General features: G+C 71.3%; 103 protein-coding genes, 1 tRNA gene, 3 rRNA genes and 1 pseudogene (1 of these 108 running past the window's edge). 33 read left to right on the top strand and 75 right to left on the bottom strand.

Going from position 1 to position 115343, the window contains the following annotated elements; translation table 11 throughout:
• The 4 genes from FB462_RS07080 to FB462_RS07065 form a co-directional block, all read right to left on the bottom strand.
• A protein-coding gene (locus tag FB462_RS07080; protein ID WP_141860987.1) for a tyrosine-type recombinase/integrase crosses the window boundary here: on the bottom strand, positions 1-448 show its beginning. The gene continues 542 nt to the left of window position 1, outside the view; only the first 448 of its 990 coding nucleotides appear in the window; the start codon lies at positions 446-448; its stop codon lies off the left edge, out of view.
• A gap of 1 nt (position 449) precedes the next feature.
• On the bottom strand, positions 450-809 hold the full coding sequence (locus FB462_RS07075; RefSeq protein WP_167510039.1) for an ester cyclase: 360 nt from the start codon (positions 807-809) through the stop codon (positions 450-452).
• A 320-nt stretch (positions 810-1129) separates the two neighbouring features.
• Positions 1130-2845 carry a DUF2075 domain-containing protein gene (locus FB462_RS07070; RefSeq protein ID WP_141860983.1) on the bottom strand — a complete coding sequence of 572 codons (1716 nt, stop codon included), beginning with the start codon at positions 2843-2845 and terminating at the stop codon, positions 1130-1132.
• Entirely contained in the window at positions 2832-3152 is a 321-nt protein-coding gene (locus tag FB462_RS07065; protein WP_141860980.1) for a nucleotide pyrophosphohydrolase, read from the bottom strand. Before FB462_RS07065 ends, FB462_RS07070 begins: the two co-directional genes overlap by 14 nt.
• 183 nt (positions 3153-3335) lie before the next feature.
• Here FB462_RS07065 and FB462_RS07060 point away from each other — a divergent pair, with 183 nt between their 5' ends.
• Together FB462_RS07060 and FB462_RS07055 are read left to right on the top strand one after the other, a co-directional pair.
• Positions 3336-5447 (top strand): 3'-5' exonuclease, encoded by a 2112-nt coding sequence (locus FB462_RS07060; protein ID WP_141860978.1) that lies wholly within the window; start codon positions 3336-3338, stop codon positions 5445-5447.
• A gap of 100 nt (positions 5448-5547) precedes the next feature.
• Positions 5548-8199, top strand: coding sequence for a DEAD/DEAH box helicase (locus tag FB462_RS07055; protein ID WP_167510038.1), 2652 nt, complete (start codon positions 5548-5550; stop codon positions 8197-8199).
• 25 nt (positions 8200-8224) lie between these two features.
• Here the strand turns inward: FB462_RS07055 and FB462_RS07050 are convergent, their stop codons facing one another.
• Complete coding sequence (locus FB462_RS07050; RefSeq protein WP_141860973.1) at positions 8225-9472, bottom strand: exonuclease domain-containing protein; 1248 nt, start codon at positions 9470-9472, stop codon at positions 8225-8227.
• 117 nt (positions 9473-9589) lie between these two features.
• Between FB462_RS07050 and FB462_RS07045 the strand changes: the two genes are divergently transcribed.
• Positions 9590-9907: a hypothetical protein gene (locus tag FB462_RS07045; protein WP_141860971.1), complete on the top strand. Its 318-nt coding sequence runs from the start codon at positions 9590-9592 to the stop codon at positions 9905-9907.
• A gap of 38 nt (positions 9908-9945) precedes the next feature.
• Here the strand turns inward: FB462_RS07045 and FB462_RS07040 are convergent, their stop codons facing one another.
• Together FB462_RS07040 and FB462_RS07035 are read right to left on the bottom strand one after the other, a co-directional pair.
• Positions 9946-11184, bottom strand: a complete 1239-nt coding sequence (locus tag FB462_RS07040; RefSeq protein WP_141860968.1) for a hypothetical protein — start codon at positions 11182-11184, stop codon at positions 9946-9948.
• A 133-nt stretch (positions 11185-11317) separates the two neighbouring features.
• Positions 11318-12247, bottom strand: coding sequence for an NADP-dependent oxidoreductase (locus FB462_RS07035; RefSeq protein ID WP_141860966.1), 930 nt, complete (start codon positions 12245-12247; stop codon positions 11318-11320).
• 149 nt (positions 12248-12396) lie between these two features.
• Between FB462_RS07035 and FB462_RS07030 the strand changes: the two genes are divergently transcribed.
• From FB462_RS07030 to FB462_RS07000, 7 genes are all read left to right on the top strand, one after another.
• Positions 12397-12939, top strand: a complete 543-nt coding sequence (locus FB462_RS07030) for an HNH endonuclease (RefSeq protein WP_208738898.1) — start codon at positions 12397-12399, stop codon at positions 12937-12939.
• Positions 12940-12998: 59 nt separating this feature from the next.
• On the top strand, positions 12999-13547 hold the full coding sequence (locus FB462_RS07025; protein ID WP_141860962.1) for an excalibur calcium-binding domain-containing protein: 549 nt from the start codon (positions 12999-13001) through the stop codon (positions 13545-13547).
• Between the two features lie 460 nt (positions 13548-14007).
• Complete coding sequence (locus tag FB462_RS07020; RefSeq protein WP_141860960.1) at positions 14008-16428, top strand: ATP-binding cassette domain-containing protein; 2421 nt, start codon at positions 14008-14010, stop codon at positions 16426-16428.
• Positions 16429-16578: 150 nt separating this feature from the next.
• A complete protein-coding gene (locus FB462_RS07015) occupies positions 16579-17424 on the top strand; it encodes an ABC transporter ATP-binding protein (protein WP_141860958.1) in 846 nt (281 codons plus the stop codon).
• Positions 17421-18287 (top strand): ABC transporter permease, encoded by an 867-nt coding sequence (locus FB462_RS07010; protein ID WP_141860956.1) that lies wholly within the window; start codon positions 17421-17423, stop codon positions 18285-18287. Before FB462_RS07015 ends, FB462_RS07010 begins: the two co-directional genes overlap by 4 nt.
• Before the next feature lie 52 nt (positions 18288-18339).
• On the top strand, positions 18340-19551 hold the full coding sequence (locus tag FB462_RS07005; protein ID WP_167510037.1) for a sensor histidine kinase: 1212 nt from the start codon (positions 18340-18342) through the stop codon (positions 19549-19551).
• On the top strand, positions 19548-20171 hold the full coding sequence (locus FB462_RS07000) for a response regulator transcription factor (protein ID WP_058742527.1): 624 nt from the start codon (positions 19548-19550) through the stop codon (positions 20169-20171). The genes FB462_RS07005 and FB462_RS07000 overlap by 4 nt, the downstream gene beginning before the upstream one ends.
• A gap of 251 nt (positions 20172-20422) precedes the next feature.
• Here FB462_RS07000 and FB462_RS06995 read toward each other — a convergent pair whose 3' ends face one another.
• The 6 genes from FB462_RS06995 to FB462_RS06970 are packed head-to-tail and all read right to left on the bottom strand — an operon-like array spanning position 20423 to position 28043.
• Complete coding sequence (locus FB462_RS06995) at positions 20423-22531, bottom strand: glycoside hydrolase family 36 protein (protein ID WP_141860952.1); 2109 nt, start codon at positions 22529-22531, stop codon at positions 20423-20425.
• A complete protein-coding gene (locus FB462_RS06990) occupies positions 22528-23421 on the bottom strand; it encodes an ABC transporter ATP-binding protein (RefSeq protein ID WP_141860950.1) in 894 nt (297 codons plus the stop codon). Before FB462_RS06990 ends, FB462_RS06995 begins: the two co-directional genes overlap by 4 nt.
• Positions 23418-24275 carry an ABC transporter ATP-binding protein gene (locus FB462_RS17495; RefSeq protein ID WP_141860948.1) on the bottom strand — a complete coding sequence of 286 codons (858 nt, stop codon included), beginning with the start codon at positions 24273-24275 and terminating at the stop codon, positions 23418-23420. The genes FB462_RS06990 and FB462_RS17495 overlap by 4 nt, the downstream gene beginning before the upstream one ends.
• Entirely contained in the window at positions 24272-25324 is a 1053-nt protein-coding gene (locus tag FB462_RS17490) for an ABC transporter permease (protein ID WP_229666982.1), read from the bottom strand. The genes FB462_RS17495 and FB462_RS17490 overlap by 4 nt, the downstream gene beginning before the upstream one ends.
• Before the next feature lie 12 nt (positions 25325-25336).
• Positions 25337-26326: an ABC transporter permease gene (locus tag FB462_RS06975; protein ID WP_114850769.1), complete on the bottom strand. Its 990-nt coding sequence runs from the start codon at positions 26324-26326 to the stop codon at positions 25337-25339.
• Between the two features lie 28 nt (positions 26327-26354).
• The gene (locus tag FB462_RS06970; protein ID WP_141860946.1) at positions 26355-28043 is read right to left on the bottom strand and encodes an ABC transporter substrate-binding protein; all 1689 of its coding nucleotides are present in this window, start codon (positions 28041-28043) and stop codon (positions 26355-26357) included.
• Positions 28044-28149: 106 nt separating this feature from the next.
• Between FB462_RS06970 and FB462_RS06965 the strand changes: the two genes are divergently transcribed.
• Positions 28150-30684: a glycoside hydrolase family 2 protein gene (locus FB462_RS06965; protein ID WP_141860944.1), complete on the top strand. Its 2535-nt coding sequence runs from the start codon at positions 28150-28152 to the stop codon at positions 30682-30684.
• A gap of 52 nt (positions 30685-30736) precedes the next feature.
• Here FB462_RS06965 and FB462_RS06960 read toward each other — a convergent pair whose 3' ends face one another.
• The 11 genes from FB462_RS06960 to FB462_RS17265 all read right to left on the bottom strand — a co-directional run bounded on the left by FB462_RS06960 (position 30737) and on the right by FB462_RS17265 (position 46854).
• A complete protein-coding gene (locus FB462_RS06960) occupies positions 30737-32890 on the bottom strand; it encodes an alpha-galactosidase (RefSeq protein ID WP_141860942.1) in 2154 nt (717 codons plus the stop codon).
• A complete protein-coding gene (locus tag FB462_RS06955) occupies positions 32887-34902 on the bottom strand; it encodes a beta-galactosidase (protein WP_229666983.1) in 2016 nt (671 codons plus the stop codon). The genes FB462_RS06960 and FB462_RS06955 overlap by 4 nt, the downstream gene beginning before the upstream one ends.
• 89 nt (positions 34903-34991) lie before the next feature.
• The gene (locus FB462_RS06950) at positions 34992-36155 is read right to left on the bottom strand and encodes an ROK family transcriptional regulator (protein WP_141860940.1); all 1164 of its coding nucleotides are present in this window, start codon (positions 36153-36155) and stop codon (positions 34992-34994) included.
• Positions 36156-36284: 129 nt separating this feature from the next.
• Positions 36285-36401 (bottom strand): 5S ribosomal RNA (rrf, locus tag FB462_RS06945).
• 138 nt (positions 36402-36539) lie between these two features.
• Positions 36540-39668, bottom strand: a 23S ribosomal RNA gene (locus tag FB462_RS06940).
• A gap of 465 nt (positions 39669-40133) precedes the next feature.
• Positions 40134-41655: ribosomal RNA gene (locus FB462_RS06935) — 16S ribosomal RNA — on the bottom strand.
• The 16S, 23S and 5S rRNA genes sit together here, the layout of an rRNA operon.
• Positions 41656-42116: 461 nt before the next feature.
• Positions 42117-43349 (bottom strand): dual-specificity RNA methyltransferase RlmN, encoded by a 1233-nt coding sequence (gene rlmN / locus FB462_RS06930; protein ID WP_058743283.1) that lies wholly within the window; start codon positions 43347-43349, stop codon positions 42117-42119.
• A 55-nt stretch (positions 43350-43404) separates the two neighbouring features.
• A complete protein-coding gene (locus FB462_RS17665; protein WP_229666990.1) occupies positions 43405-44457 on the bottom strand; it encodes a C40 family peptidase in 1053 nt (350 codons plus the stop codon).
• Between the two features lie 192 nt (positions 44458-44649).
• Positions 44650-45522: an alpha/beta fold hydrolase gene (locus FB462_RS06920; RefSeq protein WP_141860938.1), complete on the bottom strand. Its 873-nt coding sequence runs from the start codon at positions 45520-45522 to the stop codon at positions 44650-44652.
• Between the two features lie 97 nt (positions 45523-45619).
• Entirely contained in the window at positions 45620-46690 is a 1071-nt protein-coding gene (locus FB462_RS06915; RefSeq protein ID WP_141860936.1) for a helix-turn-helix transcriptional regulator, read from the bottom strand.
• A complete protein-coding gene (locus tag FB462_RS17265; RefSeq protein ID WP_167510036.1) occupies positions 46687-46854 on the bottom strand; it encodes a hypothetical protein in 168 nt (55 codons plus the stop codon). The genes FB462_RS06915 and FB462_RS17265 overlap by 4 nt, the downstream gene beginning before the upstream one ends.
• Before the next feature lie 280 nt (positions 46855-47134).
• Between FB462_RS17265 and FB462_RS06910 the strand changes: the two genes are divergently transcribed.
• From FB462_RS06910 to FB462_RS06895, 4 genes are all read left to right on the top strand, one after another.
• On the top strand, positions 47135-47485 hold the full coding sequence (locus tag FB462_RS06910) for a GntR family transcriptional regulator (protein ID WP_141860933.1): 351 nt from the start codon (positions 47135-47137) through the stop codon (positions 47483-47485).
• Positions 47482-48438 carry a DUF1648 domain-containing protein gene (locus FB462_RS06905; RefSeq protein WP_141860931.1) on the top strand — a complete coding sequence of 319 codons (957 nt, stop codon included), beginning with the start codon at positions 47482-47484 and terminating at the stop codon, positions 48436-48438. The genes FB462_RS06910 and FB462_RS06905 overlap by 4 nt, the downstream gene beginning before the upstream one ends.
• A 313-nt stretch (positions 48439-48751) precedes the next feature.
• Positions 48752-49426 carry a class I SAM-dependent methyltransferase gene (locus FB462_RS06900; RefSeq protein ID WP_141860929.1) on the top strand — a complete coding sequence of 225 codons (675 nt, stop codon included), beginning with the start codon at positions 48752-48754 and terminating at the stop codon, positions 49424-49426.
• A 10-nt stretch (positions 49427-49436) separates the two neighbouring features.
• Positions 49437-50258 (top strand): DUF6807 domain-containing protein, encoded by an 822-nt coding sequence (locus FB462_RS06895; RefSeq protein ID WP_167510035.1) that lies wholly within the window; start codon positions 49437-49439, stop codon positions 50256-50258.
• A gap of 30 nt (positions 50259-50288) precedes the next feature.
• Here FB462_RS06895 and FB462_RS17260 read toward each other — a convergent pair whose 3' ends face one another.
• The gene (locus tag FB462_RS17260) at positions 50289-51740 is read right to left on the bottom strand and encodes a protein kinase domain-containing protein (protein ID WP_167510034.1); all 1452 of its coding nucleotides are present in this window, start codon (positions 51738-51740) and stop codon (positions 50289-50291) included.
• Positions 51741-51851: 111 nt separating this feature from the next.
• On the opposite strand from FB462_RS17260, the gene FB462_RS06885 reads away from it, so the two are divergent.
• Both FB462_RS06885 and FB462_RS06880 read left to right on the top strand, forming a co-directional pair.
• The gene (locus FB462_RS06885; RefSeq protein ID WP_141860925.1) at positions 51852-52355 is read left to right on the top strand and encodes a tetratricopeptide repeat protein; all 504 of its coding nucleotides are present in this window, start codon (positions 51852-51854) and stop codon (positions 52353-52355) included.
• A gap of 87 nt (positions 52356-52442) precedes the next feature.
• A complete protein-coding gene (locus FB462_RS06880) occupies positions 52443-53045 on the top strand; it encodes a dihydrofolate reductase family protein (RefSeq protein ID WP_141860923.1) in 603 nt (200 codons plus the stop codon).
• 85 nt (positions 53046-53130) lie between these two features.
• Here FB462_RS06880 and FB462_RS06875 read toward each other — a convergent pair whose 3' ends face one another.
• The 7 genes from FB462_RS06875 to FB462_RS06845 form a co-directional block, all read right to left on the bottom strand.
• Positions 53131-53319 carry a hypothetical protein gene (locus FB462_RS06875; protein ID WP_058743411.1) on the bottom strand — a complete coding sequence of 63 codons (189 nt, stop codon included), beginning with the start codon at positions 53317-53319 and terminating at the stop codon, positions 53131-53133.
• A 25-nt stretch (positions 53320-53344) separates the two neighbouring features.
• Complete coding sequence (gene aqpZ, locus FB462_RS06870) at positions 53345-54145, bottom strand: aquaporin Z (RefSeq protein ID WP_141860920.1); 801 nt, start codon at positions 54143-54145, stop codon at positions 53345-53347.
• 126 nt (positions 54146-54271) lie between these two features.
• On the bottom strand, positions 54272-54835 hold the full coding sequence (locus FB462_RS06865) for a hypothetical protein (protein ID WP_141860918.1): 564 nt from the start codon (positions 54833-54835) through the stop codon (positions 54272-54274).
• Positions 54832-55410, bottom strand: coding sequence for an Asp23/Gls24 family envelope stress response protein (locus FB462_RS06860; protein ID WP_141860917.1), 579 nt, complete (start codon positions 55408-55410; stop codon positions 54832-54834). Before FB462_RS06860 ends, FB462_RS06865 begins: the two co-directional genes overlap by 4 nt.
• Positions 55411-55422: 12 nt before the next feature.
• A complete protein-coding gene (locus FB462_RS06855; RefSeq protein WP_141860915.1) occupies positions 55423-55755 on the bottom strand; it encodes a hypothetical protein in 333 nt (110 codons plus the stop codon).
• Positions 55752-55943 (bottom strand): DUF2273 domain-containing protein, encoded by a 192-nt coding sequence (locus tag FB462_RS06850; RefSeq protein ID WP_114850589.1) that lies wholly within the window; start codon positions 55941-55943, stop codon positions 55752-55754. The genes FB462_RS06855 and FB462_RS06850 overlap by 4 nt, the downstream gene beginning before the upstream one ends.
• Positions 55936-56373 (bottom strand): Asp23/Gls24 family envelope stress response protein, encoded by a 438-nt coding sequence (locus FB462_RS06845; RefSeq protein WP_141860913.1) that lies wholly within the window; start codon positions 56371-56373, stop codon positions 55936-55938. Before FB462_RS06845 ends, FB462_RS06850 begins: the two co-directional genes overlap by 8 nt.
• A 311-nt stretch (positions 56374-56684) precedes the next feature.
• Here FB462_RS06845 and FB462_RS06840 point away from each other — a divergent pair, with 311 nt between their 5' ends.
• Positions 56685-57314 carry an HD domain-containing protein gene (locus FB462_RS06840; RefSeq protein WP_141860911.1) on the top strand — a complete coding sequence of 210 codons (630 nt, stop codon included), beginning with the start codon at positions 56685-56687 and terminating at the stop codon, positions 57312-57314.
• Here FB462_RS06840 and FB462_RS06835 read toward each other — a convergent pair.
• The 3 genes from FB462_RS06835 to FB462_RS06825 form a co-directional block, all read right to left on the bottom strand.
• Complete coding sequence (locus FB462_RS06835; protein ID WP_141860909.1) at positions 57311-59215, bottom strand: ABC transporter ATP-binding protein; 1905 nt, start codon at positions 59213-59215, stop codon at positions 57311-57313. The genes FB462_RS06840 and FB462_RS06835 overlap by 4 nt on opposite strands.
• Before the next feature lie 172 nt (positions 59216-59387).
• Positions 59388-60641: an acyl-CoA dehydrogenase family protein gene (locus tag FB462_RS06830; RefSeq protein WP_141860907.1), complete on the bottom strand. Its 1254-nt coding sequence runs from the start codon at positions 60639-60641 to the stop codon at positions 59388-59390.
• Positions 60642-60701: 60 nt separating this feature from the next.
• Positions 60702-61334, bottom strand: a complete 633-nt coding sequence (locus FB462_RS06825; RefSeq protein WP_114851515.1) for an AmiS/UreI family transporter — start codon at positions 61332-61334, stop codon at positions 60702-60704.
• Positions 61335-61537: 203 nt separating this feature from the next.
• On the opposite strand from FB462_RS06825, the gene FB462_RS06820 reads away from it, so the two are divergent.
• From FB462_RS06820 to FB462_RS06800, 5 genes are all read left to right on the top strand, one after another.
• Positions 61538-63136, top strand: a complete 1599-nt coding sequence (locus FB462_RS06820; protein WP_259549993.1) for an MFS transporter — start codon at positions 61538-61540, stop codon at positions 63134-63136.
• Positions 63129-64100, top strand: coding sequence for an alpha/beta hydrolase (locus tag FB462_RS06815; RefSeq protein WP_141860905.1), 972 nt, complete (start codon positions 63129-63131; stop codon positions 64098-64100). Before FB462_RS06820 ends, FB462_RS06815 begins: the two co-directional genes overlap by 8 nt.
• 212 nt (positions 64101-64312) lie before the next feature.
• On the top strand, positions 64313-64738 hold the full coding sequence (locus FB462_RS06810) for a hypothetical protein (protein ID WP_229666828.1): 426 nt from the start codon (positions 64313-64315) through the stop codon (positions 64736-64738).
• 142 nt (positions 64739-64880) lie between these two features.
• Positions 64881-66665, top strand: a complete 1785-nt coding sequence (locus FB462_RS06805; protein WP_141860903.1) for a S53 family peptidase — start codon at positions 64881-64883, stop codon at positions 66663-66665.
• Positions 66666-66670: 5 nt separating this feature from the next.
• Positions 66671-68797: a hypothetical protein gene (locus FB462_RS06800; protein WP_141860901.1), complete on the top strand. Its 2127-nt coding sequence runs from the start codon at positions 66671-66673 to the stop codon at positions 68795-68797.
• A gap of 98 nt (positions 68798-68895) precedes the next feature.
• On the opposite strand, the gene FB462_RS06795 is transcribed toward FB462_RS06800, so the two are convergent.
• The 4 genes and pseudogenes from FB462_RS06795 to FB462_RS06780 form a co-directional block, all read right to left on the bottom strand.
• The gene (locus tag FB462_RS06795) at positions 68896-69198 is read right to left on the bottom strand and encodes an ArsR/SmtB family transcription factor (protein ID WP_229666829.1); all 303 of its coding nucleotides are present in this window, start codon (positions 69196-69198) and stop codon (positions 68896-68898) included.
• An 81-nt stretch (positions 69199-69279) separates the two neighbouring features.
• Positions 69280-69435: a hypothetical protein gene (locus FB462_RS06790; RefSeq protein WP_058741442.1), complete on the bottom strand. Its 156-nt coding sequence runs from the start codon at positions 69433-69435 to the stop codon at positions 69280-69282.
• A 119-nt stretch (positions 69436-69554) separates the two neighbouring features.
• Entirely contained in the window at positions 69555-69833 is a 279-nt protein-coding gene (locus FB462_RS17865) for a LacI family DNA-binding transcriptional regulator (RefSeq protein ID WP_114851506.1), read from the bottom strand.
• A 150-nt stretch (positions 69834-69983) separates the two neighbouring features.
• Positions 69984-71503 (bottom strand): annotated as a pseudogene (locus FB462_RS06780) (SulP family inorganic anion transporter).
• A 236-nt stretch (positions 71504-71739) separates the two neighbouring features.
• On the opposite strand from FB462_RS06780, the gene FB462_RS06775 reads away from it, so the two are divergent.
• The gene (locus FB462_RS06775) at positions 71740-72129 is read left to right on the top strand and encodes a MerR family transcriptional regulator (protein WP_141860899.1); all 390 of its coding nucleotides are present in this window, start codon (positions 71740-71742) and stop codon (positions 72127-72129) included.
• A 149-nt stretch (positions 72130-72278) separates the two neighbouring features.
• Here the strand turns inward: FB462_RS06775 and FB462_RS06770 are convergent, their stop codons facing one another.
• The 7 genes from FB462_RS06770 to FB462_RS06740 form a co-directional block, all read right to left on the bottom strand.
• Positions 72279-72578, bottom strand: a complete 300-nt coding sequence (locus FB462_RS06770; protein WP_058741446.1) for a metal-sensitive transcriptional regulator — start codon at positions 72576-72578, stop codon at positions 72279-72281.
• A complete protein-coding gene (locus FB462_RS06765; RefSeq protein ID WP_141860897.1) occupies positions 72575-72874 on the bottom strand; it encodes a rhodanese-like domain-containing protein in 300 nt (99 codons plus the stop codon). The genes FB462_RS06770 and FB462_RS06765 overlap by 4 nt, the downstream gene beginning before the upstream one ends.
• 42 nt (positions 72875-72916) lie before the next feature.
• Positions 72917-74551 (bottom strand): FAD-dependent oxidoreductase, encoded by a 1635-nt coding sequence (locus FB462_RS06760; RefSeq protein WP_141860895.1) that lies wholly within the window; start codon positions 74549-74551, stop codon positions 72917-72919.
• Positions 74552-74847: 296 nt separating this feature from the next.
• Positions 74848-75447, bottom strand: a complete 600-nt coding sequence (locus tag FB462_RS06755) for a DUF305 domain-containing protein (RefSeq protein ID WP_141860893.1) — start codon at positions 75445-75447, stop codon at positions 74848-74850.
• A 105-nt stretch (positions 75448-75552) separates the two neighbouring features.
• The gene (locus FB462_RS06750) at positions 75553-76008 is read right to left on the bottom strand and encodes a hypothetical protein (RefSeq protein WP_141860891.1); all 456 of its coding nucleotides are present in this window, start codon (positions 76006-76008) and stop codon (positions 75553-75555) included.
• A gap of 84 nt (positions 76009-76092) precedes the next feature.
• Positions 76093-76959: a cation diffusion facilitator family transporter gene (locus tag FB462_RS06745; protein WP_373286853.1), complete on the bottom strand. Its 867-nt coding sequence runs from the start codon at positions 76957-76959 to the stop codon at positions 76093-76095.
• A 167-nt stretch (positions 76960-77126) separates the two neighbouring features.
• Positions 77127-77489 carry an ArsR/SmtB family transcription factor gene (locus FB462_RS06740; protein ID WP_141860887.1) on the bottom strand — a complete coding sequence of 121 codons (363 nt, stop codon included), beginning with the start codon at positions 77487-77489 and terminating at the stop codon, positions 77127-77129.
• Between the two features lie 70 nt (positions 77490-77559).
• On the opposite strand from FB462_RS06740, the gene FB462_RS06735 reads away from it, so the two are divergent.
• Positions 77560-78003, top strand: coding sequence for a hypothetical protein (locus FB462_RS06735; RefSeq protein WP_141860885.1), 444 nt, complete (start codon positions 77560-77562; stop codon positions 78001-78003).
• Between the two features lie 149 nt (positions 78004-78152).
• On the opposite strand, the gene FB462_RS06730 is transcribed toward FB462_RS06735, so the two are convergent.
• Complete coding sequence (locus tag FB462_RS06730; protein WP_141860883.1) at positions 78153-78752, bottom strand: DUF2625 family protein; 600 nt, start codon at positions 78750-78752, stop codon at positions 78153-78155.
• Positions 78753-78838: 86 nt separating this feature from the next.
• Between FB462_RS06730 and FB462_RS06725 the strand changes: the two genes are divergently transcribed.
• Entirely contained in the window at positions 78839-79243 is a 405-nt protein-coding gene (locus tag FB462_RS06725; protein ID WP_058741454.1) for a DUF4259 domain-containing protein, read from the top strand.
• A gap of 164 nt (positions 79244-79407) precedes the next feature.
• Here the strand turns inward: FB462_RS06725 and FB462_RS06720 are convergent.
• From FB462_RS06720 to FB462_RS06710, 3 genes are all read right to left on the bottom strand, one after another.
• Positions 79408-79481, bottom strand: a tRNA-Pro gene (locus FB462_RS06720).
• Positions 79482-79649: 168 nt separating this feature from the next.
• A complete protein-coding gene (locus FB462_RS06715) occupies positions 79650-80231 on the bottom strand; it encodes a DUF2238 domain-containing protein (RefSeq protein ID WP_141860881.1) in 582 nt (193 codons plus the stop codon).
• Positions 80228-81058 carry an endonuclease/exonuclease/phosphatase family protein gene (locus tag FB462_RS06710; protein ID WP_141860879.1) on the bottom strand — a complete coding sequence of 277 codons (831 nt, stop codon included), beginning with the start codon at positions 81056-81058 and terminating at the stop codon, positions 80228-80230. The genes FB462_RS06715 and FB462_RS06710 overlap by 4 nt, the downstream gene beginning before the upstream one ends.
• Positions 81059-81185: 127 nt before the next feature.
• Between FB462_RS06710 and FB462_RS06705 the strand changes: the two genes are divergently transcribed.
• The 3 genes from FB462_RS06705 (at position 81186) to FB462_RS06695 (ending at position 85704) form a co-directional block, all read left to right on the top strand.
• Positions 81186-81926: an SGNH/GDSL hydrolase family protein gene (locus tag FB462_RS06705; protein ID WP_141860876.1), complete on the top strand. Its 741-nt coding sequence runs from the start codon at positions 81186-81188 to the stop codon at positions 81924-81926.
• Between the two features lie 56 nt (positions 81927-81982).
• Positions 81983-83494: a hypothetical protein gene (locus FB462_RS06700; protein WP_141860874.1), complete on the top strand. Its 1512-nt coding sequence runs from the start codon at positions 81983-81985 to the stop codon at positions 83492-83494.
• A gap of 77 nt (positions 83495-83571) precedes the next feature.
• Positions 83572-85704 (top strand): RecQ family ATP-dependent DNA helicase, encoded by a 2133-nt coding sequence (locus tag FB462_RS06695; RefSeq protein WP_167510033.1) that lies wholly within the window; start codon positions 83572-83574, stop codon positions 85702-85704.
• Positions 85705-85776: 72 nt separating this feature from the next.
• Here FB462_RS06695 and FB462_RS06690 read toward each other — a convergent pair whose 3' ends face one another.
• Complete coding sequence (locus FB462_RS06690; protein WP_141860872.1) at positions 85777-86646, bottom strand: oxidoreductase; 870 nt, start codon at positions 86644-86646, stop codon at positions 85777-85779.
• Between the two features lie 112 nt (positions 86647-86758).
• The gene (locus FB462_RS06685; RefSeq protein ID WP_141860870.1) at positions 86759-87646 is read right to left on the bottom strand and encodes an oxidoreductase; all 888 of its coding nucleotides are present in this window, start codon (positions 87644-87646) and stop codon (positions 86759-86761) included.
• A 101-nt stretch (positions 87647-87747) separates the two neighbouring features.
• On the opposite strand from FB462_RS06685, the gene FB462_RS06680 reads away from it, so the two are divergent.
• Complete coding sequence (locus FB462_RS06680) at positions 87748-88599, top strand: helix-turn-helix domain-containing protein (RefSeq protein ID WP_141860868.1); 852 nt, start codon at positions 87748-87750, stop codon at positions 88597-88599.
• A gap of 44 nt (positions 88600-88643) precedes the next feature.
• Here FB462_RS06680 and FB462_RS06675 read toward each other — a convergent pair whose 3' ends face one another.
• The 13 genes from FB462_RS06675 to FB462_RS17655 form a co-directional block, all read right to left on the bottom strand.
• Complete coding sequence (locus FB462_RS06675; RefSeq protein WP_141860866.1) at positions 88644-89117, bottom strand: hypothetical protein; 474 nt, start codon at positions 89115-89117, stop codon at positions 88644-88646.
• A gap of 148 nt (positions 89118-89265) precedes the next feature.
• Complete coding sequence (locus FB462_RS06670; protein ID WP_141860864.1) at positions 89266-89688, bottom strand: hypothetical protein; 423 nt, start codon at positions 89686-89688, stop codon at positions 89266-89268.
• Positions 89689-89783: 95 nt separating this feature from the next.
• On the bottom strand, positions 89784-91316 hold the full coding sequence (locus tag FB462_RS06665; protein WP_141860861.1) for a lipase family protein: 1533 nt from the start codon (positions 91314-91316) through the stop codon (positions 89784-89786).
• A complete protein-coding gene (locus FB462_RS06660; protein WP_141860859.1) occupies positions 91309-92163 on the bottom strand; it encodes a hypothetical protein in 855 nt (284 codons plus the stop codon). Before FB462_RS06660 ends, FB462_RS06665 begins: the two co-directional genes overlap by 8 nt.
• The gene (locus tag FB462_RS06655; protein ID WP_141860857.1) at positions 92160-92711 is read right to left on the bottom strand and encodes a hypothetical protein; all 552 of its coding nucleotides are present in this window, start codon (positions 92709-92711) and stop codon (positions 92160-92162) included. Before FB462_RS06655 ends, FB462_RS06660 begins: the two co-directional genes overlap by 4 nt.
• An 82-nt stretch (positions 92712-92793) precedes the next feature.
• Positions 92794-93090: a WXG100 family type VII secretion target gene (locus FB462_RS06650; protein ID WP_141860854.1), complete on the bottom strand. Its 297-nt coding sequence runs from the start codon at positions 93088-93090 to the stop codon at positions 92794-92796.
• Positions 93091-93218: 128 nt separating this feature from the next.
• Positions 93219-97688, bottom strand: coding sequence for an FtsK/SpoIIIE domain-containing protein (locus FB462_RS06645; RefSeq protein WP_141860852.1), 4470 nt, complete (start codon positions 97686-97688; stop codon positions 93219-93221).
• Between the two features lie 58 nt (positions 97689-97746).
• Positions 97747-98277 carry a hypothetical protein gene (locus FB462_RS06640; RefSeq protein ID WP_229666830.1) on the bottom strand — a complete coding sequence of 177 codons (531 nt, stop codon included), beginning with the start codon at positions 98275-98277 and terminating at the stop codon, positions 97747-97749.
• Positions 98278-98420: 143 nt separating this feature from the next.
• Complete coding sequence (locus FB462_RS06635; protein WP_141860848.1) at positions 98421-99002, bottom strand: hypothetical protein; 582 nt, start codon at positions 99000-99002, stop codon at positions 98421-98423.
• Positions 99003-99064: 62 nt separating this feature from the next.
• Positions 99065-100588 carry a ribosome biogenesis GTPase Der gene (der, locus tag FB462_RS06630; RefSeq protein WP_058743357.1) on the bottom strand — a complete coding sequence of 508 codons (1524 nt, stop codon included), beginning with the start codon at positions 100586-100588 and terminating at the stop codon, positions 99065-99067.
• A 102-nt stretch (positions 100589-100690) separates the two neighbouring features.
• Positions 100691-101374 (bottom strand): (d)CMP kinase, encoded by a 684-nt coding sequence (cmk, locus tag FB462_RS06625; protein ID WP_229666851.1) that lies wholly within the window; start codon positions 101372-101374, stop codon positions 100691-100693.
• A 179-nt stretch (positions 101375-101553) separates the two neighbouring features.
• Positions 101554-102678, bottom strand: coding sequence for a prephenate dehydrogenase (locus FB462_RS06620; RefSeq protein WP_141860846.1), 1125 nt, complete (start codon positions 102676-102678; stop codon positions 101554-101556).
• A 19-nt stretch (positions 102679-102697) separates the two neighbouring features.
• The gene (locus FB462_RS17655) at positions 102698-103498 is read right to left on the bottom strand and encodes a pseudouridine synthase (protein ID WP_141863279.1); all 801 of its coding nucleotides are present in this window, start codon (positions 103496-103498) and stop codon (positions 102698-102700) included.
• 240 nt (positions 103499-103738) lie between these two features.
• Here FB462_RS17655 and FB462_RS17650 point away from each other — a divergent pair, with 240 nt between their 5' ends.
• Positions 103739-104608 (top strand): hypothetical protein, encoded by an 870-nt coding sequence (locus FB462_RS17650; RefSeq protein ID WP_141860844.1) that lies wholly within the window; start codon positions 103739-103741, stop codon positions 104606-104608.
• A 67-nt stretch (positions 104609-104675) separates the two neighbouring features.
• On the opposite strand, the gene scpB is transcribed toward FB462_RS17650, so the two are convergent.
• The 9 genes from scpB to FB462_RS06565 form a co-directional block, all read right to left on the bottom strand.
• Entirely contained in the window at positions 104676-105374 is a 699-nt protein-coding gene (scpB, locus tag FB462_RS06605; RefSeq protein WP_141860842.1) for an SMC-Scp complex subunit ScpB, read from the bottom strand.
• Positions 105364-106179: a segregation and condensation protein A gene (locus tag FB462_RS06600; RefSeq protein WP_114849126.1), complete on the bottom strand. Its 816-nt coding sequence runs from the start codon at positions 106177-106179 to the stop codon at positions 105364-105366. The genes scpB and FB462_RS06600 overlap by 11 nt, the downstream gene beginning before the upstream one ends.
• Complete coding sequence (locus FB462_RS06595) at positions 106163-107041, bottom strand: ParA family protein (protein ID WP_058742961.1); 879 nt, start codon at positions 107039-107041, stop codon at positions 106163-106165. The genes FB462_RS06600 and FB462_RS06595 overlap by 17 nt, the downstream gene beginning before the upstream one ends.
• Positions 107042-107201: 160 nt before the next feature.
• A complete protein-coding gene (locus tag FB462_RS06590) occupies positions 107202-108023 on the bottom strand; it encodes an SseB family protein (RefSeq protein WP_141860840.1) in 822 nt (273 codons plus the stop codon).
• A gap of 6 nt (positions 108024-108029) precedes the next feature.
• Positions 108030-108776, bottom strand: coding sequence for a bifunctional 1-(5-phosphoribosyl)-5-((5-phosphoribosylamino)methylideneamino)imidazole-4-carboxamide isomerase/phosphoribosylanthranilate isomerase PriA (gene priA / locus FB462_RS06585; RefSeq protein ID WP_141860838.1), 747 nt, complete (start codon positions 108774-108776; stop codon positions 108030-108032).
• Between the two features lie 69 nt (positions 108777-108845).
• On the bottom strand, positions 108846-109508 hold the full coding sequence (gene hisH / locus FB462_RS06580) for an imidazole glycerol phosphate synthase subunit HisH (RefSeq protein WP_141863278.1): 663 nt from the start codon (positions 109506-109508) through the stop codon (positions 108846-108848).
• 47 nt (positions 109509-109555) lie between these two features.
• Positions 109556-110158, bottom strand: a complete 603-nt coding sequence (gene hisB, locus FB462_RS06575) for an imidazoleglycerol-phosphate dehydratase HisB (RefSeq protein WP_141860836.1) — start codon at positions 110156-110158, stop codon at positions 109556-109558.
• Entirely contained in the window at positions 110155-111261 is a 1107-nt protein-coding gene (locus tag FB462_RS06570; RefSeq protein ID WP_141860834.1) for a histidinol-phosphate transaminase, read from the bottom strand. The genes hisB and FB462_RS06570 overlap by 4 nt, the downstream gene beginning before the upstream one ends.
• Before the next feature lie 76 nt (positions 111262-111337).
• Positions 111338-111715 carry a LysM peptidoglycan-binding domain-containing protein gene (locus FB462_RS06565; protein WP_141860832.1) on the bottom strand — a complete coding sequence of 126 codons (378 nt, stop codon included), beginning with the start codon at positions 111713-111715 and terminating at the stop codon, positions 111338-111340.
• A gap of 235 nt (positions 111716-111950) precedes the next feature.
• On the opposite strand from FB462_RS06565, the gene lexA reads away from it, so the two are divergent.
• The gene (gene lexA, locus FB462_RS06560; protein WP_058742957.1) at positions 111951-112595 is read left to right on the top strand and encodes a transcriptional repressor LexA; all 645 of its coding nucleotides are present in this window, start codon (positions 111951-111953) and stop codon (positions 112593-112595) included.
• 94 nt (positions 112596-112689) lie between these two features.
• On the opposite strand, the gene hflX is transcribed toward lexA, so the two are convergent.
• Positions 112690-114228 (bottom strand): GTPase HflX, encoded by a 1539-nt coding sequence (gene hflX, locus FB462_RS06555; RefSeq protein WP_141860831.1) that lies wholly within the window; start codon positions 114226-114228, stop codon positions 112690-112692.
• Positions 114229-114289: 61 nt separating this feature from the next.
• Between hflX and FB462_RS06550 the strand changes: the two genes are divergently transcribed.
• A complete protein-coding gene (locus FB462_RS06550) occupies positions 114290-114922 on the top strand; it encodes a class I SAM-dependent methyltransferase (protein ID WP_114849121.1) in 633 nt (210 codons plus the stop codon).
• The last annotated feature ends 421 nt before the right edge of the window (positions 114923-115343 follow it).

Below are 115343 nucleotides of genomic sequence, written 5' to 3'. Positions count from 1 at the left end.
GGGCGTGTTCCCAGTCGATCGCGGCGACGTACCGGCTGATCGTTGCCGGCGCGTACCGCTGCCCACCATCAGGGAGGACGGCGTTGGCCTTGTCTGCGAGGAACGCGGCAACCTCGGTCGGGTCGACCGGTGCCGTGGTGACCTGCTCGAGCTCGTACGGTTCGGAGATCTCATGGTCGAGAAACCCGGCACGCCACCGGGCGAACTGCCGCAGGTCCGACCGATACGCGCGGATCGTGTTCTCCGACAGGGACGCTTCCGCGAACGCCCGTGGCGTTGCGCCCACCGGCACCGTCACCACAGCTGGCCCAGTAGGGGCCTCGTCGCCGGCGGCGGTTCGCAGTCGCGCGGACGCGGTGCGGGAGCGTTCCGCCGCCGCACGCTGCTCTGCCGTCATCGCCCTCCTGCTGGCGGTGGCTGCGGAGGTCACGGACTGCTGGTCGGTCACGTCAGGCGAAGCCAAGTTGCTGCAGGATGCCGAGCTGGTCGGTGCTCCCCCACCGCTCCGCGGCGCGGCCGTCCCGGAAACCGATGACCTGCACGTTGCGGATCCCGGTGAAACGGCGCCCGGTGGGGGCGTGCCCCATCCACTCCCCCGTGTGCGTACCGGCGAGGGTGGAGATCGTGATCACCTTCGTCGGTGTCGCGATCGTCTCGACGTCCTCCCGCTCGACGTCGGAGAACGCCTTCCCGAACTGCTCCCAGAACCACGCGATCCCGGACCCGTCCTGTGGTTGCCCGTCGGCGGCGTCGTGGTCGGTGAAGTCGTCCGTGAACCGCTCCTCGAGCGGCAGATCCTGCTGCCGCATCCGGTCCCGTGCTTCCAAGGTCGGACCGCCATCCACTGTGACCTCAACTGCCATTGGAGCCTCCTCGTCGTGTGGCTCGAGCCTACGCACGCCTACCAAGTCGGTTCCGATAATAGGTCTTATCGGATTCGAGACTTGGCTGCTAGGTGCTCTACAATTGCTCACTGGTCACGCGGGATCTGACCATTCTTCGGGCCGACGATCTCGCTCCCAGGGGCCAACGGAGCCAGATCCGATAGCGCTAAAGGTGATTCCGGATAGGTGACGCTTTCGACATCGGCCTCGCGATTTGGGCCGATCGATTCCCGCTCAGCTCACATTTACCCGACGACCGCTCGCAGCCGCTCCCGCAGAGCTGGGTCCACGACGTACAGGTAAGTGCCGAGCACTCCCCTCGTCATCAGGACTGCATAGATGTTGGAGACGAAGCGAAGCACGTCATCATCTGAGTACTCGATACCCAGACGCGGATTGTTCTCCATGCCCTTCTTGTCGAAGTAATTCGCCCGGTCGAACACGATCCGCTGTGTCTCCCGGTCGAAGCGCAGGTCCGGACCGATGATGACGCCCGCGTAGTTCAAGTCGTAACCCTGCACAGTGTGGATCGAACCGACCTGCTCCAACGCGCCCGCTGACGTGATCCAGTCCTTCTGCGTCTGGTTCCACCTCAGCCGCTGCCCGTCGACCTCGATGTCGAAGGCGTCCGCGTCGTTCTTGCTCTTCCACTCCCAGGCGTACCCAGCGACGAGTCGTGCGAGCCCCACCTCGGCGTCTCGTGCACGGATCGCCTCGTGCATCTTCCCGAGGTCATCGAAGAGACGCAGCTCGTAGTCGCCGAAGTCTGCTCGCTCGCGCTGCTCACCGCGAAGCAGCCCGCGGACGAACGAGACATAGTCCGAGCCACCTCGCACCCGCATCTGCGTGGAGAGCCGGTAGTGGCGATCAGACTCGCGTGCCCCCGCGATGAGTGCCCTCTGCGTGCTCTGCGGAAGGTCAGCCGGTCGGACACTCTGGTCGGAGTCGATCAGGAAGATCTGGTGCCGGCTCTGCCTGCGGATCCAGTCCGCCTGCGTCAGGTGGTCTGCATCCTCTCCGAAGAGCTTGCGGTTGATCTCTCCGAAGCTCTTGTTCTGCATGCCCGAGGCCTGATTGGCTCGATGGTTCAACCGATGGGACTCGTCGACGACGAGCAGATCCCATCGCTCGTCGCTCTGACCGACCTCGAACGGCGTCAGCACCATTGCCTTGTCGAGCCCAGGGGTCTTCGCGAATACCCGTTTGAGCGATGCCCGCAGGGCCTGCTGTGGCACGACGAGCCCGAGCCGTGCGGTGCTCAACCGATCGCGGTTCTCTTCGGTGAAGAAGTCGGAGAACAGCGCGTCGCTCTCGAGATCGTCGAACCCCTTCCCATCAGCGATGTCACTCAGGAGCTTGAGGAGGTAGACCGCGACGATGGTCTTGCCCGTGCCAGGGTCGCCCTGCACGGCGATCGGTGCAGCTGCATCGAGCTCCCAGTCGTCGAACAAGCCCTCGAGGATGTCCTCCATCACGACCGCCTGGTCACGATTGAGCGCCTTGAACGGAGACAGCTTGAAGAGTTCCCGGTTCTCGATCTCCGGCAAGCTCCGCGTGAACACCTCCTGGTGCCGCAGGGCATCGAAGATCTCCCGGAACGTCTCGCGGTAGCGGGACCGATCGTAGTACTCGGCGTCGACGATCCCCTTGTTGCTGTTCAGGACCGTGTACTTGCCGTCTGCGGCGAGCAGAGCGATGAGTTGCGACTCGAGGTCGAGGCACACCGACTTGTTGAAGGTGTCGTCGAGCACGAGACGAACCGCCTTCAGCGTTCCGCGATCAGGCGAATCCAGGTGCTGACGCATGCGGGCGGCTGTGTTCACCGTCTCCCCGACGTAGACCCGTTTCCCGTCGTCGAGGATGTACACGACCGGCCAGTTGATGAAGCGTGGGTCGACATCGCGCCAGGACCGAAGATGCTCGGCCGTGAACGGCAGCTTCTCGATGTCAAAGCTGGTCATACTTGGCGCTCCGCCCTCGAGCCCGCTCAACCGGGTACTTGGCCCGCGTCACGACGAGCTTCTCCCGGATGAGGGCTTCGGGCGAGACCCCGAGCCCGTCGGCCAGGAGGAAACAGTAGGTGAGGACGTCCGCGAGCTCCCCGCGCACCCGCGACTCATCGCCCTCCGCGTCCCATTGGAAGCATTCGAGCAGCTCCGCCGCTTCGATCGAGATGCTCTTCGCGAGGTTCTCCGACGTGTGGAACTGCGCCCATTCGCGTTCTCGGACGAACGCGCGGAGTTCTTCCTGGAGTCCGTCTTCCGCCATGCCCAGACGGTAGCAGCGCAAACATCGCTGGCGGCCCCTCAGCGCAGCCTCCGAACAACGCCCTGCACCCCGAACGGGTACTGACCTCACCCACCCCCGATCCACGAGGATGGTTCAGCACCGCGCGCCCAGGGGACGACGCACGCTGCGACGCACAGGATCCCCGGGGAACGCACCATGACGATGGCCGGGGAATCCGCAGGCCTCGAGGCCCGCCGCCAACGCGGCCTCGCCGACGCACACCGACGCCAGGCCGACGACGCCGAACGACGAGCCGAACAGTTCGAGATCGCCGAGCGCACCGAGAGCGAGACCGCCCGGATCCTCGCCCCACTCGCCGGCATCGGCTACCACCTGCTCGCCGACCGCCGGTGGCCCGGCAGCCGCACCGCCCAGGTCGACATGGTGGTCGTCGGCCGCGGTGGCGTCTTCATCGTCGACACGAAGGCGTGGCGCGAGGTCGCGGTCCACGGCGACCGGATCACCCGCGGCCAGGAGGACGTCACCGACGACATCGCCCGGCTCGCCGACCTCGCCTACTCGACCGGGGCAGCCCTCGCCGACACGGGCCTCGCACCGAACGAGGTGCACGCGATCACCGCCCTCGCCGGCCAGAGGCGGATGCACGCCCGGGTCGCGTCGGTCGACGTCCTCGGCGTGCACGACGTCATCGGGCACATCACCAAGCGCGGTGCCCGGCTCTCGGCCTCCCGCGTCGACGAGGTGCTCGCGGCGCTCCTGCAGCACTTCCCCGTGATCGGCGAGCAGCCGGACACAGCGCCGCAGGTCGTCGTGCCGGCGCCGGTCCTCGCGCGGAGCGCCCCACCAGCCATCGCAGGCAATGAAGGAGCCGACGACGTCCACACGAACGAAGCGCACGACGACGAACTCGTAGAGAAGCTGCTCGACGGCGTCCTCGAGGCCCCGATCGAGGAGTGGATGGCGTTCCTCGACCCGGCACAGGCGAAGCTCGTCCGCCGCAGCTTCAACGGTCCCGCGCGGATCCGCGGTGCCGCGGGCACCGGAAAGACCGTCGTCGGCCTGCACCGCGCCGCCTACCTCGCGCGCGCCACCGGCAGTCGCGTCCTGTTCACGACGTACATCGCGACCCTCCCCGCCGTCCTCGAATCGCTCCTCGCGCGCCTCGCGCCCGACATGGTCAGTCGCGTCGACTTCATGGGCGTCCACGCGTTCTCGAAGCGCCTGCTGGACGAGCGCGGGATCGCGTACCGCGTTCCCGGACGGGAGGCGCGACTCGCGTTCGACGACGCATGGAACGCGATCCGCGCCTCCAGTCCGCTGCGCTCGGCGCGTTTCACGCGCCGGTACTGGGAGGACGAGGTCAAGCACGTCATCAAGGGACGCGGCCTGACGCGGTTCGAGGAGTACGCCGACCTGTCCCGTGTCGGACGCAAGCACGCGCTCCCGCTGGAGACGCGGCAGGCGGTGTGGGACCTCTACGAGGCGTACGCGACGGGTCTGCGGAAGCGCGGCGGGACGGACTGGGAGGACGTCGTCCTCATGGCGCGCGACGCCCTCCGCGAGCGCCCGCTCGACCGGTACGGCGCGGTGATCGTCGACGAGGCCCAGGACCTGTCGTGCGCGATGGTGTCGATGCTGCACACGCTGGTCGGCGACCGACAGGACGGCCTCACCCTGATCGGCGACGGGCAGCAGACGATCTACCCGGGCGGCTACACCCTCAGCGAGCTCGGGATCAGCCTGGCCGGACGCGGAGTCGTGCTCGACCTGAACCACCGCAACACCGCCGAGGTACTCGAGTTCGCGAAGCAGATGGTCGCCGATGATCAGTTCGTCGACATCGAGGGGGTCGACGGCGTGGGTGACGCGGTCTCCGCGGTGACCCGCTCCGGGAGCGTGCCGACGGTGCACCGGGCGACGAGCGCCGGCGACCACGACGCGGCGATGGTCGCGCGCATCCGGCAGGTCCTGCGCCTGGTCGGGACCGGGCACGGCGACGTCGGCGTCCTCACCGCGACGAACCAGCACGCGGACGAGGTCTCAGCGGCGCTGCGGGCGGCGGGCCTCCCGGTCGTGTCGCTGCAACGCTACGACGGCCGGACCGTCGACGCGGTGAAAGTTGGGACGATCAAGCGCGCGAAGGGGCTCGAGTTCAAGCAGGTGCTGCTCGCACACGTGCGCGAACGACTCCTCGCCGAGCAGACCGGCCAGCCGTCGGAGGCCGACCGGGAGCGCCGGGAGCTCGACCGCCGGGAGCTGTACGTCGGCATGACCCGGGCCCGGGACGGGCTGTGGGTCGGCGTTCGCCGGTGACGGCGCTGCAGGTGTCGCAGTCGTCGGCGTCGGGGTCGTCGGCGGCGGGCGCGGGCTCGGCGCCATGCAACGATGAGCTCGACAACCGGGGAGGGCGGCGATGGTCGACAAGGTGATCCGAGACCGCATGCGGATGCTCGCGGACGTCGCAGATGGCATCCGTGCGCACCGCACCGCTGCTCAGTCGGCAGCGACGGCAGCAGTCGACGCAATCCTGTCCCGTCGTGTCGAGGTCCGCGGCACCGCACTGTCCTGCTCGGTCATCCCGCTCCACCAAGGCGACGAATCGCTCGCGGCCACCATCGAGCACGCCGCTGCGCTCCCCCGCATCGACCGGCCCGTCGAGGAGCTGCTCGACATGCTCACGAACGACGTCCGCCGCGCACTCGACGACGAAGACGCGGTCTCCGGTATCGCGAGCCTCTTCGTCGGCCGGGAGCGCCGCGACGCAGCCGCGCGTGCCGGCCACTACCTCGAGGACACGAACGCTTGGCTCGACCGGAGCGGCGTCCTGGCGGCGCTGCAGGCGGTGGACACGCAGGACCGCCGTCCCGTGCCGAGCAGCCTCGAGCCGCTGCTGGACACCGAGGGCCGGCTGCTCGCGTCGACCGCGGACCTCGGTCCTGCCGCCCTCATCGACCTCGCCGCGCTCGACCACCTGCCGCGGACGATCGGGATCCTGCGTGAAGCCGTGGAGGCAGCCGGGTCGTCGCGCGAGCGCGTGCTCGAAGCCGGTCGTCGGGTCCGCGAAGACGCCGCGCGCCGCGAGCTCCGCCAGATGGACGTCGAGCGGCTGCGCGAGGTCACGCGGGATCAGCTCCGGCTCGGTGCCGTCCGGGACGCGGGCATCGAAACCGTCGGCCAGTTGCTCGCGGACCCGATCGTGGCCGGTCGGCTCCCCGGCGTCGGCGAGACGACCGCGACCCGGATCAACGCCGCCGCTCGGGCGATGCAGGACGCGGCTCGTGCCGATGCGGCCGTCCAGATCGACGCCCGTCGGCAGGACACCGGGAGCGTCGCACTCGTCTCGGCGCTCCGGACGTGGGAAGCGGTCAAGAACAGTGGCGGCCCCCGCGTCGCCGGGCTCGTCGACGAGCTCGGCCCCTTGGCGACCGCGGTCGCTCACGGCGCCGTCCTCGGCATCGTGCACCAGCCGGGAGCGATCGCCTCCGGCGGCTTCAACCCCTCAGAGGGCACGGTCGAGCGGCTCGAGATCGACGCGGACGACGCGCGGCAGCGGGCCGTCCGTGCAGCCGGGGATCGCGAGCGGCTCCGGTCGACCGACGACTGGAGCGACTTCCTCGACCGACCGGCGAGCTACTTCGCACTGCTCGACGAAATCGGTCTGACGGACTCGAGGACCGCGGGCCGTGGCTCACTCCCCGAGGGCCTGATCGAGCAGGTCGAGCGCTTCGAGCTCGACACAACGCTCCTGACGGCATCGCTCCGTGGCTACCAGCGGTTCGGCGCCGCGTTCGCCCTGGTGCAGGAGCGGGTCGTCATCGGCGACGAGATGGGGCTCGGCAAGACCGTCGAGGCGCTCGCCGTGGTGGCGCACGTCGCAGCGGCACATCAGACCGCGGACGGACCAGCACCGCGGTTCGTCGTGATCTGCCCCGCAGCCGTGGTGGCGAACTGGATCCGGGAGACCGAGAAGCACACCCGGGTTCCGGTGCACCGCCTGCACGGTCCGAGCCGTTCGCTTGGCGTGGACGCCTGGCTCCGCGACGGTGGCGTCGCGGTCACGACCTACGAGACGCTCGCCTGGCTCGGCACCCGCATCCCCGAGGACCAACGGTTCGCGGCCGTCATCGTCGACGAAGCGCACTACGTCAAGAACCCCGACGCCAAACGCACGAAGAACACCCGCACGCTCCTCGACCGCTCCGACCGCGTCGTCCTGATGTCGGGCACGCCGCTCGAGAACCGCGTCGAGGAGTTCCGCGTCCTCGTCGACCACATCCGCCCGGACCTCACGGTCGACGCCGAGCACGACCCGATGGCGTTCCGGAAGCAGATCGCACCCGTGTACCTGCGCCGGAGTCAGGAGGACGTCCTGACGGAGCTCCCCGACCTCGTCGAGGTCGACGAGTGGACCGACCTGACCCCGGCCGAAGCCTCCCGGTACGCCGATGCGGTCGCCAGCGACAACTTCCACGCGATGCGACAGCTCGCGATGCTCGACGGCGACGCCTCGAGCAAGGTCGAGTCGCTCCGGGAGGTCGTCGCCGATGCCCGCGCGAACGGTCGCAAGACGCTCGTGTTCTCGCACTACCGTGCAGTCCTCGAAGCGGCACGTCAGGCGGTCGGGGGCGAGGTCTTCGGTCCGCTGAGCGGTTCGACGTCCCCGACGGCCCGCCAGGAGATGGCGGACGCGTTCTCCGCGGCGGCTCCCGGAGCGGTCCTGATCGCCCAGATCATCGCCGGCGGTGTGGGGCTCAACATCCAGGCGGCCTCGGTCGTCGTGATCTGCGAGCCGCAGCTCAAGCCGACGACCGAGTGGCAGGCAATCGCCCGGGCCCGACGGATGGGCCAGCTCGACACGGTCCAGGTGCACCGGCTGCTGTCCGAGGACGGCGTCGATGCGGCCCTGGTCCGGATGCTCGCGCGGAAGTCGCAGATCTTCGGCGACTTCGCCGCCGTCAGCGACACCGCGCAGGCCTCGATGCAGGCGTTCGACATATCCGAGTCGCAGCTCATCACCCAGGTGCTCGCCGAGGAGCGAGCTCGCTTGGCCGCTGTGCCGGCCTGATCCGACACCGGCCTCGACAGGCTGCTCAGCGCGCCGCCGCCAACGCTTCCTCGAGCACGTCCTCCCCGAGGATCGGGATCCCGTACTGCCGCGCCTTCTTCGCCTTCCCCGACAGGCTGTCGACGTCCGCCGCGATGAGCACGGTCGTCTTCTTCGTCACCGCCGGTGCCGTCCGGATGCCGTGCCGAGCCAGGTCGGCCTCAATGGCGGCACGACCGCGACGCATCTCACCCGTCAGCGTCACGATGCTGCTCTCATCGAGCGAGACGCTCTCGTCCTCGGGCTCGACCGCCGCCGTCGCCGCACGCCGCTCGCCCGGCTTGCGGCTGTGCACCGCGTCCTCGAGGCGGTCGTTCGGGATCCCGAGGAGCGCAGCCACACGCTCCAGCTGGATGTGCTCCTGGATGGTCAGGATGCCATCGGCCCAGACCGCCTCGACCAGGTCGTCGAAGTAGCGGTGGTGCAGTCGGCGCTGCTGGTCGGTGGTCAGGCCCGAGTCTTGCGCGAGTGCCTCGAGCGCCGCCGTCTCAGAGGTGCTGAGGAGCCCGTCCGCGAGTGCCGCGTCGAGCAGCGCTGCGTACTGGAAGGCAGCGCCGCTGCCGTCGACCGCCGGCATCCGATCCGTGGCCCGGTCGACCCTCGACCGAGTGACTGCAGCCCCACCGCGCCGTCGCGGAAGCCACCCGGCTCCGGTCGACGGGACCCGCGGCCACGTGAGCCCTGCGGCCGTCGCGCCCCAGGTGTCCCAGCGGCTCCGGTCCGCTGACGTCGCCATGTAGGCGGCGAGCAGCTGGGAGGTCGCCCGGGCGTCGGCGAGCGCCTCGTGCGCATCGGTCAGCTCGATGTCGTAGGCGCTGCAGCAGTCGGCGAGCTTCCGCCCGGAGCCGGGCAGGAACTCGAGCGCGAGCCGCATCGTGCAGAGCGCCCGGGACGCGTCGGAGAACGGCGACCGCACACCGATCCGGTCGAACTCCGCGTGCAGGAAGCGCGCTTCGAACGGCGCGTTGTGCGCGACGAGGACGCGCCCTCGGAGGCGATCGACGAGCGTGCCTGCGATGTCCTGGAAGGTCGGCGCTCCCGCCATGTCGGCGCCCCGCAGCTGGTGGATGTGCGTCGGTCCCAAGTCGCGGTCCGGGTTCACGACGGTCTCGAAGGACTCCTCGACCTGTCCGTCCGGTGCGACGTGGACGATCCCGATCTCGATGACGCGGTGCCCGTAGGCCGGCGACAGACCCGTCGTCTCGAAGTCGACGACGGCGTACCCGTTGTGCATGTTCCCCCGGAGTTCCTCCGAGCCGCGTCGGTGATGTGCGACTCCTCGACACCATCCTCGCTTCTGCGCCGCCGGAACGCGAGTGCCCGGCTCGGGTACGCCGCTACGCTCGCCCTCATGCCCGAGCGCATCATGTACGTCCAGCTGAAGACCGGCCACCCCCTCGACGCCGGCCCCGCCTGGATCAGCCGCGTGCACTTCACCAAGACCTGGAAGACGGCGTACTTCCACGGCCGCACCCTCGCCCGCAAGCAGTCGTGGGACGCCAACTTCCGCGACGTAGAGACCGACGAATGCTTCTGGCTCTCCGGCCCGAAGCGCGACCGCACCGACGCCCGGTACGGCCACGGCTCCCCCACCGTCGACGACGACGCCCGCGCCGACTACGAGGCGTTCCTCGACGGCGCCCCACTCCCCGGGCGCGAACACGGCTGACCTCCCGGCAAACGCCTCTGCGCGCAGCGGCGAGCGCTTCAACTCTTCGCGACGCTCAACAGCTTCGTCCAGGGGTTACCGAGCATCCTGCGGCTGATCCGATCGTGCGCGACACGAAGACTGCCCGCTCGGAACAGGAGCATCACGGCTGCGACTTCGAGCTGTAGCTCAAGTGTTCGTGCGCACTCCGAGAGCTGGTCGCGTGCGAGTTCCGCGCCGGGTCCGTCGACACCTCGATTGCGCTCGTAGTCGTCACGGTGCCAGTTCGACAGCCAGCCGTGACACATACGCCGCAGACCATCGTCATCGAGGTAGGCGTGACTCCGTGACTGCGGACTGCTGTAGAGCCAGTCGAAGCCAGAGCGGTGGATGAACGACGTTGCCGAGGGCACGAGGTTCCATGCGACGTAGCGGAGCCCGGCGCGGCGGATCTCTTCGTTGAGATCTCTGAGACGCTCCATCGACTCCTCGAGCGACTGTGGGTCGCGCAGTTCCTTACCCAGGCGATGCCAGGTCACGATGTCTCCGCCGTCGCGGAGGTCGACGACGATTCCCCTCGAGTAGGACGTTCCCGGGATGAGCGTCCCGCAGCGCTCATCGACGATCACTCCGCTCAGGCGATGGACGTCCTCCGCTCGACGTAGCGCGACCTCCCACAACTCGGCGGCGCCGAATGCCCATCTGGCCAACAAGCGGTTGGCATCTTTCGCCGCTTCGTCACGGGCTCGGATGCGGTCCAACAACGGCGTCCTCGAGCTCACCGCGAATAGTCCAAGCAACACCAGCACGATGGGCAGCGCCAGCTTCACATCGTCCCAGCGGGGCATCAGCGCGGACCACTGGTCCCAGACGTCACCCGGTTGCCAGGACCACTCAGCTGGCCAGGAGATGACGGCCAGGACGACCCCAGCGCAGAGCGCGCCCAGTCGGAACACCTGGAACGGTCTGACCGCGTGCGGCCAGAACACGACATGCCCACCGAAGCGATCGAGCACGGACACCGATCGCTCGAGCAGACTCGCCTCGTACAGCGCTCGGTTCGCGACACGAGCGGCGGAAGTGCTGGAGACGAACCCGTGTTCACGGTCGAAGAGACGCCGGTAACGACGGTCGAGTCGTCGCTCAGTGTCGTACAGGGTTGACCGGGCCAGACTTGCTGGCACGCTCGACAGGACCGCGACGACGGCCGCCCAGACTACGGCGGTGAGACCGAGCGAGACGGTTTGAGGCAGCGCCGTCGACCGCTCCAGGACCAGAGTCGTGATCCACGTCAGCATCTGTTCTCCCCCATGGCGGGGAAGCCTATTGGAGAGCGCGTGCGCCAAGGCGTCTTCCACGCGGACGGGAGGCACGGTGCCAGCTGGCACCGCGCCTCCCGTCCGTCTCCTGCTCGCCTCGGGCGACCGCCACTCACCAGGTGAGCACGAACCGCCCGCGCGTCCCGCCCGCGGCGAGGCGCTCGTGCGCCTCCCCCGCCCGCGCAGCGGGCAGCACCTCGGCGACCCGCGGGGTCAGGACCCCGTCCTCCACCGCCTGCCGCAGCTCCTCGAGCAGGTCGAACGACGTGTACTCCCCGAACACCATGATCCGTTCGAACCGGATGCCGCGAGCGCCGTTGCCCTCCCATCCCCGGACGTCCGCGAAGACCCCGCCGTCGCGGACCGCGTCGACGACCTCCTCGCGCTGGACCGCGGCGTCGGCGAGCGCATCGGCCCCGTCCGGCACGATCCCGCGGACGGCTGCGGCGAACCCGTCGCCGCGTGGGACGACGTGGTCGGGGCCGAGCGAGCGGACGAGCTCCTCGTCCTTCGGTGCGGCGTCCGCGATGACCGTGATCCCCCGCTGCTTCGCGAGCTGGACGACGTAGTTGCCGAGCAGCCCCGCGGCGCCGGTCACCGCGAGGGTGTCCTCCGGCGACAGTGCGGCACGCGCGAGGATCTGCAGCGCGGTCAGACCGTTCATCGGCACGGTGGCGGCCTCCTCGATCGAGGCGCCGGCCGGGATGCGCGTGAAGGACCCGACCGGGGCGACGAGGTGCTCGACGTAGGCCCCGCCGTGCTCGGACAGCGGGAGCGCCATCGCCATGACCTGGTCGCCCACCTGCCAGCCGTCCACGTCGGGGCCGACCTCGTCGACCACGCCGGCGGCGTCCATCCCGGGCACGCACGGCGGGGCGGTGTCGGTCTCCCGCTGCCCCTCGCGCACGCCCGTGTCGGTGGGGTTCACGGCGAACGCCTGCACCCGGATTCGGACGGTGCCGGGGCCGGCGTGCGGCTCCGGGACCTCGTGGACGGCGAGGGCCTCGGGCCCTCCGAACGTTTCGACTCCGACGACCTGCATGTCCTCCGGTCTACCCGCCGTTCAGCCCGGGGACTCAGCGGAGCTCCTGGTTGGGGCCACACCCCTGAACGGGTCCTACCGCTTCTCCGCGCACCGCCGAGAAGATGAGGATGTGCCGGTTCCGCCGGCGGAACGAGGAGGACGAAGCAGTGCTGCGCAGGGCCGAGAACATCACCATCCGACACGGAGTCAACATCTTCACACGTCGGGGTCGTGTGCAGATGACGCTCGGCCGCTCGACCTACTACGTCGGCTCGAAGCTCTCGAAGGACGAGTTCCGCGCCGTGCTCGACGCTTCGGTCCACCGTCCCTCCTACATCGGCCGGGTCAAGGAGCGCCAGTACTGGATCTTCCGCAACCGCTGGTTCTGGGACAACGACCAGCTGACCGAGGAGCAGGTGTTCGCCCTGCTCGAGTCGCGCGATCGGCGCCAAGCCAGTGCCATCGCGCGAGCACACGCTCTCGCGAACACGCCACAGGACCCACCGCGGTACCGTCGCGGCGCGGTGCCCCGTGAGGTGAAGGACCTCGTCTGGGCACGGGACGGCGGACGGTGTTCGCACTGCGGCTCAGTGCACGAGCTCCAATTCGACCACGTGATCCCGGTTGCTCGCGGTGGGAGCAATGTACCGGAGAACCTCCAGATCCTGTGCGGACCGTGCAACCGTCGGAAGGGCGCGGCGATCGGCTAGGTCCGGGAGCGCCGCACCCCGGAACGGGGGCATCGCGACGAGGCGGTCACCACGGAATCATGGACGAGTCCTCAGGTTGGGAGAACCAGGTGTCGTCCTCGAAGAACCGCCGCAGCGCCGTGATCGGCGTCGCGAGCGCGCTCGCCCTCGTCCTCACGCTCAGCGCGTGCAGCTCTGGTACCGCAAGCGATGCTCCGGCGCTCCTGGCTGACGCCGCACAGCCCTCCGCCACCTCGACAGCGAGCGCCGTCGCCAAGGCGGCTCGAGAGGCCGCGGCACAGAAGGCCGCCGACGAGGCCGCTGCACGGAAGGTCGCCGAAGAGCAGGCCGCTGCCGAGGAGGCCGCCAAGAAGGCCGCGGAAGAGGCAGCAGCGAAGAAGGCCGCCGAGGAAGCCGCGGCACAGGCTGCCGCGGACGCGGCCGCCGCACAGGCCGCCGCAGCCCAGGCCGCTGCCGACGCGCAAGCCCGAGCGGCCGCAGCCGCCGCCCCCACCTTCTTCGCGAACTGCGATGCCGCTCGCGCGGCCGGCGCCGCACCGGTCCACGTCGGTGATCCGGGCTACTCCCGGAAGCTCGACCGCGACGGCGACGGAGTCGGCTGCGAGTGACCGGCCCGGTGCACCGCGCCGACCGCCACCAACCCAGTCGTCCTGAATCCGACGACAGCGATCACGAGCCACACGATCGGTCCGACGAAGGTGACCGATCGGTCACTGCGACGCCGTAGGAGCATCCCATCGACCGCGGCACGCCGACTGTCGCGAGCTTGAAGATCACCATACCGATCCACCTGGCCGGCGGCAGGAGCCCACTCGCCGCGATCCACAGGGCGCCGTGTCGATGCCGCGGCGGCGACCAAGCGACGTCGCCGATGACCCTTCGCTCGTCCACGCGGCCCCCGTTCGCCGCCCTCCCGCATCCGCACCGTACCGACCGCCGGACGGGAGGCACGGTGTCAGCCCGCCCCGTGCCTCCCGTCCGTCTCCCGGTCACCATCGCAGCCGACCCACCGGGGCCCGAACCTGCGATCCGGAACGGCGCTCGCCGGTTCCGCCTACGCTCGAACGAATGCCCGCCCCGCACCACCCAGCCGACCAGCCGTCGTCGTCCGACGGGTTCATCCGCGTCCGCGGCGCCCGCGAGCACAACCTCCGCGATGTGGACGTGGACATCCCCCGCGACCGGATCGTCGCCTTCACGGGCGTGTCCGGGTCCGGGAAGTCGAGCCTGGCGTTCGGGACGGTCTTCGCGGAGGCGCAGCGCCGCTTCCTGGAGTCCGTCGCCCCGTACGCCCGCCGGCTCATCGCGCAGGGCAGCACCCCGCACGTCGACTCGATCACGGGCCTGCCGCCGGCCGTCGCCCTGCAGCAGCGCCGTGGCGCCCCGAGCACCCGTTCGACGGTCGGCACGCTGACGACCCTGAGCAACTCCGTCCGCATGCTCTACTCGCGCGCCGGCACCTACCCCGAGGGCGCCGAGCAGCTGTACTCGGACTCGTTCTCGCCGAACACCGCGACCGGGGCGTGCCCGCGCTGCCACGGGCTCGGGACGGCGCACGAGGTGACCGAGGCCTCCGCCGTGCACGACCCCTCGCTGAGCATCCGGGACGGCGCGATCACCGCCTGGCCCGGCGCCTGGCAGGGCAAGAACCTCCGCGACGTGACGGCGGTGCTCGGCTACGACATCGACCGGCCGTGGCGGGACCTGCCGCAGGCGGACCGCGACTGGCTGCTGTTCACCGAGGAGCAGCCCGTCGTGCAGGTCCACCCGAAGCGCGACCGGGTCGCGAAGCCGTACAAGGGGCGGTTCTGGAGCGCCCGGCAGTACACGCTGCACACGTTGGCGGACTCGCAGAGCGAGGCCCAGCGGAACAAGGCGATGCGCTTCGTCCAGTCCGGCCCGTGCCAGCTCTGCGGCGGCTCCGGACTCACCCGCGCGGCCCTCGCGGTGACGTTCGGCGGCCTGTCGATCGCCCGGTTCAACGCCTTGCCGCTCACCGAGGTCGCCGAGGTCCTCCGGCCGGCGGCGACGCTGACGGACCCCGCGCCCGCGCAGAGCCGGGTCACGTCCGGCGAGCGCTCCGAGGTGGCGAAGTCGATCGCCGCCGACCTGCTCTCCCGCGTCGAGGTCCTCACCGGACTCGGGCTCGGCTACCTCGGACTCGACCGGGCGACACCGACGCTCTCCCCCGGCGAGATGCAGCGCCTCCGGATCGCGACGCAGCTCCGCTCGGGCCTGTTCGGGGTCGTGTACGTCCTCGACGAGCCGAGCGCCGGCCTGCACCCGGCGGACGCCGAGCCCCTGGTCCGGGTGCTCGAGGACCTCCGCGCGAGCGGGAACAGCGTGTTCGTGGTCGAGCACGACATGGACATCGTCCGTCAGGCGGACTGGATCGTCGACGTCGGCCCCGGCGCTGGCTCCGGCGGCGGCCACGTCCTGTACAGCGGTCCGCCCGAGGGACTCGCCGAGGTGGCCGAGAGCGTCACCCGGCGGTTTCTCCAGCCGGGCCGGGCGGTCCCGGCGCACGAGCAGCGCACGCCCGTCGGCACCCTCGAGATCCGGGACGTGTCGCTGCACAACCTCGACCACCTCGACGTCGACCTGCCCCTCGGGGTCATGACCGCGGTCACCGGGGTGTCCGGCTCGGGCAAGTCCTCGCTCGTCGGCGGCGTCCTGCCCGCCGTCGCGACGGCGCACCCGATCGTCAGCCGCGTGGTCGAGGTCGACCAGAAGCCAATCGGTCGCACGCCCCGCTCGAACCTCGCCACCTACACGGGGATGTTCGACGCCGTCCGCCAGGCCTTCGCCGCCACGGACCACGCCCGGCAGCGCGGCTGGTCCGCCGGCCGCTTCTCGTTCAACGTCGAGGGTGGCCGGTGCGAGGTCTGCCAGGGCGAGGGCTCTGTCTCCGTCGAACTCCTGTTCCTGCCGGGCAGCTGGGCGCCGTGCCCCGAGTGCCACGGCTCCCGGTACAACGCCGAGACGCTCGAGGTCCACCGGAACGGTGCGTCGATCGCCGACGTCCTCGGCATGACCGTCGACGAGGCCGCCGCCGCGCTCGACGACCTGCCCGCCGCGTCACGTGCGCTCGACGCCCTCCGCAGCGTCGGACTCGGGTACCTGCGCCTGGGGCAGCCCGCACCGGAACTGTCCGGCGGCGAGGCGCAGCGCATCAAGCTCGCCACCGAACTCCAGCGCGCCCGCTCCGGGCACACGCTCTACCTGCTGGACGAGCCGACGACGGGCCTGCACCCGGCGGACGTCGAGCTGCTCACCGCCCAGCTCGCACGGCTCACCGACGCGGGCAACACCGTCGTGGTCGTCGAGCACACCATGTCGGTCGTCGCGCAGGCGGATCACGTCATCGACATGGGCCCGGCCGGCGGGGACGAGGGCGGCCGCGTGGTCGCGGCCGGCACACCGGCCGCGGTCGCGGCAGCGCCGGACAGCCGGACGGCGCCCTTCCTGCGGGCGGCGCTCGGTTCCTGACGGGGCCCGGCACCGGCCTGGAGGCACGGGGCGGGCCCGCCACGCGCCTCCCGTCCGTCCGTCGGTCCGTAGCGGCATCCTCCGATCGGAGGATGCCGTTCCGCCCGGCCCTCCGATCCGGTGCGGCCATCCGGCGAGGAGGCTGGGGTCATGCCCAGCAGCCCCGCCATCGAGGTCGAGCACCTCTCGAAGCAGTACCCGAACGGCAAGCGCGCCGTCACCGACGTCTCGTTCACGATCGACCGCGGCGAGACCTTCGCCCTGCTCGGCCCGAACGGCGCGGGCAAGTCCACGACCGTCGAGATCCTCGAGGGGTACCGGTCCCGGTCGGGCGGTTCCGTCCGGGTCCTCGGCCACGACCCGGCCCGCGCGAGCCGCAGCCACAACGCCCGCGTCGGCATGGTCCTGCAGACGAGCGGCGAGTCCCCGAACGTCACCGTCGCCGAGCAGCTCGCGCACTTCCGGCACCTGTACCCGCGGAGCCGTCCGGTCGAGGAACTCCTCGCGGTCACCGGGCTCCACGAGCAGCGCAACACCCGTGTCAGCAAGCTGTCCGGTGGACAGCGGCGGCGGGTCGACGTGGCCCTGGGGATCATCGGCCGCCCCGAGGTGCTGTTCCTCGACGAACCGACGACCGGCTTCGACCCCGAGGCCCGCCGGCAGTTCTGGCAGCTCATCGAGCAGGTCGCCAACGAGGGCACGACGATCCTGCTCACCACCCACTACCTCGACGAGGCCGCACACCTGGCCGACCGCGCGGCGGTGATCGCCGACGGCAGCCTGATCGACCTCGCCCCGATCGACGAGATCGGTGGTGCCGCGGCCCGTATCCCCGTCGTCCGGTGGCGGGACGACGACGGCGCGCAGCACGAGCGACGCACCACCGACCCGGTCGCACTGGTCCGCGGCTCGACCGGGCCGATGCACGACCTGGAGGTCGTCCGCCCCGCACTCGAGGACGTCTACCTCGCCATGATCGCGGAGCACGCAGCATGAACGCCGCGACGCCCGGCCCGGTCCGCGTCGAACCGGTGCGCAGTGGCCCGGCCCGCATCGGCCCGGTCCGAACAGGCGCGGTCCGCATCGGGTACGAGGTCCGTTCCTACTTCCGTGCCCCCGACTCCGTGTTCTTCACCTTCCTGTTCCCGATCATCATGCTGGCGCTGTTCTCCGTCGCGTTCGGCAGCGCCCCGGACATCCAAGCCGGCCCGGGTGTCAGCGTCGACTACGCGACCTACTACCTGCCCGGCCTCGTCGCGACCGCCTTCCTGCTCTCCGGCACCCAGTCGCTCGGCGTGGACATCGCCGGCGAGCGAAGCGACGGCACCTTGAAGCGCCTCGGTGGCACCCCGCTGCCCGTGCTCGCGTACTTCGTCGGCAAGGTCGGCATGGTGCTGGTGACCGTCATCGCGCAGGTCGCCCTGCTGCTCGGCATCGCCGCGATCGTCTTCGGCGTGCAGCTGCCCACCGACGGCGGCGCGTGGGCCCGCTTCGCAGGGATCATGCTGCTCGGCGTCGCCACGAGCTGCGTCCTGGGCATCGCGATCTCGGCGCTCCCCCGCGAGGGCCGACGCGCCACGGCGACCATCGTCCCGATCGTCCTGGTCCTGCAGTTCATCTCCGGCGTGTACCTCCCCTTCACGCAGCTCCCCGACTGGTTGCAGACCGTCGCCGGGGTCTTCCCCCTCCGCTGGATGGCGTCGGGCATGCGGTCGGTGTTCCTCCCCGAGGGCTTCGCGTCCGCCGAGCCCGGGGGCGCCTGGCACCTCGGGATCGGTACCGCCGTCCTGACAGCGTGGCTCGTCCTCGGCGCCCTCGTGTGCCTGCTGACGTTCCGGTGGAACCGACGGGATGCCTGACGTTCCTGTGGAGAGACCCGAGCGCGACGGCAACCGGTGGGATGCTGTCCACATGGACCGCAGCGGCACGCACGCCAACCGGGGCCTCCACGTCGCCTTCGGTGTGACCGTCGCGCTCGTCACGGTCATCGCCGCCCTCGGATGGTCCCCGTGGTCGAGCCGCTGGCCGGCGTTCGTGATGCTCGGGGTCCTCGCACTCGCATACGCCGCGTACGGCTGGCGCGGGTACGCCCGACCCCGCGCGGCAGCCGGCTTCGTGCCGGTGCTCGTCGTGGCTGCCCTCGTCCTGCCCGCGGTCGTCCCGAGCACCGCGTTCGTGCAGTGCATCCTGTTCCCGGTCGCCTGGTGCCAGCTCGACCGCGTCCGCACCTCGGTCGCGGTGTCGGTCGTCATCGGGGTCGCCTCGGGCATTGGCCTGCAGATCGCCTCGGGACCGGCCGCCGTGGTGTCGACGCTCCTCATCGAGACCGTCAGCGTCGCCGGCGCCTGCGCACTCGGACTGTGGATCACGCGGATCGCCCAGCTGTCCGACGAACGCCGCGTGCTCCTCGAACAGCTGCAAGCCACCCAGGCGTCCCTCGCCGAGGCCCACCGGACGGCCGGCATCACGAGCGAACGCGAACGCCTCGCACGGGAGCTCCACGACACCGTGGCGCAGGACCTGGCGGGCATCGTCATGCTGACCGAGCGTGCCCGCGGCGACCTGGCCGCTCACCGCACGGACCGACTCGACGAACGGCTCGCCGTGCTCGAGGAGTCCGCCCGGACGGCGCTCGAGGGATCCCGCACCCTCGTCGCTGCCGGAGCAGCAGGGGTCGCGAGCGACGGCCTCTGTGCCGCACTGCACCGACTCGGCGAACGGTTCCACCGCGAGACCGGCATCCCGGTCGAGGTCGACGCGTCGGACTCCGCGCTGGACCGCGACGTGCAGGTCGTGCTGCTCCGCGTCGGACAAGAGGCGCTGGCGAACGTCCGCGCACACGCCCGAGCGGAGTCGGTGCAGATGCGCCTCCGCACGGATGCCGATCGCGTCACGCTGCGGGTCGTCGACGACGGAGTGGGCTTCGAGCCGGCCCGTGCCACCGCCGGTCGCGGCCTTCCGGGACTGCGCGATCGACTCACCCTGGCCGGGGGCACCTGCACTGTCACGTCCGCACACGGCTCCGGAACCGTGGTCGAAGCCGCCCTGCCCCTCCAGCTCGTCACGACCGGCACACTCGCACCTGCTCAGGCCGTCGCCGTCCCCCCGCCGGTGCCCGCGTGATCCGGGTCGTCGTCGCGGACGACCACCCCATCGTCCGCGCAGGCATCGTCGCCCTGCTGCAGGACGCCGACGACGTGCAAGTGGTCGGCCAGGCCAGTGACGGCGAGACCGCGGTCCGCCTCGCACTCGCGGAACGGCCGGACGTCGTGCTCATGGACCTGCGGATGCCCGGCATCGACGGCGACCAGGCCACCGCGCGCATCCTGGCCCGCGAGCCCGGGGTCCGCGTGCTCATCCTCACCACGTACGAGTCCGACGACCAGATCCTCGCCGCGATCGAGGCGGGCGCCGCAGGCTACCTGCTCAAGGCGGCCCCGGAGTCCGACATCCTGGCGGGCCTCCGGGCCACTGCCCGCGGCGAGACCGCCCTCGCGCCGTCCGCCGCCGCGGCCCTCGTGCGCCGAGCCACCACGAAGGGCCCGACCGGACCGGCCCTCTCTCCGCGCGAGCACGAGGTCCTTCGACTCGTCGCGCAGGGCAACTCGAACCCAGCCATCGGCCGTGCGCTCTTCCTCAGCGAGACGACGGTGAAGACGCACCTCGGGCACGTGTTCGAGAAGCTCGGCGTGAACGACCGGACACGTGCCGTGACCCGAGCGATGGAGCTCGGGCTGCTCTGACCTCAGTGGCAGTGCCGTCTCGACCTGCTCTCCCGTAGACCCACCCCCGAGGGTGCCTGCGACGCCCCTGGTCCGCGTCGCTCGATGGCTGTTCTGGTCCTCTGAACCCGGGGCGGACGGACCAGGACGGTCACCCGCTGATCGCGACCCACGGCCTCGCCACCACGCACCGGACGGGAGCCGCGGTGCCTGCCCGCACCGCGTCTCCCGTCCGTCCGACGACCGTCGGCTGCCATCCGACGGCCGTCCCCTCAGCGCTCCGCGTCCGCCCCCTCGGTCCGGACGCGGAACACCCTCGCCGTCGGGGTGGTACCGCCGTCGTCGACGTGCAGCACCCCGGCGGACGCATCCCACGAGACCGTCCACGGAGCGGCCTCGGTCGGGAAGAGCGCGGTCACCGACACCGACCGCCCCGCGTACCCGGCCAGCGGGAGTGCGACGCTCGGGGGCCCGCCGGGCAGCGACCACACCGACAGGTACAGGTCGCCGTCCGGGACGGCCAGCCCGAGCGCCACCCACGGGTCCTCCCACCCGGGCAGTCCGAGCGGCCACACCGGCACCGCGGTCCCGAGCACGCCGAGCACCTCACGGTGCGCCGCGATCGCCGACCGCACCACGGCGCGCTGCCCGTCGGTCATCTCGTTGAGGTACCCGGACAGGTACATCCGGCCGAGCACCCCGTTCACGAGCGACAGGGTGAACCGCTCGGGCGACGTCCCGGGCGCCGGGTACGCCCAGTTCCCGGCCTGCTCGGGCAGCATCGCCGCCGGGGCCGCCGCCGCGATCGAGGCGGACAGCACCGGGTCCTGCTGGTCGGACGTGGACTGTATGTGCAGCCGCGACAGCATCGCCTGGTCGGCCCGCATCGCCCCCGAGGCGCAGTTCTCGATGAGCAGCTCCTGGTACCGCTGTTGGACGTCGTCGAGCCAGGCGAGGAGTGCGCGCCCGCCGTCCACCGATCCGGACCACGGGCCGGTCATGGTGTTGTCGTCCATCTTGAAGTACGTGACGCCGAGCGTCCCGACGAGCCGGTCGACCACCCCGTCGAGGTGTGCGCGGGCGGCCGGGGACCGCAGGTCGAGCACGTGGCGTCCGTGTTCGGCGACCCGTACGCCGTGGTGCTGCACGAAGGCGTCGTCGGGCAGCGTGGACGCGAGCGGCGAGTGGATGCCGATGACCTCCGGTTCCAGCCAGAGCCCGGCCTGCATCCCCCGGGAACGGATGTGGTCGACGACGACGGACAGCCCGCCCGGGAAGCGCGACGCGGCCGGTTCCCACGCCCCGACGGTGTCCCACCAGTGCCCCTCGGCGTACCAGCCGGCGTCGATGCAGAACAGGTCCGCGCCGGCGTCGGCGGCTGCGTCGATCAGCGGCAGCAGCTTCTCGGTCGTCGGGTCGCCCATGAGGGTGTTCATGTAGTCGTTGAACACGAGCGGCATGGCGGCGTCCGCGGTCCGGGTCCGCCGCGAGGCCCGTCGTTGCGCGGTGAGCACGCCGAACGCCCCGTCGACCGAGTCCGCGATGCCCACCGAGACGAGCACCGAGGTGAACGGCGCCGACGGCGTGACCACCGCGGTCCACTGGTGCTCCTGGTCGGTCGGTCCGCTGAGCAGCACGTACGCCGCGCTCCGGGTCTCCCCGAGCTCGTACAGCCACGGCCCGTTGTGCTCGATCTCCCACACGAGCGCGTACCCGGGGCCGGTGAGCACGCCGATGGGCAGTGCCTCGCCGGTCGACCACGACCCGCGGTTCTGCACGACCGCGCGGCTGCGGGGTGGGTGGTGCTGCGCCTCGCGGTCGATGCGCGCGAGGCCGATCTCCCGCAGCCGGTCGGTGCGCCACCGGCTCTCCGCCGACCAGTCGTTGTCGGCGTGCGCCAGGGACAGGTCGTCGACGTCCGCGCCCGAGTCGGTCAGCCACGCCCCGCTCGCGAACGATGAGACGAAGTCGACGACGTGCTCGCCACGCTCCGCCCGGACCTCGGTCCACGTCCGGAACGCGGGGACGCCGTCGTGCGCCCGGAACACGGAGACGGTCTGGAGGCCCGTGGCCGCGTCCGCCTGCACGATCCGGACCTCGGGACCGGTCACCACCACGGCGCTCGCGTCCGCCCCGTCCGTCGCGGTGTGCGACACGTACCGCAGCCGCGCGCCCACCGTGGAGTCGACGTGTCGGAAGCCACCGGGGAACCGCCCGTGCCCGACTGTGGTCAGCTCGACGAGCGGCTGCGGGTCCGCCGGCCCGTCCGACAGCGCCCCACCGGACGGCACGAACGACACGAGTGCCACCGGCTGGTCCGGACCGATCCGGAACCGGACGGCGAACCCGCTCGTGACCCAGTCGAGGGACGGCACCGTCACCGGGCTCCGACCGGGGCCGCCGGGGCCTCCACCCACGCCCCGATCCCGTGGTCGTAACAGGTCGTGTTGTCGATCGTCGACCGGTCGACCACGGGCCCGGCCGTCACTCGACGGTCCACCCGCTCGGGGTCCGGTGCGGCGTCGGCGAGCAGCCGCGTGTAGTCGTGGTGCGGGTCGAGGATCACGGCGTCGGACGGCCCGCGCTCGACCACGCGACCGCGGTAGAGCACGAGGATCTCGTCGGAGAAGTGCCGCGCGGTCGCCAGGTCGTGCGTGATGTAGAGCACGGCGAGGTGGTCCTCCCGCTGCAGCCGCCCCATCAGGTTGAGCACGCTCAGCCGGATCGACACGTCGAGCATCGACACCGGTTCGTCCGCGACGAGCACCTGGGCACCGGGAGCCAGCGCACGGGCGATCGCGACGCGCTGCCGCTGCCCGCCGGACAGCTCGTGGGGGCGCCGCTCGGCGAAGTCCTCGTCGAGGTTCACCCGGTCGAGCAGCTCCCGGACGCGCTCCCGGGTCTCGGCTGCACCGCGGGTCCGGTGGTGCAGCTGCAGCGGTCGGGCGATGTGGTGCTCGATGGAGTGGAACGGGTTGAGCGAGGCGAACGGGTCCTGGAACACCATCTGCACGTGCCGGCGGTACATGCTGCCGACCACGGGGGTGCCGTCCTCAAGCCGGACGTCGATCGAGCCGCTCGTCACGGACTCGAGCTTCGCGAGCATCCGCGCGATCGTGGACTTGCCGGAGCCGGACTCCCCCACCAGGGCCACGGTCCGGCCGGGCAGCAGCTCGAAGGACACGTCGTCGACGGCGCGGAGGGTGTTCCGGCGCAGGCCCTTGCGGACGTGGAAGTCCTTGGTCAGGTGGTTGACGGTGACGCTGGTCACGATGCGACCTCCTCGAAGCCGAGACCCGTGCGGATGAAGTCGCCGCGGGCGCCGGACAGGCTCGGGAACGAGCGCAGCAGACGCTGCGTGTACGGGTGCTGCGGCTCGTGCTGGATCCGCGCCGCGGTGGCGCACTCGACGACCTCGCCGCGGAGCATGATCGCGATCCGGTCGCTGATCTCGAGCAGCAGCGGCAGGTCGTGCGTGATGAACACGACCGCGAAGCCGAGCTCGTCCCGCAGCCGGACGATCTCCCGCAGGATCTCGCGCTGCACGACGACGTCGAGCGCGGTGGTCGGCTCGTCCATGATCATCACCTGCGGCTCGAGCAGCATCGCCATCGCGATCATGACGCGCTGCCGCATCCCGCCGGACAGTTCGTGCGGGTAGGCGGTGATGCGGGCGGGGTCGACGCCGACGCGGCGCAGGGCGTCCTCGGCGATCGCCCGCCGCTCCTTCTTGGGCATCCCCCTGCGGTGCTCGACGAGCGCGTCGTCGAGCTGCGCCCGGATCGTGGTGACCGGGTTGAGCGCGTTCATCGCGCCCTGGAACACCATCGACAGCTTCGACCAGCGGACCGCCCGGAGTCGTTCGTCGCTCAGCCCGAGCAGGTCGATATCGCTGCCGTCACGGTCGTGGAAGGTGATGCTGCCGCTCGCCACCTTCGCCGGCGGCTTGTGCAGCCGGGTGATGGCGTAGGCGAGCGTCGTCTTGCCGCAGCCGGACTCCCCCGCCAGCCCGAGGATCTCCCCCGGTGCGAGCGTGAGCGACACGTCCTTGACGGCGTGCACCGGTCGCTCCGTCTCGTAGACGACGTCGAGGTGGTCGATGGTGAGGACGGCGTCCCGGGTCACGAGGCGACCCCCTTCCGGTCGGTGGTGGTGTCGTCGAGGCGAGCCGTGCCTCCCGTCCGTGCCGCACGCCGCGCACGACGCTCGCGCCGTCGCTGCGCACGCACGTTCGCGAGTCGCGGGTTGATGACCTCGTCGATCGAGAAGTTGACGAGCGACAGGCCCATGCCGAGCAGAGCGATGAGCAGACCCGGCGGCACGAACCACCACCAGGCGCCCTGCGCGAGCGCGAACCCGTTCTGGGCGTAGAAGAGCATCGTGCCGAGCGTCGACGAGTTCGACGCCCCGAGCCCGAGGAAGGACAGGCCGGCCTCGCCGAGGATCGCGGCGATGACCGCGAAGACGAACTGCGACGCGAGCACGGGCAGCAGGTTCGGCAGGATCTCGACCGCGATGACCCGCCACGGTCGTTCGCCCGCGACCCGGGCGGCGGAGACGTAGTCGCGGTTCCGGATCGACATCGTCTGCGCCCGGAGGACCCGCGCGGACCCGGCCCACGACGTGATCGCCAGGACGATCGCGATGGTCCAGAGCCCGCGTGCCTCCTGCGGCACCAGGCCCGAGATGACGATGACGAGCGGCAGACCGGGGATCACGAGGAAGACGTTCGAGAACAGCGAGAACGCCTCGTCCATGATCCCGCCGAGGTACGCCCCGAGGATGCCGAAGAACGCGGAGAGCACCGTCGCGAGCACGCCGACGATCAACCCGATCTGCAGGCTGCCGCGGGTGGCGTACGCGAGCTGGGCGAGGACGTCCTGGCCGGTCTGGGTGGTGCCGAGCAGGTTGTCCCCGCTCGGCGGCTGCATGCCGGAGTCGCGAATGGCGTTCGGGTCGCCGACCAGGAGCGGGCCGAGCAGCCCGAACAGGGCGACGCCGACGATGAGCACGATGCCGGTGACGAGCCACGGCGTCATGGTGGGCAGGAAGCGGTGCAGGCCACCGGTCCGACGAGCGGACCGGGCGGTCGCGATGCTGCGGGTGGAGGCACCGGCGGTCTCCTCGGCGAGCGCGCCGACCGTGGGTTCGGTGTCCTCTTGGATGTTGGTCACGGTGGTGTCCTCCTAGCTCCGGGCCCGGGTGCGCGGGTCGATGAGCCCGTACAGCAGGTCGACGACGAGGTTCGCGCCGAGCACGGCGAGGGTGATGAACAGGAAGATGCCCTGCATGAGCGCGTAGTCGTTGTTGGTGACCGCCGACAGGAGCTTCGAGCCGATGCCCGGGTACGAGAAGACCTGTTCGGTGACGACCGACCCGGACACGATGAACCCGAGCGAGATCGCGAACCCGGCGACCGAGGGCAGCACGGCGTTCCGCGCCGCGTAGTTGCGGAGCACCTTGCCCGGCGGCAGTCCCTTCGCGAGCGCCGTCGTGATGTAGTCCTCGGACAGCGTCGACACCATCATGTTCCGCATGCCGAGCAGCCAGCCGCCGAGCGAGGCGAGCACGATCGTCGCCGCGGGGAGCACGCCGTACTCGAGCGCCGACATGAGGAACGGGCCGTTGAACCCGGGGTCGAGGACGACGTCGTAGCCGCCCTGCGCCGGGAACAGGTGGAGCCCGGTGGCGAACAGGTAGACCAGGATGAGCGCGAGCCAGAAGTAGGGCACCGCGGCGAGCAGCGTGGTGGCCGGCACGAACGAGTCGAGCCAGGTGCCGGGCTTCCAGCCGACGAAGGCGCCGAGCGCGACACCGATCACGGCGGCCAGGACCGTGGCGATCCCGACCAGGGCGATGGTCCACGGCAGCGAGCTCCCGATGACCTCGGTGACGGGTGCCGGGAAGTAGCTCACCGACACCCCGAGGTCACCGCGGAACACGTTGCCGAGGTACTGCCCGTACTGCACGATGAGCGGCTGCGAGGAGTCGCCACCGAGGAGCAGCTGGTACGCCTCCCTGGTCTCCGGGGTGATCTGTCCGCCGCGCTGCTGGAGCTTGGCGAGCAGGATGTCCACGGGGTTCCCGGGCAGGAGCCGGGGGATGATGAAGTTCAGCGTCAAGGCCGCCCACAAGGCGACGACGTAGAAGCCGATCTTGCGCAGGAAGTACTGCATACGAGTGCTCCTCGGTCGCGGTCCGCCGTCAGCCCTTGACGGGCTTCAGGGCCTTGAACACCTCGGCGTTGTCCGGGCTGGCCCAGATCGCCGGGAAGGCGTACAGGTCGTCCTGGGTCGGCCAGCCGGTGAACTTCGCGGTGTGCACCTCGCTCGTCGTGCCACCGGTCAGGATCGGGATGTACGGCATGTCCTCGACGAGGTGCTGCTGGATCGTGTCGAGTTCGGGCTGGGTCGCTGCCTTGTCCTCGGGGTTGATCGCCTTGAGCTTCGCGAGCGCCGCGTCGACGTCCGGGTTGCTGTAGCGGGACAGGTTCGTCGCGGCGGCCTCGCCGACCTTCGCGGTGTTCGACGTCGCGAGGTTGTTGTTGTACAGGTAGTACGGGTTCGCCGTCGGGCCCTGACCGAGCGAGTCGATCGCGAGCTGGAACTGGCCCTTGGTCTTCTTGTCGGTCCACTCGTTCCACGACGACTGCTGCGCCTTGAGCTCGATGCCGGCGGCCTTGAGCTGCTGGGTCATCGTGTCGATGGCGGTGATGTAGTCGGTCCAGCCGGTGACGACCTCGACGGTCAACGACAGCTTCTGCCCGTCCTTGGCGTAGATGCCGTCCGAGCCCTTCTTCCACCCGGCGCCCTCGAGCGTCGAGGCGGCCGCGTCGGTGTCGGGCGAGTTCGGCATCACGGCCGGCGACACGTCCTTCGAGATCATGTCCTTCTGCGTGGTGGTGAGGGCGAACGTCGGCGAGATGTCGCTCGCGGTGTTCGCGAACGCCAGCGAGTTGAGCTGCTTGCGGTTGATCGCGTCGGCGACGGCGTGCCGGACGGCGGGGTCGGTCTGCGGTCCGGAGCACCCGAGGTCGGTGTTCGCGCAGGTGATCAGGGCCATCTGGTTCTGCCCGATCGTGATGCCGTCGTAGCCCGGGTAGTTGCCCGCGATGTCGTCCATGTTCGGCACGGGGCCGGTCTGCCAGTCGATCGAGCCCTGCTTGAGCGCGTCGGCACCGGCGGTGTTGCCGGAGAGCGACAGGTAGCGGACGGTCTTCACGGCCGGGGCGCCGCCCCAGTAGTCCTTGTTCGCCGTGAGGGTGAACGCCTGCGCCTTGAAGTTGCCGAGCGTGTACGGGCCGGTGCCGACGGGCTCGCGCATGACGTCGGTGGCCGGGTCGATGCCCTTCCACAGGTGCTCGGGCACGATCCAGGTCTTGCCGAGCAGGTTCGGGCCGAGCACGAACGACGGCTCGTCGAACGACACGACGACCTTCGCGTCGCCCTCGGCCTTCGCGGTGCCGGTGTAGCCGATCGAGTTGAGCGACTTGTCCTGCTTGAGCATGTCGAGCGTGAACACGACGTCCTTCGCCGTGAAGGGCTCGCCGTCGCTCCACTCCACGCCGTCACGGAGCTCGATGGTGAGCTGCGTGCCGTCGGCGTTCCACTCGTAGCTCTTGCCGAGGAGCGGCTTCGGGTCCGCCGTGTTCACGTTCGTGATGAAGAACAGGCTCTCGTAGATGGTGCCGATGCCGCCGATGTTCGACGGCGACCACGGGTTGAAGTTGATCTGGTAGTCGCCGGACTGTCCGGTGTAGGCGACGAGGGTGCTCGCGGAGTCGGACGACGCCGCGGTCCCGCTCGAGCTGCAGCCGGTCAGGGCGAGCCCGGCGGTGGTGACGATGGCCGCGGCTGCGATGGCGAGCCGCCGTGAACGGTTGAGTACTGACATCGTTGTCCTCTCGGTCTGCTCCGTCGCAGTCCAGTTCGTTGACGGCGATTGTTACACGGCTAAACTAACCCGGTCAAGCACCAGCACGACGATCTGAGGAGGCGCGATGGAGCGCATGACACTGGACGGCCCCTGGACCCTCGAGGCGGTGGCCGGACCGGCGGAGTCCGAGCCGTTCCGCTCCCCCGTGGAGGCGGTGGTGCCGGGGTGCGTGCACACCGACCTCCTCCGCGCGGGACGGATCCCGGACCCGTTCGACGGGGACGGCGAGGCGGCGACCCAGTGGATCGGCGACACCGTGTGGCGCTACCGCCGGACCTTCACCTGGGACGACGACCGCGCCGCGCACCCGGGCGGCACGGACACCGTGGCGCGGCACGACCTGGTGGCCGAGGGGCTCGACACCCTCGCCACGATCGAGCTGAACGGCCTGGTCGTCGGCACGACCGCGAACCAGCACCGTTCGTACCGCTTCCCCGTGGCGCACCTCCTGCGACCGGGCGACAACGAGCTGGTGGTCACGTTGGACGCACCGGTCCCGGCCGCCGTCCGGCTGTCGGAGCAGCACGGCGGCGAACTCCCCCACGTCAACCACCACCCCTACAACGCGCTCCGCAAGAACGCGTCGAACTTCGGGTGGGACTGGGGCGTCGACGTCGCGACGAGCGGCATCTGGCGCTCGATCGGCATCGAGTCGTGGACCGGCGTGCGGATCGCGAGCGTCCGCCCCCTGGTCGACGTGGACGGCACCACCGGCGTCCTCACCGCGCACGTCGACGTCGAGCACGCCGGCACCGGCGGCGGGTTCCGTCAGCACATCGGCTCCGCCCCGCAGGTCACGGGCTCCGCGAGCACCGGCCTGGAGGCACGGGTCACCGTCTCCGGACACGGCACGTCCGTCACGGGGTCTGGTCGCGTGACCGGCGGTCGCGCCGGCGGGTCCGCTGCGGTCCGCCTCGAGCTGCCCGACGTCGCGGTCTGGTGGCCGCGCGGCCACGGCGAGCAGCCGCTGTACGACGTCCGGGTCGAGGTCGGCGACGACGTCTGGACCGGCCGCGTCGGCTTCCGGACGGTCACGCTCGACACCGCCGCCGACGCCGACGGTGCCCCGTTCCTGCTCCGGGTGAACGACGAGCCCGTGATCGTGCGCGGCGCGAACTGGATCCCGGACCACGCGTACCTGACCGAGATGACCCCCGAGCGGTACGCCGAGCGGATCGACGACGCGATCGACGCGAACGTCAACCTGCTCCGGGTCTGGGGCGGCGGGATCTACGAGTCCGACGACTTCTACGAGCGCTGCGACGAGCTCGGCGTGCTCGTCTGGCAGGACTTCCTGTTCGCCTGCGCGGCTTACGCCGAGGAGCCCTGGCTCGCCGACGAGGTCGAACCCGAGGTCCGCGAGGCCGTGACCCGACTCAGCCCGCACCCGTCGCTCGTCGTGTGGAACGGCAACAACGAGAACCTCGTCGCCTACGCGGAGTGGGGTTGGCGGCCGTCGCTCGTCGGGCGGACCTGGGGCAACGGGTACTACCGGTCCCTGCTGCCCGCGGTCGTCGCCGAGCTCGACCCGACCCGGCCGTACACGCCCGGGTCGCCGTTCTCGTTCGACGAGTACCTGCACCCGAACGACGATCGCAACGGCACCGTGCACATCTGGGACGTCTGGAACACGAAGGACTACACCGCGTACACGGACTGGCGCCCCCGGTTCGTCGCCGAGTTCGGGTACCAGGGGCCGCCCGCCTGGTCGACGCTCAGCGCCGTCGTGCACGACGAGCCCCTCGACCCGGACGGCCACGAGATGCTCGTGCACCAGAAGGCGCACGAGGGCAACCGGAAGCTCGCCGACGGCATGCGGGGGCACATCCCCGAGCCTCGGAGCATCGAGGACTGGCACTGGGCGGCGCAGCTGAACCAGGCGCACGCGATCCGGTTCGGCATGGACTGGTTCCGGTCACGCACGCCCGACAACACGGGCATGGTCGTCTGGCAGCTGAACGACGACTGGCCCGTGGTCTCGTGGGCGCTCGTCGACCACGCCGGGCACCGGAAGCCGGTCTGGTACGCGGTGCGGCAGGCCTACCGGCCGGTCCTCGCCACCGTGCAGCCGTCGGAGGACGGCACCGGGACCGAGGTCGTCGTCGTCAACGCGGGTGCCGGTGCGATCACCGACGACCTCGTCGTCGAACGGCGGTCGTTCGACGGCACGGTCCTCGCGTCGACGAGCACGTCCGTGACGGTCGCCCCGGCCGACGCGGTCCGGGTGCCGCTGCCGGTCGAGGTCGCCCGGTCGGCGGACCCGGCCGGCGAGGTCCTCGTCGTCACCGGCACCTCCTCCGGTCGGCGGGTGCACGACCTTGCCGAGGTGGTGGACCAGCGTCTCGGGCGTCGACCGTTCACGACCGAGGTGGAACGGACCGACGACGGCGCCCGGGTCACGGTGACGGCGACCGGCTACGTCCGCGACCTGTCGCTCTTCCCGGACCGGCTCGCGCCGACCGCCCGGGTCGACGACGGCCTGGTGTCCCTACTGCCCGGCGAGCACGTCGTGTTCACCGTGACCCGCGCAGCCGGCATCGACGCCGACGCGCTCGTCGGGCCGCTCGTCCTCCGGCACGCCGGCGACCTGCTGCACTGACGTGGAACGACGAACGGGGCCGCGCTCGTGCGCGGCCCCGTTCGTCGTCCCGTCAGACCGCCTGCGCCTCGAGCACGAGCGCGGTGCCGGGCGCGAGCGACGGCAGGCGCACCCCGAGGTCCTCGAGCACCGCTCCGGGCAGCTCGACGCTCCCCCGCTCGAGCCACGGCGTCGGGGTGACGTCGACACCCTTCGGCACGCGCAGGCCGGTCACCGGTGCCACCCGGTAGCGCCGCGCCCGGTCGAGCCCGCGGAAGCGCAGCGGCACCGCGAGCGCCCGCGGTCCGGTCTCGGTCCGGACGATCCGCGCGAGCGCACGGTCCTGGTCGGCGCCGACGACGACGGTCGTCACGAGTCCCGCGTCGCCGAGGTCCACGTGGTGCACCCGCCCGGAGTGGAGCAGCCCGCGTTCCCGCTTGTACAGCGCGGTCCACTCCCGCAGCCGGTCACGTTCGGCGGGCGTGCAGCGGGTGACGTCGGTCTCGATGCCGGCGCTGCCGAACAGCGACACCGCCATCCGGAAGTCCAGGTCCAGGTGCCGATCGGTGGTGTGGGAGACCTCCGGACCGACGTGCGACCCGATCAGCTCGAGCGGCAGCAGCAACTCGGTCCACCGCTGGATCGCCAGCCGCTCCATCGCGTCGTTCGAGTCCGAGGCCCACACCCGGTCGGTCCGTTCGAGCACGCCGAGGTCGACCCGGGCGCCGCCGGACGCGCAGGACTCGACCTCCAGCCACGGGTGTCGTCGGCGCAGTTCGTCCATCACCGCGTACACGCCACGGGTGTGGGCACCGAGACCGACCCGTCCGGCGTGCACGGTCTGCACGACGTCCCGGTTCTGGTCCCACTTCACGAAGTCGACGTGGTACTCCTCGATCACCTCGGACATCTGGTCGAGCACGTGCTCGCGGACCGCGGGGTTCGCGAAGTCGAGCGTGTACTCGTGCCGCCACGTCCGAGCCTGGTCGGGGTCCTGCAGGAACCAGTCCGGGTGCGCCTCGGCCAGCGCGGAGACCGGGCTGACGCACTCCGGCTCGAACCAGAGCCCGAAGTCCATCCCGAGCGCACGCACCCCGTCGACGAGCGGGCCGAGCCCGTCCGGCCAGACCTCGGCGTCGACCGTCCAGTCACCGAGCGCCGTCGTGTCGGACCGCCGGCCGGTGAACCACCCGTCGTCGAGCACGAACCGCTCGGCCCCGACGTCGGCCGCCGCGCGGGCGAGCTCGAGCAGCGGTTCCAGCTCCTGCCGGTAGTAGACCGCCTCCCACGTGTTGAGGACGACCGGGCGTGACGTGACCGGGTGCCCTGGCCGCGCGCGCAACGAGTCGTGTAGCCGGGCCGACAGCCCGTCGAGCCCCGTGTCGCTCCACACGAACACCGTCTCGGGAGCCGTGAACACGTCCTGCGGTCGGAGGACGACCTCGCCGGACCGCAACAGTTCCCCTGCGCCGAGCAGGGTCCGTGCCTCCGCCAACCGGTCGATGCGGTGCACGGTGTCCGCGCTCCACGCCGGGTGCACCGCCCACAGTTCACCGAGCGCGTCGTCGAAGCCGGCCGTGCCGAGGATCGTCAGCGTCGGGGCGTCGTGCCCCGTGCGGCCGCGACGACTCTCGCGCACGTGCACCCCGTCGGTCAGCGCCCGCCGCTGGGGCGTCCGCTCGCGCGTCCACTTCCCGGCCAGGTCGAGCACCTCGGCAGCCCGGTCACCGACCGGCAGCACGGCCTCCAGCGCGCTGAGCTCGACGTCCGCGGCGCCGGTGTTGGTGACCGACTGCCGCACCCGGAGCACACCGTGGGCGTCGAGCACGAGGACGATCGACAGCGTCAGCTCGTCGGACACCGCGTCGACGACGAGCTCGCTGACCGTCCCGCGGACGGCGACCTCGTGCCAGACCGGCACGAGCGGTCGTCCACCGACCTGCCCGGCGATCCCCGGCCGTCCCTCCCACCCGTCGTGCTCGGTGGGCAGCAGCGTCAGCGGCCACGCGGCGTCGTACGCGCTCGGTGACACCGCCCGCCCCTGCGCCGCGACGAGGTCGCCCGCATCGGTCGCCGACACCGGTCCGGTGTCCCGCCCCCAGTGCAGCACCTCGGGGAGCCCGTCCGGACGCGACGCCACCACCAGCCCGACGCCACCGCCACGCAGCACGTGCACGCTCCGCTCCGGCTGCCCGGCCCGGGCGAGGTCGCGCTCGACGACGGTCATGCGGTCGCCGCCTCGAGCAGCACGCGGACGCCGCCCGCGGGCACGACGGTCTCCGGGCCCTGCCCGGAGCCGTCGAGCAGGTCCGTGCCGGACGCGACGACCGTGACGTCGTCGTCGCGGTGGTTGATGAGGAACAGGACCCCGGAACCGTCGTCGCGGACGCGACGCACCGCCTCCAGGCCGGGAGGCGCGGTGACCGTCCGCGGGACCGCCCGCTCCTCGACGACCCGGTCCACGATCCGCTGCACGCCGTCCTGGTCGAGCATCGCGGAGACGTACCAGGCGCCGCCGCCGGCGGCGCGGCGGGTGACCGCCGGCCGTCCAGCGAGCGGTCCGTCGACGTGCCGGAGCACGACGTCGGCGTCCTCGACCACCAGGTCCTCGGCCCAGTCGGTGACGACCGTGCCGTCGTCGAGCCGCGCGTGCTGGTCGCGCTGCAACGGGACGAACTCCTCCGCCCAGACACCCAGCACGTCCCGGAAGGCACCCGGGTAGCCGCCGGTCAGCACCCGCGCGGTCTCGTCGACGATGCCCGAGGCGTAGGTGACGAGCAGGGTCGCGCCGCGGTCGACCACGGCGCTGATGCGTGCTGCCGAGGCCGTGTCGACGACGAACAGGGACGGCAGCACGACCACGTCGTACCCGCTCAGGTCGGCGTCGAGCGGGACCACGTCCGTGGTGACCTGCCGACGCCAGAACGCGGTGTGCCACGCCCGGACCTCGTGCCCGTAGCGCAGTCCGCGGTGCGGCTTGAGCCCGGCCTGCAGTGCCCAACCCGACGACTCATCGACGACGATCGCGACGCGGGCGGGTTCGACAGGTGCGCCCTGCACCGGGGCGAGGGCCTCGAGCGCACGGCCGAGGGCGCAGACCTCTCGCCAGACGCGGGTACGGGTGCCGGCGTGCGGGACCATCGCGGAGTGGAACTGCTCGGCACCCGCGGTCGAGGCGCGCCACTGGAAGAACAGCGCCCCGTCCGAGCCGCGTGCGACGTGCGCGAGCGAGTTCCGGACCAGCTCGCCGGGCTCCTTCGCGCGGTTGCGCTGCTGCCAGCTCGGACCGCCGGTAGAGTGCTCCATGAGCAGCCACGGCGTGCGTCCACGGGCGATGCCGCGCATCCGGTCGGCCGAGGCGGCGAGGTCCTCGGCCCGGTCCGGGTCGTCGACGAGCGTGTAGTGGTCGTTCGCGGGGATGGCGACGTGCTGCGCCCAGCGGGCGTAGTCGACCACGTGCGAGCCGGCGCCGACCATGAAGTTCGTGGTGACCGGCACGTCCGAGTGCCGCTCGATCGCGGTGCGTTCGGCCGTGTAGTGCGCCAGCAGGGCGTCCGAGGAGTACCGCTCGAAGTCGAGTGCGAGTCCCGGGTTCGGTGCGCCGCCGACCCCGCGCGGCGGCGAGACCTCGTCGAACGACGTGTAGGTGTGCCCCCAGAAGGCCGTCCCCCACGCCGCGTTCGCCGCCTCGACGTCGCCGTACCGGTCACCGAGCCAGCGCCGGAAGTCCGCTGCCGACACCTCGCAGAAGCAGCGGGCGTTGCCGCCGCCGAGCTCGTTGCTGACGTGCCACAACCGGACGGCCGGGTGTCTGCCGTAGCGTTCGGCGATCGCGTCGACGATGCGCAGGGCGTGCGCACGGAACACCGGCGAGGCAGGGCACCAACCGAGCCGGCCCCCGGGGCGTTCGCGCCGTTCGGTGGCGTCGACCGGCAGCACCTCGGGGTGGGCCGTGAGCAGCCAGTTCGGCGGAGCGGCCGTCGGCGTCGCGAGGTCGACCGCGATGCCGTTCGCGTGCAACAGGTCGAGCACCTCGTCGAGCCACGACCAGGTGTACTCCCCCGGCGACCGCTCGAGCAGCGCCCACGAGAACACCCCGACGGTGACCAGGTTGACCCCGGCCTCGCGCATCAGACGGACGTCCTCGTCCCACACCTCGCGCGGCCACTGCTCGGGGCTGAAGTCACCTCCGAACGACAGTCCCTCGGTGGGCCAGGGCACGGAACGGGCAGCGGTCACGACATCTCCTTCGACGGTGGACACGACCAGCATCCCGTCCATCGAGGACGTTTGTCAACTTGTGTAACTAAGCCCGCTCCGCCGCTCGCTCAGTAGCGAAGGGACCGCCGGATCGCCAGCACCGCGGCCGCACGCGCCCACTCGGAGAACTCGAACGGCTGGACCACGATCGGCACGGCGGCGTCGTACGGCCGGAGCCCCCGGCGGAACGCCTCGTCCACCTCGGCCCGCGCGATGTCGTAGACGGGCAACCCGTCGCCGGTCAGGACGATCGACTCCGGGTCGACGAGGGTCACGACCGATGACAGCAGCGCGCCGAGGGCCGTGCCGGCGTCCCGGAAGGCCTGGAGCGCCCGCGGTTCGCCGTCGCGCGCACGCTCGACCACCTCGTCGTAGCCGTCGTCGGCGGCACCGGCGTTCTTGACGATGATCGAGCTCGGCAGGTAGCTCGACACGCACCCGTGGTGCCCGACGCCGCAGTCGGGGCCGCCGCCGTACACCGGCAGGTGCCCGACGCGACCGAACCGCCCGTGTGACCCCTCGGAGACCTCGCCGTTCGTGACCAAGCCGAACCCGACACCCGTACCCACCGTGACGAGCGCCATGGACCGGACGCCGGCACCGGCCCCGATCCAGTGTTCCTTCGCGGTCAGCGCGTCGACGTCGTTCGACGTGAACGTCACGAGCCCGGTCGCCTCCTCGAGCAGCCCGGACAGCGCCACGTCGCGCCACCCGAGGAACTGCGAGACCTCCACGACGGTGATGCCACCACGCGAGACCACGTCACCCGGTACCGAGACGCCCAGGGCGCAGATCGCCGGCGATGCCCCACGCAGTGCGCCCACGACCTCGGCCACCTGGGCCACCAGTGCGCCCGGCGCAGTGTCCCGCAGGGCCTCCTCGTGCAGCGCGAGCACACGGCCACCCAGGTCGGTGACGGCGGCGTAGACGCGGTCAGGCGTGAGCTTCACGCCGAGGAACTCCCACGACCCGCTGCTCGCGCGCAGGAGTTCCGACGGGCGCCCGGTGGCCCCGCGGACGCCGGTGCCGAACTCGGTGACGAAGCCGTGCTCCTGCAGGGTGCGGACAGCCCGGGTGAGACTGGCACGGGAGAGCCCGAGCGCACGGGCGATCTCCGCACGTGACAGCACACCGTGCACGAGGATCTGCCGCAGCGCTGCCCGTGTGGCATCGGTGAGCACCGGCCACGCTGCTCCCGGCTCCGGCGGCGTGACCACGAGCTGATCGGTCATCGCTCTCCTTCGTCGTCGGCCGATCTTACTGCCGCGACGACGAGCCGACGGCGCCGTGTCGATCGCCCGGAAACGCAGGGAACCCCTGACCAGTCATGGTCAGGGGTTTCCTGGTGTTACCAACGTTGAGTCCGGCGGCGTCCTACTCTCCCACAAGGTCCCCCTTGCAGTACCATCGGCGCTGAGAGGCTTAGCTTCCGGGTTCGGAATGTGACCGGGCGTTTCCCTCTCGCTATGACCACCGGAACACCTTCGACTTGACCCATCGGATCAAGAAAGCTGTCCCGCGCATGCGCGGTGTTCAGTTTCATGTTCCCGATCGTCTGTCGGGAACCACAAAGTGGACGCGAGCCCCACACCACGAATGGTGTGGGTAAAAAGTGTGTTGTCAAGTCTTCGGCTTATTAGTACCGGTCAGCTCCACGGGTCGTTAGTCCCCGCTTCCACATCCGGCCTATCAACCCAGTAGTCTGCTGGGAGCCTCTCACACTCAAGGTGCATGGAAATCTCATCTCGAAGACGGCTTCCCGCTTAGATGCTTTCAGCGGTTATCCGGTCCGAACGTAGCTAATCAGCGGTGCCCTTGGCAGAACAACTGACACACCAGAGGTTCGTCCATCCCGGTCCTCTCGTACTAGGGATAGATCTTCTCAAATTTCCAACGCGCGCAGCGGATAGGGACCGAACTGTCTCACGACGTTCTAAACCCAGCTCGCGTACCGCTTTAATGGGCGAACAGCCCAACCCTTGGGACCTACTCCAGCCCCAGGATGCGACGAGCCGACATCGAGGTGCCAAACCATGCCGTCGATATGGACTCTTGGGCAAGATCAGCCTGTTATCCCCGAGGTACCTTTTATCCGTTGAGCGACAGCGCTTCCACAAGCCACTGCCGGATCACTAGTCCCGACTTTCGTCCCTGCTCGACCTGTCAGTCTCACAGTCAAGCTCCCTTGTGCACTTACACTCGCCACCTGATTGCCAACCAGGTTGAGGGAACCTTTGGGCGCCTCCGTTACTCTTTGGGAGGCAACCGCCCCAGTTAAACTACCCATCAGGCACTGTCCATGAACCCGATCAGGGTCCTACGTTAGACATCCAAAGTGACCAGAGTGGTATTTCAACAATGACTCCACGAACACTAGCGTGCCCGCTTCACAGTCTCCCACCTATCCTACACAAGCCACTCCGAACACCAATACCAAACTGTAGTAAAGGTCACGGGGTCTTTCCGTCCTGCTGCGCGTAACGAGCATCTTTACTCGTAGTGCAATTTCGCCGAGTTCGCGGTTGAGACAGCTGGGAAGTCGTTACGCCATTCGTGCAGGTCGGAACTTACCCGACAAGGAATTTCGCTACCTTAGGATGGTTATAGTTACCACCGCCGTTTACTGGGGCTTAAATTCAGAGCTTCGCCCAAAGGCTAACCCTTCCTCTTAACCTTCCAGCACCGGGCAGGCGTCAGTCCGTATACATCGTCTTGCGACTTCGCACGGACCTGTGTTTTTAGTAAACAGTCGCTTCCCACTGGTCTCTGCGGCCTTCAACGCTCAACAAAGCAAGTTCGTATCACGTGTCCGGCCCCCCTTCTCCCGAAGTTACGGGGGCATTTTGCCGAGTTCCTTAACCACGATTCTCTCGATCTCCTTGGTATTCTCTACCTGACCACCTGAGTCGGTTTCGGGTACGGGCGGCTGCAACCTCGCGTCGATGCTTTTCTCGGCAGCATAGGATCACTGATTTCCCCAAAACGGGTACGCGTCGGATCTCAGGCACACAGACGACGGATTTGCCTATCGTCAGCCCTACATCCTTACACCAGGTTCACCTTACGGATACCATCGCCTGGCTCAGCTACCTTCCTGCGTCACACCTGTTCATACGCTAGCCGCACCAGCATGGGGTCGAGCGTTAGACCGGACACCATCACCCCGAAGGGATCCGGTAAGCCCGGGTTAGGACTCTTAGCACCACTGGATTAGCTTGGGCGGTTGTTCGCCGGTACGGGAATATCAACCCGTTGTCCATCGACTACGCCTGTCGGCCTCGCCTTAGGTCCCGACTTACCCAGGGCGGATTAACCTGGCCCTGGAACCCTTGGTCTTTCGGAGGACGGGTTTCTCACCCGTCTTTCGCTACTCATGCCTGCATTCTCACTCGTGTGGCGTCCACGGCTGGATTACTCCGCCGCTTCACTCGCCACACGACGCTCTCCTACCACTCCGCACGACTGAACCACGAAGGCTAATCGGTGTGCGAAATCTACAACTTCGGCGGTGTGCTTGAGCCCCGTTACATTGTCGGCGCGGAATCACTTGACCAGTGAGCTATTACGCACTCTTTCAAGGGTGGCTGCTTCTAAGCCAACCTCCTGGTTGTCTGTGCAACTCCACATCCTTTCCCACTTAGCACACGCTTAGGGGCCTTAGTTGGTAGTCTGGGTTGTTTCCCTCTCGACGATGAAGCTTATCCCCCACCGTCTCACTGCTGCGCTCTCACTCACCGGCATTCGGAGTTTGGCTGACGTCAGTAACCTGTTGAGGCCCATCGGCCATCCAGTAGCTCTACCTCCGGCGAGAAACACGCAACGCTGCACCTAAATGCATTTCGGAGAGAACCAGCTATCACGAAGTTTGATTGGCCTTTCACCCCTATCCACAGCTCATCCCCTCCATTTTCAACTGAAGTGGGTTCGGTCCTCCACGACGTCTTACCGTCGCTTCAACCTGGCCATGGATAGATCACTTCGCTTCGGGTCTAGGACATGCGACTGTATCGCCCTATTCAGACTCGCTTTCGCTACGGCTGCCCCACACGGGTTAACCTCGCCACATATCACTAACTCGCAGGCTCATTCTTCAAAAGGCACGCCGTCACCCCTACAAGGAGGCTCCGACGGTTTGTAAGCAAACGGTTTCAGGTACTATTTCACTCCCCTCCCGGGGTACTTTTCACCTTTCCCTCACGGTACTTGTCCGCTATCGGTCATCTGGGAGTATTTAGGCTTATCAGGTGGTCCTGACAGATTCACACGGGATTTCTCGGGCCCCGTGCTACTTGGGATACACATCCGGCCATAACACCATTTCGTCTACGGGGCTGGCACCCACTACGGCCCGGCTTTCAAACCGGTTCGACTATGATGCGCTGTAACCGCCCCAGTCCGGCAGAACTGAGCGACGTGTCCCACAACCCCGACCATGCAACGCCCGCCGGCTATCACACATGATCGGTTTAGCCTCATCCGCTTTCGCTCGCCACTACTCACGGAATCACATGTTGTTTTCTCTTCCTGTGGGTACTGAGATGTTTCACTTCCCCACGTTCCCTCTACCCGCCCTATATATTCAGGCGGGAGTCACCAGGTCACAAAGCGCCTGGCGGGGTTTCCCCATTCGGAAATCCTCGGCTCACAGCTCGATTATCAGCTCCCCGAGGCTTATCGCAGATTTCTACGTCCTTCTTCGGCTCCAGATGCCAAGGCATCCACCGTTTGCTCTTAGAAACTTGACCACAAAGATTAAAAATTGCAATCCACTCACAACAACCGGCCAGACCCGAAGGCCGACCAACCATTGCAAGCGATTTCAAAGATGCTCGCGTCCACTGTGTAGTTCTCAACATACGATCGGCACCACACCCCACCGACACCAACGCATCAGCTTCATGTGGCCCACCGAAGAACCCTGACGGATCACTCCGCCGGCTCAACCCCCGGAAACCGTCCACCCTGGAACAGGGCGGCGACCGGGAAGCCTGGTCCCTCAGGACCCAACAACGTGCACCAGCCGACCCGCTCACCACCGACCCGTCCCAACCAGCAAGCTGGCGTACTAGGGCCGGAAGCTGCGCTCCCGACTGCACTGTCAATGTTCCACCCATGAGCTACCCGTCGGACACGTTCGGTCCGAACCAGGCGCCTGGACCCACCCCACACCTGCCTACTGCAGACACGAGGACGAGCCAGATGCTCCTTAGAAAGGAGGTGATCCAGCCGCACCTTCCGGTACGGCTACCTTGTTACGACTTAGTCCTAATCACCGATCCCACCTTCGACGGCTCCTTCCACAAGGGTTAGGCCACCGGCTTCGGGTGTTACCGACTTTCATGACTTGACGGGCGGTGTGTACAAGGCCCGGGAACGTATTCACCGCAGCGTTGCTGATCTGCGATTACTAGCGACTCCGACTTCATGAGGTCGAGTTGCAGACCTCAATCCGAACTGAGACCGGCTTTTTGGGATTCGCTCCACCTTACGGTATCGCAGCCCTTTGTACCGGCCATTGTAGCATGCGTGAAGCCCAAGACATAAGGGGCATGATGATTTGACGTCATCCCCACCTTCCTCCGAGTTGACCCCGGCAGTCTCCTATGAGTCCCCGCCATAACGCGCTGGCAACATAGAACGAGGGTTGCGCTCGTTGCGGGACTTAACCCAACATCTCACGACACGAGCTGACGACAACCATGCACCACCTGTACACCGACCACAAGGGGGCAACCATCTCTGGCCGTTTCCGGTGTATGTCAAGCCTTGGTAAGGTTCTTCGCGTTGCATCGAATTAATCCGCATGCTCCGCCGCTTGTGCGGGCCCCCGTCAATTCCTTTGAGTTTTAGCCTTGCGGCCGTACTCCCCAGGCGGGGCGCTTAATGCGTTAGCTACGACACAGAAACCGTGGAAAGGTCCCTACATCTAGCGCCCAACGTTTACGGCGTGGACTACCAGGGTATCTAATCCTGTTCGCTCCCCACGCTTTCGCTCCTCAGCGTCAGTTACGGCCCAGAGATCTGCCTTCGCCATCGGTGTTCCTCCTGATATCTGCGCATTCCACCGCTACACCAGGAATTCCAATCTCCCCTACCGCACTCTAGTCTGCCCGTACCCACTGCAAGCCCGAGGTTGAGCCTCGGGATTTCACAGCAGACGCGACAAACCGCCTACGAGCTCTTTACGCCCAATAATTCCGGACAACGCTTGCACCCTACGTATTACCGCGGCTGCTGGCACGTAGTTAGCCGGTGCTTTTTCTGCAGGTACCGTCACTTACGCTTCTTCCCTACTAAAAGAGGTTTACAACCCGAAGGCCGTCATCCCTCACGCGGCGTTGCTGCATCAGGCTTTCGCCCATTGTGCAATATTCCCCACTGCTGCCTCCCGTAGGAGTCTGGGCCGTGTCTCAGTCCCAGTGTGGCCGGTCACCCTCTCAGGCCGGCTACCCGTCGTCGCCTTGGTGAGCCATTACCTCACCAACAAGCTGATAGGCCGCGAGTCCATCCCCAACCAAAAAATCTTTCCACCACCAGACCATGCGGCCGGCAGTCATATCCAGTATTAGACGTCGTTTCCAACGCTTATCCCAGAGTCAGGGGCAGGTTACTCACGTGTTACTCACCCGTTCGCCACTAATCCACCCAGCAAGCTGGGCATCATCGTTCGACTTGCATGTGTTAAGCACGCCGCCAGCGTTCGTCCTGAGCCAGGATCAAACTCTCCGTAAAAAAATACAACCAACACCCGAAAGTGTCAGCGAGTTGAAACTGACCGTAAAGACTGTCTACTGACAATCAATTCAATCCAAAAGGAATTGTCTCCGACAACCGTGGACCCCAAAAGAGCCACGATCGCACGGGGTCAAAATAATTGGCATTGACAATGTGCACGCTGTTGAGTTCTCAAGGACCAGACGCACCCACCAATCAGCCCGACAAACACCGGACCTCAACAGAGGGGCTGGAAGTTCGCTGCCCGGGCGAGACTCGGAACCGAACCAACCGGCCGTTCCGTTCTCCGCCTCAGCGGCAACGAGTGATTACTTTACGCAGAGGTGAACAGCAGCGCCAACAGCGGTCGCATCCCGGGCGTGTCGCCCCGACGCGGCTCGGGACGGACCTGCACCGGGAACGACGAGAGGCACGGTGCGGAACCGCACCGTGCCTCCTGGCCGTGACCGACCAGCCGTCTACTCGGCCGCAGCCAACTGACCGCACGCACCGTCGATCTCCTTGCCGCGGGTGTCGCGGAGGGTCGTCGGGATGCCGGCGGCGTTGAGTCGGCGGACGAACTCGTCCTGCACGTGCGGCTCCGACGACGTCCAGACCGAACCGGGCGTCGGGTTGAGCGGGATCGGGTTGACGTGCACCCAGCCCTTGCCGCGGGCGTTGAGCTTCTCGGCGAGCAGGTCGGCACGCCAGGCGTGGTCGTTCATGTCCTTGATGAGGGCGTACTCGATCGAGACCCGCCGACCCGTCTTGGCGTAGTACTCGTACGCGGCGTCGATCGCCTCGTCGGCCTTCCACCGGGAGTTGACCGGGATGAGCTCGTCGCGGAGCTCGTCGTCGGGGGCGTGCAGCGACAGTGCGAAGGTCACGGGGATGTTCTCGTCCGCGAGCTTCTTGATCGCGGGGACCAGTCCGACGGTCGAGACCGTGATGCCGCGGGCGCTCATCCCGAGGCCGTTCGGCTGCGGCGCGACCATGGTCCGGACGGCGTCCATCACGCGCTTGTAGTTCGCGAGCGGCTCCCCCATGCCCATGAACACGATGTTCGTGACGCGCTCGGCGTCGACGCGGTCCTGGCCGCCCTTGCGCGGGTCGCCCCCGAGCTCCCCCGCGGCGATGGCCGCGTTCGCCCGGACGATCTGCTCGATGATCTCGGCCGTCGACATGTTGCGGGTGAGGCCCGCCTGTCCGGTCGCGCAGAACGGGCAGTTCATCCCGCAGCCGGCCTGGGACGAGACACAGAGCGTGATGCGGCCCGGGTACCGCATGAGCACCGACTCGACCAGGGCGCCGTCGTGCAGCTTCCAGAGGAACTTGATCGTGTCGCCCTTGTCCGTCGCGAGACGCCGTGTCTCGGTGAGGAGGGGCGGCAGCATCCCCGCGACGAGTTCGTCGCGCTGGGCGGCCGGCAGGTCGGTCATCGTCGCCGGGTCGGACGAGTAGTGCGTGAAGTAGTGCGTCGAGAGCTGCTTCGCGCGGAAGCCCGGCAGGCCGAGCTCCTTCACCCGCTCGACGCGCTCCTCCACCGTCAGGTCGGCGAGGTGCACGGGCGGCTTGCCACGCTTCGGCGATGCGAACTGCAGGAGGGGACGGCCCTCGGAGTCCTGCGCCTGGGTCCAGCCCTCGGTGCGCGGGCGCACCTGCGGACGAGCGGAGCGCTGCTCTTCGAACGGGGTGCGGGTCTCGGTGGCCATCACTCCAGCTTACGGGAGGAGTGCAACCCGTCGGGAACGGGTCACTCCCCCGCGGTCACTCCCCCGCGGGCAGCAGCCGGGCGAAGTGGTGGGCGTTCGGGTACACCGGCACGATGTCGACCGGGTCGCCCGGGTGCGGGGCCTGCAGCACGACGCCGTCGCCGAGGTAGATGCCGACGTGGTCCTCGTTGTCGAACACCACGAGGTCACCGGGCTGGGCCTCGGACTCGGGGATCGTCGTCGCCACGGCGTCCTGCGACGGGACGTAGTGCACGAGCGGGATGCCGACGGCTGCGTAGGCGACCATCGTCAGCCCGGAGCAGTCGATGCCGGAGTGGCTCGCGCCGCCCTCGAGGTACGGGTCACCCATGTACTGCAGCGCCGTCGAGACGATCGTCGCGCGCTTGCCGCCGGCGGACAGGACCTTCGAGATCGCGTCCTCGGCCTGCTGGGTGGTGACCCCGTACTTCGTCACGATCGTCGGGTAGGACACGATCGTCGTCGTGGTGGTCATGCCGTCGGTCTGCACGACTGGGACCTCGACGTCACGGGCGACCGTGTAGGACTGGTTCGCCTCGTGCCCGAACGCGGCCTGGTCGCTGTGGGACGTCGACGTCGCCGAGCGGTCGGCGCCGGTCATCGGATCGGCGTTCGCGGGGAGGGTCAACGTCAGGCTCGAGGTGACCGCGAGGGCCGGTGCCAGCAGCAGGGCGGCACGCTTGGCGTTCGCCGCGCGGCGGATGTGCCGCGGGTCGGCGGCACGCTCGGCGCGCAGGGCGGCGGACCGGGAGAGCACCACCGAGCCGGCGACTGCCGTCGAGGCCACCGGGCGGGGTGCGGTGCGCGCGGGACGTCGGACGGCCTGGGTGGTGACCGGGAGCGGGGCGTCGACGGTGCGGGCCGCGCGGGCCTGGTCGACCGCCGGACCCAGGCCGGAGGCGACCGGCGCCTGGGCCGGGACGACCGTGGCGACCGGTGCCGAACGACGACCACGCGGACGGCGGAGCGTCGGCGGCAGGTCGGCCGGCGTCTCGGGGGTCGTGGCGACGCGCTGCGGGCGCGCCGGCTCGGTGCCGTCGGGGGCTGCGGGCAGGGCGTGACGTCCCATGGTTCCTTCCGGGTCGAGCGAGCGACTCGACTAGGTAACGTATTGGTCACGAACCTCGGTCAGCCTGGGCGACCACTGCACCTTCCTGCGGTTCGTCACAGTTACGGGCTCCCAGCCCAGCTCGCACGGAGCACTCGGGGGACGGACCGCGGGCGAGGTGTCCCCCGTGACGTCCCCCGATCGCCAGGGTCGTCAGCGCGCCAGGTGCTCCGCGACGCGCTGCTGCACCGCGACCGAGTCCGCGTGGTCCCAGAGCGCGAAGTGCGTCCCACCCGGGAGCGTCACGAGCTCGGCGCCCGCTACCTCGGCGAGCGCGCGACGGCTGTGCGCCGGGTCGACGTCGGTGTCCGCGTCGCCGTGCAGGAGCAGCGTCGGCGTCCGGACGGCGCCGAGGTCGAGCCGCTCCAGCGCACCCAGGACCCGGACGTCGTTCTCCCATCCGGCGCGGTGCGTCCCGGCGGCGTTCCCGCTCGTCGCGAGGTCGAGCACGGTGGTGCGGCGGACCGGGTCGTGCAGGACGTCGCGCACGTGCGCCCGCAGCGCTGCACCCCGGAGCGAGCTCACACCCGCGACGACGGTGCCGACGACTGCGCGCGGGACGACGTGCCCTGCGATCGCGGCGAGCGCGCCGCCGAGTCGGGTCCGCGCGACGAACCACTCCGCCGGCGACGCGTGCGGCGGCACCCAGTGTCCGGAGAGCCCTGCCGTCACGACGAGGGCGCTGACCCGGTCGGGGTGCCGGGCGGCGAAGCGGTACGCCGACGGGCCACCGCCGGACCACGCGAGCACCGCGGTGCGGTCGACGCCCAGGTCGTCCAGGAGCGCCGCGTAGCGGTCGGCCTCGTCGTCGAGGGACGCGTGCCCGGGGACGATCGGGGTGCCGGCGTAGCCGGGGCGGGCGACCGCGACGACCCGGAAGCGCTCGGACGGCAGGAACCGCGCCATCGCCTCCGCGCCCTCCAGGCTTCCGGGGGTGCCGTGCAGGACGAGGACCGGCGCGCCCGTGCCGCGCACGGTGTTCGCGACACGTCCGGTACCGGTCGCGTGGGCTGATCCGGTCTGCATCCCTCGACGGTACCCACGCGACCAGTGGACGGACCGGGGTGCGCCGATGGACGCACCCCGAGCCTCCCGTCCGACCTGCGTGACCACGCAGGGTCCGTCAGCCGACGATCCGGACCGGACCGCCGGCGACCGCGATGCGGCGCCGCTGCCCGCGCAGCGTGTCGCCGGGGTGCTCGCCGTACCGTCCGGCGTACGACCCGGAGAACCGACCCATGTGGCGGAAGCCGCACGAGAAGGCGACTGCCGCGACGGAGGTCTCGCGGACGTCGGCGAGCTGGAGGGCGACGCGTGCCTTGCCGAGCCGGAGGTCCCGGAGGAAGGCGGTCGGGGTGGTGCCCTCCACGCGTTGGAAGGTCTCCTGCAGCGTGCGGACGCTGACGTCGGCGGCGCCGGCGATGTCGGCGGCGGTGAGCGGGACGCCGAAGTGGGCGTACATGTGCGCCTTCGCGCGGTCGATCGCGTCGACCCGGACGTCCGGCTGCCCGCCGTCCGGTTCGGGACGGAACGCCGCGAGCACCGCCTCGGCCAACCGGAGGTCGAGGACCGCCCGGTCGCCGTCCACCACGGCGGTGTCGAGCATGGCGGGAGCCACCTCGCGCAGGGTCGTCTGCAGCGACTCCAGGTGGGTGGAGGGCACCGAGGCGGGGAAGGCCAGCGGCACCGGGACGCGCGCGGTGCCGACGACGGCGACGGCCTCGAGGAAGTCCGCGTCGAAGTGGACGAGGTGCATCGTCCCCGGGGGCGCCGTGGTCGCGAAGGGCCGTCCGGCGGGGACCATCACGGGGACGCCGGGCCGGAGGGTCACGCCGTCCTCGCGGTCGGGGTCGATGACGACGCCGCCCTCGACCGACCACGCGAGGACGTACTGGCGACCGGGCGCGAGCACACCGCTCCGCCGGGCGGTCACGGACGACGTCCGGAGGCTGACCCGGTCGTCACCCGTGGAGCGGTAGCGGAAGTGGAACGGGCCGTCGGGGTCGATCACGACCTCGCGGGCGCCGTAGACCTGCTCGAGGAGCTCGCGTGCGGCCTCGGGCTCGGTGCCGCTGCGGTGCACCTCGTGCACGGCGACCCGGCGGACGCTGACCGGGCCCTCGGAGACGGCCGTGCGGTCCGGGCGCAGCGGAGCCGGGTGCGCCGAGTCCGCGCGTGCCGCCACGGTGCTCACGTCCGCTCCGTCCGGCCGCGGACGCGCACCCGCGACAGGTCACCCAGCGACGGTGCCGCCGGTGGCTCCGGCAGTGCCCAGCCGCGGCGCACCGCGCGGCGGAGGTGGCGGTAGGTGGTGATGTGGACCGGCTCGACGCGCTGGTCCGACTCGTACTCCGACATCGACGTGCTCCCTGCATCACGCGTCGCACGCGTCGCCCCGGTCGACCTGTGCCACGGGCCGCCGACACGGTGTGGACGCTCTCGGACTGTCGTGGTCGGCACGCTACGCGGACAGCGGTCCGTCCACGTGGAGCCGGTTGCCAGTCCGCGCATGCTGGACGTTCCGGACGGGAGCGGTCGCACGACGACGGCGGGTGGTCGGTCCGGTCGAACGTCCCGAGCGGCTCGGTGCCGTCGGACGATCTCGACGCCCGACGTATTGTTCGCATAGAATGCGAACATGTTGATCACCGTCGACCCGTCTGCGCGCGCCACGCTCGCGGACCAGATCGCCGCACAGGTGCGGCTCGCGATCGCGCGGGGCGAACTGCGGACCGGCGAGCGCCTGCCGCCGGCGCGGGACCTCGCAGCGTCGGTCGACGTCAACGTGCACACGGTGCTCCGCGCCTACGCACGCCTGCAGGAGGACGGGCTCATCGAGCTCCGTCGCGGCCGCGGCGCCACCGTGATCCGCTCGGGGCACGCCTCGTTCGACCAGCTGCGGTCGCTCGTCGCGGAGCTCCGGAACCAGGCGGAGATCCTCGGGGTCACGCTCGACGACCTGCTCACCATGATCAAGGGGGAACGATGACGACACGACCGATCGACCGAGGGGCCCGCACGGCGGTGGTGGCTCCGGGGGCGGCGCTGTTCGCCGGGCTCCTGGTGGCCGCCACGGTGCTCGGGCCGACGCTGCCCGCTCGGATCGCGCAGCACTTCGGCGGCGACGGACAGCCCGACGGGTACGGCTCGCCGTGGCCGTTCTTCTGGGTCACGGCCGCCGTCGCCGCCGCAGCCGTCGCCATGTCACTGTGGGCACTCCGCGCGCGGGACCGACGGACCGCGGGACTCGTCGTGCTCGTCGGGAACCTGCTCACCGGGATCCTCGTCGTGACCTGGGTCTGGCTCGCGGTGATCGCCCAGGACCCCGAGCCGACGTTCTCCGGGTGGTCGACGGTGCCGGCGCTGCTCGTCGGTGGCGTCGCCGGAGTCGTGCCGCTCGTCGTGCTGCGGCGCGCCGCTGCGCCGATCGAGCGCGGGAGTGCGGAACCGCTCCGGGTCGGTCCGGACGCCCGGGTCGCTTGGCGGGGCCGCACCGGCAGCGCGGTCTTCGGGGTGATCGGCGTGCTCGTGCTCGCGACGGGCTGCACGGTCGCGGTGCTGCTCGGCGTGCGCGGTGAGACCGGCGGTGCGGTCACGACGGCGGTGGTCGCGGTGGTCGCCGGGGCGTCGACGCTCGTGCTCGCCCGGGTCGAGGTGACGGTCGACCGCCGGGGGCTCCGGGTGGTGTCCGCGCTGACGCGCGTCCCGCTCATGCGTGTGCCGCTCGAGCGGATCGACACCTGTGGGTGGGAGCAGGTCTCCCCCGGGCAGTGGGGCGGTTGGGGCTACCGGGTCAGCGGGCGCGGGGTCGCGTACGTCGCGCGGTCGGGTCCGGGGCTGGTCGTCGAGACGACGGGCGGGTCGGCGCGGCTCGTGACGGTGGACGGGGCGGACCGCGCGGCGGCCGCGCTCGGCACCCTGCTCGCGGCGCGGGCGGCCTGACGGGAGCGGGTCGCGTCCGGCGGACCGGACGGGCGACGGACGGGAGGCGCGGGGCGGGCTGGCGCCGTGCCTCCCGTCCGGTGGTGGGCCGGGCCGGACGGTCCGCGGGCGGCGGGGCGGGCTGGTGGCGCGCCTCCCGTCCGGTCGTGGGCTGGGCTGGGCGGCCCGGAGGCTGACTGTACGGGCTGGGCGACACTTCACGGGCGGCCGCCGCCGCGAACTGTCGCTGAGCGCGTGAGGTGTGCCGGGGCGCGTGTTGCCAGGTCGGCAACGGCGCTTGCGCCGGGCGGGTGCGACGGGGTGCACTGGGCGGATGGACGAACACGACGCACGCGACTGGTGGGAGGCGCGCTACGGCGGCAGCGAGGGGATCTGGTCCGGTCGGGTGAACGCCGTGCTCGCCGCGGAGGCCGCGGACCTGCCCGTGGGGCGGGCGCTGGACCTGGGGTGCGGCGAGGGCGGCGACGTGGTCTGGCTGGCGGAGCAGGGGTGGACGGCGACCGGTGTCGACCTGTCCGCCACGGCGGTCGCGCGCGCCGGACGAGCGGCAGCGGCCGCCGGTGTGGACGGACGGACGACGTTCGTCGCGGCGGACCTGGCCACGTGGGCACCCGAGGACGACGAGCGGTACGACCTCGTGACGGCGTCGTTCCTGCAGTCGTGGCCGGTCGAGATCCCGCGGGCGGCGATCCTCCGCCGGGCGGCCGGGTTCGTCGCGCCGGGCGGGCACCTGCTCGTCACGGCGCACGCCGCACCGCCGCACGGGGACCTGCCCGAGGAGATGCGGGCGTACCGGTTCCCGACGCCGGAGGAGGACCTCGCTGCGGTGCTCGGCAGCGACGAGGCGACGGCGGGCGGTCCGGCGGCGGGCGGTCCGGCGGCTTGGGCCGTGCTGTCCGCGGAGCGCCGACCGCGGACGACGACCACTGCCGACGGCACGACGCACGAGACCGAGGACAGCGTGGTCCTCGTCCGGCGCCGGGCGTAGCCTGCAGCGCGTGGAGCAAACCGCGGTCGACCGGGTCCTGCGCACGCTCGAGGTCGGCGGGACCACGGTCGCGACGCTCGTCGATGGCGGGGCGAGCCCGGTCGCGTGGAGCCCGCGGCCGTTCCTGCACCCGGTGCGGACCCTCGCGGGGACGGTGCTCACCGACGCGCGGCCGGACGACCACCCGTGGCACTGCGGGGTCGGGACGGCGGTTCCCGACGTCGACGGGGTGAACTGCTGGGGCGGCCCGACGTACGTGCCCGGCACCGGCTACGAGGAGTGCGACGACCACGGGCGGGCCGTCGCCACGGCAGTCTCGGACGGGGACGGGACGCTCACCCAGCGGCTCCGCTGGACCGGGCCGGACGGGGCGCTCGTGCTGCGGGAGACACGGACGCTCACCTGGGGCGCCTCGGACGGCGGTTGGGTGCTCGGCTGGACGTCGGCGTTCCGCGCGCCGGGGTCGTCGCCCGTCCGGCTCGGGAGTCCGGGGAGTCACGGCCGCGCGGGAGCCGGGTACGGGGGCTTCACGTGGCGGTTCGCGCCGTGTGACGACGTCGCCGTGCGGACGTCGACCGCCGTGGGCGAGGATGCCGTGCACGGGGCCGTCGCACCCTGGGTGGAGTGGACCGGGACGTTCGACGGGCGGCACGGGTCAGGGGCGCGTGCGTCGGTGCGGTTCGAGGCCCTGGGCCACGCGGACCCGTGGTTCGTGCGGGTCGCTGAGTACCCGGCGGTCGGGTCGGCGCTGGCGTGGGACGCTCCCGTCGTGGTGGAGCCCGACGCACCCCTGGTGCGGTCCTTCCGGGTGACGGTCCGCGACGAAGCGTGACGGTCCGCAGCAGCCGACCGGTGGTGGCCGTCAGGCGCCGGACTGCTGCACCGGGAGGGCGTCGCTCGTGGTGCGGAGGGACTCGCGACGGAGCTCGAGCTGCGTGACCGCCAGGGCCGCGAGGTCCCGGAGGTTCGCGAGGTCGGCCTCGGTCGCTTCGCGCGGGCGGGTGTCGAGCACCGCGAGGGTGCCGACCGCGGTGCCGTCGTGGCGGAGCAGCGGGACGCTCACGTAGAACCGGAGACCGAGCGGCCCGGTGACGAGCGGGCTCTGGCGCATCTCCGGGTGTGCGGCACCGTCGGGGATCACGACGGGCACCGGCACGGGGGCGAAGCCGTTGCGGAAGGTGATGTTGCGCGCGGCCTCGTCGACGCCCTCGGCGATCCAGGACTGCGTCCACTCGCGGTCGTCGTCGAGCACGTCGACGAGGGCGATCGGGGCGTCGAACAGGCGCGCGGCCATGGCGACGGTGCGCTGGAGGGATTCCTCGGGCAGCGAGTCGAGCGTCGCCGGACGGGCGTCGGCGGCTGCGGGGGCAGACGCCCGTGCCGGCTCCGGCGCTGCCGAGGTCGGCTGCTCGGGGTGCACCGCCGCGGTCGGCTGCTCGGGGTGCACCGCCGCGGTCGGCTGCTCGGGGTGCACCGCCGCGGTCTCGGCGATGACGACGTCGCGGAGCATCGTGACGAGCTGGGCGCCGAGCGGCCGGGCCGTCGGGTCCTGCGCGGTCATCGCCCGGAGCACGTGCTTCCAGTGCTCGGGGAGCGGCTCGGGCACCACCGGGTCACGGGTCAGGCGCGCGATCGCGGACTCGACGAGCGAGCCGGGGAACTCCCGGCGCCGGGTGAAGCACTGCAGCAGCACGAGGCCGAGCGAGTACACGTCCGTCGTAGGGCCGACGTCGCCGCCGCGGGCCTGCTCCGGGCTGAGGTACGCGGCGGTGCCGGTCGTCACACCGTCGGCGGTGAGCCGCTCGACCCCGGCCGCGAGCGCGATCCCGAAGTCGGTCAGGCGTGCGCGGGCACGGTCGGAGCCGTTGCCGTAGTCGACGAGCAGGATGTTCGAGGGCTTGATGTCCCGGTGCACGACGCCGTGCGCGTGGATGTAGTCGAGCGCCTCGGCCATGTCGTAGCCGACCTCGGCGATGTGCTTCGGGGCGAGCGGGGCGACCTCGAGCCGTTCCTCGAGGTCCTGGCCGACGACGAGCGACATCACGAGGAACCGGCGCGGCCCGCTGCCGACGACGTCGACGACCCCGGCGTCGAGCAGGCCGACGAGGTTGTGGTGCTCGAGCGCCGCGAGGACGCCGAGCTCGGCCTCCTGTCGAGCGAGGTCGACCGTGCCGGGGTTGAACAGCTTCACGGCGACGGGTCGGTGCAGCACCTCGTCGGTGGCGCGGTACACGACGGACATGCCGCCGCGGCCGATCACGTCGCCGAGGCGGTAGCGCCCGTCCAGGAGCGGCGCGGCGTCGTCGTGTCCCATGGGTTCCTCGTCGTCCTGTCGGTGGGCAACGATGCATCTTCGCATCCCGGTGCGCCGCGCGCCCGCCGAGCCGCGCCCGGTGGCCGGACCACGCACCGCTACCGTGGCCGGATGGACAGCAGGGACGACGAGTGGGAGGCGCGGGTCGCCGCGCTCTGGGCCGACGAGACGGTGGACGACCGGGACCGCATCGACCGGATGCGCGCGCTGGCCGCGACGGCCCCGCACCCGGCGCTGGGGGCGTTCGAGCTCGGCGGCGCGCACGACTCCGGCGGCGACGAGGCCGGCGCCCACGAGCACTACGCGGCAGCGACCGCCGCCGGCCTGGACACGGTCGACCCGGACCGTGCCGCACAGATGGTGGTGCAGCTCGCGTCCACGCTCCGGAACCTCGGCCGCGTCGACGAGGCGATCGCGATGCTCCGGGACGCCCCCGAGCACCCGGCGACCGGTGCGGCGCCGCGGGTGTTCCTGGCGCTCGCACTGCACAGCGCCGGACGAGTCGACGAGGCCCTGCGCGTGGCGATCGAGGCCGTCGAGCCGACGCTCCCCCGCTACCACCGCTCCGTACGGGCCTACGCGGCGGCGCTGACGGAGCAGCACGTCCAGGACTGACGGCCCACGGACGCTGACAGCCGACCGCGCGGGCGCTACCCTCGCGGTCAACGAGCGACGAGGAACCGGCACGACGAAGGAGTCCCCATGCCCGCACGGTTCGTGTACTGGATGAACGTCTCGGTGGACGGGTACATCGAGGCGGAGGCGGGCGAGCACGCCGGCCCCGACGCCCCCGGCTGGGTCCGGATCGACGAGCAGCTGCACCAGGAGTTCAACGACCGCGCACGCGCGATGTCGCTCTCGGTGGAGGGCCGGATCGTCCGCGAGATGATGGACCCCTACTGGCCGGACGCCCGCTCCGACGAGGACTCACTGCCGGTGGAGCGCGAGTACGCCGAGATCTGGACCGCGCAGCCGAAGATCCTCGTGTCGCGGACCCGCACCGAGGCCGACCACCACACGCGGGTGATCGGTGCCGACGGGGACTCGATCGCCGAGCTCGCGAGGATCCGCGCAGAGGGTGACGGGGACGTCGGTGTGGGCGGGGCGAACCTCGCGACGCAGCTCCTGGACGCCGGGCTCATCGACGAGCTGCTCCTGTTCGTGCACCCCGCCGTGCTCGGACGCGGCCGACCGCTCTTCGACCCGCCGGCGTCGGGTTCCCGCCCGCCGCTCCTGCTCGACCTGCTCGAGACGAAGGCCTTCGACAACGGCGTGGTGCTGCACCGGTACGCGGTGCAGCGGTAGCGGCGGTCGCGACGCGACCACGCAACGGACGGGAGGCACGGTGCCAGCTGGCACCGTGCCTCCCGTCCGTCCGGGCGCGCGCCCGTCAGTGCGACGCGGCCTTCTCGATCTTCTTGCGGAGCTTCGCGCGCTGCTTGCGCGCGTGCGGGTCGTTCCAGGCCTTGCGGATCGTCTCGGCGGTGCTGGTCTTCTTGACGACCGGACGGTTGGACCGGGACCCGATCCAGAAGCCGATCAGGACGATGGCTCCGATGACGATGATGCGGTTGCGCACGGTGGTCTCCTCTCGCGTGGGTGGGTCAGCTCGTGATGCGGCGGCGTCCGCCGACGCGGACGATCAGGCCGGCGACGATTCCGCCGACGATCGGAGCGACGATGAACACCCACAGCTGGGCGAGCGGCGTGGCCCCACCGTAGACCGCGGTCGCGATCGAACGTGCGGGGTTCACGGAGGTGTTGCTGATCGGGATGCTCACGAGGTGGATCAGGGTCAGGGTCAGGCCGATGCCGATCGGGGCGAGGGCCTGGTACTCCTGCTTCGCGGTGATCGACAGGATGACCGCGATGAAGACCCCGGTCAGGACGGCCTCGGTCAGGAAGACGGCGCCGAGGCCGTAGCCGCCTGGACTCGCGCTGCCGAAGCCGTTCGAGGCGAAGCCCGCGTCGTGTGCGGCGGAGAAGGCCCCGGCCTTGCCGGAGAGCACGATCGCGATGATGCTCGTCGCGGCGAGTCCGCCCACGACCTGCGACACGATGTAGCCCGGGACGTGCTTGACGTCGGTGCGCCCCGCGGCGAGGAGGCCGAGGGTGACGGCCGGGTTGAAGTGGCCGCCGGAGATGTGTCCCACGGCGGCGATGCCGGCGACGAGCGTCAGGCCGAACGCGAGCGCGACGCCGAGGAAGCCGACGCCGGACTGGTTGTCGGTGTCGCTCGGGAAGTTCGCCGCGAAGAGCGCGGTGCCGACGCCGCCGAGGACGAGCAGGAACGTGCCGAAGCACTCGGACAGGTAGCGGGCGAGCGGGCTCCAGGTCGCGGCGTCCTCGCGGCGCTGCTCCGAGGTCGACGCGCTGACCGCGCCGGGGGTGTTCTTCCGTGCCATTCGGGGTGCCTCCTTCTGCGGGCATGACGGATGACCGGACGGGCGTCCGGGCAGCACTCGGCCGGGAGACGTCGGGCGTCTCCCGGCCGGTGGTGGAGCGGTGTTGCGGTGGTGGGGTCCGGCGTCCTAGTGGACGCGGGTGGTCTTGGCCAGTGCGGTTCTGGTGCCGCCGGTGAGGTGGACCAGGACCGGGAGTTGCTGGCCGAGGGTGGTGTCCAACGTGTTGACGGCGTGGTCGACGGCGTCGAGGACGCTCACGGCGTCCCCGCCGCGGCGGACGTGGACCCGGATCCGGGCGGCGCGCTGCTGCTTGACGGTGTACGTGTCGACCTTCGCGGCGACGACGTCGTGGACACCGTCGAGTTCGTGGTCGATGACGTCCCGCACGAGGGCGACGTTCACGGTGACCTGGTCGTCCCCGGTCTTCGTCCGGGCAGCGACACTGGTGCCGCCGCCGCCGCGGGTGAAGACCACGATCAGCGCCAGGACGATCACGACCGCGCACACGGCGGCGATGATCCACAGCGACGCCGCCGGGACGCTCACCTTGTCGGGCAGGGTCAAGGAGGGCTGGAGGGCGTCGCGGACGGGGGTGAGGACCCCGGCGCCGATGGTGACCCCGACGATGACCGCGACCAGGCCCAGCAGCAGCAGGATGATGCGGTTCAGGGTGCGGTTGGTGGTGGTCATGCCAGCGTTCCCTTCTGCTCCACGTGCACCTTCACGTGGGTGCCGTGCTTGCCGCCGAGCCGGCCGAGACGGTCCTGGACGGCTTGCTGGACGACGTGGGTGTCGACGGGGATGCCGGACAGGGGCACCACCCGCACCTCGGTGCGGTGCCCACGTGCCGACGCGGATGCGTTGGACTCGGGGACGCCGGCGGCGAGGGCGGCCGCGTTCGCGGCGGTCGAGGCCAGGATCCTCGTGTCGATCACGACCGCGCCCCGGTCGTGGTCCACGACCGAGCGGGGCTGCCGGCCGGGCCCCAGGGCCAGGACGATCAGGACGATCCCGGCGATCACGAGGACGGCGGCGGTCACCTCGGCGATGGTCGTGAACGCGGCGTCGGGCTGCAGGGCGGCGTCGACGATGGTCTGCGGGTCGGCCAGCAGGGGGCGCTGGCCGATGGCCTTCAGGACCGCTTCGACACCGATCCACGCCGCGACCAGGACGGTGACGATCAGGGTGATCGCGACCGCGGTGGACCGGGACCGGTGCACGCTCCGGCGGCGCAGGCGCCGCTCGAGCGAAGAAGTGCTGCTCATCAGTTCCTCCTGTTACCGGACCCGGTCCTCGTGCTCACGCACGATCCCGGTCAGTTCGATGTGGGCACTGCCCACCTGCCGCCCCGACAACTCCGACACCCGCGCCTTGATGGCATCGGCTGCCCGCGAGGCGGCGGACAGGATGTCCGGCTGCTCGCGGATCGGCCCCGTCACGTCGAGTGCGAGGCTGCCGGCGTGGTCGCCGACGTCGATGCGCAGTCGCTTGGCGGGGACGCCGAGGCGCTCCGCGGACGCGGCACGGGCGAGGGTCGTCAGGGCTCGGGCGGTGATCTCGACCCGGCCCGGGACGGCGCTCGTGTGGACGCCTTCCGGGCCGGCGTTCACCGGGAGCTCCGGCGTCCGGTCAGCACGTCGGTCAGGGCGCCGCGGTCGATCTTGCCGGTCACCAGGGCAGCCACGAGGGCTCCCACGAGACCGAAGACGATGACCAGGACGAAGCCCCAGAAACCGAACTGCAGGGCCACGACGGCCAGGATGGCGCCGATCAGGGCGCCGACGAGTGTGTTACTCAACGCGCGACTCCTTCTTGTCCTCGTTGTCGTCGTCGTCACCCGGGATGTGGACGTCCTGGACGGTCACGTTGACCTCGACGACGTCCATGCCGACGATCTGGGTCAGGGCGCGGCTCACGGACGAACGGACGCCGTCCGCGACCTGCTGCAGCGGGACCGGGTACTCGGCGACGATGACGACGTCGGCGGCGACCTGCTTCTCGCCGACCTCGACCTTGACGCCCTGGCCGTGGTCGCGCTGGCCGATGGCATCGCGGATCGCACCGATGGCGCGGGCGGCACCGTTGCCGAGCGAGTGGACGCCGTTGACCTCGCGGGCGGCGATGCCGGCGACCTTCTCGACGACGGTGTCCTCGATGTGGGTCTTGCCCGAGACGTTTCCGGTGCCGGCGGCGGGACGGGCGGTGGTGAGGTTGGTGGTGTCAGCCATGTGTGTGCTCCTTCCGAGGTGTCCGCCGGGTGTTCCCAGCGGATGCTGTTCACGAGTGGGACGGACTGCATCCGAGGATCGTCACGTCCCCCGTTTCGTTCCGAGGAGACGCCCAGGAAGCCGTCGTTCCGGGGCGTCCCTGTCCCCCGATCGACGCTCAGAGCGGCGTTGCCGTGCGCAACGCGTCCGTGGGCGTGCGTCGATCGGACCGCGGTCGCGACCGTCCGCCGGAAAGCGCGTCGCGCCGTCGGACGCCGTGACGCCGCGTCATCGGGCGCCGTGCCGTCGCGCCCCCGTGCCAGGATCGCGTCATGCGCATCGCAGACTTCGTCGTCCCCGACACCGCTGCCGCCCGCGCCGCCCGGGTCCTCGCCGAGGAGTACCAGCCGCCCGCGATCACGGCGCACGGGATCCGCTCCTGGTACTGGGCGGAGGCGTTCGCGGTGCACGACGGCATCGTCGGCGTCGACCACGAACTGCTCTGGGTCGCCGCGGTCCTGCACGACGTCGGGACCGTGCCCGAGTTCGACGCACACGCGATCTCGTACGAGCACGCTGGCGGCCACGTCGCGGTCGCTCTCACGACCGGGGCGGGGTGGGACGCCGAGCGCCGTCACCGGGTGCTCGACGTCGTCGTCCGGCACAACTGGCCGTCGGTCGACGTGGGACTCGACGTCGAGGGACACCTGCTCGAACGGGCGACCGGGCTCGACGTGTCCGGCGCCGAACCGGACGTGCTCCCCGAGGCGTTCCTGCGCGAGGTGCTCACGGCGTACCCGCGCGGCGACTTCGCCGCCGAGTTCGGCGCGTGCGTGGTCGACCAGGCGGCGAGGAAGCCGACGACGGCGGCCCGGCGCCTGGTGGACGGCGGGGTCGTCGAGAAGCTCGCCCGCAACCCGCTCGAGCAGCTCGGGCGGCCCGGTTCGGTCGGGCCTGGCTAACGCTCGCTCAGCGCCGCTTCGGCCTCGGCCGCGACGGCCTGCTGGACCGCGAACTGGGTGCGGTGCAGCTCCTCGTACCGGCCGCCAGCGGCCAGGAGCTCGTCGTGCGTCCCGCGCTCGACGATCGACCCGTCCTCGACCACCAGGATCTGGTCGGCGCTGCGGATGGTCGAGAGCCGGTGCGCGATGACCATCGCCGTGCGACCCTCGAGTGCCTCGCTCAGCGCCGCCTGCACCGCTGCCTCGGACGTGGAGTCGAGCGCCGCCGTCGCCTCGTCGAGGATGACCACGCGCGGCTGTGCGAGGAGGAGCCGGGCGATCGTCATCCGCTGGCGCTCCCCGCCGGACAGCCGGTAGCCGCGCTCCCCCACCATGGTGTCGAGCTGGTCGGGCAGCGAGCGGATGAGGGGCTCGAGCCGGGCCCGGCGGACGGCGTCCCAGACCTCGTCGAGGGTGGCCTCGGGTCGGGCGAGCCGCAGGTTCGCGAGGATCGTCTCGTGGAACAGGTGCCCGTCCTGCGTCACCATGCCGAGCGTGTGGCGCATCGACGCGAACGTGACGTCGCGGACGTCGGTGCCGGCGAGACGCACCGCACCGCCGTCGACGTCGTACAGGCGGGAGAGCAGCTGGGCGACGGTCGACTTGCCGGCGCCCGAGGTGCCGACGAGGGCGACGGTCTGCCCGGGCTCGATCCGGAAGGACAGGCCGTGCAGGACCTCGTCGCCGCCACGGGTGTCGAGCGTCGCGACCTCTTCCAGGGAGGCCAGCGAGACCTTGTCGGCGGACGGGTAGCCGAACCGGACGTCGTCGAACTCGACCGAGACCGGGCCGTCCGGCACCGTGACGGCGTCCGGGCGCTCCTTGATCAGCGGGTCGAGGTCGAGCACCTCGAAGACGCGCTCGAAGCTCACCACGGCGCTCATCACCTCGACCCGGGCGTTCGCCAGGCTCGTCAGCGGCGCGTACAGGCGGGTGAGCAGGAGCGCGAGCGTCACGACCTCGCCCGTGTCGAGCTGCCCGCCGAGCGCGAGCGTGCCGCCGAGGCCGTACACGAGCGCCAGGGCCAGCGCGGACACGAGCATGAGCGCCGTGAAGAAGACGAACTGCAGCATCGCCGTGCGGACGCCGATGTCCCGCACCCGCGCGGCGCGGACGCGGAATTCTTCGGCTTCTTCGTCGGGTCGGCCGAACAGCTTGACGAGGGTGGCGCCGGGCGCCGAGAACCGCTCCGTCATCTGCGTGCTCATCGCCGAGTTGTGGTCGGCCGCCTCGCGACGCAGGGCGGCGAGGCGTCCGCCCATCCGACGCGCGGGGACGAGGAACAGCGGGAGCATGACGATCGCGAGCACGGTGACGAGCCACGACGTGCTGAGCATCACGGTCAGGGTGAGGATCAACGCCACGAGGTTCGTCACGACGCCCGAGAGCGTGCCGCTGAACGCCTGCTGCGCGCCGATCACGTCGTTGTTGAGCCGGCTGACCAACGCGCCCGTGCGGGTCCGGGTGAAGAACGCGATCGGCATCTTCTGCACGTGGTTGAAGACCGCGGTGCGGAGGTCGAGGATGACGCCCTCGCCGATCCGCGCCGAGTACCAGCGGGTCAGCAGCGACACCGCCGCGTCCGCGACGGCCACCAGGGCGATGACGACGGCGAGCCACACGATCGTGCCGACGGCACCGCGGGCGACGATGACGTCGACGACGTTGCCCGCGAGGACCGGGGTCGCGACGGCCAGGAACGCACCGACCACCGAGAGGGCGATGAACACGACGAGCTGGGTCCGGTAGGGCACCGCGAAGGTCATGATCCGCTTCACGGAGGCGCGCGAGATCCCCCGCGTGCCCTCCTTCGCGGACGAGATCTTGTAGAGCGAGCTCCAGGCCGCGCCTTCCATGCTCATGGCAGTTCCTCCCGGGCACCGGATCAGCGGGCCCCGGTCAGGATACGGGGCGGCCTCCGACACGCGGGTGGTCGCGATCGCGACCAGGAGCCGGACGGGAGGCCCGTTGCGGCGCCGCCACGGGCCTCCCGTCCGATGGTGGGTCGCGCTCGACGCGAGCCGGCCCGTGACGTCAGCGGGACCGGGTCGCGCCGATCGCCCAGACCCGAGGCGGTTCCACGCCGTTGACGGCGTGGTCGCCGACGATGCGGGCCTTGAAGACCCACGGGTTGTGGCTCCCCGCGGTGCGGGCGTTCCGCCAGTGCCGGTCGAGGTTCTTCGACGTGCTCACGCCCGACGCGGCGAGCGCGTCGAAGAGGTGGGACGTCGCGGTGGTCGCGAGGGTCGTGAGCGCGACCTGCGCCTGCGCGGTCGCGAGCTCCGCGCGGTCGTTCCGGCGCTCGTCCTCGGTCTCGTCGAGGGCGGCGCCCTCGTACGCCGTCTGCAGCGCCTCGGCGGCGCGGTCGACGATCGCGGACGCGGCGAAGCCGGCGGCGGAGACCTCGCCGACGACCTGCAGGATCTGCGGGTCCGTCGCGAACGTGTCGGCGTTGCCGTGCGAGAACACCCGGTTCCGGTTCCGTACCTGCAGCGCGACTTCGCGCTCGGCGGCGAGCACCGATCCGGCGAGGACCGTGAGGAGCACCGCTTGGTAGTACGCGGTCTGGTACCTGAAGCGGTCGTCGAAGGGGATCACCGCGTCGGCCGCGACGACCGCGTCGGTGAAGGTGCTCGTACCGGACCCGGTCGTGCGCTGCCCGAAGCCGTCCCAGTCATCGGCGTGCGTGACCCCGGGCTGGTGCGCGTCGACGATGGCGATGACCCGCTCCCCGGTGTCGGTGCGCTCGGCGTACGTGTCGATCCAGTCGGCGAAGATGCTGCCGGTCGAGTAGTACTTCTGCCCGCTGATGCGGAAGGTGCCGTCCGGCTGCGGCGTGACCTTCGTGATGACGTCGCCGATCTGCACGGCGCCGACCTCGGTCCAGGAGTTGCCGGCGATCTCGCCCCGGCCGAACCGCTCGAGCCACGCGTCACGCTCGCCGGAGCGGGCGACCAGGCGGTCCTCGACGAGGGCGAAGTGGCCGCGGAGCGCCTGCGGGATGTTGCTGTCCGCGGCGGCGAGCTCCGTGAGCAGCCGGAAGGTCTGCGGCAGGGTCGCGCCGGCGCCGCCGAACTCGACGGGGACGCGGAGGGCGCCGAAGCCCGCGGCGGCGAGCTCGCGGATCTCGTCGTGCGGCAGGCGGTGCTCCTGCTCGCGGGCGCTCGCGCCGGCGGCGATGCGGTCGAAGATCGGGCGGAAGCGGGCGGCGAGGGTCTCGTCGTCGGGGGTGGTGGTCGGTGCGGTCGTGGCGGTGGTCGTGGCGGTGGTGGTGGTGGTGGTGGTCATGGTGGCTCCTCGGGCTGGTGTGACGGGTCTGGGGTGACGGTCCTGGCGGTGTCGCGTCGGTCAGGCGACGGCGGGGGTCGCGGTCTGCGCTTGGTCTGACGCGGACCCCGACCGGTGGGGGCGGCGCGCCAGGACGGCGGCCCCGCCGAAGACGGCGACGGCGACGAGGGCTGCCGCAGCGGTCCAGACGGGCCCGGTCGGCCAGTTCCCGGACAGCCCGAGCAGCGCCGGGACGGTGGTGGTCGTCTGGCTGGCGAGGACCAGCGCCCACGCGGTGTACCGACCGATCGGCCGGCCGAGCGCGAGCAGCACGAAGAAGAGCGACCAGAGCCCGGCCCACGTCGCCCAGAGGACGGCGAGGACGGGGTCGACCGTGGCGTTCGTCACGGCGAACACCACGGCGACGCCAGCCACGAGCCCGCAGAACCAACCGAGTCCGGCCGACCCGAGCCCGGTCAGGGCGTCGAGTCCGACGTACAGGTAGGTCAGGCCGAACAGGAAGGTGCCCGCGATCGCGAGCAGGGCCGGCAGCGAGCCGTCCGCCGTGACGGCGACGGCCGTGCACAGGACGAGTTGAAGGCCGCCGACGAGGACGTTGAACACGCCGCTGTCACGACCGGGCACCCGTCCGAGCAGGGTGAGGCCGTTGACCAGGAGGGCGGCTCCCGAGAGGAGCAAGCAGATGTACGCCATGCCGGAACCGTGGCAGCGTCGGTCGCCCCGCGGAAGGGACGTGTCGATGTGTGTCCGACGGTGACGCCGTGTGACGTCCACTAGCGCGCTCGACCGGTCTGCGCTACCGTCGGCGCCAGAGGGAAAAAGCCTCCGGTCCCGATCGGCGGCAGCGCGTACGTGACTCGTGGGAGTCGCCACTTCTTCATCGAAGGAGTGCGCCCGTGTCCGTACCGATCATCCGTCCGGGGTCACCGCAACGTCTGCGGAACGCCTGGATCGCCCTGGCGGGGCTGTCCGCCGTGTTCCTGTTCGAGATGCTCGACAACTCGGTCCTCACCGTGGCCCTGCCGACCATCGGGCGCGACCTCGGCGCATCGACGCCCGCGCTGCAGTGGGTCTCCGGCGCGTACTCGTTGGCGTTCGGCGGCCTGATGCTCCTGTTCGGCGCCGTCGCCGACCGGTTCGGTCGCCGCCGGGTCATGCTCGTCGGACTCGTCCTGCTCGCCGGGGTGAGCGTCGCGACACTCGCCGTGACCTCGGTCGAGGGGCTGATCGTCGTCCGCGCGCTCACGGGCGTCGCCGCGGCGATGACCACGCCGGGTGCGATGGCCCTCGCGTTCCGCCTGTTCGACGCCGAGGACCTGCGCGTCCGAGCGCTCACCGTGATCTCCACCGCGGGCCTGGTCGGGCTCGCAGCCGGACCGACGGTGGGCGGCCTCGTCCTCGCCGTGGCCCCGTGGCAGGTCCTGCTCGTCGCGAACGCGCCCGTCGCCGTGGTCGCGTTCGTCGGGATCCGGGCAGGGATCGTCGCCGACCGGCGGTCGGACCTGCGGCGGGACCCGGTCGACGTCCTCGGTGCGGTCCTCGGCACGGCCACCGCGGCCGGGGTCCTCGTCACGCCCACCATCGCGGTCGCGGCCGGCGGAGCAACCGGCGGGCAGGCCGGCGGACCAGGCGGCGGACCGCTCACGTGGTGGGCGATCGCCGCGACGCTCGCCGCAGCGACCGCCTTCGTCGTGCGACAGCGGACCGCCGCCGCCCCGCTGCTCGACCTCCGGCTCGTCGCGCGTCCGCTCGTCGCGAGCGGACTGCTCTACAAGGCCGCCGCTGGGCTCGCGACCGCCGGGCTCTCGTGGACCGTGACCCTGCAGCTGCAGGTCGTGTGGGGGTGGCCGCCCGCCCTCGCCGCGATCGGGACCCTGCCGCAGGTCGTCGTCCTGCTCGTGAGCGGACGGTTCGTCGGGCCGTTCGTCCGTCGGGTCGGCCTGCGCACGGCAGCCTGGACGAGCTCGGCCGCGGTGGTGCTCGGGCTCGCCGTCTCCCTCGCCGCGACACCGCTCGGCTACCCCGTGGTCGTCGTGGCGCTCGTGCTCGTCGCAGCGGGCATGCGGGTCGTCGGCGCGGTCGCCGGGGCCGAGGTCCTCGCCGGGCTCCCCGCGGACCGCACCTCGGTCGGTGCCGCGCTCGTCGACACCGCGAGCGAGGTCGCGACCGCCGCGGGGGTCGCCGTCGCGGGGACCGTCCTGGCGGCGCTCGTCCCCGGGGCCGTCGCCGCCGCGCACCTCGACGCGGCCCACCGTGCGGCGGTCGGCGGTGCACTGTCCGTCGCCGGCGTCGCCCTCACCGTGGTCGCCGCCGCACTCGTGGCGGCCGGGATGCTCCGCGCCCGCCAGCACGCATCCGCCGCCGGGCCGGCCACCGAGCAGGCCGACGACCAACCAGCCGCCAGGCCGGCCACGGGCCGACCCGCAGCCGATCCGGCCGCCCACCCGCCCGTCACCCCGTCCCACCACACCGACCAGGAGTCCACCGATGTCTGAGTCCACCGTCCGCCCGCCGTTCGACCCGGAGCTCGCCGTGTTCCTCACCGCCGTGCAGGCCCGGGGTCCGATGCCCCTCACGCCCGAGGCGCTCCCCCGCATGCGTGCCCTCGAGGTCCCAGAGGCCGTGCTCGACGCCCACCTGCACGAACTCGGCTACCACCGGCGGAGCGTCACCGTGCCGGGCCACCTCGGCGACCCGATCGACCTCGCCGTCATCCGGCGCACCGACTCGACCGGCCCCGTCCCCGCCGTCTACTCGATCCACGGCGGCGGCATGATGTTCGGCCACCACCTCGGGAACCTGGACTCGTTCGACGACTGGCTCCTCCGCGACCACGACGTCGTCCTGGTGAGCGTCGACTACCGGCTGGCCCCCGAGCACCCGGACCCCTACCCGGTCGAGGACGCCTACGCCGGCCTCGTCTGGCTCGCGGAGCACGCCGTCGAGCTCGGCGTCGACCCGACGCGGATCGTCGTCGCCGGGCAGAGCGCCGGTGGCGGGCTGGCAGCAGGCGTCACCCTGCTCGCCCGCGACCGGCAGGGTCCGGCGGTGGCGGCGCAGGTCCTCGTCTCCCCCATGCTCGACGACCGCGACGACACGGTGTCCGGCCGCCAGTTCGACGGGGTCGGCGTCGCCGACCGACAGATGATGCACGTCGCGTGGGGCGCGTACCTCGGCGAGCGCCGCGGGACCGACGCCGTCGATCCGTCGGCCGCGCCGGCACGTGCGACGGACCTGTCCGGGCTGCCGCCGACGTACCTGGACTGCGGGAGCGCGGAGGTGTTCCGCGACGAGACCGTCGCGTACGCGAGCGCCCTCTGGGCCGCCGGGGTCGACGCAGAGCTGCACGTCTGGCCGGGTGCCTTCCACGGCTCCACGAGCATGGTCCCGGACGCCGTCCTGTCACGCGCGGCGGTCGCCGCGCTGGCAGGGTGGACCGCCCGCCTGCTGGCGCGCTGACCCGGGTTCCCACCGACGGACGGGAGGCACGGTGCCGGCTGGCACCGTGCCTCCCGTCCGACGGGTGGTGACGGTCGTGACTGGTGCGGACGACCGCACCAGACGATCGTCTGGCGGGGCAGACTGGAGGCGACGTCGCGGACCCGCGACGCGCACCAGGAAAGGAGCGGACCCTGTCCGGACCGACCATCTCCCTGCGCCTCGGCGCCCCCGTGTATGCACAAGCCCTCCGCTACACGGCGATGTTCCACGCCAAGCCGTTCGCCGAGGCCCTGCTGGTCTACCGCGAGGGCGGGACCTACACGATCCTGTCGCCGGGCGAGGACCACCACGGCTGCTACGTGTCCGCGACGCTCCCCCTGGACCCGCCGAGGCGGGTGCAGTTCACGTCGTTGCCGTCGACCGACTGGAGCGACGACGTCGCGACGCACGTCCTCGGGTTCGCGCCGGACACCGGGGGCTTCACGCAGGAGCTCCACCTGCCCGGGGAGCCGGTCCCCCGGGTGCAGCACGGGTTCGCGGCACCGGTCGACGGACCGCGGTCGATCGACACCACCCGAGGCTGGTCGATCCTCCGCACGGAGCACGCGGCGGCCTTCGACCGCGCTCGAGGCCTGGCGGGCGCTGCCGCGCGGTAGCCGTCGGGCACCGGGCCCCCGGCAGGGTGCGGGCAGACCACCCGAGCGCTTGTTGATAACGATTCTCAACAGGCGCTACAGTTCGGTACGCGGCAGCCAGCCGCGTTCCCCGTTCTCCTCCGTCTCCCCAGAAGTGGACCCCATGCGCCCACCCCTCGTCCTCGGAGCACTGGCCGTCACCGCCGTGCTCACCGGAGCCCTCGCGCTCCACCCCGTCCCGCCGGACGCTCCCCTCCGGCCGCTCGCCGGGTCCGTTCCCCACTGGCCCGCGGGCGTGCAACGCACCGGCACGGCCCGCACCGGCTCCGTCTCGTTCTCGGTCCTCCTGGCTCCCGATCGGCTCGCCGGAGCCCCGTCGATCCGCGGGTGGCTGCAGGACCACGGACTGCACGCGGCACCCGTGCGCCCCGCCGCGGCGTCGATCCCGGTCGAGGGTCCGGTCGACCAGGTCGCCGACGCGTTCCACACCACCTTCGCCCGGTACCGCACCGCACAGGGCACCGTCGTGACCGCACCGGAGCGCCCGCTGTCGGTCCCTCGCGAGCTCGCAGCAGTGACGGGCATCGCCGGGGTCGTGGTCGCGGACACCATCCGCCCGACCGAGGTCGCGAGGGGCACCTCCCCGACCGTGCGGGGCCACGTCCTCGCGGACGACGGGACCTGCGCGGCCTACTGGGGCGAGAAGGTCACGACCGACTGGCCCGCCTCGGTCGTCGTCGATCACCGGTCGAACGCACTGTGCGGCTACGGGCCGGCGCAGCTGCGCGAGGTCCACCACCTGCCCGCGGACGTCACCGGTCGCGGTGCGCGCATCGCGATCGTGGCGGCGTTCGACGACCCCGACGTGGAGCAGGACACCGACACCTACGCCCGGGCGACCGGAACACAGCCCTTCACCGCGGGGCAGTACCGGAACCACGCCCCGGACGCCCCCGACGTGGACCGCTGCGGCGGCCCGGAGGCCTGGACCGAGGAGCAGCACCTGGACGTCCAGGCGGTGCACGCCATGGCGCCGGACGCCACCGTCGACTACTGGGGCGCGGCCGACTGCGGGACGACCGCCATGTACTCGCGCATCCTCGACGTCGTCGAGGACGGCCACGCCGACGTCATCAGCCTGTCCTTCGGGTCGACCGAACAGCTGGACACCGCGGACGACCGCGCCCTCCTGAACAGGGTGCTGGTGGAGGCCGCGAGCCAGGGCATCTCGGTGTTCGCGTCCTCCGGCAACGACGGCGACTACAGCGACGCGGGTGACCACGGTGCAGGGGCCTCCGTCGCCTCGCCTGCCTCCAGCCCGTACGTGACCGCCGTCGGGGGCACGAGCACCGGCCTCGCTGCGGACGGCTCCGTCGCGGTCGAGGCCGGATGGGAGACGCAGACCCGCTTCGCCCGGAACGGCGCCGTGATCCCGCCCGGGTTCGCCTACGGCGCCGGCGGTGGCGAGTCCGGCACCTCCGCCCGACCCACCTGGCAGCGGGACGACATCCGTCGCGGCGGCACCGGGCGCCTCGTCCCGGACGTCGCCTCGATCGCCGATCCCGACACCGGGTTCGTGACCTACGGACCGCACCACGGGCGGACGGAGTACGCGGCGCACGGGGGCACGAGCCTCGCGACGCCGATGGTCGCGTCGATGGTCGCCATGTCGAAGGCCGTCACCGGACGTCGCATCGGCCTCGCGAGCCCCGCGCTCTTCGCGCTCCGCGGCACCGCGGCACTCCGCGACGTCCGCCCGACCTCCGCCGCGACGTGGTCGCCGCGCGGCCCCGACGCCGGCGCACTCTGGCCGGAGACGATCGCGATGTGGGACACACGACCGCAGAGTCTGCAGTCGGGTCCTGGCTGGGACGACGTCACCGGCCTCGGCGTCCCGGACGGACGCGCATTCATCGAGCGGTTCGGTGCGACGGAGGCCGGACGGTGAGCCGGATGACGCATCGTCGCGCGAACCGCAGCGACCGCATCGCCGTCGTCGTCGGCATCGTCGTCGCCGGGCTCCTCGGCATCGGCGTGACCGTCCCCGCGATCGCCGCGGACAGCGCGCCGCTCGCCCGGGCAGCCGGCGTCGAGGTGGTCGACATCGACGGCGGCTCCTTGATCGACCCGACCCCGACCGCCGCCTGGCACGACGGACCCGCGGCGACGGCGGACGCAGCCGGCACCGGTGACGTCCTCAAGCTGAACACCACCCGGACGTCCGGCCTGCACGTCAGCGCTGGGCCAGACGGCGCGGAAGCGACCATCGCTTCGGGGACCTTCACACTCCGGGACCGGCCCGCGGTCACCTTCACCGACCTGCGCGCCACCTGCAGCCCCGACGGCGAACAGACCGTGACGTTCGGCCACCTCGCGATCGGCGGGACCGACGTCACCGCCGCCGCCAGCGGTCACCTCGGATGGAGCACCGATCTGCCGCCGTCGGTGTACGGCGCGACGAAGGTCCTCGTCGGCAGCACCACGACGGACGGTGACGGGTCCAGCACCACGGTCGGGCTCCGCATCGAGGCCGAGGCCGGCGCGTCGGAGATCTGGCGGATCAGGGCCGGGTCGGTGACCTGCGCCGGTGCCGCAGCCTGGCCGACACCGACACCGACACCGACACCGGGCGGTGGGTCCGGAGCGCCCGGCGGATCCGGAACAGCGGCCGGCCGGTCCGTCAGCGGCGTGACGGTCACCGCGCCGGACGGCACGGTCCTGATCGACGGGCAGCCCGCCGTCCGCGGCACCGGAACACGGACCGTCGCCACGGCACGGGCATCGGACGGCTCACCCTCCGTCGCGACGGGGGTCACCGTCTCGTCCGACGACGCGGGCGGCTCGGACGTCGCGGTGTCGTCCTTCCAGCAGCTCCCGGGAGCACCTACCGACCCGCTCGCGGAGTACCGGTGGACAGCGCTGCGGATCGCCGGGCTGCACGCACACGTCGACACGTCGGGCGCGATGACCGTGACTTTCGACGACACCGCCGACGCGGTGTTCGCGAACGGCATCTGGGTCAACACCTCCACCGACGTCTACACGGGTCTCGCCCCGGGCGGCACCCCGCGCGTGCGCATCGACTTCGGGGAGCGCGTCCGACACGACGACGGCAGCGTGACCCTCACCGCGCTGCACTACCGCGACCTCACCGGCGAGTACCCCGACGTCCGCCTCGGCGTCGTGTCGATCCCGGCGCAGCACAGCGGTGGGACCATCCCGACGCCCACCCCGACCCCCACGTCGACTCCGACCGCCACTCCTGGTGAGGGCGGAGTCGGAACGTGGTCGGCGTACGGTGTCCGGACGACCGGCCCGAGCGACGTCTCTCCGCGGCCCCTCGTGGGCCCCGCGGCCGGGACAGCGGCCACCGACTCCACGACCGCGGTCGTCGGCGACGGCACCCTCGGGCAGGTCAGCGCCAGCGACGCCGAGGTGCACTCGACGCGGGACCGCGGCGAGGCCCGCCTGGCACACCTGGTCCTCTACCCCGGGACACGGGCAGCCGTCGACCTCCGCGACGTCCACGTCGTCGTCACGCCGTCCGCCACCGTCGTCACCACCGCCGGCGGGTCGGTGGCCGGGACCCGTGTCGCCGCCGGCGCCGTGGCGGCCGGGACGAGGATCACGGTCCCGGGCGGCACCGGGACCTTCGTCCTGAACGACCAGCAGACCGGCCCCCGGTCCCTGTCGGTCCGCGCACTGCGGTTCACCGACGTGGCCGGGCTCGGAGCGGACGTCACGGCCGCGGTCGTGACCACCGAGCACGTCCGCGCCGACCCAGGCGGTACGCCGGGGAGCGGCGGGTCGAGCGGCGGGTCGAGCGGCGGGTCGAGCGGCGGGTCGAGCGGCGGGTCGAGCGGCGGGTCGAGCGGCGGTGGTCCGGCGGGCGGAGCCGACCGGTCACCCGGCGCGCTGAGCGGCGACGGATCGAGTCCCACCGGGACCAGCGGGTCCCGCGCCCGCGGACTCGCCTTCACCGGCGCCTCCGTCGGTGCGGGCACGATCGCCGCCGCAGTGCTCCTCGGCGCCGGTGGCCTCGTTCTCACCGTGCGACACCGGCGGCGGCGCGCTCGATGAGCGGTCCGCACCGACCCCCGTGCGGACCGGACGCGCCGGTGCGCGGTGACCGGGAGAACCGCTCGTGGGTCCTGTCGCTGGCTGCTCCCCGACCCCGGTCACGAGAGCGGAACGTGCTCCTCGAGGGTGTGCGTCACGGCATCCGCCACGATGTGTGCGACGTGCGCGTCGGCCAGGGAGTACTCCGCCTCGCGACCGTGTCGGACCACCGCGACCAGCCCGGCAGCCCGGAGCGTCCGGAGGTGCTGGGACACGAGGGGCTGCGAGAGCCCAGCGGCCTCCGCGAGGCCCCCGACCGTCGTCGGGTGGTCCCGGAGCAGGCACAGCAGGTGCAGTCGCGACGCTGACGACAGGACCTTGAAGAGCTCGGCCGCAGGTTCGAGGTTCGCTCGGGGTGTCACACGGAAACAGTAGTCCGCGGACATGCGTCGCCACAGCACGGGCGCCCTCCCGGCCGGGAGAGCGCCCGTGCTGGAACCGGCTCAGTGCTCGTCGTAGTGTCCGTCGTGCTCGGCGTGCTTGTGACCGTCGTGCAGGTAGTCGACATGGTCGTCGTGCTGGACGGCTTCGTGGCCGCAGTCAGCCGCGTGCTGGTGTTCGGCGATGGTGTGCTCGGCGTGGGTCTCGGTGCCTGCCATGGGGTCCTCCTGTGTGTGTGACGACGGCGTGGTGCCATTGAACTCGACACATGCATCGATTGCAATGCTTTCATGTGAGAGCTCGACAAGCTCGTGACACAGGGACCCGCGCGCCTCGATCAACGGCGCTGCTCAGCGGAGGCGTCGTCGTGCTGCTGCGGGGCGTCGAGCCCGTCGCACACCCACGCGAGCGCGTCGTCGGCCGCGTGGATCCGCCGTCGGCGTGCGAGTGCCGCAGCATGGTCGTCGCGCACGTACCCGAGCGCGTGGACCGCCTGCTGGACGCGAGCCCTCGTGGTGGGTCGGACGTTGGTCGCGCCGTTGAGGACGCGGGACACGGTCTGGTGGGACACGTGCGCCGCGGCGGCGACGTCGTGGATGGTCGGTGGTCTCGTCACTGCTGGCTCCTCGCGAGGGATCGTGTGCGAGCACCGCCGGTCGACGACGCGACGGCGCCCGCCGCGAGGCCGGCGGATCAGGAACCGGCCTCGCTGCTCCGCCCGTTCAGTCGGTGCCCTAGAGGTGGGGCCGGGCGGAGGTCTGTGAGTTCAGTGACCCGAGCCGAGGTTCCCGGCGAGGCGACCGTGGAAGGCCTGGCTGGCGTCGTTCATGCCGCGGATCTCGACCCGCTTGCCGTGCTGGTGGTACTTCGTCTCGATCGAGTCGAGCGCGGCGACGGTGGAGGCGTCCCACACGTGCGACTTCGTCATGTCGATGATCACGAGCTCGGGGTCGCCGGAGTAGTCGAACTGGGTGGTGAGGTCGTTGGAGGAGGCGAAGAACAGCTCACCCTCGACCGCGTAGAGCGCGTGCTGTTCACCGTTCGGGAGCGTCTCGATGCTCCGCGAGACGTTGGTGAAGTGGGAGACGCGGCGGGCGAAGACGATCATCGCGGCGATGACACCGATGATGACGCCGATGGCGAGGTTGTCGGTGGCGACGACGATCACGACGGTGAGGACCATCACGATCGTCTCGCCGACGGGCATCCGCTTGAGGGTGGAGGGCGTGATGCTGTGCCAGTCGAAGGTGCCGACGGAGACCATCACCATGACGGCGACGAGGGCTGCCATCGGGATGATCGCGACGACGTCACCGAGCCCGACCACGAGGACGAGCAGGAACACGCCGGACAGGAACGTCGAGATGCGGGTGCGGGCGCCGGAGGCCTCGACGTTGATCATCGTCTGGCCGATCATCGCGCAGCCGCCCATCCCGCCGAACAGGCCGGAGGCGATGTTCGCGACACCCTGCCCGAGGGCCTCACGGGTCTTGCGGGAGCTGGTGTCGGTGACCTCGTCGACGAGCTTCGCGGTCATCAGCGACTCGAGCAGCCCGACGAGGGCCATGGCGAGTGCGTAGGGGGCGATGATCGTGAGCGTCTCGAGGTTCACCGGGACGTTCGGGATGAAGAGCGTCGGGAGGCTGTCGGGCAGCTTGCCCTCGTCGCCGACGGTCGGGACGGCGATCGACGCGAACACGGTGACCAGGGTCAGGACGACGATCGCGACCAGGGGTGCGGGGATGGCCTTCGTGAGTCGCGGCAGCAGGACGATGATCGCGATGCCGGCGGCGGCGATCGGCCAGACCAGCCAGGAGACGCCGATGATGTTCGGCAGCTGCGCGGTGAAGATCAGGATCGCGAGCGCGTTGACGAACCCGACCATCACGGACCGGGGCACGAACCGCATCAGCTTCGCCGCACCGAGCCCGCCGAGGACGAGCTGGAAGATCCCGCCGAGGAGGACGGTCGCTATCAGGTGGTCGAGGCCGTGCTCCTTCATCACGGGGCGACGACGAGGGCGATGGCTCCGGTGGCACCGGTGATCATTGCTGCGCGGCCGCCGACGAACGAGATGACGACAGCCATCACGAACGCCGAGAACAGCCCGACGCGGGGGTCGACGCCGGCGATGATCGAGAACGAGATCGCCTCAGGGATCAGGGCGAGGGCGACGACGAGGCCGGCGAGGACCTCGCGGAGCAGGATCTTCGGGTTCCGCAGTGCGGACAGGACGGTGGGACTCGGATGTGCCTGGACGGGCACGGACTGCGTGACGGTCGTCACGGTTCTCCTTCGGATGAGGGGTGCGGGCGCTGCGCCCGCGAGAGCTGTTCGTGGGGCGCGTCATCGCGCAGGGCCGGCGGCGTCGGAGCGTCCGACCGGTCCCGACTCTTCCGTTGCGGAAAGGTTGGAACGTCCCAACCTTACCGCGACGGAAGGGTTGCTGCGCAAGGGGGTGCTGCGCGCCGCCGGGCACTACGCTCTCCAGGACGCACCACGGCCAGGGGAAGGCACGCACGATGACGGACGACCCGGCACCGACGACGATGCACATCGGCGAGCTCGCCGACCGCACCGGCCTGTCGAACCGCACGATCCGCCACTACGACGAGGTCGGGCTCCTGCGCCCGTCCGGCCGCACCGAGGGAGGCTTCCGCCTCTACACGGAGACCGACCTCGCGCGCCTGCTCATCATCCGACGCATGAAGCCCCTCGGATTCACGCTCGACCAGATGGCCGATCTCCTCGCGGTCGTCGACGCGCTCGCGGTCACCGCGGACGCCACCGAGCGGGCTCGTCTCCGGACACAGCTCGACGAGTACGTCCGCGACACCGAGGAGCGGCGCGCTCGGCTGGAACAGCACCTGGCCATGGCCGACGAGTTCCTCGGCATCCTCCGCAGTCGGTAGCGGTCCCGAGCGGCGCCGCGCGCCGCGCCGTCGAGCGGCCGCCTGCTGGCTCGCGTTGGTGGTGATCCCACCACCACCGGACGAGAGGCACGGTGCCGGCTGACACCGTGCCTCCCGTCCGTCCGTGGCCACGTCGGGGCGGACGCCCGTCAGGCGAGGGTGAGGAAGAGCTTCTCGAGTTCGTCGACGGTCAGCCGCTCGGGGGTTTCCTGCCCGCCTGCCTCCGGCGCATCCGTGATGCACTCACGCATGGCGGTGGAGATGATCGCGAAGCCGGCGCGGTCGATGGCGCTGCTGACCGCGGCGAGCTGGGTCACGACGTCGCGGCAGTCGCCGCCGCCCTCCACCGCGGCGATGACCGCCGCGAGCTGGCCCTGGGCGCGCTTGAGCCGGTTCGCGACCTTCCGGACGGCGGCCCCGTCGTGCAGGGAACGGTCCGCGCCGCTCATGCCACGTCCACCGGGTGTCCTGCTGCCCGCCAGGAAGCGGTGCCGCCGGCGACGTCGACCGCGGCGAACCCGGCTGCGGTCAGCACCTCGGTGGCCCGGGCACTGCGGCCACCGGACTGGCAGACGACGTGGACCGGCGCACCGGTCGGGATCTCACCGAGGCGGTCGCCGAGCTGCGCGAGGGGGATGTTCGCGGCGCCGGGCACGTGGCCGGCGCGGTACTCGTCCGGTTCCCGGACATCGATGACGTGCGCGCCGGGTGTCGCGGCGAGTTGGTCGACGGTGATCTGCTGCATGGTCTCTCCAGTCTGGTGCGTGGCGGTCGGGAGCACGTCGGGTCAGGCGGCGGCGGTTCCCGCGGTCCAGGTCGCGTAGCCACCGTCGAGGTTGCGGACGTCGTACCCGAGCTGCGTGAGGAGTCGGGCGGCGGTGTGGCCGCGCTGGCCGACCTGGCAGTGCACGACGACGGGCCCGTCGGGGAGTTCTCCGAGACGGAGGCGGAGCTCGTCGAGCGGGAGGTTCACCGAGCCTGGGATCGCGCCGGCGGCGTGCTCGGCGGGGCTGCGGACGTCGACCAGCACCACACCGTCGTCCCGCGCGGCGGCGAGTTCGTGCCACTGCACGGTGCGGGTGGCACCGGTGGCGGTGTTCTCCGCGACGTAGCCGAGCATGTTGACCGGGTCCTTCGCGGATCCGTACTGGGGTGCGTACGCCAGCTCGAGCTGGGACAGCGCCGTCGCGGTCAGTCCTGCGGCCATCGCCACGGCGATCACGTCGATCCGCTTGTCGACCCCTTCGCCACCGACGATCTGCGCACCGAGGATCCGATCGGTCGCCGGGTCGACGAGGAGCTTCATCGCCATGGACTCCGCGCCCGGGTAGTAGGCGGCGTGCGATGCCGGGTGTGTGTGCACGACGCGGTGGGGCCGTCCCGCCGCGACGAGTCGGCGTTCACTCCAGCCCACGAGCGCGAGCGTCGTCCCGAGCAGGCCCAGGATCGCGGTGCCGAGGGCGGGGACGGCGTCCTCGGGTTCGGTACCGGCGATGTCGTCCGCGGCGGCGCGGCCGTGCCGGTTCGCGAGTCCGGCCATCGTCACCAGGGTGGGAGCACCGTCGAGCTGATCCAGTTTCTCGACGCCGTCGCCGACCGCCCAGACGTGCGGCTGCGAGGTACGGTGGCGTCCGTCGACCGCGATCCCGCCGGTCGGACCGACGGCGATGCCCGCGGCGTCGGCGAGCGAGCGGTCCGGCCGGACACCACTGGCCTCGACGACGAGCACCGTGTCGATGCTCCTGCCGTCGCTGAGGTGGACGCGCCCCGGCTCTGCCCCGGTGACCGTCGCCCCGAGCCTGACGTCGACGCCGGCACGCCGGAGGGTGCGCAGGACCGGCGCGGCCATCTCGGGGTCGAGCGGCGACAGCACCTGTCGGCCGCGGGAGACCAGGGTCACCTGCGCACCGCGCGCACGGAGGTTCTCGACGGCCTCGAGCCCGACGAACCCGGCGCCGACGACGACCACTCGGGGTTCGGGCCCCGCCTGCTCGAGGACCGCGAGGATACGGTCGACGTCCTCGACGCTCCGGAGCGTGTGCGTGGGGACGTGCTCCGCAGACGGACCCGGCGAGGCCGTGGCGCCGGTCGCGAGCACCAGCTCGTCGTACGCCTCGATCCGCTCGGCGCCCGTCGTGAGGTCACGGACCGTGACGGTCCGTGCCGTCGGGTCGATCGAGACCACCTCGTGGCGCACGCAGACGTCGAGGGCGAACCTGCTGGCCAGCGACTCCGGCGACTGGAGCAGCAGCGACGACCGCTCCGGGATCACCCCACCCACGTGGTACGGCAGGCCGCAGTTGGCGAACGACACGTGCGTGCCCCGCTCGGACACCGTGATCTGCCGGGCCTCGTCGAGGCGTCGGAGCCTCGTCGCGGTGCTCATGCCCGCCGCCACACCACCGATGATGATCGTCCTCATGTCGAGAAAGATACCCCCGGGGGTATATTCCTGCAAGTGGTCGCGCTCGCGACCACGTCGAGACGGATGGAGTGACGATGTGCCGACAGGTGACCTGCAGGACGTGCGGGAAGACGACGTGGGCGGGGTGCGGGCAGCACGTCGACCAGGTGATGCGCGGGGTGCCACGACAGGACCGTTGCGCGGGCCACGAACGGCAGCAGTCCGGCGGCGGGATCTTCGCTCGGCTCTTCGGGCGATGACGGGACGGCGTGGATCACGGCGTGCCGGTCGGCCCGCCGCGATCCACGCCGGGATCACATCGCCGCGAGCATGTCCTGCATCCGGGTGATCTGCTCGGTCTGACTCGACACGATCGACCTCGCCATCGCGACCGCCTCGGCGTTCCGGCCCTCGTCGACCTCGGCCTTCGCCATCTCGACGGCGCCCTCGTGGTGCTGGATCATCTGCTCGAGGAACAGCTTCCCGGCGTCCTGCGCAGACGCCTGGTCGAGGTCGGTCATGTCGGAATCGGACATCGTCCCGGACATGGCGTACCCCGTCCCGGAGTGCTTCGACGCGGTGGGCGCACCCCATGCCCGGAGCCAGCTGGTGAGCTGCTCGATCTCCGGCGACTGTTCGGTCTTGATCTGCTCCGCGAGGGCAGCGACGTCCGGATCGACGCCGTCACCCTTCGCGAGGAGCATGTCGCTCATCTCGACGGCCTGCTCGTGGTGCGGCAGCATCATCTGCGCGAACGTCACGTCATGGTCGTCGTGCGCCGACGCGGCCGGCGTCGACGACGAGGACGAACCGGCCTCGGAGCGGGTGTTGCTGGTGGAGCACCCGGCGAGGGTGAGGCCCAGGGTCAGCGCGGCGGCGATCGCGAAGGTGCGTGTGGTCGTGGTGGTGTGCATGGTCTTCCGTTCCCGTGGATGCGTCAGGTGTTCCGGGCAGGCGGACGCCTCCCGGATCCGGGCACGCGGGAGCCACCCTCCGCGGGTGGGGTCCCGCAGGGCGGATCAGATCCGGATGACCTGCAACGCCGTGGGTGACGGTGGTCTCAGTGCCGCCATGCGGCGTGGCTGCCGGCCGGCCAGCGCGAGCAGCCGCGACAGCAGTGCGAGGACGCCGCCGGTCCGTGCGCGCAGCAGCACCCACGTGAACAGCGTGATCGTCAGCGCGCAGGCCATCCCCATCAGGGAGCACATCAGTGCGCACAGGCCACCGTCGCAGCCGGCGTCGGCGAGGACGGTCATCATCGCGGTCTGGGGCGCCGCGTGCTCGCCGTGCTCGGCGGTCGCGACGTGGCCGTGCTCGGCGGTGGCCATCGGAGCAGCCGTCGAGTGCTCGTGGGCCGCGGTGTGCCCGGCCATCGAGTGCATCAGGACCGTGAACCCGACCAGCAGCAGGAGTGCGAGCGTCGCCGTGGTCTGCAGCAGCAGCCGGCGACGCGGGGAGGCGGTGGTGGTGAGCATCAGTCTTCCGAGCGGACGGATCGGGCGCGCGCTCCCATGGTGCGGCACGACCGCGGGCTGCGGCAACCCACCGTCAGATCATGGTCACCGGTGCTGCACGTGGACGGCGGGCGTGACGGTGAACTCGTCGACGTTGCCCATCACCTCGTGCACGTGTTCGGCAGCGTGCTCCGCGATGTGCTCGGCGTCGTGCAGGGAGGACGCCGTGACCTCGACGGTGGCGGACCCGGTGAGCCGGTGCCCGACCCAGCGCAGCCTGATGTCCCGGACGGCTTCGACACCGGGAGTGTGCTCCAGCGCGTGCTCTGCCCTGCCGAGGAGCGCGGGATCGATGGCGTCCATGAGCCGGGCACCGATCGACTTCACGGTCCCCCAGAGGAGCACCATGATCGAGACGGCGATGAGCAGGCCGATGATCGGGTCGGCGATCGGGAACCCGAGGAGCACGCCGATCGCGCCGAGGACGACCGACAGTGACGTGAACCCGTCGAGACGAGCGTGCACCCCGTCGGCGACCAGAGCGGCTGAGCCGATCTTCCGGCCGACGCGGATGCGGTAGATCGCGACCGCTTCGTTGCCGGCGAAGCCGATGAGACCGGCGGCGACGAGCAGCCACGGGTTCTCGATCGGTCGCGGGGTGATGAACCGGTCGATGGCCTGCCACCCTGCGACGACGGCAGAGAGAGCGACGACGAACACGATGAACATGCCCGCGAGGTCTTCCGCGCGGCCGTAGCCGTAGGTGTAGCGGCGGTTCGCGGCCCGCCGGCCGACGACGAACGCGATCCACAGCGGCACCGCGGTCAGGGCGTCGGCGAAGTTGTGGATCGTGTCGGCGAGCAGCGCGATCGATCCGGTGAACGCGACGATCACCGCCTGCAGGACCGTGGTGGCGAGGAGGACGAACAGGCTGGTCTTCAGGGCGCGGACGCCGGCGGTGCTGGCCTCCATCGCGTCGTCGATCGAGTCCGCGGAGTCGTGCGCGTGCGGGACGAACAGGTCGTGGAGGAACCCCTTCACCCCGCCGTGCGGATGCGAGTGGCCGTCCCCACCGTGGTCGTGGTCGTGATCGTGATCGTGGTCGTGTCCGGCGTGGGCCACCGTGCGGTCGTGCCCGCTCATGCGCTCCCCCGCTCTCCACGGTGGTGGTGCGCGGACCCGACGACGTGCTCGGCCTGCTTCACGGCGTCGACCACCAGCTCCGATGCGTGCTCGTCGGTCAGGCGGTAGTAGACCGTGGTCCCGTCGCGACGTGTGGACACCATCCGCGCGAGACGGAGCTTGGCCAGGTGCTGCGACACCCCGGCGGCGCTCTTGTCGACGACCTCGGCCAACCGGGTGACGGACAGCTCCCCGGCGCCGCGCAGCGCGAGGATGATCTTCACGCGGGTGGCGTCGGCGAGCATCGCGAACACCTCGGCGGCGAGCTCGACGTACTCGGACTCCGGGCTCAATCCGCAGGGTTGCTTGTCTACGTGCACACGCAGATAGTACACAATGGTGACCGCTCTGGAGCCGGAGGCCCCGGAGGCGAGCCCGTATCCTCGCGGCGTGACCGATCACCTGTGGCACCAGCGCGACCCGATGCAGGCGAGCGGTCCGGCCGGGGCGGGACGGACGTCCGCCGGCTGGTTCGCGCTGGCCCTCGTGCTGGTCTGGTCAGCAGCGATGGCACTCGCGCTGTCGGTCGCGAACAGTGTGTCTGCGGCGGACCTCGCCAGCACCGCGGTGCCGCGGCATCCGCTGGACGACCCTCCCGTACCGGTCGCGCGAGCAGAGTTCCTCGTCGGGCTCATCGGCATCACGGCGCTGCCGAGCGCGCTCGTCGTCATCGGCCTCGGGTACCGAGGCGTCGTCCGGGGCTGGGTGGCGGGGCACCGCGTCGGGTGGGTCGCCCTGTGCATCGGTGCGCTCGGCCTGCTCCCGGCGCTCCTCGCGACCATCTTCGGCGTGGTGATCTGCGTGTTCGACGGCGAGGCGCTCACGGCTGGGTGACACCGCGTCGGCCTCGGCCAGCGACGGCACAGGGCGGACGGGAGGCGCGGTGCCAGCTGGCACCGTGCCTCCCGTCCGCCCTGTGGTCGGCCGCTCGGGCAGCTCGCTCCACACGAGCACCTCCGGCCATGAGCCGACGCGCCCTCGGCTCAGCCAACGGGCCAGCGATCGCCGACGAGCTCCGTCATGGGCACGTCCCGTCGACTGCTGCGCTCTGGGTCCTTGCCCTCCGCCGTGAACAGCGGCGGGTACAGCGACATGCCGCGGTCCAGCGTGAGTGCAGCGACCTCCTCGCGCCACCCGTTCCACCGGAACGGCTCGGAGAACTGGCCGATCGCATCGGAGAGCATCGCCGCCAGGAACTGGCTGTGCGGGATCTCGAGGTCCTCCCACTCGAGGCTGTCCGGCGCGAAGTAGTGCACGCTGCCGTCACCTGCGCCGAGCGCACCGCCGTCGAGTGCGAACACCCCACCGAGGACGTCGAACGCGACGACGCAGAACCCGGAGGACCGGTCGTTGGCGTCGACGACGGACGCGAGGCCTGAACCTGGTCCGCCGAGCAGCCGGAGCCAGCCGTGGTCCACAGTGACACCGCCGGTGTGCGCCACCAGCGCGCCGAGGAACGACCGCTCCGTGAGACCGAGGGAGTCGAGGTCCTCGCTCGACCCGCCCGGCAGGACCTGTGCCGTCGGTGCAGCAGCGAGCATGTCGGTCAGTTCCGGCCACGCGTCCTGTGCAGCGTTCGTCATGGGAGCGATCGTCCCACGACCCGCGCGGAGCGGTGACCCTCGGCCCGGATGGCCCCTCTGCACGGTTGTCGTCCTACGCTGGGCCCGTGGGGACGTGGAGCGCAGAACCGGTCGGGAACGACGACGCGGCCGACTTCGTCGCGGAACTCGACGGTCAGCAGCGGTGGACGGTCGTCAAGCGGGCCCTCGCCCGAGCAGAGCGAGCCGGAGAAGGACTCGACAGTGACGACGCCGCCGTCGCCGTGGCTGCGGCAGAGGTCGTCGCGCACGGACTCGGTCGACCGTCGCAGACCGACGCGTACACCGAGGACATCCAGGACTTCGTCGGCCGCGCACGCAGACCGAGCCGCCGTCTCGCGGACCGGGCGCTCCGTGCAGTGGCGATCGCCGCGCACCCCGACGGCGAACTCGCCGAGCTGTGGGCCGAGACCGGGACGACCGAGTGGCGGGACTCGATCGACCGCCTGGTCGCGAACCTCACGAAGCGCTGACGGCGCAGCCGAACGAGCGAGCCACCGCGGTCGCGTGGTCGGCTCCACGGAGGAGACGGAACCGAACCACATCTTCCTGCGAACAACGAAGGACTCGGGGGCCGCGGCCGCAGCGCACACGACGAAAGCCCCGACGGAACCTGCGTTCCGTCGGGGCTTCTCGGTCGGGCTGACAGGATTTGAACCTGCGACCCCTTGACCCCCAGTCAAGTGCGCTACCAAGCTGCGCCACAGCCCGTGAGTCCTGACGGACCCGGACCCCCGAGTGGGACCCACCGCCGCGTCCGACCGGAGCGCGAGCAGCCCGTCAAGCATAGCGGACGCCGGACCCCCTCCGCGCCACGGCGCGTCGCACCGAAGCCCACCACGCGTCCCGCCGAGGCCCACCACCCACGGCACCCCACCGTCACCGCCGCCGGACGACCTCCCGCGACGCCGCCAGCCACGGCAGCGCGAACCCGACGAGCAGCCCGCCGAGCCCGTCCGCCGCCAGGTCCCCGATCGTGTCGTCGTAGCCGACGAAGATCGCCGAGTCGACGTAGTTGTGCCCGAGCCACTCGCACATCTCCCACACGGCCCCGATCGCGAGCCCCGCGCAGAACACCAGGAGCGCCACGGCCACCCGGCCCGCATCCGGGGCGTGCGGCACGAGCTGCAGGTCGGCGGCGATCACCGCGAGCAGCGCCGCCAGGAGCCCGGTCAGCACGACGTGCACGACCTTGTCCCACAGGAACACCGACGTGTACCACTCGAGCGCGCTCGACCACCCCGCGAGCAGCACGAGCAGGCAGACGGCCAGGTCGAACGCGGGCCGCAGCCCGAGTGCGCGCGGCACGACGACGCCGAACAGCGCGAGGGCCATCACCGCGAACGAGGTGCTCCCCCACCCGACGGCGGCGACCGGCACGCTGACGAGCGTCGCGAGCCGCACCACGTCGGCGACGGTGAAGCGCGGCCGCAGGAACGTCGGTCCGAGCGTCGCGATCACGACGCCCACCGCACGACGGCGTGCACGGCCGCGTGGTCGGACGGCCAGACCCCGCCGGGCCTGCGCACGGACACGGCTGCCCGCTCGACGACGGCGTCCTCGGTCACGAGCACCCCGTCGATGCGCCGGCCCCCGACACGCGGACTCCGGTAGTGCGGGTACGTCCCCCACTCCTCGCCGACCAGCCGGGAGGCACGGGGCACGCTGTCGACGACCCCCGCCTCCGCCAGGGCTCGCCACGGCCCGGAGCCCGCAGGGCAGTTCCAGTCCGCCATCACGACGGCCGGCAGGCCACGCTGGCGAACGATCCGGCCGAGGAGCTCCGCCTGCCGCAGGCGCGCCCACGGGGACGCGACGTCGAGGTGCGTCGCGACGGCGAGGAACACGGTGCCGGTCGTGCGGTCCTCGAGGACCGCACCGACGGCGTGCCGCGGGAACGCGGTCGCCCACGAACGCGACCCGGGTCGCGACGGCGTGCGGGAGAGCGCCCAGGTGCGCCGCTCGACGACCCGGACCCGCTCCTGATCGAGCAGCAGGCCGACGGCCTCGCCGCCCCCGCGCGCGCCGCGGCCGACGACGACGGGTTCCCAACGCGACCCGAGACGCGACGTGAGGTCCGCGGTCTGCGTGGGCAGCGCCTCCTGGACGGCCAGGACGGTGGGCGCTTCGGAGGTGACGAGCGCGACCACGGCGTCCCGGCGCCGCTCCCACGCGTCCGGGTGGGTCGGCGGTCGCAGGACGCGCCGCCGCAGGTTCAGCGTCATGCAGTGCACGGCGGGAGCCGGGACCGGTCCGATGGTGGGCTGGTCGTCCGGCGGGGCCTGCATGCACCCTGTCTACGAGACGACACCTGTCGGCTTCCCAGGTCGCGCTCCCCATGCCCCAGCCATGAAGCGTCCAGCAGTCGGCACAGAGACCGGACAGCGACCGCTCCGGCGACCTACAGTCGAACGCATGCCCTCGACCCGTCCGCTCCTCGCCGCTGCGCTCGTCGCGGTCGTCGCCGGCGTCGGCGTCCTCGGTTGGCACGCCGCCGTGGGACACGAGTCCGTCGCCTCCGCCGCCCGCGCCACCGCCTCCGCCAGCCCGACCCCGAGCGCGTCGCCCACGCCGACCCCGCCGTCCTTCACGGTGGACAGCGACGTCGTGACGATCGGCGACTCGATCATGGCCGGCTACGGGCTCGACGACTCCGCGGACGCATGGCCGTCCCTCATCGGCGAGCAGACCGGCGCGGTCGTGGCGAACGACTCGTGCAGCGGCGCCGGGTTCATCTCCGTCGGCGACTGCGGAACGGACTATGCGGGGCTGATCCAGGGCGCCGTGTCCGCGAAGCCCGAGCTCGTGGTGATCCAGTCGTCGGACAACGACCTCGGCGAGGACCCGACCGCCCTCGCGACGGCCACGATGCAGACCGTGACGCAGCTGCACCAGGCGCTGCCCGACGCGAAGATCGTCGGGTTCAGCACGCTGTGGGACCAGCCGGGCGACGTCCCGGACGAGGTGGCGCAGAGCAGCACCGACCTGCAGCAGGCGCTCGCGACCGTCGGTGGGACGTACATCGACGTCGGCCAGCCGATCGCCGGGCACGCCGACTGGCTGCAGGACGACAGCGAGCACCCGACGGTCGCCGGGCAGCAGCAGCTCGCGGCGGCGTTCCTCGCCGACCTGGAGCGCGCCGGCTTCCACCTCTGAACCGAGCGCTGACCGGACGTCCAGGTCGCGCGCGTGGCCCCCGTTAGGGTGGCCCGATGCGTTCCGGTCGTCCCCTCCGTCCCCTGCTCGCACTCGTCGTCTCCGGGCTCCTGCTCGGTGCCGCCGGGTGCACGGCGGACGCAGCAGACCGGACGGCGACCGAGCTGACCCGTCCCGCCGCCGACGCCGTGCGGGTCGCGGCGTCCGATGACCCCACGACCCGGTCCGTCCAGGTGAGCCGCGCCCTCTTCGCGCACGCACGGGGCGCGGTCGTGGCGCCCGCGGGCGACGAGCGTGCGGTCGCCACGGCGACGAGCGCCGCCCGTCGGGCGAACGTGCCGCTGCTGGTGGCGCCGTCCTCGAAGGGTTCGGCTGCGGAGGACGACGGCTCCTCGCGGGGCGACGCGGCCGTCGCCGCGGAGCTCGAGCGGCTCGGCGCGGACTGGTACCAGGCCGAGGGCGACGTGTCGGTCGACACCGACGTGCCGGAGCGGGACGCACCGGACGCGGGCGACGCTGCGGCGGTGGGGCGTGCCTCCCGTCCGGCGACCGTCGTCGTGGCGGACCGCCGGTCGGACGCGCCCGCCGTGGCGACGGCGGAGGCGGCCGGCGCGCACGTGGTCGTGCTGCCCGCGGGGGTGACCGACCCCGCGGCGGCGCCGGACGTCGTGTCGACGCTGCACGAGCGCGCGGGGCACCCGACGGTGTTCGCCGGTGCGACGTTCCGCGCTTTGTCGGACCCGGGGTGGACGGTGCGGGCCGCGCAGGGTGGTTGGCAACTGCCGCACGGCGGGCAGCGGCCGTTCGACGGGCACCGCTGGACGGCGCTGTACGGGGCACCGGGCGCGCCGGTGCTCGGGGTCCTCGGTGAGCAGGACCCGACGGCGACGGTGCAGCGGGCGGAGCAGCTCGCGGCGTCGTACGACGGCCTCGGCGACGAGCCGGTCTCGCCCGCGCTCGAGGTCATCGCGACCGTCGCGGCCGGCGACCCCGGCGCGGACGGGGACTACTCGCGCGAGCTCCCGGTCGCGACGCTGCAACCGTACGTCGACGCCGCGCGGCGGGCGGGGATGCCCGTGGTGCTCGACCTGCAGCCCGGGCGCTCGGACTTCCTGTCGCAGGCGAAGCGGTACGAGTCGTTGCTGCGGGAGCCGAACGTGTGGCTCGCGCTCGACCCGGAGTGGCGGCTCGGGCCGGACCAGGTGCCGCTCCGGCAGATCGGGAGCGTCTCGGCGGACGAGGTCGACCGGGTGTCGTCGTGGCTCGCCGGACTCGTCCGCCAGCACGACCTGCCGCCGAAGGCCCTGGTCCTGCACCAGTTCCGGCTGTCGATGATCCAGGACCGGGCGTCGCTGACCCTTCACCCCGAGCTCGACCTGCTCGTGCACGTCGACGGGCAGGGGTCGCAGCCGGACAAGCAGGCGACGTGGAAGGCGCTCCACCAGGACGCGCCGGCGGGGGTGCACTGGGGCTGGAAGAACTTCATCGACGAGGACACGCCCATGCTCACCCCGGAGCAGACGATGGCGGACGTGACGCCGACGCCGTCGCTCATCACCTACCAGTAGCGGGTCGCGTCGCCGGGTTGTCCACAGCCGGGAGGATCGGGGCCGGTTCCGTCGGTCGGTGCTGACAGCATGGGGGCATGGACACGACCACCGCGCAGCCGTCCGCCGCGATCGCCGCCGAGGCACAGGAGGCCCTCGTCGCCCTGACCGGCCGGCCGGACGCGGACTTCCACCCCGGCCAGCTCGAGGCGATCTCGGCCCTGGTCGAGCACCGGCAGCGTGCGCTCGTCGTACAGCGCACCGGGTGGGGCAAGTCCGCCGTGTACTTCCTCGCCACGCTGCTGCTCCGGCGGCGGGGCGGTGGGCCGACCGTGCTCGTGTCGCCCCTGCTGGCGCTCATGCGCGACCAGGTCGCCGCGGCCGCCCGGGCCGGGGTGCGCGCGGTGTCGATCAACTCCGCGAACGCGCACGAGTGGGCGGACACGCAGGCCGCCCTCGCCCGGGACGAGGTCGACGTGCTCCTCGTGTCGCCGGAGCGGCTCAACAACCCGCGGTTCCGCGACGAGCAGCTCCCGACACTCGTGGCGCGGATGGGGATGCTCGTGGTGGACGAGGCGCACTGCATCTCGGACTGGGGCCACGACTTCCGGCCGGACTACCGACGGCTCGCGGAGCTCATCCGGTCGCTGCCGCACGGGGTGCCCGTCCTCGCCACGACCGCCACCGCGAACGAGCGCGTGGTCGAGGACGTCGCCGAGCAGCTCACCGCGGGTCCTGCCGACCCGGTGTTCACCATCCGAGGGTCGCTCGCCCGTGCGTCGCTCCGGCTCGGGGTCCTGACGCTGCCGGACGCCCGACAGCGGCTCGGGTGGTTGCTCGCGCACCTCGCCGAGCTGCCCGGGAGCGGGATCGTCTACACGCTCACGGTCTCCGGGGCCGAGGACATCGCGCGGCTCCTGCGCGAGAACGGGTACGCCGTCCGTGCGTACACGGGGCGCACCGACAACGAGGAGCGCGAGCAGCTCGAGCAGCAGCTCAAGGCCAACGAGCTCAAGGCCCTCGTCGCGACCAGCGCCCTCGGGATGGGCTTCGACAAGCCGGACCTCGGGTTCGTCGTGCACGTCGGGGCGCCGTCCTCCCCCGTGGCGTACTACCAGCAGATCGGTCGCGCTGGACGTGCGACCGACAACGCCGACGTCCTGCTCCTGCCCGGGCGCGAGGACCAGGAGATCTGGCAGTACTTCGCCAGCGCGTCCATGCCGACCGAGTCCCGCGCCGCCGCGGTGCTCGACGCCCTGTCCACCGACACCGCGATGTCCACCGTCGCGCTCGAGGGGCTGGTCGACGTCAAGCGGTCCACGCTCGAACTCCTGCTCAAGGTGCTCGACGTCGACGGAGCCGTCCGCCGCGTCGCCGGGGGCTGGGTGTCCACCGGCGAGCCGTGGCAGTACGACGCCGCCCGGTACGAGCGCGTCGCGGCCGCCCGTGCAGCGGAGGCGTCCTCGATGCTCGCGTACGAGTCGACCACGGCGTGCCGGATGCAGCTGCTGCAGCAGGACCTCGACGACCCGTCGGCCGAGCCGTGCGGTCGGTGCGACAACTGCGCCGGCGTCTGGTACCCGACCGCGGTCTCGGACTCCGACACCTCCGGTGCTGCCGCCGCCCTCGACCGGGTCGGGGTCGAGGTCACACCGCGCGCCCAGTGGCCGTCGGGCATGTCGGCGCTCGGCGTCCCGGTGAAGGGGCGGATCCCAGCAGGCGACCTCGTGGAGCCGGGTCGGGCCATCGCCCGGCTGACGGACCTCGGGTGGGGCGGCCCCCTGCGCACGCTCTTCGCGCCGTCGACACCGGACGGGCCCGTGTCGAAGGCGCTCGTCGACGGGTGCGTCCGGGCGCTCAAGGACTGGCCGTGGGCCGAGCGGCCGACCGGTGTGGTCGCGATGTCGTCGCGGTCGCGGCCGGAGCTCGTGGCGTCGCTCGCGCAGGCGCTGTCGACGATCGGTCGCCTGCGGTTCCTCGGCACGCTCGGGCGGAGCGGGGGCGAGCCGCGCGGGGACGGTGCGACGAACAGCGCGTACCGGTTGGCCGGGGTCTGGGACACCTTCGTGGTCGACCCCGAGCTCGCGGCGGCGCTGCAGGCGCACGAGGGGCCGGTGCTTCTCGTGGACGACCTGGTGGACAGCCGGTGGACGGTGACGGTCGCGGGGCGGGAGCTCCGGCGGGCGGGGGCGGACGCCGTGCTGCCGTTCGCGCTCGCCACGGTCGCCTGACACCGGGCTCGGTCGGCCGGGCTCGGCCGGTCGGGCTCCGGCGGTCGGGCTCTGGCAGTCGGGCTCTGGCGGTCAGGCTGCGGCGATCGCGTCGAGTTCGGCGAGTGCGTCCGACGGCAGGGTGATGCCTGCGCCGGCGACGTTCGCGCGGAGGTGCTCCACCGACGACGTCCCGGGGATCAGCAGGATGTTCGGCGAGCGCTGCAGCAGCCACGCGAGCGCCACCGACAGCTGCGACTCCCCCAGACGCTCGGCGACGGCGTCGAGCGCGCCGGACTGGATCGGCGAGAAGCCGCCGAGCGGGAAGTAGGGCACGAAGGCGATCCCCTCAGCCGCGGTCAGGTCGACCAGGTCGTCGTCCGCCCGCTGCGCCACGTTGTACATGTTCTGCACGCAGACGACGGGCGCGATCCGGAGCGCCTCGAGGAGCTGCGCGGCGGTGACGGTCGACAGGCCGAGGTGCCGGATCAGCCCCTGCCGGCGGAGTTCTGCGAGCGCTTCGAACTGCGGAGCGATGCTCCCGGCCTCCGGGGCGTCGAACCCGCCCACCCGGAGGTTCACGACGTCGAGCTGCTCGAGCCCGAGCCGCTCGAGGTTCGCGTGCACGTCCTCGACCAGCTGCTCGGGCTTCCGCGCCGGCGGCCACTGCCCCTTCGCGTTCCGCCGCGACCCGACCTTCGTCACGATGTGCAGGTCGTCCGCGTACGGGTGCAGTGCTTCGCGGATGATCTCGTTCGTGACGTGCGGGCCGTAGAAGTCCGCCGTGTCGATGTGGGTGATGCCGAGCTCGACCGCCGTGCGGAGCACGCGCACGGCCTCGTCCCGGTCGGCCGGCGGCCCGAACACCTGCGGTCCGGCGAGCTGCATGGCGCCGTACCCGAACCGGGTGACCTCGAGGTCGCCGAGGTCGTACGTGCCGCCGGGGAGCGTGTCGTTCGTCATGCCTCGACGATGCTCCTCGCTCCCCGGTCCTGCCCGCGCGCCAGCCGCTTCCCCGACCGTCCGTGCGCGGACGGGTGCCGAGTGTGGCAGCCGTCCCCGCACGGTCGTCCGGTCACGCAGTCGGGTCCGGTGCCGAACCGATGGCGTCGAGCTCGGCCACGGCGTCCTCGGGCAGCACGAAACCGGCGGAGGCGACGTTGTCCCGCAGGTGTGCGACCGAGGACGTCCCCGGGATGAGCAGGATGTTCGGCGAGCGCTGCAGCAGCCACGACAGGGCGACGGTCAGGCGGGACACCCCGAGCCGCGAGGCCACGGCGTCGAGGGCACCCGACTGCAACGGCGTGAACCCGCCGAGCGGGAAGTAGGGCACGTACGCGATGCCCTTCGCCGCCGTCAGGTCCACGAGGGCGTCGTCCTCGCGCCGGGCGACGTTGTACATGTTCTGGACGCAGACGATCGGCGTGATCGCCTGCGCCTCGGCGAGTTGGTCGGCGTCGACGGTCGACAGCCCGACGTGCCGGATCAGCCCCTGCTGCTGGAGCGCCGCGAGCGCCTCGACCTGCGGTGCGATCGAACCGGGCTCGGGGGCGTCGAATCCGCCCATGCGCAGGTTGACGACGTCGAGCCGGTCGACGCCCAGGTGCCGCAGGTTGTCGTGCACCTGCTCGACGAGTTCCTGCGGGGACCGGGCGTGCGGCCAGCCGCCCTGCTCGTCACGCCGGGCACCCACCTTCGTCACGATCCGCAGGTCCTCCGGGTAGGGCGACAGCGCCTCGCGGATGAGTTCGTTGGTCACGTGCGGGCCGTAGAAGTCCGACGTGTCGATGTGCGTGATGCCGAGGTCGACGACCGTGCGGAGGACCCGGACCGCCTCGTCGTGGTCGGCGGGCGGTCCGAAGACCCCGGGACCCGCGAGCTGCATCGCGCCGTAGCCGAGGCGGGTCAGGTCGAGGTCGTCTGCGAGTCGGTAGCTGCCACCGGGGAGCGTGTCGTTCGTCATGTCTCCACCCTCGTCGGTGCGCACCGCGCTGCCCAGGTCCGCGTCGACCCTGGGACCACGGGGACCAGGATCACCACCGGCGACGCTCGTACGATCGAGGCATGACCGACGACCGGCGCCTCGGCGAGTACCTCCGGGCTCGACGCGAACTCGTCCGCCCGGAGGACGTCGGCATCCGCGTGACCGGCCCGCGTCGGACACCGGGGCTCCGCCGGGAGGAGGTCGCGACGCTCGCCGGGATCAGCGCCGACTACTACCTGCGACTCGAGCAGGGGCGCGACCGGAACCCGTCGCCCCAGGTGCTCGAGGCCGTGGCAAGCGTGTTCGGGCTCGACGATGCGGCGACCGCGTACCTGCTCGCCCTCGCCTGCGTCCGTCCGACCGCCCGCGCGCAGCGGTCGACCCTGGGCCGGGGCCGGGTCCCGACGGGGACGCTGCAGTTCCTCGAGGTCGTCGGCCTCCCGGCGTTCGTCGAGGACCGCGCCTTCGACGTCCTCGCCGCGAACGCCCTCGCGACCGAACTCGACCCGGGGATCCGCGCGGGCGAGAACCGGCTGCGCACGATGTTCCTCGACCCGGCGGCGACTGCGCGGTACCCCGACTGGGAGCGGCAGATGGCCGGGATGGTCGCGGCCTTCCGGGCCTCGATCGGCCCGGACGTCGACGATCCCTCGGTGGTGCGGCTCGTCGGGGAGCTCTCGCTCGGCAGCGAGGCGTTCCGGCGGCTCTGGGCGCGACACGACGTCCGCGCGCCGAGCGGGGCCGCGGTGCGGATGTGGCACCCCGAGGTCGGCGACCTCGAGCTCCGACGCGAGAAGCTCGGCGTCGGTGGGACGGACGGACAGCTGCTCGTCGTGCACCACGCCGAACCGGGGTCGGCGTCGGCGCACGCCCTGGCGCTGCTCGGCAGTCTGGCTGCCAGTCACACCGGCCCGGGCGACGGGGTCGAGTAGCGGGACCGCGTCAGCCCCACGAAGCTGCACGAAGACGAACGACATCAGCGAGATCCTCCTGGCCACCGCCCGAAGTGATCCTCGAGCGCATCGCTCGGGATCAAGACGAGCTCCTTCAGCTCCTCCGTCGAAGTGGCGTAGGCGCTCCCCGACCAGCCCTGCTGCTCGGCGACCTCCCCGATCACCAGCTGCGGCTTCGTCCGGAGACGGATGAACACTCCTGTGTCAGGCTCGACGTCGCCGACTGACCAACCGAGCCGGGCCACGCGCTCGATGATCCCGGGAACGGCTGCGCTGTCGTGCACCGATCCTTCGATGGATACCTCGTGGCGCTTGTTCAGCCCCGACAACGTGTCCCCCTGTGTGATCGACGCGTCGGTCAGACCGTCGATCGATGCCAATCGTTCCTGCGCTTGTTCGAGCGACTGACCGGTGGAGCTGCTCGGTCTGCTCGACGAACGGTCCCACGGCACGGTTCCTGTCCGACCACAGCCGGACGACGCCATGAGTGCCAGCACTGCGATGAGCGTCCACGCCGTCCTCCGGACCGTCTTCACCGCGGCCCCCTCTGATCTCAACCGTCGGCCTCGACTCCTGTCTGCCGTCGAGACGTTCTCGCTGGATGCATCACCGTTTTCCGGAGTGACGCCCCATCGGATCTCGACGTCATCGGGACGGTACTGCTCCCGGCCACTGCCCGAGTTGACGCTCGAGGACCTTTCGAGAAGCAACCACCAACTCCCGGAAGGAATCGGAGGTCGACCGGTACTGCAGTCCTTCCCAATCCTTCAAGAGCGCGCCGATCGTCACCTGGGGCTGCGTGTGAACACGGACGCTGACGCCTTGATCGGCATCGACATCATTGACAGACCAACCGAGAGCGAACATGTACTCCACGAGGGTTCGCTGCTCGTCCTCCGAGGTGCTCGTCGTCGACGCTTCAAGCCACAGCCGACGATGTTCCTGGAAACCTGACATCGTCTCGTTGACAGTGATCGACGTGTCTGTTAGCCCGCTGCGCTCCTGCAGCTGCGCACGAGCTTCCGCGAGCGTCTGCCCAGAGGATGTCGGAGCTGAAGTCTGCGACACGTTCGGTTCCTCTCCGAGCTGGGGCGTACTGCAGCCAGCACATCCCACGAGAATCAGGACCCCGGCCGTCACGATCGTCAACCTGCTCAACACCGTCACGGGATGCGCCACGCTTCCCAGTCGTTCATCGACACCTTCGTCCCATCCGTTCCGAGGAACTTGGCAATGTCATCCGATGCGTTCACCCGTCCCTGCTGTTGAGCCATGACCGCGTACCGGTTTGCATCATGCGCGTCGACTACGGAAGCCATCGGTATGTCCTCATCTGCTTTGATTGGCGCATCCCCGCGGATCGTCTGCCAGGAGGGACGGGCGGGATTGAGCGTACCGTCAAGGGCCGCGACCGGATCGCTGGTGGACTCGAACGAAGTAACGTGCGTGGTGTCCGGAATCCGCATGGCACCGACGGGGGAACCCGCTGTCACGACTTGCTGCACGTTGAAGCCATCAGGATCAGCCGCGATCGCCCCGGCGGTGATGCCCCCGAGGCTGAACCCGACCAGCATCACTGGCTGATCGACGATTCCTTCTCGGCGCATCGCATCCTTTACCGCTTCTGCCAGCGCGGTGTTGCTGCCGTAGCGCATCGCATGTACATCGGAGGTCAGATCGTTCGGCGCCCTCCCTGCAACAGGATCCCAACTCTGAGTACTCGGGATCTGCACTGTGTACCGCTCGATCCCGTCCGGGCCAACAACCTTCGTGATCCTGATGTCTCCGAAGTCCTGCTGCCCGACGGCGTCGATCTGACCGGCACTCGCAAGAAGCGACTGAAGGTCTGTCGGAATGATGTTGCCGTCCGCGTCTGTCTTCAATGTCGTGTCGAGAGCACTTTCCGATGCGAACACGGCGTCTTCGGACCGCTTGGTCCGCTCTTCAGGACTGATCAGACCTTCGAGAAAGGTGTGCTTCCCGTCCTGGAAGCTCCCCAGTCGTTGTCCGCCCGCGATGAGAGTCGCAAGTAGCCCGTCATAGGTCCCACTCCCGCGAAGGTCCCCCAGCCAAGCCTCTTCCATCGAAACGAGCTTCGGGCTCATCTTCGGCAGCTCGGCCATGAAGTTTTCGCCGAAGTTGCGCGCGGTCTCCTTCACGAAGACGCTCAAACGATCCGTCAACGTCCCCTGCTGGCCCGCAGACGCCGCGAACGCTTGCGCGATCGAGTGTCCAGCGATCCCTAGAACATCCGCGGCGACGCCGCTTTCGACGGCGTCCTTGGCCAAGAACGACAACGCGACGGTGGTGTAGACGACGGTCTCGGTCACCAGGGTTGCATTGACTGCGACCTGAACGCCGAAGGCAAATGCCTCGTGAACTCCGACGCTCAGGCCTGCGAGCGCTGCGGCGAGACCTGCTTCGGCCGCCTCGTAGACCTTGGAGATCGACGCCGTGATGATGACGAGCGCCTTCGTGGAGACGATCGTCACACTCAGCTGCGCCGACGCATTGATCACGGCGCCCTCGGCGGCCAGTGCAGTGCCGGGTGAGAGGATCGCCGACGCGAGGAGGTCCCCGTCGATGGAGAGCGCCCCGACCTTCGGCACGAGCGGCCCGGCGAAGGTGTTGAGCGCGGTGATCCCGGTGGTCAGGCGATCGATCTCCGCGTAGTCGACCTTGATCCCGTCAGACATCTCGGTCCTTGATGAGTCCAGCGACGAGACCGAGGAGATCCGTGCGGATCTCCTCGTCCGTCTGGGCGGACACGGTGACCGTGCCGGCATCGATGATGCGATCGGGTGTGACCTCCGAGCCGGGCGCATCCGAGCCGAGGCCGATGCTCATCCGGAGCCATCCGCGACGGGTGCCGAACCAGTCGGCGATGAAGACCGGGCCACGGTCCGCGGTGAAGGCCTTCACACGGAAGCCGTGCTGCACGGGCTCAGCCAGCCCCCGGAAAAGTCCCACCGCGTCGGAAGGGACGTGCAGTTCTGCCACCACGGCATCGAGTACCCGGGCATCGCCGCGCTGGATGGCGTCGACCAGCGCCTGGGACGCCACGGTGCTGACGGTGGTCGAGCCCCGGACCGGATCTGTCACCTCGAGGGAGGGGATCAGACCGACGAGCGCCGACCACGCCTGGTTGAGCACGGAGCCGCGCAGGTGCGCACTACTGCTGTCACCGGTCCGCTGGCTCCGCACGGTGAGGTGCGAGGCAGCGTCGCCACCGAGGACGGTCGAATGCGCCAACGTCGCCTCGGCGTCCCATGCGGTCACCTGAATGACGATCGAACCGGCGTTCTGCAGCGCGAGTGACAGCAGGAACGGCGCATCGAGGTCGTCCGTCCACGTCTCGGCACCGGCGTCGGGCCCGCGTGTGAGCACCCCACGCTCGACCAGCGCTTCCGTGGACTGCTGCTCCGGCGCACCCGAGGGCACGAAGGACGGCAGGACGAGCCCGGGCAGGTGCTCGCGGACGCTGCGGAGCTCGTCGACCGTCAGGTCCCAGTCGATGACGTCGATGGCCGGTGCCCCGCTCATCCGACACCGTTCCGGATCGCGGCAGCGCGCACGTCGATCCAGTCCTTCGAACCGGACGGCGGCGGGGACGGCACCTGCGCGATGAACGACTTGGCACTCGCGACCTGGCCGTCAGACACCTGTTGCCCGCCGAGCTCATGCACGGAGACGCGGACGTGGTCGGGCTCACCCGAGCCCGCGGCGCCGATCACCTGCATCAACCCGTTGACGGCGTTCGACGCGACGTCCTTGACGGCGTTCACGACGTTCGCCGCCAGGTGCGCCGCCTGGTTCCACAGGTCGCGTGCGACGCGCTCGGCCTCGGCGATCTGAGCCTTCACGGCGTCGACGGTCTTCGCGTGCGCATCGAGGGCGTTCGCTGCCTCGTCGAGCAGCTGCGCCTTCTTGCCGAGCTCAGCGCCGGACTCCTGGACCCGACGGCGTACGGCGTCGGCCGCCTTCCCCGCCGACGACAGACCGTCGGCCTGCGACACCAGCGCGCTCGCCCGTGAGCGCAACCCGTCGGCGTCGTCTCGCAGCGCACGGGCCTTCGCCCGCAGCTGTGTCATCTCCCCGTACATGCCCTACCCCCCCCACGAAGGAGACGGCCGGCGCCTGCAGCGCCGGCCATCCCTGTTCCGGTCGACCCGATCAGCGTCCGAGTCGCGACGCGAGCTGCTGGTCGACGTCGCCCAGCGTCTGGGCGGTCGTGCGAAGGAACTGCGCAAGGTCATTCAGGCCGCCGATGGTGTTCTGCGCGCCGCTCGTGAAGCGGTTGTAGGCCTCGTTGTACGCACCGGAGGAACGGTCCGTCTGGAACCCGGCCTGCGTCAGTGAAGCGATCTGCACCTGCAGCTTCGACAGGGTCGAGTTGATCTCGTCACGCCCTGCGAGCAGACGGTCGGCGTTGCTGTTGAGCTCCTGGTAGGAGACGTTGATGTTGGCCACGTAGCACCCCTTCGCGGTGGTCTGACCGCCAGCCCCTCCGGCAATCGCGACCACCGTAACACCGGTTCGGGACCAATCACCCATGCGATGTCCACGCCCCCGTTCGAGGGGGACGAGTGGGTCCCCGATCAGGAGGACTCGGGATCCCGGGCGACCTGCACCCGCGTGAGCCTCCCGGAATCGACCATGATCCCGCGGCCCACGGGGAAGTCGGCCCTGGTCACCCGAGGGAACGCTGTCCGGAAGAGCGTCAGCCCGTCGGTCTCCTCCGGTTGCAAGGCGATCCCGGCGCGAGCGGTCTTGAGCTCGGCGAAGAGCTGCCATGCGTTCGGCGCCGTCACCGTGTCGGCCTCGGCGAGCACGAACACCCCGGCTCGGCGGGCGGCCTTGATCAGCCTCGCCACCTGGCTCTCGGCCGGGAGCCCCTCGAAGTCGCCGACGTTCTCGATCACGATCACCGGGTCCGGTCCGGCACCCAGGCCGCTCTCCAACACGGTCGCCAGCTGCGATGCGATGGCCTCGGCGTCGGTAGCGTCCCGTGCCGCCGAGGCCCAGTCGGTGGCGTCGCGCAGCGCGGACCGTCGTCCGACCACCAAGTGCGCGGGACGGTCCGGCCAGGCCGCGCGCACGGAGCGCAGGACGGTCCGCATCGTCGTGGACCGCCCGGAGCCGAAGGGTCCGGTGACCACGAAAAGACCGTCCGTCGGGACGCCGACCGGGCCGAGGGTGTCGTCCGCGAGCCCGATCGTCGGTCGCCCGGCCACGGCGACCGGCAGCGCGGCGCGATCGACGTCCTCGGGCAGACGGCGGATCGGCGGGGCCTCCGCGACCCCACGACGCAGCAGGTCGGCCGCCAGCGCCTCGACCGCCGCGGCCTGCGCGACGAGGTCGCTGCTGCCTCCGACCACCCCGAGCTGCACCTCGTGCTCGTCGACGAGTCCTCGGCCGGGCACAGCGTCCTCGAGCACGTCCGCCGGTACGTCGGCCGCGTGGTACTCCATCTCGGTCGCGAGTCGGAGCACGATGCGCTCCCCGATCGCGGCCTGCAGGTTCGACGGGAACGCCGCGATGCGGTCCGCGCTCATCACCACGTGCACGCCCAGCGCGCGACCGGTCGCCGCGATCGCGACGAGCTGGTCGAAGACGGGCTGTGTCCCGAGCCGGAACTCGTACTCGTTCCGGAACGCGCCCATGCCGTCGACCAGGACGAGGACGCGCGGCTCGGCGGTGCCGGTCACCTCGCGGTACTCGCTGAGGGTCGACGCCCGAGCCGCCGCGAACCGTGCGGCGCGGTCGGCGACGGTCGACTCGAGGTCGGCCAGGAGGCGCGTGATCAGTTCGTCGTCCGGCCCGCTGATGACGGTGCCCACCGTGGGCAGCGCTTCGAGCATGCGGAGGCCGCCGCCGCCCAGGTCGAGTCCGGTGATGCGGACCGGGAACCGGTCTGCCGCCGCGGAGGCGGCGACCGCGACGGCGCGGAGCGCCGCCGACTTGCCGGCGCCTCCGGCGCCGAGCACGGCCACGTTGCCGACTGCGTCGAGGTCGAGACGGAACGGGGTCTGCTGCTGCGACTCGGGCAGGTCGACTGTCCCGATGACGAGGGCCGATCCGTCGGAGGTGGGCAGGGCCTCCAGGCCGACCGCGTCCGGCAGCTGGTCGAGCCACGGCTTCCGCGGCACGTCGAGTGCCTGCTGGTCGGCGGCGCGGACGATCGTGGCGGCGAGCCGCTCGATGTCCCGGGCCCGGGCCGAGTCGCGCGGTGCCCGTGGTGGGCTCGGCCAGGTGCTGCCCGGTCCGAACGGGAAGTCCTGCACGTCGACGTCCGGCTCGTGCACGACGTCGTCGGAGCGGCCGCCGAGGTAGGCGGTCTGGAAATCCAGCACCCGACCCGGACCGATCTTCGCCGCCGCGCGGCCGGGGGTGCCCGGGTCGAAGAAGGCAGCGTCGGCCACCCCGAGGACGTCCTCGCTGTCGACCGGGTCTGCGACGCGGAGCGCGATGCGCAGGTTCGTGTTCGCCCGCAGGGAGTCCTTGATGACGCCGCTCGGGCGCTGGGTCGCCATCACGAGGTGCAGACCGAGCGAACGACCGCGCTGGGCGACGTCGATGACGCCGTCGATGAACTCCGGGATCTCGGCGGCGAGCGCGGCGAACTCGTCGATCACGATGACGAGCACGGGCGGTGCCGCGGGATCACCTCGCTGCTCGAGTGTGACGAGGTCCTTCGCGCCACGGTCGTTCAGTAGGCGCTCGCGGTACCGGAGTTCGGCACGCAGCGAGGTGAGCGCGCGACGGACGAGGTGCGGGTTGAGGTCGGTGACGAGGCCGACGGTGTGCGGCAGGCCGACGCACTCGGCGAACGCGGCACCGCCCTTGTAGTCGACGAGCAGGAACGTGAGCCGGTCGGGCGCGTACTCCGTCGCCATGCCCATGATCCAGGTCTGCAGGAACTCGCTCTTGCCGGAGCCCGTGGTCCCGCCGACGAGTGCGTGCGGACCGTGGGCACGCAGGTCGAGGGCGAGCGGCTCGCTCGGACCCTGTCCCACGACGGCGCGCACGCCACCGCTCTCCCGTCCGGAACCGGGCACCCATGCCCCGGTCAAGCTGTCATTCTTCGACCACCGTTGGACGATGGCGGCGGGGTCAGCGGCGACGTCCCCCTCGTACAGGTCGACGAACGCCACGCTGTGCGGCAGGTCGGTCTCGTCGAGGACCCGTGCCCCGGAGTCCTGGATCGGCGCGATCGCGCGGGCGACGGTCGCTGCCTCGATGCTGTCCACACGATCGAGCTCGTCGAGCACGACCGACTGTCCGGACCGGACGAAACCGACCGTGGCGGTCCCGCTCGCACGGTCGAGCACGATGTGCGTGCGGCACACGACGGGCAGCGCCTGCAGCGTGGGGGCGAGCCAGAGGACGTGCACGCTGAGGTCGGGTCCCTCCTCGGCCAGGGCGACGAGTCGGGCACGGTCGGCGGGCGCCTCGGCGCTGACGAGCACGACGACGGCCGGGGTCGCGGGCAGCCGGTCGACCGACTCGCCGTGGTCCTCGTCCAGCGCGCGGGACTCGTCGATGCGCGACCGGACCTGCTCGCCGCGGCCCGAGCCGGCCGCACGGCGGGTCGCCACGAGCCCCTCGAGCTCGGCCAGCAGCGTGGATGCGCCGGCGAAGTCGTGCACGAGTCCCGAGGAGCGCAGCGGGCTGTACGGCGAGTCGACGTGCGGCAGCCACTTGAGCCACGACCACTGGTCGGTGGTGGTGCCGCCGGCGAACGCGGTGAGCACGAGGTCTGCCGGGCTGTGCAGCCCGGCGAGCTGCACCACGAGCGATCGTGCGACGTCGTCCGCCGCCAGCCCGCTGCCGGCGACACCGATCGCGCCGGCGCGTTCGAAGGTCTCGACCACGGGTACCGGTCCGATCGTGGCGTACTCGTCGGCGAGCGCCTCGGCACGGTTCCAGTCGTCGACGCTGCCGGAGTTCTTCGACGGCAGGGTGACGGTGGAACGCGACGGTTGTGTACCGGAACCGAAGCGGACCTCGAGGAAGGTGGTGTGCTCGGGCTTCCGGGTCCAGAGCAGGGCCGAGCGGTTGCGCATCGCCGCGGTCACGACGGCCGAGGCCGGAGACTCGGCCGTCCGCGCTTCGATCTCTGCCGCACGGGCCGCCGCGAGTCGTTGGCGCGAGTCTGCGAGCGAATCCTCGAAGCGCTGGCGTTCGTCGCGTCGACGCCGCCGGGCCTGGACGCGCTGGTCGATCCACGTACCGATCATGATGACCGGCGAGAGCGCGATGAAGATCAGTGTGTACGGCTGTTTCGTGACGAGGAACAGGACCGCCCCGAGGATGATCGGCGCGATGATCGCGATCATCGGCAACCGGGGCTTCTCCCCCGGCACCGGGATCTCGGGCAGGGTGAACTGGCGGCCGCGGTGCGCCGGCTCGACGCGGGGCGAGCGGCTGAAGTCCACCGCCGTCGCCGCGGATGCGGGAGCGCCGGAACTCCCCCCCGGCACGGGCGGCGCGGTGGGCAGCGGTCGGATGCGCAGCGTGGTGTCACCGACCCGGACCGTCGTGTCGGGATCGACGAACGAACGGGAGACGAGCCGACCGTCGACCTCGACCCCGTTCGCGGAGTTCAGGTCGACGACCTCCACGGTCTCACCGACCGTCACCGTGGCGTGGCGTCGAGAGACCAGGTCGTCGCCCGCGAGCCAGACCTGCGCCATGGCGTCACGGCCGACGAGGTTGACCCCCTGGGACAGGGTGAACTCGTTGCCCGCGTCCGGCCCGGAGAGCACCCGGGCGACCGCCGCGGGAGCATCTTCGACGTCGTCGCCGCGACGTCGGTCCGTCGCCGCGACGACCTCGACCCGGCAGCCGGACCGGAGCGACGACTCGTGCACCGTCGCCGACGGGTTGAGCAGGCGGGGTTGCGGTCGGTCGGGGAACCACACGCGCAGCGTCAGCGGGACACCGTCCGCGGCGGTCCGTCCGCGCGCGAGCCGATCGGCCAGTGAGCCGATGGTCGCCGTCACGTCCGCCGTCACCACGACGTCGCGGTCCGCCCTCGGCCCCGCGATGGTCACCTTGAGTTTCACACACCACCCCCCTGCCGACCATCGTACGGTTGCCGTCCGACCGTGGCATCGTCGTCGCTCACTCCGTGGAGCGCTCCCGACGCGCAGCCACGGCCGGCTTCGGAAACGTCGCCCGCATGTGGTCGCTCGTCAGCACGTCCCCGATGCCGATCATCAGCAGCGAGAACACGATCTGCTCGATCACCATCCAGAACGGGTACAGCCCCGGGATCGCCGCGACGACGAGCGTCACGACGGGGAAGATCCGGCTGAACAACCGCAGCCGCTGGTACGCCCAGTAGTAGCCGAGCTGCGCCCGCCAGGCGAACACGTACAGCGTCAGGGTGATGAGGAGCACGACGGTGGCTCGGAACCAGACCGCCCACGGGACCGTCTCTCCCGCACGGGTCAGCAGCACCGCCACGACGATCGCCGCCAGGCCGACCACGGTCTCGGCGACGAGCAGCCAGCGGATCCACCGGAAGGACCGGACCGTGTCGGGGTGCGCGAGCATGTCCTCGCGGATGACGTAGCCGGCCTGACGGCCGCCGGCGAGACGGTCCAGCTGCAGCCGACACCACAGACGGTCGGCGAGGACGGGGAGACGCACGAGTCCATGGTGCCGCATCCGGCGGGGCGGACCCGCACCGTGCCTCCCGGTCGCACCGACGGGCCGCACGACGGGCGTGCCGACATGCGGCACGACCGATCGCGCGACGGCCAGCACGCCGGGCGGCACGAGCACCGCGGTCGTCAGGCGGGGAGCAGGACGGCGCGCCCCAGCACGACGCCACTGGCGGCGTCCGCCACGACGACCGACCGGACGTCCGTCGGGATCCGGGACAGGTCCGACAACACGATCGAGGCGGACGCATCGTCGGCGGGGAGCTCGACCAGCGCGTCGGCGATGTCGACGTGTCCCGGCGACGGGCCGTCGCCGTGCACCTGTTGCGAGAGCAGCACGACCACGGACGGGTGTCCAGGAGCGACGACCACGTCACGCAGCGCGATCGTCACCTCGGAGCTCGCGGTCGCTCCGACCCGGACCCGACCGGACGCACCGCCGGCAGCGGCCACGAGGTCACCTTCGAGCGGCAGCGCCTGCACCACCCAGTCCCGGACGGCGCGCGGCACCGGTGCCGCAGACTGCTGCGGCACGGGCGCACCGAGCGCGTTGCCGACGCGCACGTCCTGCGTGGCCGCAGCGGACGGCTGGGGATCGGACCACGGCCGCACACTGCTGACCCGACCGCCGTCCCGTTCGGACCCGGTCGCGAGGAACACGCCCCCGCTCGCGACGACCCCGACGATCGCGAGCACGACGACGGCGAGCACGACGGCGACCGTCCCCGGTCCCCGTCCTGCTCGCCGACGCACCCCCTGCCCCCGCAGCCCCGCTAGGAGCGCTTCCGCCGCTCGCGGACGCGCATGTTGACGTTGATCGGGGTGCCCTCGAAGCCCCAGACCTCGCGGAGCCGGCGCGTGATGAAGCGGCGGTACTGCGGGTCGAGGAACGCCGAGGTGAACAGCACGAACGTCGGCGGCTGGCTCGACGCCTGCGTCCCGAACAGGATGCGCGGCTGCTTGCCACCGCGGACCGGGTGCGGGTGCTCCTGCACGAGCTCGGCGATGAAGGCGTTGACCTTGCCGGTCGGGATGCGGGTGTCCCAGGACTCGAGCGCGGTCTCGAGCGCCGGGACGAGCTTCTCGAGGTGCCGGCCGGTGCGGGCCGAGATGTTCACGCGGGGCGCCCAGGCGACGTGCGCCAGGTCCTGCTCGATCTCGCGCTCCAGGTAGCGGCGACGGTCGTCGTCGAGCAGGTCCCACTTGTTGTAGGCGAGCACGAGCGCGCGGCCGGACTCGAGCACCAGGTCGATGATGCGCAGGTCCTGCGTCGAGATCGGCTCGGTGACGTCGAGGACCACGACGGCGACCTCGGCCTTCTCGAGCGCGGCGGTCGTGCGGAGCGACGCGTAGAAGTCGGCGCCCTGCTGCAGGTGCACGCGCTTCCGGATGCCGGCGGTGTCGACGAAGCGCCAGACCTTGCCGCCGAGCTCGATCTGCTCGTCCACCGGGTCGCGCGTGGTCCCGGCGAGGTCGTTGACGACCACGCGCTCCTCGCCCGCGGCCTTGTTGAGCAGCGAGCTCTTGCCGACGTTCGGGCGGCCGAGGATCGCGACGCGACGGGGCCCGCCGACCTCCTGCTTGGCGACGGCCGAGGTGTCCGGCAGCGTCTTGATGATCAGGTCCATCAGGTCCGCGACGCCGCGGCCGTGCAGCGCGGAGACCGGGTGCGGCTCGCCGAGGCCCAGGTTCCACAGCTCGAAGGCGTCGAGGTCGCGGCGGTCGTCGTCGGCCTTGTTCGCCACGACGATGACCGGACGGTCGGTGCCGCGGAGCATCTTGACGACGTGCTCGTCCGTGGCGGTGATGCCGACGGTGACGTCCACGACGAACAGCACGGCGTCGGCGAGGTCGACCGCGACCTCGGCCTGCGCCGCGACCGAGGCGTTGATGCCCCGGGCGTCGGGCTCCCACCCGCCGGTGTCGACGAGGGTGAAGCGCTTGTCGTTCCACTCGGCCTTGTACGAGACGCGGTCGCGGGTGACACCGGGGACGTCCTGCACGACGGCCTCGCGACGACCGATGATGCGGTTCACGAGCGCCGACTTGCCGACGTTCGGGCGGCCGACGATCGCGAGCACCGGGTACGCCGGCAGGTAGTGGACGCCGTCCTCGCCGAGTTCGCCGGCGTCCAGGAGCGCGACGTCCTCGTCGTCCAGCTCGTACTCGTCGAGTCCGGCACGGAGCGCGTTCGCCCGCTGGTCCGCCTCGGCGTCGTCGAGTCCGGCGAGTCGCTCCCCGAGGGCGTCGTCGTACTCCGGGAAGTCGTCGTTGTCGTGGCTGTCCTGCTGGGCCATGTGGTTTCCTCGCGTGCGGCCGGAACCGCGGGTTCGGTGGCCGGTGTCGGCCGGGCCGGTCACCCGGCTGTGGGGACCGGACGGGAGCCGTCCGGTCGTGCGTCAGTGCGTGGCCGCGCGGGCCAGGTCGACGACCGCCTGCACGGTCTGGTCGAAGTCGAGGTCGGTGGAGTCGAGCGTCGTGACGCCGTCCGCGGCGTTCATGAAGTCGACGACCTTCGCGTCCGCCGCGTCGCGACGAGCGAGTGCGGCGGAGGTCTCGGCGGCCGACTGGGTCGTGACCTCAGCCGAGCGTCGAGCCATCCTAACCGACTCGTCCGCCGTCAGCAGGATCCGGACCTCGGCGTCGGGCGCGACGACCGTGGTGATGTCCCGGCCCTCGGTGATGATCCCCTGCCCGTCGGCCTTCCGCATCACCTGGCGGAAGAGCTGCACGAGCCGCTGGCGGACCTCCGGGAGCTTCGCGATGTGCGCCACCGCGGCGGTGACCTCCGGGGTGCGGATCGCGTCCGTCACGTCGGTGCCGCCGACGCGCACGAAGTAGTCGTCGGGGTCGGTGCCGATCGCGTAGTCGAACGTCTCCCAGCTCGCGAGCACCGCCGCGGCGTCGTCGAGGTCGACCTGCTGCTGCAGGGCGTGCCAGGCGAGCGCGCGGTAGGCGGCACCGGTGTCCTGGTACCCGAAGCCGAGCACGCGGGCCGCCGCGCGGGAGACGCTCGACTTGCCGCTGCCGGCGGGGCCGTCCACCGCGATCACGGTCTTCGCCACGAAGGCGCCCTCGGGCAGCCCCGCGGGGACCGGCGCGCTCGTCGAACCGGGCTCGCCGCCGCCCTGGCCGTCGAGGCCGCCCGCGACGTCGCCGCCGAGGGGGCCGCTGGGGTCGCCGGGCGTCGGCAGGCCGGTGTCCGGTCCGTCCGGGCCGCCGGTGACACCGGACTCGTGCACGGTCGGGGTCGTCTCGTCGTTCAGGCCCATGCTGCTGCGATCCTCCATCCGCGACCGTCGAGCTCGTCGACGAGTCGCTGTTCCTGCTCGGGGACGACCGACACCTCGACGATGCCGATCGGTGCGCCCGGTGAGTGCTCGAGGCGCATGTCCTCGAGGTTGATGCCGATCTCCCCGATGAACGTCAGGAGGGCGGCGAGCTGTCCGGGGGTGTCGTCGATCAGGACGACCACCCGGGCGAAGCGTCTGGTGGTGCCGTGCTTGCCGGGGAGCCGCTCGACCCCGCGGTTGCCGGCGGCGATGGTCTCGGCGATGGTCCGCGGCGACCCCGTACCGTCCGGGTCGTCGAGGGCGTGCAGCACGCGGTCCAGGTCGTCGCGGAGGTCCGCGAGCACCGGGCGGATGCGCGCCGCGTTGGCGCCGATGATCTGCACCCAGAGTCCAGGGTCGCTCGCCGCGATGCGCGTGACGTCCCGGACACCGCCGCCGGCGAGGTCGAGCGAGCCCTCCGGTGCGTCCTGCAGCCGCGCGGCCATGAGCGTCGAGACGAGCTGCGGGGCGTGCGAGACGTAGGCGACGGCCTGGTCGTGCGACTCCGGCGCCATCGGCACGACCGTGGCACCGACGTCGAGCGCCAGGTCCTCGACCACGGCGGCGCGCTGGTACGTGATGGCGTCGTGGCCGGCGATCACCCACGGCCGTCCGACGAACAGGTCCGCGCGCGCAGCGGTCGGTCCGGAGCGTTCCCGCCCCGCCATCGGGTGCGACCCGATGTAGCGGGAGACGTCGGCCCCTGCCGCCACGAGCCGGTCGAGCGGCCCGGTCTTCACGCTCGCCACGTCGGTGACGACCGCGCACGGATAGGCCGCGAGCTCGCGCTCGACGACGGCGGCCACGACGTCCGGCGGCACCGCGACGACGACGAGCTCCGGGTCGTCCCCGTCGGCGGGACGACGACCGGCGCCGTAGTCCACGGCGAGCGCCAGGGCGGCCGGGGACACGTCGTCGAGGACGACGTCGACGCCCTTCTCGCGCAGCGCAAGTCCGATCGAGGCCCCGAGGAGCCCGGCGCCGACGACGCGCACGGGTCCGCGGAGCCGCCGGTCGATGTCCGGTTCGGCGAGCGGTGCGGGGGCGTCGGTCACCCGGCAAGCCTACCGACGGTCAGTCGGCGGACTCCTCGTCCGGACCGGCCTGTGCAGAACCCCGGGCCTCGCGCGCGATGCGGAGGAGCTTGCCGAGTTCCACGGTGGACAGCTCGCGCGTCTTGCCGACGGGCAGCGACCCGAGGTGCAGCGGACCGAACGAGCGACGCACCAGGTCGGTGACCGGGTGGTCGACCGCCTCGAGCATGCGACGGACGATCCGGTTACGCCCGGAGTGCAGCGTGATCTCGACGAGCGACTCGCCCTTCGCCGACTCGAGCAGCCGGACCTTGTCCGCCGCGATCGGCCCGTCCTCGAGCTCGACGCCGTCGAGCAGGCGCTGGACGGTCCCTGGGTTCACGTTGCCGCGGACCTTCGCGATGTACGTCTTCGTGATGCCGAACGACGGGTGCGCGAGCACGTGCGCCAGGTCGCCGTCGTTCGTCAGCACGAGCAGCCCCGAGGTCTCGGCGTCGAGCCGGCCGACGTTGAACAGGCGCTCCTCGTAGCGGTCGACGAACTCGGACAGGTCGCGCCGGCCCCGTTCGTCCTGCAGGCTCGACACGATCCCGACCGGCTTGTTGAGCAGGACGTACCGCCGCGAGGCGTCGCCCTGCACCGGCACGCCGTCGACCGCGATCTCGTCGGTCGCCGGGTCGACCCGGCGACCGAGCGCGTCGACGACCTCGCCGTTGACCGTCACGCGGCCCTCGACGATCAGGTTCTCCGCGACCCGTCGGGACGCCACGCCCGCAGCGGCGATCACCTTCTGCAGGCGCTCACCGTCGGCCTGGAGGCTCGCCCCGGCCCCGCCGGACACGCTCGCCCCCGACGCGTCCCAGTCCGGGATCACGGGGCGCTCGGGCGTGCCCTCGAGCGGTGCGCCCTGGGGGTTGCGTGCACCCTCCGGGTGCGGCGTCGTGTCCGCGCGCGGCGCGGTGCCGCGGCTGCCGACGGCACGGTTCCCGGCGCCGCGGTTCCCGACGCCGCGGTTCCCGACGCCACTCGGGCGGTCGGCGTTCCGGGCGGTCGTGGTGCCGCCGACGTAGCGGCGGCCGTTGTGCCAGACGGTGCTCGGGCGACCGTCGGGGCTGCGGCGGTCCTCGCGGGCCGGGTCACGGCGGTCGTCGCGCCGGTCGTCACGGCGTCCGGCGACGCGGCGGTCTCCCCCGCGGCGGTCGTCGTCACGTCCGCGGTACCCGCCGCCGGCGCGGTCGTCGCGACCACGGTACCCGCCGCCGGCGCGGTCGTCGCGACCACGGTACCCGCCGCCGGCGCGGTCGTCGCGCCCGCCGCGGTCGTCGCGGCCGCGGTCGTCCCGACCACGAGGTGCGCCACGGTCGTCGTCACGTCGGACGAACCCGCCGCGCTCGCTCGCACGCCGGTCCTCGCCGCGCCCGACGAAGCGGCCCCGGTCATCCTCGCGCCGGTCGCCGCGGCCGCGGTACTCACCAGCGGGACGCTCGTCACGCCCGCGGTACCCACCGGCGGAACGCTCGTCACGCCCGCGGTACCCACCGGCGGGACGCTCGTCACGCCCGCGGTACCCACCGGCAGGACGCTCGTCACGCCCGCGGTACCCACCAGCCGGGCGCTCGTCACGGCCGCGGTACCCGCCCCGGTCCTCCGACCGACGGTCCGACCCACCACGCTCGTCACGCCCACGGAACCCACCGGAGGCACGGTCGTCACGGCCGCGGTACCCGCCACGGTCCGACCCGCCCCGGTCGTCGCGGCCCCGGTACCCACCGGTACCGCGGTCGTCCCGGCCGCGGTACCCGCCGCGGTCCTCCGACCGACGGTCCGACCCACCACGTTCGTCACGCCCACGGAACCCACCGGTACCGCGGTCGTCACGGCCGCGGTACCCACCGCGGTCGTCGCCGGACCGGCCACCCACGCGACCGGAGCCGGCGGTGCGGTCGCGTGACGCGCCTCCAGGCCGGCTGTCGCGACCGGAACCGGCGCGGTCTCGCGACCCGCCTCGTCGTTCGTCCTCATGTGCGGCCATCGGGGATCCCTTCGTTCTGCTCGAAGCCGCCGGCGCCGTCCTCCAGGAGGGGCGAGATGAGCGGCAGCTCGTCGAGCGAGTTGATGCCGAGCTGCTGCAGGAGCAGGTCGGACGTGACGTAGTTGATGGCGCCGGTTTCCGCATCAGTGAACGACTCCTCGATGAGGCCGCGCGCCACGAGCGTGCGCACCACCCCGTCGACGTTCACGGCACGGATCGACGCGATCTGTGACCGGGTGATCGGCTGCTTGTAGGCGACGACCGCGAGGGTCTCGAGCGCGGCCTGCGACAGGCGCGCCGGACGCTCGGCCTCGACGAACTGCTCGACCACGGCGTCCAGGTCGGCCCGGACGTAGAAGCGCCAGCCACCGCCGACCTCGCGGAGTTCGAAGCCGCGACGGACGGTCCCGACCAGCCCGTCGAAGTCGGCGACGAGCCGCTCCACCGCCTGGCGGACGACGGGCACGGGTGCGCCGACCGCTGCTGCGAGCGACACGAGCGACTGCGGCTCGTCCGCGATCATCAGGATCGCCTCGATCTGCCGGTCGACCGCGACGTCGAGCGGCGCGGCGTGGGGTGCGGTGTGCGGCGCGGCGACGAGTTCGTCCACTCCCCCGGGCTCGGCTCCGGCCCCGCCGTCGTGCGCGACGTGGGCGGCGGTCCGGTGCACGGCGTCATCCGTCATAGTCGGCTCCCAGGTTCGCGAGGCTCTCGTCGGACCAGTCCTCGGCGGTCCACCGGAGTGTGAGCTCCCCGAGCGGTTCGGCCTGCTCGAACGAGATCGACGCGTTCCGGTACAGCTCCAGGATCGCCAGGAAGCGAGCGACCACGATACCCGTCTCCGTGACCCCGGCGACCAGGTCGCGGAACGAGACGTCCTCGTCGGCGCGTGTGCGGAGGAGCGAGACGACGATCGCGGCCTGCTCCCGGATGCTCACGAGCGGGGCGTGCAGGTGGTCGAGTCCGACGGTCGGGATCTCCCGCGGCGCGAACGCCAGCATCGCCAGCGCGGCGAAGTCCTGCACCGACAGCGTCCACACGAGCTCCGGCGTCCGGGCCCGGAACCGTTCCTCGAGCCGCACACGACGCACGTGCCGTCGGGACTCCTCCTGCCACCGTTCCCCGAACCACTCCGCGGCCTGCTTGAACGCCCGGTACTGCAGCAGCCGGGCGAACAGCAGGTCCCGCGCCTCGAGCAGGGCGACGTCCTCGGCGTCGACGAGCTCGCCCTGGGGCAGGAGCCCGACGATCTTCAGGTCGAGCAGCGTCGCCGCGACGACGAGGAACTCGCTCGCCTCGTCGAGCTCGTCGGCGGACTCCGCCTGGCGGACGTACGCGATGAACTCACCCGTCACGGCGCCGAGCGACACCTCGGTGATGTCCAGCTCGTGCTTCGTGATGAGCGACAGGAGCAGGTCGAACGGGCCGTCGAAGTTCGACAGCCGGACGCGGAACCCGGTGGCGGCCGCCGGGTCAGGCGACGGCGCCACGCTCGACGAGCTCCCGTGCCAGCTGCCGGTACGCGTGGGCGGCGGCGTGGTCCGGGGCCGTCTGCGTGATCGGGCGCGCCGACACCGTGGCGTCCGGGAACTTCACCGTGCGGCCGATCACCGTGTCGAGCACCCGGTCGTCGAAGGTCTCGACGACGCGCTCCATGACCTCGCGCGAGTGCAGCGTCCGCGAGTCGTACATCGTCGCGAGGATGCCGTCGAGCTGCAGCGCCGGGTTCAGCCGGTCCCGTACCTTGTCGATCGTCTCGATGAGCAGCGCGACGCCGCGGAGCGCGAAGAACTCGCACTCGAGCGGGATGAGCACGCCGTGCGCGGCCGTCAGCGCGTTCACCGTCAGCAGGCCGAGGGACGGCTGGCAGTCGACGAGGATCACGTCGTAGTCGTTCGCGACCTTGCGGAGGACGCTCGCCAGGATCTGCTCCCGCGCGACCTCGTTCACCAGGTGGACCTCGGCCGCGGACAGGTCGATGTTCGCGGGGATGACGTCGAGCAGCGGGACGTTCGTCGGCTGGATGACCTGGTTCGGGTCCTTCACCGAGCCCATCAGCAGGTCGTAGACCGTGGGGATGTCGTGGGTCCGCACGCCGAGGCCGGCGGACAGGGCGCCCTGCGGGTCGAAGTCGACGGCGAGGACGCGACGGCCGTACTCGGCCAACGTGGCGCCGAGGTTGATCGACGTCGTGGTCTTGCCGACGCCGCCCTTCTGGTTGCAGAGCGCGATGATGCGAGCCGGCCCGTGGCCGTCGAGTTCCTCGGGGACGGGGAACTGCCGCACGGGCCGCCCGGTGGGGCCGACCGGGGTCTCGCCGGTGCCGGGGCTGGTCGTCGGGTTGGTGCTCACCCCGTCATGCTACCGGCGGGCCGCCGACGTCCCGGCGCGACCGGCGGGGCGGGCGCGCCACGCGCCTCCCGGCGCGACCGGCGGGGCGGGCGCGCCACGCGCCTCCCGGCGCGACCGGCGGGGCGGGCGCGCCACGCGCCTCCCGGCCTGGAGGCGCGACTCACGCCCGGCGCAGCGCCACCCGCATGCTGTCCACGCGTTCCGCGACGACGGCGTCCGCCGTCCACCGCTGCTGGAGGCGGCCGACGAGGGCCTGCACGTCGCCTTGGTCGAGACCGGGGTGGAGCGCGAGGCCCACCGTCAACTCGGCCCCGGCGAACCGACCGAGCGGGTCCCCCGGCGACAGCTCGACCCGCGCGACCGCCGGCTCGTCGGCCACGGAGTCCGCGAACGCCCGGGCGACCTCCGGGTCCTCGAAGCACGGGGTCCACGGCACGTCCTGGCCGATCGCCCACACGGCCGGTCGGCGCAGCACGAACTCGGTCGGCGCCGTCGGGTCGAGGACCACGAGCTGGGTCTCCTCGCTCGCCGCCGCCATCGCCACGCGCCGCGTCTCCGCCGGCACGGGCCGCGCCGTCGGGTCCCACGACCGCATCGCCTCGGCCGACGTGAACGCCGGCATGACCCTCCGCCCGTCCGGCCCGGCGACCGTCACGATGGACAGCTCCTGGGTCTTGTCGACGAGCTTGCCCTCGGGCGTGTGGCCGACGTCCCCGGCCTCGGCGACGAGCGGGATGAGGAGCCGCGCGGACCGGAGCGCGTCCACCACGGCGCGCTGCGAGCCGCCCTGCTGCAGCCCGGCGATCGCGGCGACCACCGCGGGGTCGGCGAGGCCGTCGTCCTCGTCGTACGCGGTGTCGTGCGCGTCGAACGTCCGTCCGGCCCAGGGATTGCCCGCGGAGTCGGCGGCACCACCGGGGGTGTGCGCGTCGTCATGCGTCGGCTCGGGTCCCGTGCCGCGGCCGTTCGAGATGCCCGCCACCGCGCGCTACGCCCCGGCGACGTCGAGGGCGGCCGGGAGCGTGAACGCGCCGGAGTAGAGCGCCTTGCCGATGATCGCGCCCTCGAGCCCGTGCGGGACGAGCTCGCGGAGGGCCCGCAGGTCGTCGAGCGTCGAGATGCCACCGGAGGCCACGACGGGCTGGTCCGTCCGGTCGCAGACCGCACGGAGGAGCTCCACGTTCGGGCCCTGCAGCGTGCCGTCCTTCGTCACGTCGGTCACCACGTAGCGCGCGCACCCTGCGGCCTCGAGCCGGTCGAGGACCTCCCACAGGTCGCCGGCGTCCTCGGTCCACCCGCGGCTCGCGAGGGTGGTCCCTCGGACGTCGAGCCCGACGGCGATCTGCTCGCCGTACTGCTGGATCACCCGGGCGGCCCACTCGGGCTGCTCGAGCGCGGCGGTGCCGAGGTTCACGCGGGCGGCACCGGTCGCGAGGGCGGCCTCGAGCGAGGCGTCGTCGCGGATGCCGCCGGAGAGCTCGACGGAGACCCCCTCGACCTCGTCGATCGCGCGAGCGATCACCTGCCGGTTGTCGCCGCGACCGAACGCCGCGTCGAGGTCGACGAGGTGGATCCACTCGGCGCCCTGCTCCCGCCACGTGCGGGCGGCGGTGACGGGGTCGCCGTACGAGGTCTCGCTGCCGGCCTCGCCCTGGGTGAGGCGGACGGCCTGGCCGTCGACCACGTCGACGGCGGGGAGCAGGACGAGGGGCGGGGTGGCGGTGAGGTCGGTCATGGTCCTGTCGGGGGTCGTGCGGGCGTGGGCGTGGGCCGGGGCTGTCGCTGGTCGCTGGTCGCTGGTCACTCAGAGTGAGCGGACCCAGTTCCGGAGGAGCTGGATGCCCGGCTCGCCGGACTTCTCGGGGTGGAACTGGGTGGCGGTCAGCGGCCCGTTCTCGACCGCGGCGACGAACCGCTGGCCGTGCTCGGCCCAGGTCAGCCGGGGCGCGCGGAACGGGCCGTATGCGTCGAGCGGGAAGTCGGTGACGCCGTAGGAGTGCACGAAGTAGAAGCGCTCGTCGTGCAGCCCGTCGAACAGGACCGAGTCCTCGGGCGCCTGGACGGTGTTCCAGCCCATGTGGGGCAGGACGTCGGCCTCGAGCGGCTCGACCGTCCCGGGCCACTGCGCCAGGCCCTCGACGTCGGCGCCGCGTTCGACCCCGCGCGCGAACATGACCTGCATGCCGACGCAGATGCCGAGCACCGGACGCCCGCCGGCCAGGCGGTGGTCGACGATCTCGCCGCCGTGCACGCCCTCGAGCTGGTCGACGACCGCAGCGAACGCACCCACGCCCGGGACGAGCAGCCCGTCGGCGCGCAGCGCGGTCTGCTTGTCGGCGCTCAGCGTCACGTCCGCCCCGGCGCGCTCGAGGGCCTTCGCGGCGGAGTGCACGTTGCCGGAGCCGTAGTCGAGGACGACGACGTTCGGCCGCGCGCCCGACGGCTCGGTCTCGGGACTGCCGGACACAGGCCGGTCGGTGCCGGGTCGGTCGGTGCCGGGTCGGTCGGTGCCGGTCACAGGGCGCCCTTGGTCGACGGGATGCCGTCGACGCGCGGGTCGAGCTCGACCGCCTTGCGCATCGCCCGGGCGAAGGCCTTGAACTCGGCCTCGGCGATGTGGTGCGGGTCCCGGCCCTCGAGCACACGGACGTGCACGGTGATGCCGGCGTTGAACGTGATCGCCTCGAACACGTGGCGGACCATCGACCCGGTGAAGTGCCCGCCGATGCGGTGGAACTCGAAGCCGGCGGGCTCCCCCGAGTGCACGAGGAACGGACGGCCGGAGACGTCGACGACCGCCTGTGCCAGCGCCTCGTCGAGGGGCACCAGGGCGTCGCCGTACCGGCCGATGCCGGACCGGTCACCCAGGGCCTGCTTGAGCGCCTGCCCGAGCACGATGCCGGTGTCCTCGACCGTGTGGTGCACGTCGATGTCGGTGTCGCCCGTCGAGCGCACCCGCAGGTCGATGAGCGAGTGCTTGCTGAACGCGGTCAGCATGTGGTCGAAGAACGGCACGCTCGTCGAGACGTCGGACGAGCCGGTGCCGTCCAGGTCGAGCGAGAGCTCGATGCTCGACTCGCTCGTGCTCCTGCTGACGGAGGCGGTACGGGCGGTCATGCGTCCAGCCTAACCGGGGGCTGGTCGGCGGCCACGCGGCGCATGGCGTCGAGGAACGCGGTGGTCTCCTCCTCGGTCCCCGCGCTCACCCGGAGGTGGTTCGGGATGCCGAGGTCGCGGACGATCACGTCTTGGTCGAGCAGGGCCTCGAACGCGGCGTTCGGGTCCGCGACGCCGCCGAACAGGACGAAGTTCGACCAGGTCTCGTACGTGCGGTACCCCATCGCGCCGAGCTCGGTGACCATGCGGTCGCGCTGTTCCTTGATGTCGTCGACCATCGCCAGCATCTCCGGCGCGTGGCGGAGCGCCGCGACGGCGGCCGCCTGCGTCAGCGCGGACAGGTGGTACGGCAGCCGGACGAGCCGGATCGCATCGATGACGGCCGGGTCGGCCGCGAGGTACCCGACCCGGGCGCCCGCGAACGCGAACGCCTTGCTCATCGTGCGCGAGACCACGAGCCGCTCACGCCCCGGCAGCAGCGAGACGGCGCTCGGCACGTCGGCGGGCATGAACTCCGCGTAGGCCTCGTCGACCATCACGATGCCGTCGGTCGCGTCGTACGCGGCGCGGACGGTGTCGATCGACAGGGGCGTCCCGGTCGGGTTGTTCGGCCCGCACAGGAAGACGATGTCGGGCTGGTGCTCGCGGACGGCGGCCACGACGGTCTCGGGCGAGATGCGGAACTCGTCGTCGCGCTGCGCCGGGATCCACGTCGTGCCGGTACCGGACGCCAGGATCGAGTGCATCGAGTAGGTGGGCGGGAACCCGAGCACGCTCCGGCCGGGACCGCCGAAGGCCTGGAGGAGCTGCTGCAGGACCTCGTTCGACCCGTTCGCCGCCCAGAGCTGCTCGGCGGTCAGACCGTGCCCGAGGTACGCGGCGAGCGAATGGCGCAGCTCGGTGAACTCCCGGTCGGGGTAGCGGTTCACCGTCCTCAGCGCCTGACGGATCGACTCCACGATGTCGTCGGCGACGTCCTGCGGCACCGGATGCGTGTTCTCGTTGACGTTCAGCTGCACCCGCACGTGCTTCTGCGGGGCACCGTAGGGGCTCTGCCCACGGAGGTCGTCGCGGATCGGGAGGTCGTCGAGCGTGGTTGCCACCGATCCATCGTAGGCCGCGCTGCCGTGCGGACGACCGGCCGTCCGGACGGTCTCGGCCACGTGGACGATCGGCAGGTCAGTTGCCCGCGGAGTACTTCGCCGGGATCGCGATCTGCTCGCCCGCCTGGAGCGTCGAGCCGTCGAGCGCGTTGAGGCTGACGACGTCCTGCACGAAGTCGCGCGGGTCGGCGTCGGGCGCGGTCTGCTCGGCGAGCGACCACAGGGTCTCGCCCGGCTGCACCGTGACCGTCTCGAAGTGGACGGGAGCCCCGGCACGCGAGGCGTCACCAGCGGAGGCCTGGCCGCCGTTGATCACGGCGAGCAGGATGCCGACGGCGACCGGGAGCGCGGCGAGCGTCGTGAGGACGACCCGTCCACGGCGCGTGAGGCGCAGGCGCGTCCGGACGGCGGGCGTCGCGGTGCGCTGGGTGTCAGCGATGGCGATGGTGCTCATGTCGTTCTGCCTTCCCGTTCGGTGAACCGAAGTCGTGTACCGAACATACTTTCGAACCTGAGGCCGCACAAGTCCCAGGGAGGGATCTCTGCGGGATTTCTTGCCGACACGCTCGAACAGGTGTTTGTCCGGCGTGGGACGGTCGGATACTGTTTCGATCGACTGGGACGAGTCAAGCGGCTACCACCGACATCCGCGGCGATCACGTCCAGACACCGACGAAGGGCGGCCCGACATGGCGGACGAACTGCGGAGCCAGAAGCCGCTGACGGCGAAGCAGCAGGCGATCCTCGACGCGATCCGCGCGTCCATCGCCAGCCGCGGCTACCCGCCGAGCATGCGGGAGATCGGTGACGCCGCCGGCCTGTCGTCCCTGTCGAGCGTCTCCCACCAGCTCGGTCAACTCGAGCTCGGCGGCTGGATCCGTCGCGACCCGAACCGTCCCCGCGCGCTCGAGGTCCTGGTCGACGAGCCGAACCCGGACGTCCAGACCCCGGACGTCGACGCCACGACGCTCGTGCCCCTCGTCGGCCGGATCGCCGCCGGTGTGCCGATCACGGCCGAGCAGCACGTCGACGAGATCGTGCCGCTCCCCCGTCAGCTCGTCGGCACGGGCGACCTCTTCATGCTCAAGGTCGTCGGCGAGTCGATGATCGACGCCGCCATCTGCGACGGCGACTGGGTCGTCGTCCGGTCGCAGCAGACCGCCGAGAACGGTGACGTCGTCGCGGCGATGCTCGACGAGGAAGCCACCGTCAAGGTCTTCCGCCAGCGCGACGGCCACACCTGGCTGCTCCCCCGGAACTCGGCGTTCGAGCCGATCCTCGGTGACGCGGCGACGGTCCTCGGCAAGGTCGTCGCGGTGCTCCGCTCGCTCTGATCGCGACCCGCTCTGATCGCAACCCGCAGACGGACAGGAGGCACGGTGCCAGCTGGCACCGTGCCTCCTGTCCGTCCCGGTGTGGGTTCGGCGACTAGGCCGTGGTGACGGGCGCCACCACGTAGGGGTCGAGCTCCGCGACCTGCCGCTGGAAGACGCGGACGTGCAGTCGGGTGCCGTCCTCGACGTAGTCGGTCGTCTCGACCGCGCCCGCGTCGTGCAGGGCGGACACCAGGTCGCCACGGTCGTAGGGGATGACGACCGTGAGGTCGACGTCCGGTTCCGGCAGACGGTCCTCGATCGCCGCCAGGAGCTCGGCGACGCCCTCGCCCGTGCGCGCCGAGACGAAGACGGCGTCCGGGACCAGGCCGACGAGCACGAGGCGCTGCGCGTCGTCGATCAGGTCCGCCTTGTTGAAGGCGACGACCTCGGGGATGTCGCGCGCGCCGACGTCGCCGATCACGTCGCGGACCGTGGCGAGCTGCGCGGCCGGGTCCGGGTGCGAGCCGTCCACGACGTGCACGATGACGTCGGCCTGGCCGACCTCCTCGAGTGTGGACCGGAACGCCTCGACCAGCTGGTGCGGAAGGTTGCGCACGAAGCCGACGGTGTCGACGAACGTGAACTCGCGCCCCTTGGTGCTCTCGGTGCGGCGGACGGTCGCGTCGAGCGTGGCGAACAGCTGGTTCTGCACCAGCACGCCGGCGCTCGTCAGGCGGTTGAGCAACGACGACTTGCCGGCGTTGGTGTACCCGGCGATCGCGACGCTCGGCACCTCGTTCCGGGCTCGATCGGCACGCTTCGCCTCGCGGGCCGGGGTGAAGCCGGCGATCTGGCGCCGGAGCTTCGCCATCCGGGTGTGGATCTTCCGGCGGTCGAGCTCCATCTTCGTCTCACCGGGGCCACGGGAACCCATGCCCGCACCGCCGGAGACCTGTCCACCGGCCTGCCGGGACATCGACTCACCCCAACCGCGCAGGCGCGGGAGCAGGTACTGCAGCTGCGCGAGTTCGACCTGCGCCTTGCCCTCGCGGGTGGAGGCGTGCTGGCTGAAGATGTCGAGGATCACGGCCGTTCGGTCGATCACCTTGACCTTGACGACGTCCTCGAGCGCGCGACGCTGCGAGGGTGCGAGCTCGGTGTCGGCGATAACCGTGTCCGCGCCGGTGGCCTTGACGACCATCGCGAGTTCCTCGGCCTTGCCCTTGCCGAGGTACGTGGAGGGGTCGGGGGTCGGACGGCGCTGCAGGAGCCCGTCGAGCACCACGGCACCCGCGGTCTCGGCCAGGGCGGCGAGCTCGCGGAGGGAGTTCTCGGCGTCCTGCGCGCTGCCCTGGGGGTACACGCCGATGAGGACGACCTGCTCGAGCCGGAGCTGCCGGTACTCGACCTCGGTGACGTCCTGGAGTTCGGTGGAGAGGCCGGTGACACGGCGCAGGGCCGCCCGGTCCTCGCGTTCGTACTGGTCGCCGTCGCCGGCCCAGCCGTGCTCGTCGACCGATCGGGTCTGGATCGCCTGCGCCGGGGCGAAGATCGCAGACGATGCCTTCGAGTCCGCGTTGCGGAGGACGCGTTCCACGACACCTTCGGCGCTGTCGTCGGATCGTCCGTCGTTCATGGTGGTTTCCGTCATCTTCTCCACAGGGTACCGCCGCCACGCCCGGGACACACGGGGGTCCCGGTACGGTTCTTCCATGGCGAACGAGCACTACTTCTCCGCGAACCCGTCGTCGGAGACGCGTGCGCGCCAGGTGCACGTCACGCTCGCCGGCAAGCCGCTGACCCTGACCACCGCTGCCGGGGTGTTCAGCCCGGACGGCGTCGACCGGGGGACGCGGGTCCTGCTCGGGTCGGTGCCACCGCCCGCGTCGTCGGGCGCCCTGCTCGACGTCGGCTGCGGCTGGGGACCCATCGCGATCACGATGGCGCTCGAGTCGCCGGACGCGCACGTGTGGGGCGTGGACGTCAACGAGCGGGTGCTCGGGCTGGCGCGCGACAACGCCGCCGCGGCCGGCGTCGCGAACGTGACGGTCGGCCTGCCGTCGGAGATCCCCGCCGACCTGCGCTTCCGGACGATCTGGTCCAACCCGCCGATCCGCGTCGGGAAGGACGAGCTGCACGAGATCCTGCTCACCTGGCTCCCCCGGCTCGAGGTCGAGGGCGACGCGTGGCTCGTCGTGTCGAAGGACCTCGGTGGCGACTCGCTGCAGCGCTGGCTCGGGGACACGCTCGGCGCCGGGTTCCGGGTCGCCCGGGCGACGACGGACAAGGGCTTCCGGGTGATCCGGGTGCACCGCGTGGCAGAGGACACAGCCGCGGCGGAGTGAGGCGGGGCTGGTCCGTCCTGCTCGCTGGCCGATCGTGCTGTTCCGGGGTGCCGGCACACCGGCTCGGTGGTCCGGGCTGCCCGCCCGGCTCGGTGCTCGTTGCGCCGGTGACACCCGAGCGTGCTCGAGACGCCTCCGATCACGCGAGACGCCCGGCGAAGCCGTGGCGTCTCGACCGTGGCGCGGCGTCTCGACCGTGGCGCGGCGTCTCGACCGTGGCGCGGCGTCTCGCGAGCAACGCGGCGTCTCGCGGGCGCTGCGGTGCCTCATGGGCGTGGTCGATCGTTCCCATCACGCCCGACATGGGAGGACGAATCGCGCGTACTCGGTCAGGACGAACGACCTCCGACGCGCGGAACCGTCTCCGTCGAGCAGATCGGCCTCCCTCGCGCAGAACGACCCCGGCGCCGAACCCCGGCGC

The sequence above is a fragment of the Curtobacterium citreum genome, assembly GCF_006715175.1.
Lineage (GTDB): Bacteria > Actinomycetota > Actinomycetes > Actinomycetales > Microbacteriaceae > Curtobacterium > Curtobacterium citreum.
Note: the sequence above shows the minus strand (reverse complement) of the source record. Positions and strands in the feature narration are given on the sequence as shown.

What these genes read in the sequence shown, in the direction of transcription:
- FB462_RS06880 (WP_141860923.1), top strand. Translation starts at nt 52,443, where the DNA reads ATGCCCGCACGGTTCGTGTACTGGATGAACGTCTCGGTGGACGGGTAC.
- FB462_RS06815 (WP_141860905.1), top strand. Translation starts at nt 63,129, where the DNA reads ATGTCTGAGTCCACCGTCCGCCCGCCGTTCGACCCGGAGCTCGCCGTG.
- FB462_RS06750 (WP_141860891.1), bottom strand. Translation starts at nt 76,008, where the DNA reads ATGCTCACCACCACCGCCTCCCCGCGTCGCCGGCTGCTGCTGCAGACC.
- priA (WP_141860838.1), bottom strand. Translation starts at nt 108,776, where the DNA reads ATGACCGACCTCACCGCCACCCCGCCCCTCGTCCTGCTCCCCGCCGTC.
- FB462_RS07060 (WP_141860978.1), top strand. Translation starts at nt 3,336, where the DNA reads ATGGCCGGGGAATCCGCAGGCCTCGAGGCCCGCCGCCAACGCGGCCTC.
- scpB (WP_141860842.1), bottom strand. Translation starts at nt 105,374, where the DNA reads ATGACGGATGACGCCGTGCACCGGACCGCCGCCCACGTCGCGCACGAC.
- FB462_RS06760 (WP_141860895.1), bottom strand. Translation starts at nt 74,551, where the DNA reads ATGAGGACGATCATCATCGGTGGTGTGGCGGCGGGCATGAGCACCGCG.
- FB462_RS06765 (WP_141860897.1), bottom strand. Translation starts at nt 72,874, where the DNA reads ATGCAGCAGATCACCGTCGACCAACTCGCCGCGACACCCGGCGCGCAC.
- rlmN (WP_058743283.1), bottom strand. Translation starts at nt 43,349, where the DNA reads ATGGCCACCGAGACCCGCACCCCGTTCGAAGAGCAGCGCTCCGCTCGT.
- FB462_RS06920 (WP_141860938.1), bottom strand. Translation starts at nt 45,522, where the DNA reads ATGCAGACCGGATCAGCCCACGCGACCGGTACCGGACGTGTCGCGAAC.
- FB462_RS06840 (WP_141860911.1), top strand. Translation starts at nt 56,685, where the DNA reads ATGCGCATCGCAGACTTCGTCGTCCCCGACACCGCTGCCGCCCGCGCC.
- FB462_RS07010 (WP_141860956.1), top strand. Translation starts at nt 17,421, where the DNA reads ATGAACGCCGCGACGCCCGGCCCGGTCCGCGTCGAACCGGTGCGCAGT.
- FB462_RS06975 (WP_114850769.1), bottom strand. Translation starts at nt 26,326, where the DNA reads ATGCAGTACTTCCTGCGCAAGATCGGCTTCTACGTCGTCGCCTTGTGG.
- FB462_RS06700 (WP_141860874.1), top strand. Translation starts at nt 81,983, where the DNA reads ATGCGTTCCGGTCGTCCCCTCCGTCCCCTGCTCGCACTCGTCGTCTCC.
- FB462_RS06910 (WP_141860933.1), top strand. Translation starts at nt 47,135, where the DNA reads ATGTTGATCACCGTCGACCCGTCTGCGCGCGCCACGCTCGCGGACCAG.
- FB462_RS06660 (WP_141860859.1), bottom strand. Translation starts at nt 92,163, where the DNA reads ATGAGCGGGGCACCGGCCATCGACGTCATCGACTGGGACCTGACGGTC.
- FB462_RS06950 (WP_141860940.1), bottom strand. Translation starts at nt 36,155, where the DNA reads ATGACCGATCAGCTCGTGGTCACGCCGCCGGAGCCGGGAGCAGCGTGG.
- FB462_RS06800 (WP_141860901.1), top strand. Translation starts at nt 66,671, where the DNA reads ATGACGCATCGTCGCGCGAACCGCAGCGACCGCATCGCCGTCGTCGTC.
- FB462_RS17665 (WP_229666990.1), bottom strand. Translation starts at nt 44,457, where the DNA reads ATGGGACGTCACGCCCTGCCCGCAGCCCCCGACGGCACCGAGCCGGCG.
- FB462_RS06835 (WP_141860909.1), bottom strand. Translation starts at nt 59,215, where the DNA reads ATGAGCATGGAAGGCGCGGCCTGGAGCTCGCTCTACAAGATCTCGTCC.
- FB462_RS06705 (WP_141860876.1), top strand. Translation starts at nt 81,186, where the DNA reads ATGCCCTCGACCCGTCCGCTCCTCGCCGCTGCGCTCGTCGCGGTCGTC.
- lexA (WP_058742957.1), top strand. Translation starts at nt 111,951, where the DNA reads ATGGCGGACGAACTGCGGAGCCAGAAGCCGCTGACGGCGAAGCAGCAG.
- FB462_RS06665 (WP_141860861.1), bottom strand. Translation starts at nt 91,316, where the DNA reads ATGTCTGACGGGATCAAGGTCGACTACGCGGAGATCGATCGCCTGACC.
- FB462_RS17265 (WP_167510036.1), bottom strand. Translation starts at nt 46,854, where the DNA reads ATGTCGGAGTACGAGTCGGACCAGCGCGTCGAGCCGGTCCACATCACC.
- FB462_RS06790 (WP_058741442.1), bottom strand. Translation starts at nt 69,435, where the DNA reads ATGGCAGGCACCGAGACCCACGCCGAGCACACCATCGCCGAACACCAG.
- FB462_RS06860 (WP_141860917.1), bottom strand. Translation starts at nt 55,410, where the DNA reads ATGAGCAGCACTTCTTCGCTCGAGCGGCGCCTGCGCCGCCGGAGCGTG.
- FB462_RS07050 (WP_141860973.1), bottom strand. Translation starts at nt 9,472, where the DNA reads ATGCACAACGGGTACGCCGTCGTCGACTTCGAGACGACGGGTCTGTCG.
- FB462_RS07015 (WP_141860958.1), top strand. Translation starts at nt 16,579, where the DNA reads ATGCCCAGCAGCCCCGCCATCGAGGTCGAGCACCTCTCGAAGCAGTAC.
- FB462_RS06745 (WP_373286853.1), bottom strand. Translation starts at nt 76,959, where the DNA reads ATGGAGGCCAGCACCGCCGGCGTCCGCGCCCTGAAGACCAGCCTGTTC.
- FB462_RS17260 (WP_167510034.1), bottom strand. Translation starts at nt 51,740, where the DNA reads ATGGGACACGACGACGCCGCGCCGCTCCTGGACGGGCGCTACCGCCTC.
- FB462_RS06680 (WP_141860868.1), top strand. Translation starts at nt 87,748, where the DNA reads ATGACCGACGACCGGCGCCTCGGCGAGTACCTCCGGGCTCGACGCGAA.
- FB462_RS07020 (WP_141860960.1), top strand. Translation starts at nt 14,008, where the DNA reads ATGCCCGCCCCGCACCACCCAGCCGACCAGCCGTCGTCGTCCGACGGG.
- FB462_RS06905 (WP_141860931.1), top strand. Translation starts at nt 47,482, where the DNA reads ATGACGACACGACCGATCGACCGAGGGGCCCGCACGGCGGTGGTGGCT.
- aqpZ (WP_141860920.1), bottom strand. Translation starts at nt 54,145, where the DNA reads ATGGCACGGAAGAACACCCCCGGCGCGGTCAGCGCGTCGACCTCGGAG.
- FB462_RS06730 (WP_141860883.1), bottom strand. Translation starts at nt 78,752, where the DNA reads ATGACGAACGCTGCACAGGACGCGTGGCCGGAACTGACCGACATGCTC.
- hflX (WP_141860831.1), bottom strand. Translation starts at nt 114,228, where the DNA reads ATGACGGAAACCACCATGAACGACGGACGATCCGACGACAGCGCCGAA.
- hisB (WP_141860836.1), bottom strand. Translation starts at nt 110,158, where the DNA reads ATGACCGCCCGTACCGCCTCCGTCAGCAGGAGCACGAGCGAGTCGAGC.
- FB462_RS06710 (WP_141860879.1), bottom strand. Translation starts at nt 81,058, where the DNA reads ATGCAGGCCCCGCCGGACGACCAGCCCACCATCGGACCGGTCCCGGCT.
- FB462_RS07025 (WP_141860962.1), top strand. Translation starts at nt 12,999, where the DNA reads ATGGACGAGTCCTCAGGTTGGGAGAACCAGGTGTCGTCCTCGAAGAAC.
- FB462_RS06695 (WP_167510033.1), top strand. Translation starts at nt 83,572, where the DNA reads ATGGACACGACCACCGCGCAGCCGTCCGCCGCGATCGCCGCCGAGGCA.
- FB462_RS06770 (WP_058741446.1), bottom strand. Translation starts at nt 72,578, where the DNA reads ATGAGCGGCGCGGACCGTTCCCTGCACGACGGGGCCGCCGTCCGGAAG.
- FB462_RS07005 (WP_167510037.1), top strand. Translation starts at nt 18,340, where the DNA reads ATGGACCGCAGCGGCACGCACGCCAACCGGGGCCTCCACGTCGCCTTC.
- FB462_RS06685 (WP_141860870.1), bottom strand. Translation starts at nt 87,646, where the DNA reads ATGACGAACGACACGCTCCCCGGTGGCAGCTACCGACTCGCAGACGAC.
- FB462_RS06775 (WP_141860899.1), top strand. Translation starts at nt 71,740, where the DNA reads ATGACGGACGACCCGGCACCGACGACGATGCACATCGGCGAGCTCGCC.
- FB462_RS07055 (WP_167510038.1), top strand. Translation starts at nt 5,548, where the DNA reads ATGGTCGACAAGGTGATCCGAGACCGCATGCGGATGCTCGCGGACGTC.
- FB462_RS06830 (WP_141860907.1), bottom strand. Translation starts at nt 60,641, where the DNA reads ATGACCACCACCACCACCACCACCGCCACGACCACCGCCACGACCGCA.
- FB462_RS06900 (WP_141860929.1), top strand. Translation starts at nt 48,752, where the DNA reads ATGGACGAACACGACGCACGCGACTGGTGGGAGGCGCGCTACGGCGGC.
- FB462_RS06965 (WP_141860944.1), top strand. Translation starts at nt 28,150, where the DNA reads ATGGAGCGCATGACACTGGACGGCCCCTGGACCCTCGAGGCGGTGGCC.
- FB462_RS06845 (WP_141860913.1), bottom strand. Translation starts at nt 56,373, where the DNA reads ATGGCTGACACCACCAACCTCACCACCGCCCGTCCCGCCGCCGGCACC.
- FB462_RS06960 (WP_141860942.1), bottom strand. Translation starts at nt 32,890, where the DNA reads ATGACCGTCGTCGAGCGCGACCTCGCCCGGGCCGGGCAGCCGGAGCGG.
- der (WP_058743357.1), bottom strand. Translation starts at nt 100,588, where the DNA reads ATGGCCCAGCAGGACAGCCACGACAACGACGACTTCCCGGAGTACGAC.
- FB462_RS06805 (WP_141860903.1), top strand. Translation starts at nt 64,881, where the DNA reads ATGCGCCCACCCCTCGTCCTCGGAGCACTGGCCGTCACCGCCGTGCTC.
- FB462_RS07065 (WP_141860980.1), bottom strand. Translation starts at nt 3,152, where the DNA reads ATGGCGGAAGACGGACTCCAGGAAGAACTCCGCGCGTTCGTCCGAGAA.
- FB462_RS07075 (WP_167510039.1), bottom strand. Translation starts at nt 809, where the DNA reads ATGCGGCAGCAGGATCTGCCGCTCGAGGAGCGGTTCACGGACGACTTC.
- FB462_RS06755 (WP_141860893.1), bottom strand. Translation starts at nt 75,447, where the DNA reads ATGCACACCACCACGACCACACGCACCTTCGCGATCGCCGCCGCGCTG.
- FB462_RS07070 (WP_141860983.1), bottom strand. Translation starts at nt 2,845, where the DNA reads ATGACCAGCTTTGACATCGAGAAGCTGCCGTTCACGGCCGAGCATCTT.
- FB462_RS06655 (WP_141860857.1), bottom strand. Translation starts at nt 92,711, where the DNA reads ATGACACAGCTGCGGGCGAAGGCCCGTGCGCTGCGAGACGACGCCGAC.
- FB462_RS07035 (WP_141860966.1), bottom strand. Translation starts at nt 12,247, where the DNA reads ATGCAGGTCGTCGGAGTCGAAACGTTCGGAGGGCCCGAGGCCCTCGCC.
- FB462_RS07040 (WP_141860968.1), bottom strand. Translation starts at nt 11,184, where the DNA reads ATGCTGACGTGGATCACGACTCTGGTCCTGGAGCGGTCGACGGCGCTG.
- FB462_RS06550 (WP_114849121.1), top strand. Translation starts at nt 114,290, where the DNA reads ATGGCGAACGAGCACTACTTCTCCGCGAACCCGTCGTCGGAGACGCGT.
- FB462_RS06690 (WP_141860872.1), bottom strand. Translation starts at nt 86,646, where the DNA reads ATGACGAACGACACGCTCCCCGGCGGCACGTACGACCTCGGCGACCTC.
- FB462_RS06885 (WP_141860925.1), top strand. Translation starts at nt 51,852, where the DNA reads ATGGACAGCAGGGACGACGAGTGGGAGGCGCGGGTCGCCGCGCTCTGG.
- FB462_RS06565 (WP_141860832.1), bottom strand. Translation starts at nt 111,715, where the DNA reads ATGAGCACCATCGCCATCGCTGACACCCAGCGCACCGCGACGCCCGCC.
- FB462_RS06865 (WP_141860918.1), bottom strand. Translation starts at nt 54,835, where the DNA reads ATGACCACCACCAACCGCACCCTGAACCGCATCATCCTGCTGCTGCTG.
- FB462_RS06825 (WP_114851515.1), bottom strand. Translation starts at nt 61,334, where the DNA reads ATGGCGTACATCTGCTTGCTCCTCTCGGGAGCCGCCCTCCTGGTCAAC.
- FB462_RS07045 (WP_141860971.1), top strand. Translation starts at nt 9,590, where the DNA reads ATGCCCGAGCGCATCATGTACGTCCAGCTGAAGACCGGCCACCCCCTC.
- FB462_RS06970 (WP_141860946.1), bottom strand. Translation starts at nt 28,043, where the DNA reads ATGTCAGTACTCAACCGTTCACGGCGGCTCGCCATCGCAGCCGCGGCC.